81 protein-coding genes, 5 pseudogenes and 1 riboswitch are annotated in these 94710 nt (G+C 70.5%); of the genes and pseudogenes, 31 read left to right on the top strand and 55 right to left on the bottom strand.

From position 1 onward, the window contains the following. Together ACWCP8_RS17020 and ACWCP8_RS17015 are read right to left on the bottom strand one after the other, a co-directional pair. Window positions 1-506 (bottom strand): tyrosine-type recombinase/integrase (locus ACWCP8_RS17020; protein WP_451116612.1); only part of this gene is annotated, 506 nt, incomplete at its 3' end. Beyond that, a pseudogene (locus tag ACWCP8_RS17015) lies at window positions 506-616 on the bottom strand (excisionase); the annotation flags it as partial. The gene ACWCP8_RS17020 and the pseudogene ACWCP8_RS17015, both read right to left, overlap by 1 nt. A gap of 372 nt (window positions 617-988) precedes the next feature. Here ACWCP8_RS17015 and ACWCP8_RS17010 point away from each other — a divergent pair. Both ACWCP8_RS17010 and ACWCP8_RS17005 read left to right on the top strand, forming a co-directional pair. Continuing rightward, complete coding sequence (locus ACWCP8_RS17010; RefSeq protein ID WP_352267000.1) at window positions 989-1972, top strand: DUF1259 domain-containing protein; 984 nt, start codon at window positions 989-991, stop codon at window positions 1970-1972. A gap of 477 nt (window positions 1973-2449) precedes the next feature. Continuing rightward, window positions 2450-2932 carry a hypothetical protein gene (locus ACWCP8_RS17005; RefSeq protein WP_451116610.1) on the top strand — a complete coding sequence of 161 codons (483 nt, stop codon included), beginning with the start codon at window positions 2450-2452 and terminating at the stop codon, window positions 2930-2932. A 369-nt stretch (window positions 2933-3301) separates the two neighbouring features. Here ACWCP8_RS17005 and ACWCP8_RS17000 read toward each other — a convergent pair. The 8 genes and pseudogenes from ACWCP8_RS17000 to ACWCP8_RS16965 form a co-directional block, all read right to left on the bottom strand. Further along, window positions 3302-3439: pseudogene (locus ACWCP8_RS17000) on the bottom strand (ATP-binding protein); the annotation flags it as partial. After that, entirely contained in the window at window positions 3409-3843 is a 435-nt protein-coding gene (locus tag ACWCP8_RS16995; RefSeq protein WP_451116608.1) for a VOC family protein, read from the bottom strand. The pseudogene ACWCP8_RS17000 and the gene ACWCP8_RS16995, both read right to left, overlap by 31 nt. A 646-nt stretch (window positions 3844-4489) precedes the next feature. Then, the gene (locus ACWCP8_RS16990; protein WP_451116606.1) at window positions 4490-4714 is read right to left on the bottom strand and encodes a hypothetical protein; all 225 of its coding nucleotides are present in this window, start codon (window positions 4712-4714) and stop codon (window positions 4490-4492) included. A 265-nt stretch (window positions 4715-4979) separates the two neighbouring features. Further along, window positions 4980-5501 (bottom strand): annotated as a pseudogene (locus ACWCP8_RS16985) (tyrosine-type recombinase/integrase); the annotation flags it as partial. Window positions 5502-5568: 67 nt separating this feature from the next. After that, window positions 5569-5739 (bottom strand): annotated as a pseudogene (locus ACWCP8_RS16980) (integrase core domain-containing protein); the annotation flags it as partial. A gap of 274 nt (window positions 5740-6013) precedes the next feature. Next, a complete protein-coding gene (locus ACWCP8_RS16975; protein WP_451116604.1) occupies window positions 6014-8050 on the bottom strand; it encodes a SpoIIE family protein phosphatase in 2037 nt (678 codons plus the stop codon). Between the two features lie 1800 nt (window positions 8051-9850). Beyond that, on the bottom strand, window positions 9851-10693 hold the full coding sequence (locus ACWCP8_RS16970; RefSeq protein ID WP_451116602.1) for a YhjD/YihY/BrkB family envelope integrity protein: 843 nt from the start codon (window positions 10691-10693) through the stop codon (window positions 9851-9853). A 364-nt stretch (window positions 10694-11057) separates the two neighbouring features. Then, on the bottom strand, window positions 11058-12077 hold the full coding sequence (locus tag ACWCP8_RS16965) for an aldo/keto reductase (RefSeq protein ID WP_451116600.1): 1020 nt from the start codon (window positions 12075-12077) through the stop codon (window positions 11058-11060). 186 nt (window positions 12078-12263) lie between these two features. Here ACWCP8_RS16965 and ACWCP8_RS16960 point away from each other — a divergent pair, with 186 nt between their 5' ends. Next, a complete protein-coding gene (locus ACWCP8_RS16960; protein WP_352266992.1) occupies window positions 12264-13148 on the top strand; it encodes a helix-turn-helix transcriptional regulator in 885 nt (294 codons plus the stop codon). A gap of 82 nt (window positions 13149-13230) precedes the next feature. Here ACWCP8_RS16960 and ACWCP8_RS16955 read toward each other — a convergent pair whose 3' ends face one another. Continuing rightward, entirely contained in the window at window positions 13231-13419 is a 189-nt protein-coding gene (locus tag ACWCP8_RS16955; RefSeq protein WP_352266991.1) for a hypothetical protein, read from the bottom strand. Between ACWCP8_RS16955 and ACWCP8_RS16950 the strand changes: the two genes are divergently transcribed. Continuing rightward, window positions 13418-14110 (top strand): hypothetical protein, encoded by a 693-nt coding sequence (locus tag ACWCP8_RS16950; RefSeq protein WP_451116598.1) that lies wholly within the window; start codon window positions 13418-13420, stop codon window positions 14108-14110. The genes ACWCP8_RS16955 and ACWCP8_RS16950 overlap by 2 nt on opposite strands. A 301-nt stretch (window positions 14111-14411) precedes the next feature. Here ACWCP8_RS16950 and ACWCP8_RS16945 read toward each other — a convergent pair whose 3' ends face one another. Continuing rightward, window positions 14412-14957 (bottom strand): GNAT family N-acetyltransferase, encoded by a 546-nt coding sequence (locus tag ACWCP8_RS16945; RefSeq protein WP_356006374.1) that lies wholly within the window; start codon window positions 14955-14957, stop codon window positions 14412-14414. 550 nt (window positions 14958-15507) lie between these two features. Between ACWCP8_RS16945 and ACWCP8_RS16940 the strand changes: the two genes are divergently transcribed. The 3 genes from ACWCP8_RS16940 (at window position 15508) to ACWCP8_RS16930 (ending at window position 17614) form a co-directional block, all read left to right on the top strand. Continuing rightward, the gene (locus ACWCP8_RS16940) at window positions 15508-15945 is read left to right on the top strand and encodes a DUF7144 family membrane protein (RefSeq protein ID WP_352266988.1); all 438 of its coding nucleotides are present in this window, start codon (window positions 15508-15510) and stop codon (window positions 15943-15945) included. A 29-nt stretch (window positions 15946-15974) separates the two neighbouring features. After that, a complete protein-coding gene (locus ACWCP8_RS16935; RefSeq protein WP_451116595.1) occupies window positions 15975-17324 on the top strand; it encodes a DUF1254 domain-containing protein in 1350 nt (449 codons plus the stop codon). A 62-nt stretch (window positions 17325-17386) separates the two neighbouring features. Continuing rightward, on the top strand, window positions 17387-17614 hold the full coding sequence (locus ACWCP8_RS16930; protein ID WP_267005368.1) for a DUF2277 domain-containing protein: 228 nt from the start codon (window positions 17387-17389) through the stop codon (window positions 17612-17614). Here ACWCP8_RS16930 and ACWCP8_RS16925 read toward each other — a convergent pair. From ACWCP8_RS16925 to ACWCP8_RS16915, 3 genes are all read right to left on the bottom strand, one after another. Next, window positions 17601-18269, bottom strand: a complete 669-nt coding sequence (locus ACWCP8_RS16925; protein WP_352266986.1) for a DedA family protein — start codon at window positions 18267-18269, stop codon at window positions 17601-17603. The genes ACWCP8_RS16930 and ACWCP8_RS16925 overlap by 14 nt on opposite strands. A 202-nt stretch (window positions 18270-18471) precedes the next feature. After that, a complete protein-coding gene (locus ACWCP8_RS16920) occupies window positions 18472-20202 on the bottom strand; it encodes an alkaline phosphatase D family protein (RefSeq protein WP_451116592.1) in 1731 nt (576 codons plus the stop codon). 120 nt (window positions 20203-20322) lie between these two features. Then, on the bottom strand, window positions 20323-20967 hold the full coding sequence (locus ACWCP8_RS16915; protein WP_352266983.1) for an HNH endonuclease family protein: 645 nt from the start codon (window positions 20965-20967) through the stop codon (window positions 20323-20325). Between the two features lie 217 nt (window positions 20968-21184). Here ACWCP8_RS16915 and ACWCP8_RS16910 point away from each other — a divergent pair, with 217 nt between their 5' ends. Continuing rightward, window positions 21185-21919 (top strand): ABC transporter permease, encoded by a 735-nt coding sequence (locus ACWCP8_RS16910; RefSeq protein ID WP_352266982.1) that lies wholly within the window; start codon window positions 21185-21187, stop codon window positions 21917-21919. Between the two features lie 43 nt (window positions 21920-21962). Here ACWCP8_RS16910 and ACWCP8_RS16905 read toward each other — a convergent pair whose 3' ends face one another. Continuing rightward, window positions 21963-22628 carry an HAD-IA family hydrolase gene (locus ACWCP8_RS16905; protein ID WP_352266981.1) on the bottom strand — a complete coding sequence of 222 codons (666 nt, stop codon included), beginning with the start codon at window positions 22626-22628 and terminating at the stop codon, window positions 21963-21965. 173 nt (window positions 22629-22801) lie between these two features. Then, window positions 22802-23785 (bottom strand): peptidoglycan-binding domain-containing protein, encoded by a 984-nt coding sequence (locus ACWCP8_RS16900; RefSeq protein WP_451116589.1) that lies wholly within the window; start codon window positions 23783-23785, stop codon window positions 22802-22804. A gap of 119 nt (window positions 23786-23904) precedes the next feature. On the opposite strand from ACWCP8_RS16900, the gene ACWCP8_RS16895 reads away from it, so the two are divergent. Further along, window positions 23905-25947: an MFS transporter gene (locus ACWCP8_RS16895; protein WP_352266978.1), complete on the top strand. Its 2043-nt coding sequence runs from the start codon at window positions 23905-23907 to the stop codon at window positions 25945-25947. 72 nt (window positions 25948-26019) lie between these two features. On the opposite strand, the gene ACWCP8_RS16890 is transcribed toward ACWCP8_RS16895, so the two are convergent. Then, window positions 26020-26499, bottom strand: a complete 480-nt coding sequence (locus ACWCP8_RS16890; protein WP_352266977.1) for a GNAT family N-acetyltransferase — start codon at window positions 26497-26499, stop codon at window positions 26020-26022. 184 nt (window positions 26500-26683) lie between these two features. Further along, window positions 26684-27246 (bottom strand): annotated as a pseudogene (locus ACWCP8_RS16885) (DUF2330 domain-containing protein); the annotation flags it as partial. Window positions 27247-27583: 337 nt separating this feature from the next. Here ACWCP8_RS16885 and ACWCP8_RS16880 point away from each other — a divergent pair. Then, window positions 27584-29563 carry a bifunctional glycosyltransferase 87/phosphatase PAP2 family protein gene (locus ACWCP8_RS16880; protein ID WP_352267020.1) on the top strand — a complete coding sequence of 660 codons (1980 nt, stop codon included), beginning with the start codon at window positions 27584-27586 and terminating at the stop codon, window positions 29561-29563. Window positions 29564-29719: 156 nt separating this feature from the next. Here the strand turns inward: ACWCP8_RS16880 and ACWCP8_RS16875 are convergent, their stop codons facing one another. Both ACWCP8_RS16875 and ACWCP8_RS16870 read right to left on the bottom strand, forming a co-directional pair. Further along, window positions 29720-30694 carry an AEC family transporter gene (locus tag ACWCP8_RS16875; RefSeq protein WP_451116586.1) on the bottom strand — a complete coding sequence of 325 codons (975 nt, stop codon included), beginning with the start codon at window positions 30692-30694 and terminating at the stop codon, window positions 29720-29722. A 154-nt stretch (window positions 30695-30848) separates the two neighbouring features. After that, window positions 30849-32126, bottom strand: a complete 1278-nt coding sequence (locus ACWCP8_RS16870; RefSeq protein ID WP_451116584.1) for a cytochrome P450 — start codon at window positions 32124-32126, stop codon at window positions 30849-30851. Between the two features lie 282 nt (window positions 32127-32408). On the opposite strand from ACWCP8_RS16870, the gene ACWCP8_RS16865 reads away from it, so the two are divergent. Beyond that, window positions 32409-33578 (top strand): steroid 3-ketoacyl-CoA thiolase, encoded by a 1170-nt coding sequence (locus ACWCP8_RS16865; protein ID WP_326630681.1) that lies wholly within the window; start codon window positions 32409-32411, stop codon window positions 33576-33578. A gap of 121 nt (window positions 33579-33699) precedes the next feature. Here ACWCP8_RS16865 and ACWCP8_RS16860 read toward each other — a convergent pair whose 3' ends face one another. From ACWCP8_RS16860 to ACWCP8_RS16790, 15 genes are all read right to left on the bottom strand, one after another. Then, window positions 33700-34128, bottom strand: a complete 429-nt coding sequence (locus ACWCP8_RS16860; RefSeq protein WP_352266973.1) for an aggregation-promoting factor C-terminal-like domain-containing protein — start codon at window positions 34126-34128, stop codon at window positions 33700-33702. Between the two features lie 284 nt (window positions 34129-34412). Next, complete coding sequence (locus ACWCP8_RS16855) at window positions 34413-35252, bottom strand: ECF transporter S component (RefSeq protein WP_352266972.1); 840 nt, start codon at window positions 35250-35252, stop codon at window positions 34413-34415. Further along, a complete protein-coding gene (locus ACWCP8_RS16850; RefSeq protein ID WP_451116581.1) occupies window positions 35249-36958 on the bottom strand; it encodes an ABC transporter ATP-binding protein in 1710 nt (569 codons plus the stop codon). The genes ACWCP8_RS16855 and ACWCP8_RS16850 overlap by 4 nt, the downstream gene beginning before the upstream one ends. Continuing rightward, window positions 36955-38106, bottom strand: a complete 1152-nt coding sequence (locus ACWCP8_RS16845; protein ID WP_451116579.1) for an energy-coupling factor transporter transmembrane component T — start codon at window positions 38104-38106, stop codon at window positions 36955-36957. The genes ACWCP8_RS16850 and ACWCP8_RS16845 overlap by 4 nt, the downstream gene beginning before the upstream one ends. Beyond that, entirely contained in the window at window positions 38103-38792 is a 690-nt protein-coding gene (locus tag ACWCP8_RS16840) for an SCO2322 family protein (protein WP_451116577.1), read from the bottom strand. The genes ACWCP8_RS16845 and ACWCP8_RS16840 overlap by 4 nt, the downstream gene beginning before the upstream one ends. Beyond that, on the bottom strand, window positions 38789-40054 hold the full coding sequence (locus tag ACWCP8_RS16835) for a prenyltransferase/squalene oxidase repeat-containing protein (protein WP_451116575.1): 1266 nt from the start codon (window positions 40052-40054) through the stop codon (window positions 38789-38791). The genes ACWCP8_RS16840 and ACWCP8_RS16835 overlap by 4 nt, the downstream gene beginning before the upstream one ends. A gap of 92 nt (window positions 40055-40146) precedes the next feature. After that, window positions 40147-40297, bottom strand: a riboswitch (cobalamin riboswitch). A gap of 89 nt (window positions 40298-40386) precedes the next feature. Beyond that, window positions 40387-41748, bottom strand: a complete 1362-nt coding sequence (locus tag ACWCP8_RS16830) for a phosphomannomutase/phosphoglucomutase (RefSeq protein ID WP_352266968.1) — start codon at window positions 41746-41748, stop codon at window positions 40387-40389. Beyond that, entirely contained in the window at window positions 41741-43345 is a 1605-nt protein-coding gene (locus tag ACWCP8_RS16825; RefSeq protein ID WP_451116572.1) for a glycoside hydrolase family 13 protein, read from the bottom strand. The genes ACWCP8_RS16830 and ACWCP8_RS16825 overlap by 8 nt, the downstream gene beginning before the upstream one ends. Next, on the bottom strand, window positions 43342-44589 hold the full coding sequence (locus ACWCP8_RS16820) for a Gfo/Idh/MocA family protein (RefSeq protein ID WP_352266966.1): 1248 nt from the start codon (window positions 44587-44589) through the stop codon (window positions 43342-43344). Before ACWCP8_RS16820 ends, ACWCP8_RS16825 begins: the two co-directional genes overlap by 4 nt. Continuing rightward, window positions 44586-45659, bottom strand: a complete 1074-nt coding sequence (locus ACWCP8_RS16815) for a glycoside hydrolase family 130 protein (RefSeq protein WP_352266965.1) — start codon at window positions 45657-45659, stop codon at window positions 44586-44588. The genes ACWCP8_RS16820 and ACWCP8_RS16815 overlap by 4 nt, the downstream gene beginning before the upstream one ends. Window positions 45660-45666: 7 nt before the next feature. Continuing rightward, window positions 45667-46530: a carbohydrate ABC transporter permease gene (locus tag ACWCP8_RS16810; RefSeq protein ID WP_352266964.1), complete on the bottom strand. Its 864-nt coding sequence runs from the start codon at window positions 46528-46530 to the stop codon at window positions 45667-45669. A gap of 4 nt (window positions 46531-46534) precedes the next feature. After that, window positions 46535-47434: a carbohydrate ABC transporter permease gene (locus ACWCP8_RS16805; protein ID WP_267005390.1), complete on the bottom strand. Its 900-nt coding sequence runs from the start codon at window positions 47432-47434 to the stop codon at window positions 46535-46537. A gap of 8 nt (window positions 47435-47442) precedes the next feature. Beyond that, on the bottom strand, window positions 47443-48729 hold the full coding sequence (locus ACWCP8_RS16800; RefSeq protein WP_352266963.1) for an extracellular solute-binding protein: 1287 nt from the start codon (window positions 48727-48729) through the stop codon (window positions 47443-47445). Between the two features lie 78 nt (window positions 48730-48807). Further along, the gene (locus ACWCP8_RS16795; protein ID WP_352266962.1) at window positions 48808-49827 is read right to left on the bottom strand and encodes a LacI family DNA-binding transcriptional regulator; all 1020 of its coding nucleotides are present in this window, start codon (window positions 49825-49827) and stop codon (window positions 48808-48810) included. Window positions 49828-50051: 224 nt separating this feature from the next. Continuing rightward, on the bottom strand, window positions 50052-51089 hold the full coding sequence (locus tag ACWCP8_RS16790; RefSeq protein WP_356002917.1) for an MBL fold metallo-hydrolase: 1038 nt from the start codon (window positions 51087-51089) through the stop codon (window positions 50052-50054). A 219-nt stretch (window positions 51090-51308) separates the two neighbouring features. Here ACWCP8_RS16790 and ACWCP8_RS16785 point away from each other — a divergent pair, with 219 nt between their 5' ends. Continuing rightward, entirely contained in the window at window positions 51309-52790 is a 1482-nt protein-coding gene (locus tag ACWCP8_RS16785) for an aldehyde dehydrogenase (RefSeq protein ID WP_352266960.1), read from the top strand. Then, entirely contained in the window at window positions 52790-53023 is a 234-nt protein-coding gene (locus ACWCP8_RS16780) for a ferredoxin (RefSeq protein ID WP_313937082.1), read from the top strand. The genes ACWCP8_RS16785 and ACWCP8_RS16780 overlap by 1 nt, the downstream gene beginning before the upstream one ends. A gap of 82 nt (window positions 53024-53105) precedes the next feature. Here ACWCP8_RS16780 and ACWCP8_RS16775 read toward each other — a convergent pair whose 3' ends face one another. After that, complete coding sequence (locus ACWCP8_RS16775; protein ID WP_352266958.1) at window positions 53106-54581, bottom strand: extracellular catalytic domain type 1 short-chain-length polyhydroxyalkanoate depolymerase; 1476 nt, start codon at window positions 54579-54581, stop codon at window positions 53106-53108. Window positions 54582-54824: 243 nt separating this feature from the next. On the opposite strand from ACWCP8_RS16775, the gene ACWCP8_RS16770 reads away from it, so the two are divergent. The 3 genes from ACWCP8_RS16770 (at window position 54825) to ACWCP8_RS16760 (ending at window position 58766) form a co-directional block, all read left to right on the top strand. Continuing rightward, the gene (locus tag ACWCP8_RS16770; protein WP_451116567.1) at window positions 54825-55811 is read left to right on the top strand and encodes an aldo/keto reductase; all 987 of its coding nucleotides are present in this window, start codon (window positions 54825-54827) and stop codon (window positions 55809-55811) included. Window positions 55812-55907: 96 nt separating this feature from the next. After that, window positions 55908-56741 (top strand): 3-hydroxybutyrate dehydrogenase, encoded by an 834-nt coding sequence (locus tag ACWCP8_RS16765; RefSeq protein WP_030926035.1) that lies wholly within the window; start codon window positions 55908-55910, stop codon window positions 56739-56741. Window positions 56742-56786: 45 nt separating this feature from the next. Continuing rightward, window positions 56787-58766: a helix-turn-helix domain-containing protein gene (locus ACWCP8_RS16760; RefSeq protein WP_451116565.1), complete on the top strand. Its 1980-nt coding sequence runs from the start codon at window positions 56787-56789 to the stop codon at window positions 58764-58766. A 30-nt stretch (window positions 58767-58796) separates the two neighbouring features. Here the strand turns inward: ACWCP8_RS16760 and ACWCP8_RS16755 are convergent, their stop codons facing one another. From ACWCP8_RS16755 to ACWCP8_RS16725, 7 genes are all read right to left on the bottom strand, one after another. Continuing rightward, window positions 58797-59747 carry an alpha/beta fold hydrolase gene (locus tag ACWCP8_RS16755; RefSeq protein WP_451116563.1) on the bottom strand — a complete coding sequence of 317 codons (951 nt, stop codon included), beginning with the start codon at window positions 59745-59747 and terminating at the stop codon, window positions 58797-58799. Then, complete coding sequence (locus ACWCP8_RS16750) at window positions 59744-60901, bottom strand: branched-chain amino acid ABC transporter permease (RefSeq protein ID WP_352266954.1); 1158 nt, start codon at window positions 60899-60901, stop codon at window positions 59744-59746. Before ACWCP8_RS16750 ends, ACWCP8_RS16755 begins: the two co-directional genes overlap by 4 nt. Next, window positions 60898-61785: a branched-chain amino acid ABC transporter permease gene (locus tag ACWCP8_RS16745; protein WP_326630718.1), complete on the bottom strand. Its 888-nt coding sequence runs from the start codon at window positions 61783-61785 to the stop codon at window positions 60898-60900. Before ACWCP8_RS16745 ends, ACWCP8_RS16750 begins: the two co-directional genes overlap by 4 nt. Then, window positions 61785-62531 (bottom strand): ABC transporter ATP-binding protein, encoded by a 747-nt coding sequence (locus ACWCP8_RS16740; RefSeq protein WP_352266953.1) that lies wholly within the window; start codon window positions 62529-62531, stop codon window positions 61785-61787. The genes ACWCP8_RS16745 and ACWCP8_RS16740 overlap by 1 nt, the downstream gene beginning before the upstream one ends. Further along, window positions 62528-63319 (bottom strand): ABC transporter ATP-binding protein, encoded by a 792-nt coding sequence (locus ACWCP8_RS16735; RefSeq protein WP_451116560.1) that lies wholly within the window; start codon window positions 63317-63319, stop codon window positions 62528-62530. Before ACWCP8_RS16735 ends, ACWCP8_RS16740 begins: the two co-directional genes overlap by 4 nt. 3 nt (window positions 63320-63322) lie before the next feature. Next, on the bottom strand, window positions 63323-64570 hold the full coding sequence (locus tag ACWCP8_RS16730; protein ID WP_451116558.1) for a substrate-binding domain-containing protein: 1248 nt from the start codon (window positions 64568-64570) through the stop codon (window positions 63323-63325). Between the two features lie 283 nt (window positions 64571-64853). After that, the gene (locus ACWCP8_RS16725) at window positions 64854-65465 is read right to left on the bottom strand and encodes a TetR family transcriptional regulator (RefSeq protein WP_267005406.1); all 612 of its coding nucleotides are present in this window, start codon (window positions 65463-65465) and stop codon (window positions 64854-64856) included. A gap of 226 nt (window positions 65466-65691) precedes the next feature. Between ACWCP8_RS16725 and ACWCP8_RS16720 the strand changes: the two genes are divergently transcribed. The 3 genes from ACWCP8_RS16720 (at window position 65692) to ACWCP8_RS16710 (ending at window position 68937) form a co-directional block, all read left to right on the top strand. Further along, on the top strand, window positions 65692-67026 hold the full coding sequence (locus ACWCP8_RS16720) for a glycosyltransferase family 4 protein (RefSeq protein ID WP_451116556.1): 1335 nt from the start codon (window positions 65692-65694) through the stop codon (window positions 67024-67026). A 64-nt stretch (window positions 67027-67090) separates the two neighbouring features. After that, complete coding sequence (locus ACWCP8_RS16715; RefSeq protein ID WP_030970479.1) at window positions 67091-67864, top strand: class I SAM-dependent methyltransferase; 774 nt, start codon at window positions 67091-67093, stop codon at window positions 67862-67864. Further along, window positions 67861-68937: a prenyltransferase gene (locus ACWCP8_RS16710; protein WP_451116554.1), complete on the top strand. Its 1077-nt coding sequence runs from the start codon at window positions 67861-67863 to the stop codon at window positions 68935-68937. Before ACWCP8_RS16715 ends, ACWCP8_RS16710 begins: the two co-directional genes overlap by 4 nt. A 24-nt stretch (window positions 68938-68961) precedes the next feature. Here the strand turns inward: ACWCP8_RS16710 and ACWCP8_RS16705 are convergent, their stop codons facing one another. Further along, a complete protein-coding gene (locus ACWCP8_RS16705; protein ID WP_451116552.1) occupies window positions 68962-69255 on the bottom strand; it encodes a hypothetical protein in 294 nt (97 codons plus the stop codon). Between the two features lie 153 nt (window positions 69256-69408). Between ACWCP8_RS16705 and ACWCP8_RS16700 the strand changes: the two genes are divergently transcribed. Both ACWCP8_RS16700 and ACWCP8_RS16695 read left to right on the top strand, forming a co-directional pair. Continuing rightward, window positions 69409-69960 (top strand): hypothetical protein, encoded by a 552-nt coding sequence (locus ACWCP8_RS16700; protein WP_352266947.1) that lies wholly within the window; start codon window positions 69409-69411, stop codon window positions 69958-69960. Between the two features lie 39 nt (window positions 69961-69999). Next, window positions 70000-70776: a maleylpyruvate isomerase family mycothiol-dependent enzyme gene (locus ACWCP8_RS16695; RefSeq protein WP_382830095.1), complete on the top strand. Its 777-nt coding sequence runs from the start codon at window positions 70000-70002 to the stop codon at window positions 70774-70776. Window positions 70777-70785: 9 nt separating this feature from the next. On the opposite strand, the gene ACWCP8_RS16690 is transcribed toward ACWCP8_RS16695, so the two are convergent. The 5 genes from ACWCP8_RS16690 to ACWCP8_RS16670 all read right to left on the bottom strand — a co-directional run bounded on the left by ACWCP8_RS16690 (window position 70786) and on the right by ACWCP8_RS16670 (window position 76444). Continuing rightward, complete coding sequence (locus ACWCP8_RS16690; protein WP_352266944.1) at window positions 70786-71799, bottom strand: LLM class F420-dependent oxidoreductase; 1014 nt, start codon at window positions 71797-71799, stop codon at window positions 70786-70788. 113 nt (window positions 71800-71912) lie between these two features. Next, window positions 71913-72752 (bottom strand): hypothetical protein, encoded by an 840-nt coding sequence (locus ACWCP8_RS16685; RefSeq protein ID WP_352266943.1) that lies wholly within the window; start codon window positions 72750-72752, stop codon window positions 71913-71915. Window positions 72753-72949: 197 nt separating this feature from the next. Beyond that, the gene (locus ACWCP8_RS16680) at window positions 72950-73891 is read right to left on the bottom strand and encodes an N-acetylmuramoyl-L-alanine amidase (RefSeq protein WP_451116549.1); all 942 of its coding nucleotides are present in this window, start codon (window positions 73889-73891) and stop codon (window positions 72950-72952) included. Between the two features lie 22 nt (window positions 73892-73913). After that, the gene (locus ACWCP8_RS16675) at window positions 73914-74501 is read right to left on the bottom strand and encodes a class I SAM-dependent methyltransferase (protein WP_451116629.1); all 588 of its coding nucleotides are present in this window, start codon (window positions 74499-74501) and stop codon (window positions 73914-73916) included. Window positions 74502-74635: 134 nt separating this feature from the next. Next, window positions 74636-76444 carry an MFS transporter gene (locus tag ACWCP8_RS16670; protein WP_352266940.1) on the bottom strand — a complete coding sequence of 603 codons (1809 nt, stop codon included), beginning with the start codon at window positions 76442-76444 and terminating at the stop codon, window positions 74636-74638. Window positions 76445-76694: 250 nt separating this feature from the next. On the opposite strand from ACWCP8_RS16670, the gene ACWCP8_RS16665 reads away from it, so the two are divergent. The 3 genes from ACWCP8_RS16665 (at window position 76695) to ACWCP8_RS16655 (ending at window position 81871) form a co-directional block, all read left to right on the top strand. Further along, window positions 76695-78872, top strand: coding sequence for an acyl-CoA dehydrogenase (locus ACWCP8_RS16665; RefSeq protein WP_451116547.1), 2178 nt, complete (start codon window positions 76695-76697; stop codon window positions 78870-78872). A 211-nt stretch (window positions 78873-79083) separates the two neighbouring features. After that, entirely contained in the window at window positions 79084-80280 is a 1197-nt protein-coding gene (locus tag ACWCP8_RS16660; RefSeq protein ID WP_352266938.1) for a lipid-transfer protein, read from the top strand. A gap of 55 nt (window positions 80281-80335) precedes the next feature. After that, complete coding sequence (locus ACWCP8_RS16655; RefSeq protein ID WP_451116545.1) at window positions 80336-81871, top strand: MFS transporter; 1536 nt, start codon at window positions 80336-80338, stop codon at window positions 81869-81871. A gap of 39 nt (window positions 81872-81910) precedes the next feature. Here ACWCP8_RS16655 and ACWCP8_RS16650 read toward each other — a convergent pair whose 3' ends face one another. The 4 genes from ACWCP8_RS16650 to ACWCP8_RS16635 are packed head-to-tail and all read right to left on the bottom strand — an operon-like array spanning window position 81911 to window position 85441. Continuing rightward, window positions 81911-82543: a response regulator transcription factor gene (locus ACWCP8_RS16650; RefSeq protein WP_352267017.1), complete on the bottom strand. Its 633-nt coding sequence runs from the start codon at window positions 82541-82543 to the stop codon at window positions 81911-81913. Window positions 82544-82548: 5 nt separating this feature from the next. Further along, window positions 82549-83769, bottom strand: coding sequence for a sensor histidine kinase (locus ACWCP8_RS16645; RefSeq protein WP_352266936.1), 1221 nt, complete (start codon window positions 83767-83769; stop codon window positions 82549-82551). An 11-nt stretch (window positions 83770-83780) separates the two neighbouring features. Beyond that, window positions 83781-84506, bottom strand: coding sequence for an ABC transporter permease (locus ACWCP8_RS16640; protein WP_352266935.1), 726 nt, complete (start codon window positions 84504-84506; stop codon window positions 83781-83783). Continuing rightward, window positions 84506-85441 carry an ABC transporter ATP-binding protein gene (locus ACWCP8_RS16635; protein ID WP_451116542.1) on the bottom strand — a complete coding sequence of 312 codons (936 nt, stop codon included), beginning with the start codon at window positions 85439-85441 and terminating at the stop codon, window positions 84506-84508. The genes ACWCP8_RS16640 and ACWCP8_RS16635 overlap by 1 nt, the downstream gene beginning before the upstream one ends. A gap of 283 nt (window positions 85442-85724) precedes the next feature. On the opposite strand from ACWCP8_RS16635, the gene ACWCP8_RS16630 reads away from it, so the two are divergent. Genes ACWCP8_RS16630 through ACWCP8_RS16620 form a run of 3 tightly spaced genes read left to right on the top strand, consistent with a single transcriptional unit; the run spans window position 85725 to window position 88693 of the window. Next, the gene (locus ACWCP8_RS16630) at window positions 85725-86579 is read left to right on the top strand and encodes a MaoC/PaaZ C-terminal domain-containing protein (RefSeq protein WP_451116540.1); all 855 of its coding nucleotides are present in this window, start codon (window positions 85725-85727) and stop codon (window positions 86577-86579) included. A 46-nt stretch (window positions 86580-86625) separates the two neighbouring features. Continuing rightward, complete coding sequence (locus tag ACWCP8_RS16625; RefSeq protein WP_352266932.1) at window positions 86626-87702, top strand: Zn-dependent alcohol dehydrogenase; 1077 nt, start codon at window positions 86626-86628, stop codon at window positions 87700-87702. 43 nt (window positions 87703-87745) lie between these two features. Beyond that, the gene (locus tag ACWCP8_RS16620; protein WP_451116538.1) at window positions 87746-88693 is read left to right on the top strand and encodes a 3-oxoacyl-ACP reductase; all 948 of its coding nucleotides are present in this window, start codon (window positions 87746-87748) and stop codon (window positions 88691-88693) included. Window positions 88694-89079: 386 nt separating this feature from the next. On the opposite strand, the gene ACWCP8_RS16615 is transcribed toward ACWCP8_RS16620, so the two are convergent. After that, window positions 89080-90462: a hypothetical protein gene (locus tag ACWCP8_RS16615; protein ID WP_451116536.1), complete on the bottom strand. Its 1383-nt coding sequence runs from the start codon at window positions 90460-90462 to the stop codon at window positions 89080-89082. Between the two features lie 210 nt (window positions 90463-90672). On the opposite strand from ACWCP8_RS16615, the gene ACWCP8_RS16610 reads away from it, so the two are divergent. The 4 genes from ACWCP8_RS16610 (at window position 90673) to ACWCP8_RS16595 (ending at window position 94672) form a co-directional block, all read left to right on the top strand. After that, window positions 90673-91710 carry an ABC transporter substrate-binding protein gene (locus ACWCP8_RS16610; protein WP_352266929.1) on the top strand — a complete coding sequence of 346 codons (1038 nt, stop codon included), beginning with the start codon at window positions 90673-90675 and terminating at the stop codon, window positions 91708-91710. 153 nt (window positions 91711-91863) lie between these two features. Further along, window positions 91864-92709: a Nif3-like dinuclear metal center hexameric protein gene (locus ACWCP8_RS16605; RefSeq protein ID WP_030970515.1), complete on the top strand. Its 846-nt coding sequence runs from the start codon at window positions 91864-91866 to the stop codon at window positions 92707-92709. Then, window positions 92706-93449, top strand: a complete 744-nt coding sequence (locus ACWCP8_RS16600; protein WP_352267015.1) for a zinc ribbon domain-containing protein — start codon at window positions 92706-92708, stop codon at window positions 93447-93449. Before ACWCP8_RS16605 ends, ACWCP8_RS16600 begins: the two co-directional genes overlap by 4 nt. After that, window positions 93449-94672, top strand: a complete 1224-nt coding sequence (locus tag ACWCP8_RS16595) for a bifunctional RNase H/acid phosphatase (protein ID WP_352266928.1) — start codon at window positions 93449-93451, stop codon at window positions 94670-94672. Before ACWCP8_RS16600 ends, ACWCP8_RS16595 begins: the two co-directional genes overlap by 1 nt. Window positions 94673-94710 lie beyond the last annotated feature (38 nt).

Genomic DNA, 94710 nt, shown 5'->3' with positions numbered 1-94710 from the left:
GGCGGTTCGACGAGGGTCGCCACATTCCGCAAGACGAGTTCTTCACGGCAGGCAGCGGTCAGAGCGGTGCGCAGCACCCGGTGCGATTCCTTCGCGGTTGCCGCGGTGGTCTGCTGCTCCAGGCGGACGAGGAGGCGCCGGACATCGGAAACGCTCAGCGATTCGAGGCGCTTGGACCCGAGCATGGGCACCAGATAGAGCCGGACGTGAGTCTCGTACTTCGCGTACGTCGTGCGCTTGCGGCGCGGCTTGATGATGTTGTTGAGCCAGTAGGGCAGCCACTCGGAGAGCCTGGCCGAGCGGGTGGGGACGGGGACTCCTTGGTCGACCTTGTCGAGTAGTTCGCGGCGCTTGGCGTCGCACTCGGCCCAGGTCTTGCCGTAGGCGAACTTGCGGGCGCGGGTGCCGTCCGGCTGGGGGACGTAGACCGCGGCTTGATACCGGCCGTCCTTGCGCTTGGTGATGGTGCCCGCACCATTCGGGTTGCGCTTGCGCTGGGAAGGCATCAGGCCGCTTCCTCGATCTCGTGGACGATGAAGTCCCGTACGGCGTCGGTGGGGATGCGCCGGGACCGGCCGATGGTGATCGAGGTCAGTCGGCGCGAGCGGATCAGGTCTTGACGCCCTGAACCACGCCCGCTCCACGGTGTGTGGGCCGAAGGCGGACGGGATGGGAGCTGAGGAGGGTGGTGGGTTGGGGATGCGGTTGTAGCGGGTGCCCGCCGAAGGCCTGCAGCGATATCGCGAGCCACACCTTCACCGCCTGCCTCAACGGTATGAGGTCGCGCCCTCTGCCGGGCTCGGCGTGGCTTTGTGGATTGCGCTGGGGATGTAATGAGTCGTCGGTGGTCACCGGCGGGGATCTCCGTTCGTGAGAAGGCAAGCGTGCGGTGAGGGTGCCTGTTTACAGCTCGGATGGCCTGCCCCGGGCTTTGATGTAACCGTGGTCGCATCACCTGTCGGTAGGGGGCAAGGAAGAGGACACAGCGATGAAACACGGCACGCCCCTGCGGCTCGCGGCAGCGGCCGGGACGGCGCTGCTGGCGGGCGCCTGCTCCACCGCCAGCGGTCAGAGCGCCGGGCCTGACGACAGCGGGCCCAGCAGCTCGCCCAGCGCCTCCGGCCAGGCGGCCGAGCCGGTGAAGACCAGTGCCGGGGACTGGAAACCAGTGGCGAATGCACTGGGCCGGGAGGGCAAGCTGATGGGCCAGACGGTCTACCGGATCGGTTTTCCCCGCGGCGATCTGAAGGTCACCTCCAAGGGGGTGCAGATCAAGCCCGGCCTTTCGCTGGGCTCGTACGCGGCGTTCGCCCGTTACGGCGACGGGCAGACGATGGCGATGGGCGACCTGGTGGTCACCGAGGACGAGCTGCCGAAGGTCACCGACGCGCTGCAGAAGGCGGGCATCGCCCAGACGGCGTTGCACAAGCACCTGCTTGCTCAGGACCCACAGGTGTGGTGGACCCACTTCCACGCCCAGGGCAAGGACCCGGGCAAGATCGCGAAGGGTCTCAAGACCGTCCTGGACGCCACCGGCACCCCGCCTGCCAAGCCCGCACCTTCACCGGGCCCGATCGACCTGGACACCGCAGCGATCGACAAGGCGATGGGGACCAAGGGAACGAACGACGGGGGGATTTACAAGTTCTCCTTCGCCCGCAAGCAGACCGTCACTGCGAGCGGCATGGTGCTGCCCTCCGCGATGGGCGTCACCACCGGGATCAACTTCCAGCCCACCGGAGGCGGTAAGGCCGCCGTCAATGGCGACTTCGCCATGACCGCCGGCGAAGTCCAGAACGTCATCAAGGCCCTGCGTGCAGGTGGCATCGATATCGTCGAGATCCATAACCACGCCTTGGACGACAACCCGCGCCTGTTCTACATGCACTTCTGGGCCAACGACAATGCCGCCAACCTCGCTAAGACCTTGAAGAAGGCAGTGGACCAGAACGACGTCAAGCCCGCCGGCTGACCCCCTGGCCACCGGGGTGCCGGGGTACCGCGTTCACCGAGCGCGGGCCCCGGCCGCTCGAAGGAACCGGGCAAGACACGATGTGCCGTACCCGCCGCCCGGCGGACCCCGGCGAACGGAGTGTGCCCCGGTGACCGACGGACCCGGCCAGGCGGGCATTTTGTCAAGACCGCACGCGGCAACTGACATCAACGACTGACACCAACAAGCGCGAACAGCAGCGGCCGGCGCTGAACCTCAGCGGACCATCAGCCGAGGCTCAGAACTGGTTGGTCGACGTCGAAAGTCCGACATGATCGACCTGATAAGGATGAGGCCACAGCTCAAAGCTTGTGTTCAGCGCAGGGCGCCGCCGACAACCTATGGACGGCGCCCCGTTGGCTTCCCTCGGGCATTGAGGGGATTTTCGGATCAGACTCCACACCGACCGCGATCACATCTTGCGGAGCGGTAGAGGCTCACGTGTACGTTGCCCCCATGGGGGAGACCACGAACAGACGAGCTCAGCCGCCCGTCGCAAGGTCGAACCGCCATCGCGTTCTCGGACATCCGGGCGTTCACTTCGCCCTCGGGACAGTGGTCGTGGCGCTTGGCACCTGGTGGTTCCTCGTCCCGGCGGTCCGGGACACGATCGACCTGGAACATGGCGTGCGCGCGGTAGCGACACTGCAGGAGGAACCAGCGGATTGCTCCGGGGGATGTCCGGTGGCGTTCGACGCAGCTGGCACCTCTGTTGTGGGGAGGCTTCCGGCGTATCAGCTGATCAAGAGGTTCCACGAAGGCTACTCAGTGCCGATCAGATATCAGCCGGAGCACCCCGAACGGATCGCGCTTGAGGACAGCATCGGCATGGGCCCGATCATCTTCACGTCGATCCTCCCTCTTCTGGGGCTCCTGATGATCACGCTTTCCTCGGCCGTGTGGATCCGTTCCTGGCGCCGTCGACTGCGAACGCCGTAGACCCCGGGAACGGAGCCACGCGTTCCTGAAGGCTGGAGGGTCCAAGCGTAGGCGGCGGTAGGCCTGCGGTCGCCGGTGATGCGGTACAGCAGCGAAGTACAGCAACCCCAACAACCGGCAGGGCCCAACACCGGCCCTCATGGGCCTCGTGGCAGCCTGTATGACCTTCAATGACCGATTGAGGTTCCCCCGTTGGGCGGGAGTGGATGACTAGCTGGTCAGGGCGGGTTGACGTGGTTTCAGGTTCACTGGTTCGGTCGCTGCCTGGTCGACGTAGCCCCTCCGGCGCGTTTCGGCTTGGAAACGAGGTGTCCTGAGCGTGTCTGCGGCCCTCGGCGGGGTGGCCTTGGGTGATTGGGTGGCGGTCGCGAACAGCGTTCGCTGCCCGGCGAGGCAGGCGCGCATCCCGAGTGCGACGGCGAGGTGGGTCTTGCCGGTGCCCGGTGGTCCGAGCAGGATCACGTTCTCGCGGGCGGTCAGGAAGTCGAGCTGTTCGAGGTGCTCGACGGATCCATCCACATGACCTGCCAACCGTGGCCGTCGAGGTCGAAGAAGCTGCGTGAGTACATGAAGCCGTGGTCCTCGGGGCCATCCGCCTCGGAGCCGCCCGCGGCGAGCGCAGCCTCGGCGACCGTGTCAACCTCATCGCGGGCTGACACGCTGAAGCAGTAGAGCGCCAGCGTGTGCGTGGTGGGATCGGCCATCGGCAGCTTCGCGAACTGCGCGAACGTCTCGTGGCTGAGCAGCATGACGGAGGCTTGCTCGCCGACCAGCATGCAGGCGGCGGTCTCGTCGGTGAACATCGGGTTGTAGCTGAACCCGAGCCGCGCGAAGAACGCCTTGCTGCGCTCGATGTCCGCCACGGGGATGTTCACGAACAGCATGCGGCCGGCGTGTGCGGGAGTGGTCATGGTGGGTCTCCAGTCCGAGGTTCGATGGTGTACGCCGGGGTAGACCGGCCCAGCCTGCGGAACTCATCGGTGGATTTCGGAACTCGCATCGGGCGACAGGCCGAAGCCGGGGGGAACAGCCGTCAAGGCCGGTTGAAAAGTCGACCAGTCGCGCGCGCCGTAGCGGACCCCTCCGGCGCGTTTCGGCTCGGAAACGACGCGTCCTGAGAGTGTCTGCGGCAGATCACGGCCCCAACGCCGTTCCCTGCCCAGCAGGTCCACAGACTGCCGGCCGCGCCGCAAACTTACGGCCATGCTCACTCGCCAAAATCACCACCGAGGCGTCGGGATTTCCGTACCATCCGTCTATGTTGCGGGCCTTGGATGACGAAACCCCCATCAGCGTCAGCGCGTGGCCAGGCTTGCTTTACATCACCGAAGAGACCGTTGCCACGTGCGAGCGCATTTACGATCAGATGGAATCACCTCAGGGGCAGTCAAGGACTGGAGACAACTGCAGTCTCAAGAAATTACCGAACTACTGGCCAAAATTCGCCAGCCCAAAGATGAGTAGACACATATAAAGCCCACTGGCAGGCTGGCCACTGTTTGAACTGGGTCGAAGGTGATCGGGATAGACGAAGCGGCCCAAAAGGACACATCTCCGTCACTCATCCGCTCGGTAGAACTCGATGTCCTTGTTGACGAACAGGTGCACGTATCCGCACTGCCAACAGATCAGGCCCGTGGCGCTCTCGTCAGCCCAGGCCAACTTCAGGAACTCCATCCCGGTGCTGTTGAGCAGGACACCCCGTTCTCGGAACAGGTCACCCTGGCAGACCAGGCACTCGAGCCAGACATCCCCCAGTGCTGCTCGTACCGGCTTCGCCATCGAGTGAACGCCCCCGTCCTTGCCGTGTGGAGAGAACGAGACTACGTGGTAGCGCGGGCCGCTCACAGCCCGCATGAGCGCAGTAGGGTCGCTTGCATGGCTCTCGGGCCACTTGGGGATCACTGGGATGCGGCCCTGTGCCACAGCCGCGCCAGATCGGGCGGGGACTCACGGGGAACTGCGGCTGTGTGCGAGTGCCCGTCGCCGAACGAGGGGCGCCCTTCCCCGCAGCCAGCGCTGCGGGGAAGGCGAACCTGGTAATCGGTCAGCGGCGCCGTTGGAGGAGACGGTCCATGTGCCCCATTGCTTCGCGCCGATTCTCGTCGGAGACGTGTGTGTAGATGTTCATCGTTGCGGCGATCTGTGAGTGCCCCAGGATCTCCATCACTACCCGCGCCGACACACCAGCAGCGAACAAGAGCGTGGCGCATCCGTGCCGAGCGTCGTGCAGACGAATGCGGCGCAGCCCCGCATCCTCCGTGATGCGCTCGAACGACCGGCTGAGGTTTCTCGGCTCGATCGTCCGCCCGGTCCTAGCCGTGAACACGTAGTCGCTGTTATGCCAGGCCTGCCCTGCGGCGAGGCGCTGCGCGGCTTGACGGAGACGCTGCCAGCGCAGCGGCGCCACGCACATGAGCGGCACGGGGATGGCGCGGGTACGACGGCTCTTGGTGGAGTCCGCGTACAGCTCTTTCTGCAGCCGCTGGATCTGGTTCCGCACGGTGAGCGTGCGGCGCTCCAGGTCGATGTCCGACCAGCGGAGTCCAAGAACCTCTCCTCGCCGCAGCCAGTGCGGTCTCGTAGTCGGCGGGGCTGCGGTAGCCGAGGTTGCTGTGCAGTAGGCGCAAGTTGTACCAGCTCTCGATGAAGTCGAAGATCGCGGTTCGGGCCAGAGTCCGGCTCGGCCAGGGCTTCGTGTCGAGCAGTTCCCGTTTGATCGTCGCGAAGAAGGACTCGGCGAGGGCGTTGTCCCAGCACCGGCCGGTGCGGCTGACTGAGAGAAGAACGTCGAACTCGTTGGCCAGGGCGGCGAATTGCTGGCTGGTGTGTACTGCCCGGGCTCAAGTGGTTGTCGCAACACCGGCTTCTTGGATCAAGACCGGGCGCGCAGTGGTGCGATGCACTTGTGGCCTCGACAGCGGCATCGTGGCAGAAGCCCAGGCAGTGCAGATCGCCGATGATCACCGCCGGACGACCGCGGAAGCCCGTGTCCAAGACAGCCGATCACTGTGATCATCGCGCCGCTCGGCGAATGAGCGCGAGGAAGGTCCTGCAGGGGGCGTGAGGGCGCGGGCGCAGTCATGTGCGTCGGATGACCAGCACGGCCACGTCGTCGAGGTGGTCCACCGCGACCGCGGCGTCGAGGATGCGGTCGGCGGTCTCCTCGGCGTTCAGTCCGTCGTGGAGGGCTGCGCCGGCCAGTGTTCCGGCTCGCTCCAGTCCGGCTTCCAAGGTGAGGCCCGGTCCTTCGACCACGCCGTCGGTGACCATGACCAGCGCGCTGTCCTTGTCCAGGGTGAAGGTCTCCTCGAGGTACTCGGTGTCGGGCACGACTCCCAGGACCGGCCCGCCCGGCAGCTCGTGGATGCTGTGGCTGCCGTCCTTGCGCGCGTACAGCAGCGGCACGTGGCCGGCGCTGGTGCCGGTGACCTGTCCGTCGCATGGATCGATGTGCAGCATGGTGCAGCTGGCGAATCGTGCCGCGCCCATCGTGACGAGCAAATCGTTGATGCGCGTCAGCACGGTCGCGGGATCCGGCTCGTGGGCGGCGATCGCGCGCATGGAGGCGCGCACCTGTCCCATGGCTGCGGCAGCGTCCACGTCATGCCCCTGGGCGTCGCCGATCTCCATTGCGACCGTGCCGTCGGGCATGGCAAAGGCGTCGTACCAGTCTCCGCCGATGTCCAGCCCGTCCCGGCTCGGTCGGTAGCGGGCGGCGACCTCCAGGCCCGCGAGGTGCTCGGGCAGCCTGGGGAGCATGGTCTGCTGCAGCGCCGTGGCCAGCTCGACTCGTGCCTGCTGCAACCTGATGCGCCGCAGTGCCTGGCCTGCCAGGTCGGCCAAAGTACCCACGAGGGTCCGCTCGTCCAGGGACGGCCGGTGCCCGCTGCCGTAGGTCACCAGCCACGCCCCGAGCGGTTGATTGCCAGGCTCGATGAGGGGCATGATCGAGGCGGCGTAGTCGGAGCCGAGTCGGCCGAGCCGCGGATATTCGGCCCCGTGCGGCCAACGGCGGATGTAATCCTCCCGGTCGGGAATGAAGTAAGACTTGCCGGTGCGGATCGCTTCGGGCAGCGGGCTCGGATGGTCCAGCGACATGCCGTGCAGGACGTCGACCTCCGACATGGCTATCCCGGCATCGGTGGAGACACGCAGGCGGCCTTCGTCGACGAGCGCGAGCAGGGCGCCGCTGGCGCCGAAGGTTGCTGCGAGCCGGGTCAGGACGACCTGCTGCAGTTCCTGCTCCGTGGCTGCGGTGATCAAGGCGGAGGAGAAGTCGGCGATGTCTTTGGCGCGCTGTCGTTCGGCAGTAAGCGCGGCCTGCGCCTTCTCCCTTCGTTTCTCGTGCTTGGTGTCGTCGCGGACCATTCCCAAGATCCGCTCGGGGCCGCCATACCCCAGCTGGATCCGACGGGTCTGGGCGGCCAGTTGGTGCCAGCCCTCGTGCTGGGGGAGGTACCGCAGCCTCACCCAGGAGGACTGGGTGGAGGCCGAGCGCACCAGCTGCCGCAAGGCCTCCCGGTCGTCAGGGTGCACTGCCGACATCACTGTGGAAAGCGAAATAGTGGGATCCGGAAAGAGCGCCGCCAGGGCGGGTGCGCCACCGAGCCACTCCAGCTGGTGCTCGTGGGGTGAGTACATCCACAGGCCTAGGTGGGCGGCCGTGGTGGCCAGCCGGAACGGGATCACCAGGCTGGCCAGGTCGTTCCGCGCATCCAGTGCGTGCACCCAGACCAGTTGCTCGTCACTTGCGGGATCCTTCACTTGCCGCGCCTCGATCAAGCAGGCGACGGGTGCTCCGCCTGGCCCGGGGAAGTCCAGCACCCGCATCGCGACCGTCTTCGTCTTGGCGGCGTGGGCCACGAGACTGTCGGCCGACATCCGCTGGCTTGCGGGCCACAGATCACCGAAGTCACGTCCGAGGCACTGCTCACCGAAGTCACGTCCCAGGCACTGCTCCGCCGGCCTGCCCAGCGCGGTGGCCATCGCAGTGTTGAGGTTGCGGATGGCACCGCCCAGCGTCAGAAGAGCCGCCGGGTCAGCTCCTCGAAGGAATTCGTCCGAGGCGTCCATCTGTGACTCCCTGGAAAATACCAAAACAGCCTCTACAGCCATTTTCGCGCATTTCGCCACGACGCGTCGGTAACTTGGTGTGTCTGACCGCCCGCGTCGAGCGACGACGGCAGGAACCCGCTGAAACGGTAGACGGCCGCCCGTGACGATGGGGTCGACGGAGCTCGGTCGCGGCACAGCAGCGGAGTACAGCAACCCAGCAATGGCCCATGGCCTGTAGCGTCCCTTGGAGACTTCGACGCGACCGCTATGGCCGCCGTTGACCGATCCACATAGAGCTACGGATCAGAAGTTCCCCGTGCCACAACCCCGCCAGATCTGGCGGGGACTCACGGGGAACCGCGGCTGCCTGAGGGGGAAGCGGTGCTCGCGACGAGTCTCACCAAAGCACCAGCGCCCTCCCGGGCCGTCCTGGGGCCGTGGAAGGGCGCTCAACGATGACCAACGTCGACAACTGCCGACAACTCAGCAGCAGGTCAGGGCGTTGATCGATAGGACGGCGGCAGGTCACGGCCGCCGATGGTCAGACGTGGCTGATCAGACGGGGATCCAGTCAGGCCACTGTGGCGGGACGTTACTCACGGGGCAGAGGCCAGAGTCGCCGGGATAGGCGTCCAGCGTCCCTTGGGTCGCGAAGAACCACCATGCCGGCCACACCGTCGCAACGACCACCAGTAGCGTCGGCAGTGAAACACGGACGGCCATTGGCGCGCGAAGCACCAGGCGTCGGCCGATGGCCCGCGCCACGAGTCCAACGAGTGCTTCGGATCCCACGACCAGAGGGAGCAAGAAGTTGAGTTCGAAGCGTCCGCCGGCCTCGTAACCCGCGTCGCAGTACGCGCGCGCCCAGACGGTCAGCGACCAGGCCACGAAGCCCACAGCAGCTCCGAACAATGCGGAGACCGCCCAGGGAAGACAGGAGCTGGATCTTGGCTCGGCTGTGTCCACGACATGACACGACGTCGAACACATCATTCACGGTTCCGAGATGGGCGGGTGAGTGTCCAACTGCGTGACAGCGCCGACAGACAGCGGCGGACGACCACGCACACCTCTGGACCATCACAGCAGGTGACAAGGGGACCCTCCCAAGATGGAGCCCGTGCCCAGTTGCTTCGGGACGAAGAGGTCGCGAAGCCGAGGCCACGACTACCCAGGAGTTGACGGCTACTCAGAGGTGCCCAAGTCGCGAGCTCCGCAGTCACCATCGCCAGGTGGTGGGACGTCGCCCATGCTCGCCACTGCGTCCCACCGCCCGCAGCTCGGGCAGACGAGATCCGGAACGGAGTCGAGCACCAGATGCAGGCTGCCATACGTCGGGGGCTCAGCGTGCTTGCGCGGAGCATCGTGTTCGCGTGGTGTCTCGGTGTCGCAATCACCGGCCATGGCTCAATGCGCGTGATCGCCGCCGTCATGCTTCTGGCGATTGCCGCAGATGCGGTGAGCTTCATTTGGGAGGGCGTACGGCCGCGGGTGAAGCGGCGCCGGGCGCGAGAATGTGGCCTCTATCCCTCGCCCTGTGCCCCCGGGCTGACATCTACATCTGACATCAATGAAGGCGAACAGCAGCAGGGTTGAGCGGTCCCGCGTGGCGTTGCCGGACCCGGCGGGACCAGCCACAAGTGCTGCCCGCCCGAACTTGCGGAGCCGATGTCGGTGGTTCGAAACCGTCCGCTGTCCGCGCCAACCAGTAGGAAGCACGACGAAGGCCGGCAAGCGTGCGGCGCCCTGATCATGCTCGACCTCGAACCGGGCAGGACACCGACCAATGCCGTTCCGCCGCTCTTTCCGTGGGGGCAAGCGGTCCTTCGACCGTGTCGGGCGGTGGCCGGCCGTTGCCCATCAATGGTTCGAGCCCTTGATCCGATGATGAGTGACCTGTTCCCGTGCCGTGCGCCACCGGGACCGAGTCTGCTCGACCACGCTGTCCCACTGCCGGCGGACCTCATGGTCGGAAGGGCGGTGGCCCCGACGGATCCGGCTGAGCTCGTCTTGCACTTCGCGTCCCAGTGCCGCCGAGGCAACCAGGGCGAGCATGGCTGCGAAGAGCGCGGAGAGCATCGCGAAGACAGCACCGACCACCCCGTAGCGTGCTGCGGAGGAGTTGAAGAGATGCGGCATGTAGATGGTTGCGCCCACTGAATAGGCCGCCGTCAGGACGGCGCCGGTGATGCCGAAGGGAAGCAGGTCCGGCCAGCTGATCCGCTTCGCCGACAGGATCCGGCCGCTCCAGACGAGGAATGCAGCGGTCACCAGTACGCCACACACCACGGCGGCCAGACCCAGCACGCCCCCGCCATGGAGCGCGGAGAGCAACGTGGTGACTACTACGTAGCCACCGAGAGTGAGGATCCACCACAAGCCGTTGCGCGTGTTGCGCACGCTGAGGGGCTTGAGTTCCCATGCCTGTTCGAAGAGTCGCTGTGCGGCTCGCGCGAAACTCAGCACCGAGATCGTCAGAAACGCGACCCCGAAGATGCCCACGCCGGCGCTGGTCTCTTCGGCAGGAGAGAACAGCGAACTGACTGCCGTGGCGCCTGCTCCGGTGAGGTTGTAGCGCCTGATGATCTGCTCTGCGGCGTCGTAGTGCACGAAGTTGCTCAAGACAGCGCCGAGGAGGATCGAGAGCGGGACCAATGCCGTCAGGGCGCTGGACGCCAGGGCCATCGAGCGGTCGAAACCCACGATCTTCTGAAACCGGTTGATGACCCGCAACGCGAAGGCAGGCCGCAGCCAGAACGTCAGTGTTCTGACGAGGCGCTCTCGATTGATCCCCGTCGTCCTGCCCTCCGTGAAGATCGGGACCTCTGTGGCGACGCGAGCCTAACGGTCGGTCGCCCGACCGATGAAGGGCGACACGAGAAGCAGCATGCCGGCCGCACGACATGCCGATGCCTCACATCGTCCGTAGTCCGGTGTGCTTCGGGGGCGGGGTGTTGCATTTCTTGCTGTCCTTACATGTGGAGTCTGTGCGAAGTGGTCGGTCGGGCGCGGTGAGGCCGGGCATCCTGCGCGCCGCGGCCGTCACGTCCGATCCGGACCGGGGAGGTCACCGGCGGCGCAGGCGCTTGTCGACCAGGGCCGGCGGGGTGGCGTTGTAGTTGTCGGCCGCATTGACCTCGGTGCCGGGCGCGACGATCTCGTCGATCCGGTCGAGGATGTCGTCGCTCAGTTCGGCGTCGGCGGCGGCCAGCAGACCGTCCAGCTGCTCGCGGGTCCGCGGCCCGATCAGTACCGAGGTGACGGCCGGATGCGATCGCACGAATGCCAGGGCCAGGTGAGTCAGCGGCATGCCGGCTTCCTGCGCCACCTTGCCGAGCTCACGTACGGCCTCGATCTTGGCCTGGTTGGCGGGCCTGCTGAGATCGAACTCGCCTGCCGCGATCCGGGCGCGGACCTTCGTCGTCGGGTCGGCGCCGGACAGCCAGCCGCCGGACAGGGGGGCGTAGGTCAGGACGCCCATGCCGTAGCGCTGCGCGGTGGGGAGAACGGCCTCCTCGATGGTGCGGCTGAGGATCGAGTACCGCGGCTGCTCGGTGAGGAAGCGGCGGTGACCGCCCTTCTCGGCGGCCCACTGTGCCTCCACGGTGCGCTCGACGGGAAAGGTGGAGGAGCCGATCGCGCGGACCTTTCCGGCGCGGACCAGGTCGGACAGTGCCGCCAGGGTCTCGTCCAGGTCGGTGTCGTAGTCGGGGCGGTGCATCTGATACAGGTCGATGTAGTCGGTGTCCAGCCGCCGGAGGCTGTCCTCGACCGCGCGCTTGATCCACCGCGCGGAGCCGCCGGCGTGGTTGGCGTCCGTACTCATCGGAAGGCCGAACTTCGTCGCCAGCACCACCTGATCGCGACGGCCCTTGAGCGCCTTGCCGACGATCACCTCGGACTCGCCTTCGGAATACACGTCGGCGGTGTCGATGAAATTGATGCCGGAATCGAGCGCCGCGTGGATGATGTCGACGGCGTCCGTGTGGTCGGCATTTCCGGAGCTGCCGAAGTCGCCGAAATTCATCGCCCCGAGAGCGAACTCGCTCACCGATATTCCGGTGGCACCGAGAATCCTGCGCTTCATGGGTGGTCTCCCTTGGATGATCTGCTCCGGCCTTGTTGGCCGGGGTCAGTGACATATCCAGAGCACCACTGGCGCAGATGTCCCGGAAGGGCACGCCTCGAGCCGGGGCGTGGTCTACGGGGGGTACAGCAGAACCCTCCACGGGTGAAAACGCGCCCCACTCGCAGAGCTAATAGCCTGACAATCATGAGTGAGCACGTTCCCGAGACTGATCTTCGGGAATTCCTGCGGACCCGCCGGGCCCGCATCACCCCGGAGCAAGCAGGTCTTCCCCCGCATCCTGGGGTGCGCCGGGTGCCCGGTCTCAGACGCGAGGAAGTTGCCCAGCTGGCCGGAGTCAGCGTCGACTATTACGTACGGCTGGAACGCGGGCGCAGCACGAGTGCCTCCGCCTCGGTCCTGGAGGCTGTGGCTCGCGCACTGCAACTCAATGACACCGAGCGTAACCATTTGTTCGCCCTGGCCAAACCCACTCGGCAGCGGCCGCGCACGAGAGCGACGCAGTGTGCCCGCCCCGGGCTGTTGCGAGCCCTGGAGAATGTCGCGGACATCCCGGCTCTCCTTCTGGGGCACCGTCTGGACCTCCTGGCCACCAATCGCCTGGCTTGCGCCCTCTATCTCGATTTCGGCGCTCTGCCGGCCGGCGAACGGAACATGGCCCGCTACATCTTCCTGAACGACGCCGCCCGCGACCTTTACGTCGACTGGCCCGGGACCGCCCGTGAAATCGTGGGCATGCTGCACCTGTATGCCAGCCACCATCCACATGACCCCCGGCTCGCCCAGCTGGTCGGCGATCTGTCCGACAGCGACCGGGACTTCCGCCGTTGGTGGGCGGACCACGACGTGTACCAGCCTCAGTACGGCTCCAAGCGCTACCACCACCCGCTGGTCGGGGACCTCACCCTTGGCTTCGAAGCCTTCATGCCCATGGGCGACCCCGACCAGACGCTCGGCCTGTACACCGTCGAACCCGGATCGCCGTCCGAGAACGCCCTGCGCATGCTCGCCGGCTGGACCGCCGACAACGCGCACATCGGCCCCGCAGAAGCCGCCAAGCACGAGCACTGACACGGCCGTTCCCCTGACGGGGGCATCAACTCCCCGGACACCTGCACAGGACCCCGGCCATGGTCGGTCGGATTCCGCCCGGTCAGCTGCCGTGGTCACCGACCTGCGGGCTCAAGAGTGAGGGAAGGGAGGCGAGGGCGTCTGCGGCGGCGAGTCCGGCCCTGCTGTCGCCGAGGCCGCCGAAGGCGTCGCCCGACGCTGAGTCGAACGGCAGATCCGCCGGCGGGCTTTCGGGACAACCCACCAGAATGCACTGGAGGAGATCTGACATGAACGAGCTGCTCACCCGGGCAATCGAAGCCCACGGTGGGATCACACGCTGGCAGGAACTGGCCCAGGCGCAAGCCATCATCGTCAGTGGTGGCCACCTGTTCGCCATCAAGGGCCTGCCGCAGGATCCCGCGCCGCGCGAGATGACCGTCCGACTCCACGAGGAGCACGCTTCGGTCAAGCCCTTCGGTGCCCCTGACCAGAAGACCGACTTCACGCCCGGACGAGTGGTGGCCGAACGCAAGGACCCGCGGACGTCCTTCACAGGCCACGTCCTGGAGACTCCCTGGGACCCGCTGGACCGCGCCTACTTCAACGGCTATGCACTGTGGACCTACCTCACCACGCCGTTCCTGCTGTCCATGCCCGGCTTCACGGTCACCGAGATCGAAGCGTGGCGGGAAGGAGGCGAAGTCTGGCGAGGTCTGCGCGCCACCTTCCCGTCCGAGATCGCCAGTCACAGCACCCACCAGGACTTCTACTTCGGCCCCGACCACCTCCTGCGCCGGCACGACTACCACGTCGACGTCGCCGGTGGGTTCGCCGCCGCGCAGTACGTCTACGACTACGTGGAGGCGGACGGCATCGTACTGCCCACCAAACGCCGGGCCTACCGCCGCGACACCAACGGCCACCCCATCCTCGATGAGGTCATGGTCTCGATCGACCTCAGCGGCATCCACTTCAGCTGACAGAAGACTTGGCTGAAGCCGTCAAGGCTGCGGGCGTCCCGCCGCAAGCCTCATGAGGGGCCGTCAGCCCCTCGGTAATCATTCACTTTCTGCGTGCTTTCCCGGCGGACCACCGCCTGCTGGGGGTCCAGGGTGTGGGCTGCTCCTTCCGCGGCGTACATCCCGTTCGACAGCAACGACGGCGGTCATTCACGGCCGGGTCCGAGCATGCGGTCCGGATGGTTCATGGCCTCGGGCCGAGTGCCCTGGACGACGTGTCATGGTGACGTCGGGTACGGCAGCTGTCCGAATGCCACTGCGGTCAGAGCGGAGCGAGGATCATGAGGACCTCGTCACGGGTGTCGTCGGGTGCGAGTCGGAGGGCTCCGGGCCGACGACCGATCTCTCGCCATCCGAGCCGTCCGTAGAAGTCCTCCAGCCCCTCGCCTCCCCGGGCTGCGAGGTGCAGCTGTTCAAGGCCCAGCTCATCGCGGGCGATCTTCCGGAGCTCGTGGACGAGGGCGGATCCGATGCCGCGTCCGCGGAAGGCGGGGCGGGTCTGCAGATGGTGGACCGTGCCCCAGTGTCCGACGAGCCGGAAAGGATCGCGGTTGAGGATGACCCATCCGGCGAGGAGGCCGTCGGCCCGGGCGACAAGGAGTCTGCTCTGCTGCGGATCGAGGCGGCTGAGGAGCTTGTCCGCGACAGGGGTGACGTCGTCCTCGCCGACAGGCGGGAACGGGAATCCCGCGGCGCCGCCGGTGTTGGTGACCGTGATCCAGCAGTCGATCAACTCCCGCCGGAGTTCAGGGGCGACATCGCGCGGGTCGGTCATCTGTACCAGGTCGAGGGCGCTGTCGTGCGGCATGAGGAGGAGGATGCCAGAGGGGTCCGACATCCTTGCCGCGGTCGGGATCTCGTAGTGCGTTCGCCGACTTCGGCCGATGCAGTTTCCGTGGTCGCCGTGTGCGTCGGGACGCTTACGGTGCCGGGGCACCGGGGGCGGAGCTACACATGATGGCGTGATCTTCCTGGTGCCCCATGGTGGTGTCTCGCCTTCTCGCCGGGGCTGGGGGCCCACGTCCGAGCACATCCGGAGCAGTACCAGTGCCACAGGTGCGGGGCGGCCGGTGTTGTGCGACTGGTGTCGCGCCAGAGTGCCCGGTGATCCAGGCAGTGGGGGCAGTTCGGCGATTGGTGCACCACGGCGTCCTCCTGCGTCGATTGGTGGTCAGCGTGGTACGGCGGCCGGTGGTTCGGGGTGCTGACCCGCCCTTCCCACTCGTATGGGGGATCCGTGTCGGGAGTCCGGGCCGTGATGCCGTCACCCGAACGGGTGCGTACAGGTGGTCGCACGGGAACGTGCCGCGCAAGGTCGGTTCTGTCCGGCTCAATCCCGTTCCGGCCCAGGAGTTTCCATGGCACAGACAGCGCCCAAGCCCGGCACGTCCCGTTCTTCCGGTCCGGGGGACGGCAGTAATCCCTGGGCGACCGGTGGGGTCATGTTCGCCGGTGTTCTGCTGATGGTGGACGGTGTCCTCGGGGTGATCAAGGGCATTGCCGGTATCGCGTCCGACGATGTCTACGCGCGCATCAGGAATTACACGTTCAAGTTCGACGTGACGGGCTGGGGATGGATCCATCTCGTTCTCGGCGTGATTCTCGTCGTGATCGGTCTGGGCATCCTCCAAGGCGCCGGGTGGGCCAGGGTGCTGGGTATCGTGCTGGCGGCGCTCAACATGATCGCCAACTTCATGTGGCTGCCGTACGTGCCGATCTGGGCGATCATCTCCATCGCCATCGACACGTTCGTCATCTGGGCCCTGTGTACGGACCGTTCCAAGGTGCTCGTCTGAGTGCTGTTCGTGACGGAGGACGTGCACTCATGGCTACTGCATCCGATCCGTCGGAAGAGCTCGTCGCTCTTGCCGCCGAGGCGTATGTCTACGGGTATCCGCTGGTCTTCGACCTGTCGACGGCCGAGGACTTCATGCAGGTGGGTGTCGGCCCGCTGGCGCCCACTCCGTTCAATCACTTCGCGCACTCGGGCCGATCGGCGGACCCCGGCACCCACTTCGCCTCCGTCAGCAACGACACGCTCTGCTCGGTCGCCCAGCTCGACCTCTCCGGTGGGCCGATCCGGCTGCATGTCCCCGACACCGACGGTGCGTACTACGTGCTGCAGTTCGTGGACACCTGGACCAACAACTTCGCGTACGTCGGCCGCCGCGCCACCGGTACGGATGAGGGCGACTGGCTCGTCGTGCCACCGGGCTGGGCGGGCAGTGAGCCCGGTGGGGTGCGTGGGGTGATCGACGCGCCGACCTCCGTGGTCTCCGTCGTCGGCCGCATCGCCTGTGGCGGGCCCGACGACGTGGAGCGGGTCCGGGCGCTGCAGAAGCAGCTCACGCTCACGCACCTCGAACCCGGGACGCACCGCACGGGCCTCCCCGCGCCCGACACCGACGTACCTGAGCAGCTGCGCTTCTTCGAGCAGCTCAGGGTGTGGATGGCCGACTTCCCGCCGGCTGCCGCCGACTGCGCGTACCAGGACCGGTTCCAGCCGCTGGGGCTGCTGGAGGAGGGGCCTTCGCCGTACGTCTCCGCCGGTCCCGCCCTCGTACGCGCACTCGTCGAGGGGATGGAGCGCGGCAGGGCGCGCATGGCGGAGGCCGGGCGGCCGGGTGCGGCGGACGATGGGCGCTGGGTGATGGATCCGCATCTCTTCGACTACAACCTCGACCGGTTCGGGGTGGGGACGATCGACTCGCCGGAGTGGAAGATGGCCGACCGGGAGGCGTCCTACCTGGTCAGGGCAGTGGCGGCACGCATCGCTCCGTGGGGGGCCCATGGGTACGAGGCCGTGTTCGCACACACCTCCCACGACGCCGACGGCCATCGGCTGAACGGTGCCCACTCCTATGTGCTGCGCTTCGAGCAGCCGCCGCCGGCCGGGGCGTTCTGGTCCGTGACCATGTACGACGCCCCGGACGGCCGCCTCGTCGAGAACCCGGCGGGCCGGTACGCGATCGGTGACCGTACGCCCGGGCTGGTGCGTGCGGACGACGGGTCGCTGACCATTCACCTGGGGAAGGAACGCCCTGCGGACCCTGCGGCGGCGGCGAACTGGCTGCCCGCGCCCGACGGGGACTTCCGGCCCGTGCTCAGGCTCTACACGCCGGGGCGTGCGGTGCTCGACGGCAGCTATGAGATCCCCGCGGTCGAGCGGGGCTGAGGCCGGTCCGGGGGTACGTGCTTGCCGGCGGCGATGTCAGTGGGCCGGTACACACTGGAGGCATGTGCCGCAGCATCAAGACCCTTCGCCCGCCCGCCATCCCCGAAGAGGCCACCGAGGAGGACATCCGGGCCGCCGCCCTGCAGTTCGTACGCAAGGTGTCCGGCTTCCGCGCTCCGGCCGCGCACAATCAGGAGGTGTTCGACCGGGCCGTCGACGAGATCGCCGAAGCGACCGCCCGGCTGCTGGACGGTCTTGAGGTACGGGGGGCGCCCGTCAGGACGTCTTAGGTGCCGAAGCCGCCGCGGGGGTGGCTGCTGCCGCTGCGGGGCGGCGCATCAAGTACGCGGCCAGCGCGCCGGCCACGAACAGGGCCAGCACCGAGACCGCCGTGCCCAGCCATGTCGTGCCGAGCCACTGGCCGCCGAAGTAGCCGAGGCCCACGCTGTAGCCCGCCCAGGTCACGCCGGCCAGGGCCGACCAGGGCAGGAATTCCTTCACCTTGCGGTGTGCCGCGCCCGCGCCCAGGGAGACGACCGAGCGGCCCGCCGGGGCGAAGCGGGCGATGACGACGAGGATGCCGCCGCCGCGGCTCAGGGCCGCGCCGAGACGTTCCTGCGCGGTGGTGAGGCGGCGGGAGCGGGCGATGGCGCGGTCCAGCCGGTCGCCGCCGCGCCAGGCCAGGCGGTACGCGACGAGGTCGCCGAGCACCGAGGCGGTGGCCGCGCTCAGGATCAGCGCGAGGAGCGACGGAACCTGGGGGACCTCTCCGGCGGAGCCGGCCGCGCCCGCGACCGAGGTCGTGCCGGCGGCGGCCGCTGTGGCCGCCGTGATCACCAGGACCCCGCTGGGCAGCACGGGAAGGAAGACGTCCAGGAGCACCGAGAGGGCGACCACCGCATAGATCCATGGGCTGCCGGTCAGCGCACCCATACTCTCGAGCACCTTCGCGTACTCCCCGTTCGTTTCAACGCCGCGACGTCGCAGGGGAGCGGCAGGGGCGGCAGGGCCAGCTGTACAGCGTACGCCTGCCGTTTACCTGTGCATCATTGCGCGCGGGGGATGTTGTGCACCTCACGTGTCACATGTGACACGCCTGCCCCACAGGCCTCGGGGGCCAGTGGGGCAGGCGCGGCAACACGGGACATCAGCAGCCGCACCCGGCCGCCCGGCATTCGTCAGCGGTCAGTGTCTGCTCCAGCACCGTCTCCAGCTGCGCACCTGTGGCCTTCTCTTTGGCCTGAACCAATGTCAGCGCAGCATTCCGGCCATGCAGTGTCAGCGTCATCAGCTGATTGCCGAACCACGGTCCGCCGGTCTTCTGCCACCGGATCGGCGCCGGGCCGGTCCGGCCGTGCCGCGCCAGCAACCGGCCGAGCCGCCGCCCTGCCCGGCTCCAGCCGAAACGGAACCCCGCTTTGAGCAGGCCGGGGACCGAGTTGTGCACGGGAGAGCAGGTCAGCTGCAGGATGCGCGCCCCGGGGTCGGCGTCCGGTGCGTCGGCCGGCCACGCGGGCTCCGCGATGTACGCATGGTGCACATCGCCTGACAGCACACAAACCGTCGCCGGGGCGTCGGGACCGCTTCCCGCCTCCCTGATCAGCTCCGTCAGCCGGCGGAAGGAGTCGGGGAAAGCCGCCCAATGCTCCAGGTCGGAGCGGCGCCGCAGATTCTCGCCGAACCGCGCCCATCGCCCACCGGGTCCGCCCCGCTCGCCCCGGCACAGCGCGGCGTTCCACTCCTCCGCGTCATGGACGAGCGGGGGCAGCAGCCACGGCAGCGAGGTGCCGATCAGGAGATGGTCGTACGAACCGGGGTCGGCGAGTGCCTCCTCGCGCACCCAGTGCGCCTCCTTGTCGTCGAGCATCGACCGGCGCTCCTCGTCGAGTACGCGGGCCGCCCGGGTGTCCACCATCAGCAGCCGCACCCGGCCGAAAGCACGCCGGTAGCTCCAGCGGGTTCGCGTGGGGTCGGCATCCGCCTCGGCGGCGAAACGACGCAGCGTCTCGGTGCCGTCCGGGTCGGCGCGTACGGCCGCGTAGACCGGGTCGGCGGCCAGGGCGGCGGGGGAGAGGTTGCCGAGGTGCTGATAGACCCAGTACGACGCCAGTCCGCTGACGATCCGCTCGTGCCACCAGGGGGTCGAACGGATGGAGGTGAGCCACGCGGCGCTGGTGTTCCAGTCGTCCACCACATCGTGGTCGTCGAAGATCATGCAGCTGGGGACGGTGGAGAGTAGCCAGCGCACCTCGGGGTCGCGCCAGGACTCGTCGTAGAGGTGGGTGTACTCCTCGTAGTCCGCGACCTCGGCGCCCGGCGGCTCTGCGAGGTCCCGGCGCGCGGCGAGGCGGCTGCGGGTCGCCTTCGACGTCTCGTCCGCGTACACCTGGTCGCCGAGGAGGAGCAGTACGTCAGGCCGTACGGCGCCGGGGTCGGCGGCGAGCCGGGCGGCAAGGGTGTCGAGGGCGTCGGGGCCGGCGGCGTCCCGCTCGCCGATGGGGGGAGCGGCCCAGCGGCAGGAGCCGAAGGCGATCCGGACGGGCGTCGGCTCCGCGTTCTCGTCCGCCGCGGAGGGTGCGGCGCATATGGGGGGTGTGGTGATCGTGCTCGCGGGGAAGCTGGAGTCCTCGAGCGGCCAGACCTTTCGGCCGCCGAGCAGCACCTCGTACGCGGTGGTCGAGCCCGGTGTCAGGCCCGTCACCACCACCAGCGCGTAGTGGTGACCCGCGATCGCGAACGTCCGGGAGGAGCCCGACGCGCCGTCCGCGCACCGGATTTCGGCCGTGGTCGGCCGGTCGGCCTCGACCCAGACGGTCGCGGTGGAACCCGTCTCCCAGTCGACGTATCGCAGTAGTGGTCCCAGGCGCAGGCCGGCCATGAGGTTTCCTCCTCGCGTCGTTCCGTACGGACGGGGCCCGTGCACGTACGGACGAAGCCCGTCGCGTGCGAGTGGACTCCGTACCGTACGGAACGGCGGGGGAGGGGTGAGCGGTTCCGGTCAGCAGCCGTTGAGAACGGACTGGAGTGCGCTCTTCTCCGCCGAGTCGACGGTCAGGTTGTAGTAGTGCTTCACGTGTACCCAGGCGCGCGCGTAGGTGCAGCGGTACGCGGTGCGCGACGGCAGCCACGTCGCCGGATCCTGGTCGCCCTTGGACTGGTTGACGTTGTCCGTGACCGCGATGAGCTGCGGGCGCGTCAGGTCGTTGGCGAAGGACTGGCGTTGGGCGGTGGTCCAGCTGCTCGCACCGGAGCGCCAGGCCTCGGCGAGCGGGACCATGTGGTCGATGTCCAGATCGGAAGCGGCGGTCCAGGTGGCACCGTCGTACTGCGAGTACCAACTGCCGCTGACGGCCGTGCAGCTGGAGTTCTGCGTCACGTTCGTGCCGTCCCGCTTCAGGACGACCTCGCGGGTGTCGCAGGCGCCCGACTGGGTTATCCAGTGCGGGAACAGGTCCCGGCTGTAGCCGTTCGACGAGCCTTCCGCCGAGACGGTCAGCTGGCTCAGGTAGGTACGGGCGGTGGACGCGGCGACCGGCGTGGGCATGGCGGCCTGGGCGGTGGGTGCGGTGAGCAGTCCGCTGGTTGCGGCAAGTGCGGCGGATGCGACGACGACGCCGATGCGACGCGCGTAGACACCTGACATGCGAACTCCCTTGATGTGGGGGGATCTTGGGCGGGCGACCTGTGGACCCGGCCATCGTGGCGGCGCCAGGTTGCTGTGGGGTGGGCGCCAGGTAACAGAGTGGCGACATGTGCACGTCACATCAAGGGGTGCGACAGGTCTGACACGCCGACAGTTCGATGCTGCGGGAGGCCGATTCGTACCGGATGCCGGGGTGGGCCCGTCCTATGGTGGCCGCGTGCTGCTTCCGGTCAACATCACGCTCGGTATCGTCCTCGCCCTGCTGCTCGCGGCGGCCGCCGTCGTCGCCGCCGTGGCCTCGCTCGGCCGGTCGCGCGAGATCGTCCTGGCCGGGCTGCGGGCCGCGGTCCAACTCGCCGCCGTCTCCGTGCTCATCGGCTGGGTGGTTCGCTCGTTGCCGGCGCTGCTCGGCTTCATGGCGCTGATGTACGCGGTCGCGGTACGGACCGCGGGGCGCCGGATCACCGGGAACCGCACCTGGTGGTGGGCTGCCCTGCCGATCGCCGCGGGGGTCGCGCCGGTGATTGCCGTCCTGTTGCTGACCGGGCTCCTGCCGGTCCGCGGCATCGCACTGATCCCGGTCACGGGCATCCTCATCGGAGGTGCGCTCACCGCGACCGTGCTCGGCGGGCGGCGCGCCCTGGACGAACTGACCATGCGGCGCGGGGAGGTGGAGGCGGGGATGGCGCTCGGGCTGCTCGACCGTGACGCGCGGATGGAGATCGCCCGCCCCGCGGCGTCGGAGGCGCTGCTGCCGGGGCTGGACCAGACGCGGACGGTGGGGCTCGTCACGCTGCCCGGGGCGTTCGTGGGCATGCTGCTGGGCGGCGCCTCACCGGTTCAGGCGGGGGCTGTGCAGCTGTTCGTACTGGTCGCGCTGATGGCCGTGCAGGCAGTGGCCGTCGCGACGGTCCTCGAGCTCGTGGCGCGCGGACGGATGTACCGGGACTGAGTCCCCGGGAAAGACCCGGGGGATGTCCTCGGCCGGCCGGACGCTACCGGAGGGCGCTGATGTGCAGGTGGATCGAGCCGTCGGCCGACGGCTCCACGCGGATCCGGGTCAGATCCTCGACGTGTGCGTCCGGCGCCAGCGCCGCGGCGCGCGGGCCGACGCCCACGACGCGCATGCCGGCCGCCCGGCCCGCCGCGATGCCGGCCTCCGAGTCCTCGAAAACGATGCAGTCCGCCGGGGCGAAGCCCAGTTCGGCCGCGCCCTTGAGGAAGCCCTCGGGGTCGGGCTTGCTGGCGCCGACGCATTCCGCTGTGACGCGGATGCTCGGCATCCGCAGGCCGGCTGCCGTCATCCTGGCCCGTGCCAGCGCCTCGTCCGCCGATGTCACCAGGGCGTGCGGGAGTGCGGCGATCGCGTCCAGGAAGGCGGGGGCGCCGCCGATCGGGACCACTCCGTCCGTGTCGGCGGTCTCCTCGGCGAGCATCACGCGGTTGTCCGCGTAGTTCTGCTCCATCGGGCGGTGGGGGAGAAGTACCGCCATCGTGGCGTACCCCTGGCGCCCGTGGACCACCTTGAGCGCGGCCTCCGGGTCCAGGCCCTCCCGCAGCGCCCACCGCCGCCAGCAACGCTCCACCACGGCGTCGGAGTTCACGAGAGTGCCATCCATGTCGAGCAGGAGGGCGCGTGCGGTGAGGACGGTGGCCGGCATCGGCGGTCTCCAGGCGGGGGAAAGAGGGCAACGCGGGGTGACGCGAACAAGCAGGTGAAGAGAACAAGCAGCCCCGCCCGCCGGTCAGGGAGTGCGGGCGAGGGCTACTTTGTTCCATCACGATACAAAAACCTGCCCGGGAAAGCGAATCCCGCTGTGGCGAATCCCTGCCGTCAGGACCGGCCGCTGCCCGTCGTCTCCGCCTCCAGCGCGCGCCGGGTGTTCGGACCGTAGACGCCGGCCGGATCGCCCTCGATGGACTTGTACGACTGATAGACGCTCACCGCGTGCTCGACCTGGCCCGTGTAGTCGCCGTCGTCGGGCCCCCGGTACAGCCACACCTCCTGCAGCCGCCGTTGCAGCTCGGCCACCGCGGGGCCGTGATCGCCGCGCTGCAGCGTGCGACCGTGCGGTTTCGCGATCGACGGGGCGGACGACGTCCCGGCGGACTCCTCGGCGGAGGCCGGGGCCGACGGTGCGGCCGGATGCGACGAGCCGGCGGACGGGGAGGGTGAGGCGCTCGCCGACGGCGAGGCGGAGGCGGACGGAGACGCGGAGGCCGAAGGCGAGTCGGACGGAGATGCGGACGCCGACGGCGATGCATCGGGTGAGGTGGACGCATCGGGGGCGCTCGACACCACGGTGCTCGGCAGAGCCTGCTCGCGGTCGGCGTCCCCCTTGCCGTCCCCGCTGAACAGTCCGCCGACGAACGCCGCGGCGCCCACCACCGTGATCACGGCCGCGCCCACGGCGAGCGCCGCGAACGGGCGGCGACGGCGTGGCTGCACCGGATCCACCCGGCCCACGGCGTCCATGGTGTCGTAGCGGGGCTCCGGCCCTCCGGTGCTCCCCGGCAGTGCGGACGGCGGACCCGCCATCGCCTCCCGGTCGAGGAACAGCGGCATCGTCGTGGCCGCGTCGTACCCCGACGGGATGTCGGCCGCCGTCCCGTCGCCCTCCAGCGTCACGTACGGCCGGATCCGCAGCGGATCGAAGTCCTCCGCCGCCGCTGTCTCCGCCTGCGCGGCGGCCCGTCGCGCCGCCCGCTCCGCGCACCCGCAGCCGGGCCCGGCGGAGGGTCTCCCCTCCGGTGTCCCGTCGGGTCTCTCCGCCGATCCGTTGTCCGTACCGCACTCCGGGCAGACCTGTCCGGTCATTGTGGGTCCCCTCCCCTTGAACTGCCTGCGATTATGCAGTCCGCCGCGGTGACGCCCCAACAGGCCATAACGGTCCACTGCAGCCAGGATGGGGATGTAGCGGATCCGAGGAGAGTTTTATGGCCAACCAGCTGAGCACCCCGGCCCTGGCCCCCGGCGAAGCCCGCTCCCAGCGGACCGTCCTTGTCGCCATCGGCGCCCTGCTCCTCGGCATGCTGCTCGCCGCACTCGATCAGACCATCGTCTCCACCGCCCTGCCGACCATCGTCAGTGATCTCGGCGGCCTGGAGCACCTGTCGTGGGTGGTCACCGCCTATCTGCTCGCGTCGACCGCCGCGACCCCGCTCTGGGGCAAGCTCGGCGACCAGTACGGGCGCAAGAAGCTCTTCCAGATCGCCATCGTCATCTTCCTCGTCGGCTCCGCACTCTGCGGCATGGCCCAGAACATGCCGCAGCTGATCGGCTTCCGCGCTCTCCAGGGCCTCGGCGGCGGCGGTCTGATAGTGCTCTCGATGGCGATCGTCGGAGACATCGTCGCCCCGCGGGAACGCGGCAAGTACCAGGGCCTGTTCGGTGCGGTCTTCGGCATGACGAGCGTCCTCGGACCGCTGCTCGGCGGCCTCTTCACCGAGCACCTCAGCTGGCGCTGGGTCTTCTACATCAACCTGCCGATCGGCGTCGTCGCGCTGCTCGTCATCGCCGCCGTGCTGCACATCCCGGTCCGCGCGGCCAAGCACACCATCGACTACCTGGGCACCTTTCTCATCGCCGCTGTGGCCACCTGTCTGGTCCTGGTCGCCTCACTGGGCGGCACCACCTGGGCCTGGGGCTCGGCACAGATCATCGGGCTGGCCGTCCTCAGCGTGCTGCTGCTGATCGCTTTCGTGTACGTCGAGCGGCGCGCCGCCGAACCCGTACTGCCGCCGAAGCTGTTCCGGATCCGGACGTTCAGCCTCGTCGCCGTCATCAGCTTCGTCATCGGTTTCGCGATGTTCGGTGCGATGACCTATCTGCCGACGTTCCTGCAGGTCGTGCACAACATCACGCCGACCCTGTCCGGTGTGCACCTGCTGCCGATGGTCGTCGGCCTGTTCCTCACCTCGACCCTGTCCGGCCAGATCGTCAGCCGTACCGGCCGCTGGAAGGTCTTCCCGATCCTGGGCACCGCCATCACCGCGATCGGCCTGATGCTCCTGCACCGGCTCACGGAGTTCAGCAGCACCGGACAGATGAGCGCCTACTTCTTCGTCTTCGGTGCCGGGCTCGGTCTGGTGATGCAGGTCCTCGTGCTGGTCGTGCAGAACGCCGTCACGTACGAGGACCTGGGCGTCGCCACCTCCGGGGCGACGTTCTTCCGCTCCATCGGCGCCTCGTTCGGTGTCGCCATCTTCGGCACGATCTTCACCAACCGGCTCACCGACAAACTCGGTGCGGCGCTCACCGGCATCACCCTGCCACCCGGCGTCGACGCCGGCCGGCTGGCCGCCGACCCTCGCGCCGTCGCCCAACTGCCGCCCGCACTGCGACCCCCGGTGCTCCATGCGTTCTCGACCTCGATCACCGATGTCTTCCTGTACGCAGCCCCCGTCGTCCTGGTCGCCTTCGCCTTCGCCTGGTTCCTCAAGGAGGACAAGCTGCGCGGTTCGGTGACGGCCCCCGACACCACCGAGACCCTGGCGTCGAACCCGGTCGAGCGGTCCTCGTACGACGAATGTGCACGGGCCCTGTCGGTGCTCGCCACCCGCGAGGGGCGACGCGATGCCTATGTGAAGATCACCGAGCGTGCGGGGTACGACCTGCTGCCCGCGGCCAGCTGGATGCTGCTGCGCATCAAACGGCACGGCGCCGTCGAACCCGGGCTTCTCGCCGACACCGTCCCGGTGCCGCTGCGCGTGATCAGCGACGCGGCGAGGCAGCTCGAGGAGCGAGGTCTGGCCCGGCGCGAAGGGGTGCAGCTGGTGCTCACCGACAAGGGCTCGGAGGTCGTGATGAAGCTCGCGCAGGCCCGCGAGGAATCGCTGGCCGAGCTGTTGGGCGACTGGTGGGGGCCGGAACGGCCGAGCGACCTGCGCAAACTCGTGGCGGAGCTGACCGCCGAGACGTGCGGATCGAGGGAGGAGCAGCCGCACGGTCCGGAGCCGAAACGGGACCACGCGGCCTGAGCCGGGCGTCCCGATCCGCGCGGCCCGACAAACGCCGCCCGACGCCGCCCGATCCGGGGCAGCCTCGCCGGTCTACAGCTCCTTGGCGAACCAGCGCTCCGCGTACGGGCTCCGGTGGTGGAACGCCGGGACTTCTGCGTAACCGTGCTTGGCGTACAGCCCGCGCGCCTCCACCAGATCGTGGCGGGTGTCCAGCCGGATCTGCCGTATGCCGAATCCACGCGCCGCGCTCTCGACGGCCGCCAGCAGCAGCCCGCCGCCACCCGTGCCGCGGAACTCCGGGCGGACGAACACCCGGGTCAGCTCCGCCACGTCCGCGTCGACCAGGAGCAGCCCGGCGCAGGCCGCCGGCTTCCCGTCGAACCTGCCGACGACGAACTCACCGGTCGGCGGGGTGAGCCGGTCGACACCGTCGTCGGCGAGCCCCTCGTCGATCTCCCGGGCGGTCGCGGGCCGCCCCCAGTACCGGCTGGCGACCTCGTCGTAGTAGTCCCGGCGCAGCGCGGTGGAGTCGGGGGAGTCGAAGCGATCCGGGGCAACAGTCCAGGTCATGTGCGTGATTGTGACTTGTGCATGATTGGAAGCCAAACGGATTGACCGGCGGACCGGCCGACACGGATCGCCTCGCGGATCGGTCGGTGCCGGATCTCCGTACCGCGCTTCACTCTGCGCACAACTGTTCGCGACCCCTCTCGTGGCCGGCGCTCACGCCAACGGTGGCGGCACGGTGACCGGCGGCGGTCGCGTGCAGCTCGTGATCGCCGTCGATCAGCTCCGGGCGCGGGAAGGACTGCTCGATGGCGGTGATGAACACCGGTCGGCCGCCCGCCGGCTTCCGGATCGCCTCCGTCGAGGTGGCGGGCGTGGAAGCGGACGGGGTGAACTTCTCCGCGTACGTCACCCGGGGCGCCTCCCCGCCGATCGGACCGCTCGGTTCCATCCGGTGAGCGGCCGGCACGTACGGGCCCAGCGACCGGGGCGTCGAGGCGAGCTTCGGAAGCCGCATCGGGTGGACGAGCCGGGCGCCGGCGAAGCTCAGCCGCAGTGGGGCGAGCTCGCCCAGCAGAAGCACGTCCTTGTTCCGGGGGGCGAGGCGGACCGCCACGTACTCCCACTTCTGATCGACGTACGGCCGCAGCGCGGTCGCCGGCCGGTCGGGCAGCTCGAAACCGTTCTGATTCAGCCACGTCTGCAGCGCGTCGGGGGTGGTCGCTCCAGGCGCGCCACGTCGAACGGGCCGAGCTGCTCCCTGCCGACGACCGTCACCGGCGGTGCGGTCGCGGAGGGTGCGGCCCCGGCCGCACCCGTACCGCATGACTCCTGCTCCTCCCCCGAGACCGAGACCGTCGTGACCGTGCGTCCGTCGATCACGGGAACGGGCGAAGGATCCGGTTCCGGCCGTTGCGTCCGGGGCCGATCGGCGATCCGAGCATTCTTTCGGACAAAAGCGGGGTGACAGCCAGGCGAAGAGGGGGTTGATTGTGTCTACCTCATAGCGCAATGCGAAGGTTTCACAGCACGTCCTGGGACGAGGACGGCGGATGAACAGTGGGAGGGTCGGCGCAGCGTGGCGAATGCGGAGCACAGTGTGCGCGGAAACGCGGCGACGGGGGCGAGGACCGGGGCAGCCCGGGCTGTGCTCTGGCTGGTTGTGGCCTTGCTGGCGGGACGGCAGATGGCGGTGGTGCTGCGGCAGCCGCCGGGCGAACGGCTCACCGATCTGGAGACGTGGATCGGTGAGAACGGTGTCCTGCATGTGACGGGATCGCTCTACGACAGCGACCGGTTCACCGGCACCCCCTTTGCCGGGCTGGTACTGAAGCCGCTGACCCGGACGGCCGAACAGAGCCTCGGCGTCGCCTGGACCTTCGGCTCGCTGCTGCTTGTCGCCGCACTCGGCCTCGTCGCGGCCCGCGCCCTGCCAGGGCCCGTCTCCCGTCGTACCGCCCTGCTGGCCGCCCCCGTCGCGATCAGCCTGCTGATGCTGTCCCTGCCGGTCCGTAACGCCCTCCACCTCGGCCAGACCAGCATCCTGCCGGTCCTGCTGGTGCTCCTCGGCTGTTTCGTGGCCCGGGGAGAACGCGCGTCCGGCGTACTGATCGGGATCGCGGCCGCGCTCCAGCCGACCGTGCTGCTCTTCGCCGTCCTGCTCTGGCTGACAGGCCGCCGCCGGGCCGCCGTGACCGGTGGCACCGCATTCGCCGCCTGCACCGCGCTGGCCTGGGCCGCGATGCCGCACGACTCATGGTCGTACTGGGTGCACCATGTCGCGGGCGCCGGACTCGGCGACAGCGCGGACAGCCTCGCCAACCAGTCCCTGCACGGTGCGCTGCTCCGCTTCGGCCTGGCGGGCCCGCTCGAGGTCGGGCTGTTCCTGCTGCTGGCCGCCGCCGTCTGCTACGTCGGGCTGCGGCGCGCCGTGCGGTACGCGAACGACGGCCAGCTGCTCCTCGCCGTCGCCGTGACCGGCTGTGTCGCCGTCGCCGTCTCGCCGACCGCCTGGCAGCACCAGCTGCTGTGGGTGCTCCTTGCCGTGGTCGGCCGGGCCGGCGAGCGGGCCTCCGACCGGCTGGTGTGGCCGGCCATTGTGGTGCTCGTGATCACGCTGCCCGGGAAGATACTTCTGCCGAACACCCCGGTCGCCTTCCCGGTGCGGGACAACGTGCTGCTCCTCGCTGCGCTGGGCGCCGCCTGCGCCGCGCCGTTCCTGCCGCGCACCTCGCCGTACTGGCAGCGGCCGATCCCCACGGACTACGCCATCCCGGTCCCGGCCCGCTGGAGCCGCGTACCGCTGCTGCCGTTCTGGCGGCGGGTGCTCAGCCGTCCCAACCTGCTGCTCGAACTCCTGCTGATCCGGGTCGTCTACTCGGGGTATGCGCACGTCAGGCTGGCGGCGACGGCCGGCCGCGGCACCGCCGAGGCGCACGGCCGGCAGATCCACTCGCTCGAAAAGTGGCTGCACATCGACATCGAGCACTGGGCCAACCACGCGGTCGTCCACATCGGCTGGCTGAAGAGCTTCTTCGACTACTACTACTCGACGTTCCACTTCATCGTGCCGCTGGCCATCCTCGGTGTGCTGTACGTGCGACGCCCCGCGGACTACCGCTGGGCCCGCTCCACTCTCGGCTTCGCCACCCTGGTCGCGCTGCTCGGCTTCTGGCTCTACCCGCTGGCGCCGCCGCGGCTGATGCCGGGACTGGGCTTCATCGACACGGTCCATGGTGTCCAGGACTTCGCGAAGCCGGACTACGGGACGCTCACCTCGATGACCAACCAGTACGCGGCAATGCCCTCGCTGCATTTCGGCTGGTCGCTCTGGTGCGGCGTCATGATCGTGATGCTGGCCCCGAAGCTGTGGATGAAGGCGCTCGGACTGCTGCACCCGCTGTTCACCGTCTCGGCGATCGTCGCCACGGCCAATCACTGGGTGCTCGACGCGGTGGGTGGGGCGCTGGTCATCGGGCTCGGCTTCGTGCTCACGTACGTCCTCGCGGGACCGCGGAAGCTGCAACCGGTGGTGGACCGGGCAGCCGGGGCGGAACGGAACCCGCCCGCGGCGGACCGGGCCGCTTCCCCGGAGGCGACCGGCGAGACGGTGGGCAGCAAGACCTGAGTGGCGACTGGCTGTACGTGTGCCGAAGGGGTGTCGGAACGACCTGTATCGTCCGGCACCCCTTCGGCGTGGATCGCCGCTTACTCAGCATCCGCCTGTCCCGGGCGGCCCGCCACTCGAACAGCTCACCCCTCAGTCGAACAGCCCAAGGGGCGGTCAGTGGGACGGCCCGAGCGCCCAGGCGGCGAACGACAAGGTGGCCATGGAAGCGACCGTGGAGGCGACGACGGAGTTGCGGGCGAGCCTGGTGTCCAGACCGTACTGGCGGGCATAGATGAAGGCGTTCTGGGCCGTCGGCAGCGCGGAGCACACCACCACGGCCAGCAGTTGATGGTCCGGCAGCCGCAGCAGCGGGCCGCCGACGAGGAACGCGATCAGCGGCTGGACCAGCGTCTTCAGCACGACGGCGACCCCGACCTCCGCACGCTCCCCGGAATCCGCCACCGTCTCCGAGGATGCGCCGGCCGCCGACGGGCGTCCGTTCAGCGACAGGCCGAGGGTGATCAGGGCCGTGGGCACGGCTGCCGCGCCGAGCAGATCGCAGGAGTGCGTGAGGGCGGTCGGCAGTCGCAGCCCGATCGCGGAGACGGCGACGCCGAACATCGAGGCCATGATGATCGGGTTGCGGACCGGCATGGTCAGCATCCGCCGGAAGGTGACGCCCTTTCCGGAGCCGGCCCCCGTCCCCGTGTCCAGCAGTGTCAGGATCACGGGGGAGACCAGCAGCACCTGGAACAGGATGATCTGCGCGACGAACGATGCGTCGCCCAGCACCTGAACCGCCACCGGGATGCCGAGATTGGCGGAGTTCACGTAACCGGACGCCATGCTGCTGATCGTCTGGTCGGCGGTCTTGCGGCCGAACAGGCGTCGGGCCAGGACGAAGCCGAGGGCGCAGACGAGCGCTGTGCCCGTGCCGAAGGCCACCATCGAGGAGTTGGCGAAGGCGTCCAGCCGTGCGCCGGAGACCATGATGAACAGAGCTGCGGGCATGGCCACGTGGAAGACGAACCGGCCGAGCACGGCTTCCGCCTGCTCTCCGAGGAGGCCGCTGCGGCCGACCACGTAACCGATGCCGGTGAGCGTCCAGATGGGGGCGAAGCCGGAGAGCAGGGCGTGCATGGACGCCATGATCCTCGTACGCCCCTGCGCCTCCCGGAGCGGGGTGCGGGCAGGCCGTGGGGTGCGGATCGGCAGCGGGCGCTGACAGGACGCGGGACGCGGACGGGCGGCGGGGGCCGGGGCGTAGGGGGAAGGCCCCCGCCGCCCGAAATCCGCGAACCGGTCAGGCTGCGGGTGTACCGGCCTTGTCCGCCCTGCCGGCCGTGCTGACCTGGAGTTGTTTGATCCCGTTGAGCCAGGCGGAGCGCAGCCGCCGCGGGTCGCCGACCAGCCGCAGGTCCGGCAGTATGTCCGCGATCGCGTTGAAGATCAGGTTGATCTCCATGACGGCGAGGGACTTGCCGAGACAGAAGTGCGGTCCGCCGCCACCGAAGCCGAGATGGGGGTTGGGGTCCCGGGAGATGGAGAAGCTCTCCGGGTTCTCGAAGACCTCGGGGTCGTTGTTGGCGGAGGAGTAGAACAGCCCGACCCTGTCGCCCTTCTTGATCCGCTGCCCGCCCAGTTCGACGTCCTGGGTGGCGGTCCGCTGGAAGGAGACCACGGGGGTGGCCCAGCGCACGATCTCCTCGGCGGTCGTCTCCGGGCGCTCGCGCTTGTACAGCTCCCATTCGTCGGGGTGGGTCAGGAAAGCGTGCATGCCGTGGCTGATGGCGTTGCGAGTGGTCTCGTTGCCGGCGACGGCGAGCAGGATCACGAAGAAGCCGAACTCGTCTGAGGAGAGGTTGCCTTCGCCCTCCGCGGCGACCAACTGGGAGACGATGTCCTTGGCCGGGCACTCCTTGCGATCCGCCGCCAGGTTCATCGCGTACGAGACGATCTCCATGGCCGCCTCGGTGCCGACCTCTTCGGTGATCGCGTACTCGGGATCGTCGTACGCGGCCATCTTGTTGGACCAGTCGAAGATCTTTGACCGGTCCTCCTGCGGTACGCCGATGAGCTCGGCGATGGCCTGGAGCGGCAGTTCGACGGCGATATTGGTGACGAAGTCGAAGGAGCCGTCGTCGTCGGCGGTGGCGAGCGCCGTCTCGACGATCGAGCGGGCGCGGCTGCGCAGAGCCTGCTCCAGGGACCGGATCGCACGGGGCGTGAAGCCGCGCTGGACGATCTGGCGGACCCGGGTGTGCTCGGGCGGGTCCATATTCAGCATGATCAGCTTCTGGACCTCGATCTGGTCGCGGCTGATCGACTCGTTGAAGCGGATCACTGCCGTGTTGGTGTGGGACGAGAACAGTTCAGGGTGTGTGGAGACGTACTTGACGTCCGCGTGCCGGGTGACCACCCAGTAGCCCTCGTCGTCGAAACCGGAGATACCGGCCGGCTGGGTGCACCACCAGACCGGGGCGGTCTCCCGCATCCGGGCGAACTCCGGGTACGGGACGCGGGCTTGGAGCAGGTCGGGATCGGTGAAGTCGAACCCTTCGGGCAGATGGGGGCAGGGCATCGGCAACTCCAGGTCGGTCCGAGGGCCGTCCGAGCGACGTCTGACGACCCATCAGAAGTTGCCGGAAAGGTAGTAACGAGTTCTACAACTCGCAAGGGTCATGGCCGGATCTGTTGCGTGAGGACTGGGTGTGCCAGGCAGGAAGTGGGTGCAAGGTGCGTGCACGGCTCTTGCGTACCGGGGGTAAGCCTCATAAGACTGCTTGCAGAACTAGAACGCGTACTAGTTCCTTCCGCGGGCGCCGGGACGCCCCCTGCGGAAGTGCGAGGAGAGGACGAGCTCATGGCCGCGGAACCCGTCATCGTCGAAGCCGTACGCACCCCCATCGGCAAGCGCGGAGGCGCGCTCGCCAATCTGCACCCCGCCTATCTGCTGGGCGAGACCTACCGTGAACTCCTCGGCCGCACCGGTATCCATGCCGACTGCGTCGAGCAGATCGTCGGCGGCACGGTCACCCATGCCGGCGAACAGTCCATGAACCCGGCGCGCAACGCCTGGCTCACCGTGGGACTTCCGTACGAGACCGCCGCCACCACCGTGGACTGCCAGTGCGGCTCCTCGCAGCAGGCTTCCCACATGGTCGCCAATATGGTCGCCGCCGGAGTCATCGACGTCGGCATCAGCTGCGGTGTCGAGGCCATGTCGCGCGTACCGCTGGGCAGCGGCTCCAAGCACGGCCCCGGGAAGCCCTGGCCGGACGAGTGGAACGTCGATCTGCCCAACCAGTTCGAGGCCGCCGAACGCATCGCCCGCAAACGGGGCCTCACGAGGGAGAACGTCGACTCGCTCGGGCTGATCTCGCAGGAGCGGGCGGCCGTGGCCTGGGCCGAGGAACGCTTCAAACGGGAGACGTACGCGGTCCAGGTGCCGACCACCGAGGAGGAACAGGCGGCGGGGCAGGGCATGTGGCGCCTCGTCGACCGCGACGAAGGGCTGCGGGACACCACCATGGAGGGGCTCGCCCGGCTCAAGCCGGTCATGCCCACCGCCATCCACACCGCGGGCAACTCCTCGCAGATCTCCGACGGCGCCTGCGCGATCATGTGGGCGTCCAAGCGGATGGCGCGGGCGCTCAAGCTCAAGCCGCGCGCCCGGATCGTCGCCCAGGCGCTGGTCGGCTCCGACCCGCACTTCCACCTCGACGGGCCCATCGACGCGACCCGTGCGGTGCTCGGCAAGGCCGGGATGTCGCTGCGGGACATCGACCTCGTCGAGATCAACGAGGCGTTCGCGTCGGTGGTGCTGAGCTGGGCGCAGGTCTTCGAACAGGATCTGGAGAAGGTCAACGTCAACGGTGGGGCCATCGCGCTCGGTCACCCGGTGGGCGCCACCGGGGCCCGGCTGATCACCACGGCACTGCACGAACTGGAGCGCAGGGACAAGGAGTTCGCGCTCATCACCATGTGTGCGGGCGGCGCGCTGGCCACCGGCACGATCATCCAGCGACTCTGAGGATGACCCCGGCCGGGGGGTTGTCAGGTGCACCCCGGCCGGGGTTCACGCCGTCCGGGCAGGGCGAAGGCCCCGACCGGAACCCGGTCGGGGCCTTCGTGTGAAGCTGCTTGCCACCGACTCAGTACCAGTGGTTGGCCTGCCAGAACGTCCAGGCGGCGCACGGGCTGCCGTAGCGGGAGTTCATGTAGTCCACGCCCCACTTGATCTGGGTCGAGGGGTTGGTCTTCCAGTCGGCACCGGCCGAGGCCATCTTCGAGCCGGGCAGTGCCTGGACCAGGCCGTAGGCGCCCGAAGAGGCGTTGGTGGCGCTGGGGTTCCAGCCGCTCTCGTGCGACACGATGTTGCTGAAGCACTGGAACTGCGCCTCGTTGCCGATCATCGCTCGCGCCGTGCCCTGTGCGCCGGTGGTGACGGACGCCGGCGCGGCCATGGCCGGGGTGACGCCGAGGGCCAGACCGGTGGCGCCGAGGACCGCGGCGGCTCCGGCGACGGCGGCCTTGCGGCGAGCGGTGCGGGGCTGGGCGAGGATGTTGCGCACGAACGACACAGGGGAACCTAACCGTTGGGGACGGGGGAGTCGCGGACCGGGCCCAACAGCGCGGGGGCCGGTGCTCGTTGACCGCGTTCCGTTCCCGTGAACGCTTGCGGTGCTCGGCGACGTGACCAGTGTTAGCCGCGGCGTTCAACCGTGGCAATGACCCCTGATACGGCCTTGCTTCGCATCAAGGACCAAAGGTCCCGAATTGCCTCAAAAGGTTCAATAGCAGGTCGGAGGGGGTGAAGCGGGTTCCCTGTGCGGGTGGAAGCGCTACTACTCCCGGTAGTGGAGGACTAAGGTCCTGTGGGCGCCTTCACGCCTTCGGGACCCTCGAATGTGACCTGGACCTCGAAGGATGCGCGGCGCGTGGCCCGTCGCAGCGCCTTCAGCAGCGTGGAGCCGATGGTGAGGGTCAGCGCCATGGTCAGCACGGCCCGGCCCAGGTCCCAGCCCAGTGAGGTGGCCAGGCAGTACGCGAAGAAGCGGACCAGGTTCTCGGGCAGCGGGTCACCGGGGTGGAACGAGATACCCGAGCCGAGGCCCGGCACGATCGTCCAGCCGTACAGGTTCATCACCGTGCCGTACGCGAACGCCGCCACCCCGCCGTACGCCGCCAGCATCAGCAGCTCGGCCCGCCCGCGCAGCCGGTCCGGGGCCGGCAGCAGGCCGGCGCCCATCGTGAACCAGCCCATCGACAGCATCTGGAACGGCATCCACGGGCCCACCCCGCCGGTGAGCAGGGCGGACGCGAACATCGTCACCGAGCCGAGCACGAAGCCGAAGCCGGGGCCGAGCACCCGGCCGCTCAGCACCATCAGGAAGAACATCGGCTCCAGGCCCGCCGTACCGGCGCCGAGCGGACGCAGCGCGGCACCGACCGCGGCGAGCACGCCCAGCATCGCCACCGCCTTCGCGTCCAGGCCGGAGTCCGCGATGGTGGCGACGACCACACCGACCAGGAGCGGGAGCAGTGCGGCGAACAGCCACGGTGCGTCCTGGGAGTGGGCGAGACCGGAGTCGGCGTCCGCGAGCAGCGGCCAGCCGATGGAGGCGACGCCGATCGCGCTGACGAGGAGAAGTGCGGCGATCGCACGGGGGCCCAGTCGTACGGGACGGCTTCGGCGGTCGCTCATGCGCCGGCCTCCAGTGCCCCGCGCACCTGCGTCACGGTCAGCCACTCCTGCGGGGCGAGGATCTTCGCGGTCTGCGGTGCGAATGCCGGTGACGAGACCACCACCTGCCGGGTCGGGCCGTCCGCGACGATCTCGCCGTCCGCGAGGATCACCACCCGGTGGGCCAGCTCGGCGGCGAGTTCCACGTCGTGCGTGGCCAGCACGATCGCATGCCCCCCGGCCGCCAGGCCGCGCAGCACACGTATCAGCCGGGCCTTCGCCGCGTAGTCCAGACCGCGGGTCGGCTCGTCCAGCAGCAGGAGCGGAGGCCGTGCGGTCAGCACAATGGCCAGCGCCAGGGCGAGCCGCTGCCCCTCGGAGAGATCGCGGGGGTGGGTGTCGTCCGGTACGTCGGGCAGCAGCTCGGAGACCAGGGCCCGGCAGCTGCCCGCCGCCGCGCCCGCGTCGGCGTCGGCCGCCGCGCACTCGGCGGCGACCGTGTCCGCGTACAGCAGATCGCGCGGTTCCTGCGGTACGAGCCCGACCCGGCGCACCATGTCGCGCGGATGCGTGCGGTGCGGGGCCCGGCCGCCGACGAGGACGGTGCCGGTCGTGGGCTCGACCATGCCGACGAGGGCGGCGAGCAGCGTGGACTTGCCCGCGCCGTTGCGGCCCATCAGGGCGACGGTCTCGCCCGGTGCGACGGAGAGCGTCACCCGGCGCAGCGCCTCGACACGCCCGCGCCGCACCCCCAGGCCCTCGACCCGGGTGGTCGCTTCCGCCACAGCTTCGGGGGCGGATCGGGGAGCGGGCCCGCGACCGCGCCCGAACAGACCACGGCGTACGGGAGCGGCCGCGGGCAGCGGCGCCGGGGCGGCGGGCGCCGACGGAGCGGGCGGCGGTGGTTCGGCCGAGGCCAGCCGCTCCCGCAGATCCGTCGCGCGGCGCCGCGCATCGCGTACCGACAGCGGCAGCGGCTCCCAGCCCGCCAGCCGGCCCAGGGCCACCACCGGCGGGTGGACCGGGGAGACCGCCATGATGTCGGCGGGGGCGCCCATCACCGGTGCGGCGCCCGGCGACGGCAGCAGGACGACCTGGTCCGCGTACTGGACGACGCGTTCCAGACGGTGCTCCGCCATCAGGACCGTCGTGCCCAGATCGTGCACCAGTCGCTGGAGCACCGCGAGGACCTCCTCGGCCGCCGCCGGGTCCAGGGCGGACGTCGGTTCGTCGAGGACCAGGACCTTGGGGTGCGGGGTCAGCACCGAGCCGATCGCGACCCGCTGCTGCTGGCCGCCCGAGAGCGTGGCGATCGGCCGGTCGCGCAGCCCGGCGAGGCCCAGCAGGTCAAGGGTCTCCTCGACCCGCCGCCGCATCACGTCGGGGGCAAGTCCCAGCGACTCCATGCCGTACGCCAGCTCGTCCTCGACGGTGTCCGTGACGAAGTGGGAGAGCGGGTCCTGTCCCACCGTGCCGACCAGATCGGCGAGTTCGCGCGGCTTGTGGGTACGGGTGTCACGGCCGTCGACCGTCACCCTGCCGCGCAGCGTGCCTCCCGTGAAGTGCGGTACGAGACCGGAGACGGCGCCCAGCAGCGTCGACTTGCCGACCCCCGACGGGCCGACGAGCAGCACCAACTCGCCCTCGGGGACGGTCAGATCGACCCCGGACAGGGTCGGGTGCGCCGCCCCCTCGTACTGCACCGAGACCTGCTCGAACCGGATCACTGGCTCTCCTCGGAGTTCGCGACGGCCACAACGGGTGGCGCGGGCGCCACCACCGCGGGCAACAGCCCGATCAGCACCGCCGCCGCGGGCCACAGCGGGAACACCGGCGCCGTCAGCGGTACGACTCCGGGATGCAGCGCCTCCGTGTCGGCACTGCCCGCCCAGATCATCGCCGCCGCGACCACCGCACCCGACCCGGCCACCAGCCAGGCCCTCGCTCCCCACCGGTCGGGCCGGTAGCGGGTGCGGACCGAGCGGGCACCGCCGAGCCGGAGCCCGGCCATCGCGGCGACGAGCCCGGCGAACAGCAGCGGCAGCCCGTACACCGCACCCTGCGAGGCCAGCAGACCGTACGTGCCGGCGCAGACCCCCAGCAGGCCGCCGAGCGTGAGGACGTTCGTGGTGTGCCGGACGGCGCGCGGCACCTGGGCCGTACGCCCGTATCCGCGCGCGTCCATCGACGCAGCCACCGCCACCGACCGCTCCAGCGCACCTTCCAGCACCGGCAGTCCGATCTGCAGGACGGCCTTGATGCCACCCGCCGGGCGGCCCCGCAGCCGCCGTGCGGTGCGCAGCCGCACCACATCGGCAACCATGTTCGGTGCGAACGTCATCGCGACGACGACCGCGACGCCCGCCTCGTACAGTGCGCCCGGCAGCGACTTCAACAGGCGGGCCGGGTTGGCGAGCGAGTTCGCCGCGCCGATGCAGATCAGCAGGGTGGCCAGCTTCGCCCCGTCGTACAGCGCGAAGAGCAGCTGTTCGGCGGTGACCCGGCCGCCGATCCTGACGCCCTGCGCCCAGTCGGGCAGTGGGACTTCGGGGAGGGTGAACACCGGGTGCGTACCGGGGATCGGCGAGCCGAGAAAGACGGAGAACAGCAGCCGCACGCCGACGACGAACAGCCCGATCCTGATGAACGCCCCGTACGAACGGGCCCACGGCGCATCCGTCCGGCGCGCCGCCACGACGTAGCCGGCCACCCCGACCAGCAGCCCGAGCAGCAGCGGATTGCTGGTCCTGGAGGCGGCGGTGGCCAGCCCGAGCGCCCACAGCCACCAGGCCCCGGCGGGCAGGGCGTTGCTGCGGGTCGCCTCGGGGGCGCGCAGGGCACGGCCCGGCCGGGCCGTGCGGGCAGAGACGGTCATCCGCGGCGGCGGGCCTGCACGACTGCGGCGACGCCGAGCAGAAGGACGGCGGCGAGACCGGCGAGAACCCCGGCGGACGGACCGCCGCGGCCGCTCCCCGGGTGGGCCGAGGCGGACGGGCTCGCGGGCGCCTGCGGCGTACCGTCGGCGTGCCCGGTGCCGGAGACCTGCTCACCGCAGCCCGAGGCCGGATAGCCGGAGATCGCGCAGAGCAGTGCCTCGCTGCTGTAGCGCAGCGGCTTGGCCACGGAGGCGAGGGCCTCCGCGGCGCTCGCGTCCTCGGCGACCTGCGCGCATGCGGTACGCGGCGCGGGCGGCGTCTCCCCGTCCGGGGCGTCCGCCGCCGTGCCGGGGTCGATGACGAGCGCGACCCGCTTGGTGCCGTCCTTGGCGGGGGTGTCCGCACAGATCGCCGCGAAGTCGGGGGCGCGGCGCGGTTTCGCCGAGTCCTGGGAGTCCTCGCTCACCGAGAACCGGAAGCCCTGCACCGCACCGTCGTCCGGCCGGACCAGCGACGGGCCCTGGGTGGCGTACGCCCAGCCCGTCCCCTTGCCCTCCCAGAACGACCAGTAGCGGTAACCGGCCGCGTGGGCGGTGCCCGCACCGAGCACGGTCAGGACGGCGCCGAGAACGAGCAGCAGGGCGCCCGCCGACGGCCACCCGGATCGATTCCCCGCTCGGTTCACAGCTGCGGGGTCTTCCGGCGGCTGCTGATGAGGAAGCCGACGCCGGCACCGGCGGCGAGACCGATACCGACGAGCCACCACACCCCGAGACCGGCGTCGTCGCTGGTGCCGTCCTGCGCCGCGTAGTCGCTGGTGGCCGGCGAGGGCGTGTGGACGGCGGCCGGCTTCGGGCCGGTCGCGTTCAGCCGCTCGACCAGGTCGACACCGCCGAAGTCGCGGGCATCGGTGCCGGTCGTGTGCGCGGCCACGACCAACTGGGCGTAGGCGGCGGGGCCGTTCTCCGCCGCCCAGGGCGCGGCGTTCTTCTTCAGCCAGCCGAGCGCGCCGGCCGCCTTGTCCTGGTGGCCCGCGGCGGCCAGGGCGACGATCGCGTCCGCGGTGTTGCCGAAGTCGGGCTGCTCGGTGGTGTCGGTGGCGCCCGGCATCGGCGGCTGGTTCAGGTGGCCGGTCTTCGCGAGGGCGCCCGCGAGATAGTGGGCACCGTTCTGGGCGGCCTGCTCGGGCTTGACGACGGCACCCTTGTGGCAGGTGGGCGCCTTGTCCTCGGACGCGGAATTGTTCCAGGCGGCCAGCCCCTTGCCCATCGAACCGAGCACGCCGGCCGCGGTGGCGTCCGCGTTGGCGGCGAGCTTGCCGGCCTTGTCCGGCTGGTACGCGAACGCGCCGCCGTCCTTGCCGCCGCACGGGATCGCCAGCTCGAGCAGCGCGTCGTACGGCGTCCTGCCGCCCTCGGTCGTCACGTCGCCGAGCCGCCGGCCCTGCTTGGCCAGCGCGCCGATCACGATCGAGGTGGAGTTGGCGTCGCTGGGCGAGCCCGGGTTGTAACCCCAGCCGCCGTCCTCGTTCTGAACGGACTTCAGCCAGTCGACCCCGTTGTCGACGGCATCGCCGTGCCCGCCGACCTCGGCCAGCGCCTGGACCGCAGCGGCGGTTGCATTGGTGTCCGTCATGGTCTTCGCGTCGCACGGCTTGCCGACATCTGCGCGGTACGAGGCGTAGGCGCCGCTGTCGCACTGCTGGGCGACCAGCCAGTCGACGGACGCGGTCGCGGGCGTGACCCCTTCGAGCCGCTGGGCGATGAAGGCCAGCGACTGCCTCCAGACCCCGTCGTACGTCGGGTCCTTGGTGCCGTACAGCCCGGACGGCAGCGCGACGGACGGGGTGGGCGACGGAGACGGCGCCGCCACCGCGGCCGGGGCAGCGGCCGCACAGAGCACGGTGGCGGTGGCGGCGAGCGTTGCTGCGGTGCGGCGAACGGTCATGGTGGGCTGGGCCTCTCCTGCGGTGGGAACCGGGCACAGGCACACTCAGGCACCAGGCTCCGGCCCCGTATGCCTCGACGGTGCCGGTCACCGGGGTTCCGGTGACGCGAGCCGGTCACGACCGCGGACAGGGCATTCCGGCTTACCGCTGTGTCAGCGGCTCACGGTTGCGTGGTCAGCGCCGGATTCGCACCGGCTTCCCCCTGAACGGGCATGATGACGACTCGCACACTCTACCGGGGCGTAGCCCGCCCCTTCGGGCCGAGGGGCGCCCGGAACAGCGACGTACGTCACCTGTGGGCAGGGTCGGGACGGAGCGGTGGGAGAGGAGGTCAGTCCCTGATGACCGCCAGTGCCTCATCGCGCACCCTGGCCATGGTGGCCTCGTCCCGGGCTTCGACGTTCAGGCGGAGGAGCGGCTCGGTGTTGGAGGGGCGGACGTTGAACCACCAGTCCGCTGCCGTGACGGTCAGGCCGTCGAGTTCGTCGAGGGTGATTCCCTCACGGCCGGCGTAGGCAGCGGTGACCGCGGCGAGGCGGTCGGCCCGGTCGGCGACCGTGGAGTTGATCTCGCCGGAAGCGGCATAGCGGTCGTACCCCGCGACCAGTGCGGACAGGGGACCGTCCTGCCCCCCGAGCGCCGCCAGCACATGCAGGGCAGCGAGCATCCCGGTGTCGGCGTTCCAGAAGTCCTGGAAGTAGTAGTGCGCGGAATGCTCGCCCCCGAAGATCGCCCCGGACCGGGCCATCTCCGCCTTGATGAAGGAGTGCCCGACGCGCGTACGCACCGGGGTGCCGCCGTGCTCACGGACCACCTCCGGCACCGACCACGAGGTGATCAGATTGTGGATGACCACGCCCGAGCCGCCATGGCGGGCCAGTTCCCGGGTCGCCACCAGCGCGGTGATCGCCGACGGCGAGACCGGATCGCCGTGCTCGTCGACGACGAAACAGCGGTCCGCGTCTCCGTCGAACGCGATACCGAGGTCGGCGCCCTCGTCGCGCACCCGCTGCTGCAGGTCGACGATGTTGGCCGGATCGAGCGGGTTCGCCTCGTGGTGGGGGAACGTCCCGTCCAGCTCGAAGTACATCGGGACCAGATCCAGCGAGAGGCCCGCGAAGACCGTCGGCACGGTGTGCCCGCCCATTCCGTTGCCCGCGTCCACCACCACCTTCAGCGGCCGGATCGACGTCACGTCCACCAGAGAGAGCAGATGGGCGGCGTAGTCCTGCAGGGTCTCCCGTTCGCCGACCGCGCCCGGCGTCGCGACCGGCTCCGGGGCGCCCGACTCCTGCCATGCCTCCACCAGCTCCCGGATCCGGGACAGGCCGGTGTCCTGGCCCACCGGGGCCGCGCCCGCACGGCACATCTTGATGCCGTTGTACCGGGCCGGGTTGTGCGAGGCCGTGAACATCGCTCCCGGCAGATCCAGCGCCCCCGACGCGTAGTACAGCTGATCCGTCGAGCACAGCCCGATCAGTGTCACCGCTGCGCCGCGGTTCGACGCACCCCGCGCGAAGGCGGCCGCGAGCCCGGGCGACGAGGGCCGCATGTCATGCCCGATCACGATCGCCTCAGCGCCCACGACCTGCACGAAGGCCGCCCCGAACAGCTCGGCCAGTGACTCGTCCCACTGGTCCGGAACCACCCCTCGTACGTCGTACGCCTTGACGAGCTGCGACAGATCAGCCATGGGAATGACCGCTTTCTTCCTTGGTGGTGAGCCAGACGGCAGTGTCCGGCGGGAGGGTGCGTCCCTGCAGGGGAGCGCTGCTCAGTACAGGGCGGCCGGGCAGGCCGAGGGTGTCGAGCGACAGCGGGTCGGGCCCGAGATTCACCACGCACCCCAACTCGCCCCGCCGGAAGGCGAGACAGTGGTTGCCGGGAGCGGTGTACCAGTGCAGGGCTGCGTGGGCCTCGGCCGGGTGCTCGCGGCGCAGGAGCAGCGCGGCGCGGTAGAGCGCGAGGGCGGAGTGCGGGTCGGCCAGCTGGGCCTCCACCGTGTGGGCGGCCCAGCCCTCCGGCTGGGGAAGCCAGCAGTCGTCCGGGGCTGCGGTGCTGAAGCCGTAGGGCGGCCGGCTGCCGGACCAGGGGATCGGGGTGCGGGCGCCGTCGCGTCCCCGGTCGGTGTGACCGGAGCGTTCCCAGAGCGGGTCGCGTATGCGGTCGTCGGGGACAGCGGCCTGCGGCAGGGCGAGTTCCTCACCCTGGTAGAGGTAGGCGGCTCCGGGGAGGGCCAGCATCAGCAGGGCTGCGGAACGGGCCCGCAGCTCGGATCCGTAGCGGGTGACGGGGCGTACCGCGTCATGGCTGGAGAGCACCCAGGTGACGGGTGCGTCCACGGAAGCGGTCGCCGCGAGGGAGTCGTCGATGACGCCGCGCAGCGCCTGCGCCTCCCAAGGGGCCTCCAGGAAGGCGAAGTTGAAGGCCTGCTGCATTTCGTCCGGGCGTATGTACCGGGCGAGGCGTTCCGGTGCGAAGACGGCGGACTCGGCCACCAGCACACGGTCCGTCGGGGCGACGGCGCCCGGCGGGGCCGGATGGGTGCTGAGAAGAGCGCGCCACTCCCGGTAGAGGGGGTGCAGCTCCTCCTGGTCGTAGTAGGGCATGAGGTGGTTACGGAGCGGGTCCTGGTGCTGGCCGGGGCCCGCGTCGGGCAGGCCCTCGGCCTTGAAGAGGGCGTGGGCCACGTCCACGCGGAAGCCGTCCACGCCGTGGTCCAGCCAGAACCGCAGGACGTCGGCGAAGTCGGAACGCACCTGCGGGTTACGCCAGTTGAGGTCGGGCTGTTCGGGGGCGTGCAGGTGGAGGTACCAGTCGCCGTCGGTGACACGGGTCCAGGCCGGGCCTCCGAACGCCGACTGCCAGTCGTTCGGGGGCAACCCGCCGTCCGGCCCCTGTCCGCGGCGGAAGAGGTAACGGTCGCGGGCCGCGCACCCCGTTCCCCCCGCCAGCGCCTCCTGGAACCACGGGTGCGCGTCGGAGGTGTGGTTGGGGACCAGGTCGACGATGACCTTCAGGCCGAGTCCGTGGGCGTGCCGGGTGAGCGTGCCGAAGTCGTCGAGCGTGCCGAGGTCCGGGGCGATCCCCGTGTGGTCGGCGATGTCGTAGCCGCCGTCGGCCAGCGGGGACGGGTAGCAGGGGGTGATCCATACGGCGTCGGCACCCAGATCCCTGAGGTGACCGAGGCGTTCGGTCACACCCGGCAGGTCCCCGATTCCGTCGCCGTTCGAGTCGGCGAAGGACCGGGGATAGACCTCGTAGCACACGGCGTGCCGCCACCAGGTCATGCGGCGCTTCCCTCGGAGAGGGCGACGGCCGGCCCGGGAACAGCGGCGGGCCGCCCGGGAAGTACGACCTTCTGCTCCGTGCCGGTCTCGGCTGCGCGCGTCGCTGCCCGGGCCACGGCCACGGCGGTCAGGCCCGCGTAGGCATCCGCGACCGGCGCGCCGCCCCCGTCGGCGCTGTGCAGCAGATCGGCGAAGGCGGCCCGCACGCTCTCCGTGTACACATACGGCTTGCGGGGCTCGCCGCCGAGGTCGATCACGGCTTCGACGCGGTGCGGGACGGTGCGTTCCGTGCCCCTGCCGCGGGCCGGGGCGGCGTCGCCCGCACCGCGGTGCACGGTGACCGTGATGCGCTCGCCGCCGTGCGGACGAAATCCCGGAACGGTCAGCAACTGACTCGACTTGTCCGGGAGTTGCTCCCACCGCGCGGCTTCCTGATCGTCCACCCAGGCCGTGATGGTGGCGTACGTCGGGATCCACCCGGTGATACGGGTCTCGGCAAAGCCGTGGTCCAGGCGCATCAGCTGGCGTTCGCAGCGGTGGGCGTGGGTGAAGGAGTGCAGATGGGTGGCGAGCACTCCGCCCGGGTGCACGGCGTCCGCGATCACCATGTCGACGGGGCCGCCGGGGCGGCGCACCGCCGTCGCGCGGACCGATTCGGGCTCGCTGCCCAGCAGCGCACGGGCCGCGTCGAAGAAGTGGACGCCGTGTTCGACGAAGATGCCGCCGCTGTGCTCCGGGTCCCAGAACCAGTGGTCGGGGCCGAGGTCCTGGTCGGCCGCGTCGTTCTCGAAGAGGAAGCGGCGGGGCGGGTCCAGCAGCCCTTCGGCGATGAGCTGCTGGACGGTGCGCAGCAGGGGGTTGTAGCGCAGGACGTGGTCGACGACGAGAGTGCCGGCCGAGCGGTCCGCCTCGTCGCGCACCCGGGCGGCGTCCTCGGTGGTGGTGGCAAGCGGCTTCTCGCAGAAGACGTGCTTGCCGGCGCGCAGGGCGGCGACGGCCATCCCCGCGTGGGTGGCCGGCGGGGTGGCGAGGGCAACGATGTCCACGCCCTCGGTGCCGAGCAGGGCGTCGAATCCGTCCAGGGCGGCGACGCCGTGAAGGTCGCCGAGCGGCTTCGCGCGCGACGGCTCGGGGTCGGCGACGGCAGCGATGTGCAGACCGGGCAGGCCGGCCACGGCGTCCAGGACATACGCCCCGAACGATCCGCAGCCGACCAGTCCGAGGCCGAGGGACGGCACCGTCACGAGGTGCGCTCCAGGAGAGCGACTCCGATGTGGGCGTCGGCCATGCCGTAGAAGACGTACAGCTTGCCGTCGACCTCCTCGATGGCGGTGGGGAAGACGACGTTCGGGACGGTGCCGGAGCGCTCCTGCTCCGTCTCGGGTGCCATCAGCGGCTGGTCGGAGCGTGCGATGACCTGCGACGGGTCGGCCGGGTCGAGGATCATCGCCCCGGCGGCGTAGGACACCTTCTGGTTCTGCGCGAAGGGGTCCTCGATGGAGCCGGACACACCGTGGTGAATGAGCAGCCAGCCCTCGTCCACGCGGATCGGCGCCGGACCGCCACCGATCTTCAGGGACTCCCAGGGGTACTCGGAGAGGGCGACCAGACGGTGCTGACGCGGGCGGGTGAGGGCGTGGATGTCCTGCTCGACCTCGGAGACCGGAACGTACGAGATCCAGATGCCGGGCCGCTCATCGGTCACTCCGGCCGGGAGGTGGACGCCCTCGCCGGGGCGGAACCAGCCGAGGTCCCACATGGGGCGGTGCAGCATCGCGTACGCCATCTCGCCGTCCGGGCCCGGGACCGGCTCGGGGAAGTGGACGACGTCCTTGTTCGGGAAGAGGTTCAGGTCGGTGTCGAGGTCCGGCTGGTACGCGAACTGGATGGGGCCGAGCCGGGTCCAGTCGGTGAGATTCTCCGAGACGGCGAGAGCCGGCTTGGGGCCGAGCGGACCGTAGGCGACGTACGACATGACGTGCTTGCCGAGGGAGGGGACCCAGGTGACGCGGGGGTCCTCGACACCGGCGTTGTTCTTGCCGCGCTCCCAGCCCTCGTCGGGGGCGAGGACCACGCCGCGGCGCTCGACGCCGGAGGGGACCCCGTCGGTGAAGGTGACTTCGGCGAGGCCGACGCGGGAGACATTGCCGTCGGCGACCAGACGCGGCAGCAGATGCAGCCGGCCGTCGGGGGTGCGGCCGGAGGCGGGGTTGAGGACTCCCTCGACCTCCGTGGACTCGCCCGGCAGCGGCGACATCACGACGCCCTTGCGGACCAGACGGAAAGGAATGTGGGTGGGGGTGGTGGTGCTCATACGGGGTTCAGCCCTTTGTTCCGGAGTCGATGTCGGTCGAGGTGAAGTGGCGCTGGAAGAGAAGGAACAGCACCACGGCGGGGGCGGCCAGCACACAGGCGCCGGCCATCAGCGCGCCGGTCGGGTTGGCGACCGTGCCCTGAAGGTTGCTGAGGAAGCCGGCCAGGGAGACTGCCAGCGGCTGCATATCGGTGTTCTTGGTGACGAGGAAGGGCCAGAGGAATTCGTTCCACGGGCCGATGAAGGTCAGCAGGACGCCGCTGAGCAGTGCGGGCCGGGCCATCGGAATGGCGATCCGGGTGAGGATCTGCAGTTCGCCGGCGCCGTCGATGCGGGCCGCCTCGAAGAGCGAGGCGGGCATCTGGATGAAGAACTGGCGGAAGAGGAAGACCGCGGTCGAGTTGATCGCGAACGGCAGGATCATGCCGAGGTAGTTGTCGCCGAGGCCGTAGTCGCGGACGACCAGGACGTACAGCGGGAGCATCAGCAGCTGGAACGGGATCATCTGGACCAGCAGCAGGGTGGCGAAGAGGCTGCCGCGGCCGCGGAAATGCAGCTGGGCGAGGGCGTATCCGGCGAGGAGCCCGAAGACCAGGGTGCACAGCAGTACGCCGCCGGTCATGATGCCCGAGTTGAGCAGCGAACGGCCCAGCGAGATGGCGCTGTTGATGGCCGCGTAGTTGCCGCCGGTGAGGTCACCGGGGACGGCGGAGGAGAGATCGCCGGTGGTGGTCCCCCGAAGCGACCCGACCACCATGTAGTAGAAGGGGAAGAGAAAGGCGACGGCACCGGTCAGGAGGATCACGAGCCGGACGGTCCGGCTCAGCCGGCCCCAGAGCCGCGGGGGCGCGGTGGCAGTGGTTGTGCTCATGGCGTCAGTTGCCCCTCTCGGTGAGCTTGCGGGCGACCAGCGAGACGGCGAGCACGACGGCCACCAGGACGATGCCGAGCGCAGCGGCGAAGTCGGGGTGCCCCTGCTCGATGCCCTTCTGGTACATGATCAGCACCGGGGAGGCGGAAGCGTGGTCGGGGCCGCCTCCTCCGGTGAGCAGATAGGGCTCGCTGAAGAGGTTGGCGCCGGTGATGATCGCGTAGATGACGACGAGGGTGGTCGCGGGGCGGACACCCGGCACGGTGACGGAGAAGAATTGGCGGATCCGGCCCGCCCCGTCGACGGACGCGGCCTCGTAGAGCTCCTTGCCGACGTTCTGCAGTGCGGCGAGATAGAGCATCACGAAGAATCCGAGCTGTTTCCAGGTGACGAAGAAGGCGATCACCGGCATCGCGAGTTCCGAGTTGACCAGCCAGGACGGGTCGGGGGCCAGCCCGCCGAGCAGGTTGTTGACCAGCCCGTCGCCGCCGAACAGGAACTGCCAGACCGCGACCAGGGCCACACTCGCGGTGACATACGGCACGTAGTACGCGGCCCGGAAGAAGGACCGGAACGGCAGCTTGGCGTTGAGTGCCGAGGCGAGGACCAGGGAGAGGCCCACGGTGAGCGGCACATTGATGACCAGGAAGATCAGGATGTTGAGGAAGGCGCGCCCCACCACCGGATCCGTGAACACCGCCTGGTAGTTGTCCAGCCCCACCCAGGGGGTGTCGGCGTCCGCACCGGGGGCGGTGAAGTAGAAGCGGTGGAAGGAGATCCACACCGTGTAGCCGAGCGGGATCGCGAACACGGCGAGGATGAACAGGACGTACGGGGTGACGAAGAGCGCGCCTATCCGGGAGGTGCTGCGCCGGGCGGGGGCCTTGGTGTGCAGGAGAGTCATGGCAGGCCTCAGTACTCGGCGAGGATCTTGGCGATCCTGACGTCGGCGTCGTGCAGGGCGGATTCGGTGGACTGACGGCCGAAGATCACTGATTTCGTCCAGGCGTCGCGGAACGCCTGCCACATGTCGATCGATCCGGGCACGTTGGGGACCTCGACGACGCGTTCTGCCTGGTCGGCGAAGGCCTTGTAGGACGGGTTCTCGGCGAAGAAGCCGGGATAGGCGGAGGTCAGGTTCTCCCGCATCGGCATCTGGCCGGTGGTGGCGAGGAACTTGCCGTCCTGCTCCTTGGACGTGGCGAACTTCATCACGTCCCAGGCGGTGGCACGGTTCTCGCAGGAGCTGAACATCCCGATGGACTTCTCGTCGCTGAAGGTGTGGACCTCGCTCGCGGGCCGGCCGTCGGAGGTCGGGACCGGGACGACGCCCCAGTCCAGGCTGTCCTTGTAGGCCGCGACGGCCCAGGGGCCGACCGTCGACATCGCGGTCTTCTGCTCGCCGAGCGCGTCGCCCGGGTAGGACTCCTGCGGGGCGAGCTTCTCCACGTACAGCTGCCGCCAGAAGTCGGCGACCCTGCGGCCCGCTGCCGTGTCGAACTGCGGTTTGCCGTCCTTGACCAGCTGCTTGCCGCCGCTCTCGGCGATGAAGGCGGGGTAGAAGTCGAACCACGACTGGAAGAACTCGCTGCTCGGGGCGGGCCAGATCGCGGCCTTGGCGGCGCCGCTCCTGACGATCTTCCGGGAGCTCTCCAGGAACTCGTCATACGTGGCGAGCCGGGGGTGCTCCGGGTCGAGGCCGGCCTTCTTGAAGATCTTCTTGTTGTAGAGGATCATCCCCGGATTGCTCTTCCACGGCATCTGGTAGTACGAGCCGTCCGCGGAGCGGTACTGGGCGGCCAGCGAGCCGCTGCGCCCGTCGATGTACTTGTTGCCGTCGGGGAAGTCGCTCAGCGGGACCAGTCCGACCTGCTTCTCGAACTGCGGAACGGACGCCGGTGGTGTGTTGAACACCAGACAGGCAGTGCTCCCGGCAATGATCGAGGCGCTGATCGCCTCCTCGGAGGTCTTGCCCGCCGGAATGTTCCGCGCCGTGATCTTCTGATCAGGGTGCTGACCGTTCCAGTCGGCGACCATCTTTTTGCCCCACTCGACCTCTTGGGCGTTGTTGGACAGCCAGACGGTGATCGGGCCGCGCGACGCGGCAGCGGTGGCCGCGTCGGGCCCCGACCGGGCGCATGCCGTCACCGTGGCCGACAATGCGAGCCCGAGCAGCGCGTACGCCGTTCTCCTCAGCATGAGTGTCTCCGAACTGTGCGTGCCCGGCTTCGTTGCCGGGCGGATACCCCGCCACTTCTTGGACCGGACCGCTCGCGCCTAGTCGCGCGGGGCAGGACCGATCGAGCCTCGTGGAAGGAATTCGGCGGGCGGCAGCTCCACATCGGGGGCGCTGCCGTCGGCGATCACCGCGTCGAGTGCACGGGCGGCCGCCGCTCCCCAGCCCTGTGCGTCCGCGCGGGCGGAGGTCAGGGGCGGGTGGGTGTACTGGGCGAGGATGGTGTCGTCGTATCCGACGATGGACAGCCGGTCGGGGACCGGGACTCCGAGCTCCTGGGCCACGGCCAGACCGGCGGTGGCCGACAGGTCGTTGCCGTAGACGATCGCGGTGGGCGGCTCGTCGAGCGCCAGCAGCTCGCGGGTGGCCGCGGCTCCGCCCTCGGCGGTGAATCCGCCGGGGCGCAACGGACCTTCGGGCAGACCGAGTTCGCGGAGGGTGTCCGCCCAGGCGGCGCGGCGCCGCTGTGCGTGCCGGTACTCCTGGGGGCCCTCCACATGGGCGATCCTGCGGTGGCCCAGTTCGGCCAGGCGCCGGATCGCGGTGACGAATGCCGGCCGGTCGTCGAGCTCGACCGCGCACAGCCCGTCCGCCCAGCCGCGGCGGCCCACGGCGACGGCGGGCAGACCGAGTGCGGCCAGCAGGGCCGGGCGCGGATCGTCCTGGCGGACGTCGGTCAGCAGGACGCCGTCGACGCGACGGCCGGCCGCGAGCCGCTCGTACACGCTGTGTTCCTTGTCGGCCGGCGTGACATGCAGGACCAGGCCGTCGCCGCGCCCGGCGAGGACGGACTCCACGCCGGCGATGAAGGCCGGGAAGAAGGGGTCCGCGCCGATGAGTCCCGGCTCGCGGGTCACCACCAGTCCGACGGCACCCGCTTTGCCGAGCGACAGCGCCCGCGCCGGACGGCTCGGCGTCCAGCCGAGCTCCTCGGCGGCGGCCAGGATGCGCGCCTTGGTCTCCTTGGCCAGACCGGGGCGGTCGTTGAGCGCGAAGGACACGGAACTACGGGAGACGCCTGCACGACGCGCGACATCAGCGATGGTGGGCCGCTGCCCCATGACGCCTCCTCGAGGGAATCCGACCGGCAGCGGGTGAGCCCGCTCTAAACCGGTTTAAGTGATCCAGTGAGCGTCACTAAACCGGTTTGAATTAATGAAGTCAATACCCTATGGACGTGCAAAACCGCACGCGGGAGGGGTCTCCTGCAGAGGCTCCGCGCGGTGTGCCAGGGCCGCTGAGCGGCCCGATCGGCGCCGAAAGAGGTCGCCGGTGGGCGCACCCGTCACACTGCGATGTACGTCACGGGGGTGCTCCCCGTCACCACTTCCGCGCGCCCCAGCTTCACCAGTCGGCGGACGTGGGCCTCGGCCTCGGAGACTGCGATGTTCCGTGAGCCGTGCGGGATCTGTTCCCACGGCCGGTTCCACTCCATCCGCTCGGCCAGCTGCCACGGCGTGAGCGGGGTGGCGAGCAGCGCGAGCAGGCCGGTCAGCCGTTCTTCGTGGTGGTCGAGGAGTTCCTGTACGCGCCTGGCCGCGTCCGGGAACGCGTGCTGGTGGGCGGGCAGCACCTCGGCGACCCCCAGCCGGCCGATGCGCTCCAGCGAGTCGAGATAGTCGCCCAGCGGGTCGGTGACCGTCGCATCGTCCGGGTCCTCGTACAGCCCGATGTGCGGGCTGATCCCGGGCAGCAGATGGTCACCGGAGAAGAGCCGGCCGCGGCCGGGCAGGTTCGCCGGGTGGTCCTCCTCCAGATGCAGGCAGACATGGCCGGGGGTGTGGCCCGGCGTCCAGACCGCCCGGAGCCGGCGGCCCGCCAGGTCGAGCAGCTCGCCGGGGACGATCTCGCGGTCCGGGAGGGCGGCGCGCAGGCCGGGCAGGGTGCGCATCCGGCCGGTGGCGCGGGCGGCGCGCAGTGGGGCGAGGTGGTCCTCGGGGGCGCCGACCGCGGTGAGTTTCGCCGCCAGGTAGGCCAGCCAGGTGCCCGGTTCGGACTCGCGGGTGCGGCGCACGATCGCGGTGTCCGCGGCGTGCATCGCGATCCAGGCCCCGGATGATTCGCGGACCTGGCCGGAGAGGCCGTGGTGGTCGGGGTGGTGGTGGGTGATGACCACGCCATGGATGTCGGTGATGCGGACTCCGATGGCGGTGAGGCCTGCGGTCAGGGTGTCCCAGGCCTCCGGGTCGTCCCAGCCGGTGTCGATCAGGACCGGTCCGCGGCCGGTGTCCAGGACGTGTACCAGGGTGTGGCCGAGCGGGTTGTCCGGGATGGGGACCTTGATGGACCACACGCCGCCGCCGTGCTCGGTCACCTGTGTCATGAGGTCCCCATCTCTCGTCCCGGCATGCGGCCGTGCTGCGCCGCATCCACTGTAACGAGAACTCGTTCCAGTAGTAGCCCCGGTCGACTATTCGTCCGAGGTCGATCGCTGTCGGATCCGTGGACTCCTGGAACTGGAACTGGTATCAGTTCTGACACGGAGTCAGGTGTGGAGTCAGGTGCGGAGTCGGTACGTGCCGGGTCGCGGGAGGCAGCAGCCATGACCGAGCTTGTCGAACACGGAAAACTGTTCATCGGCGGGGAGTTGGTCGATCCGCTCGGCCGGGACGTCATCGAGGTGATATCGCCCCACACCGAGCAGGTCATCGGCCGGGTGCCGCACGCCTGTGAGGCGGACGTGGACCGGGCTGTCGCCGCCGCCCGCCGGGCCTTCGACGAAGGGTCCTGGCCGCGGGCGTCCCTCGACGAGCGGATCGAGGTGATCACGCGGATCAAGGACGCGTTCGCCGTGCGGTACGAGGAGATCGCCCGCGTCATCAGCTCCGAGAACGGAACCCCGTACAGCTCCAGTGTCATGGTGCAGGCGCTCGCCGCGATGATGGTGTGGGACGCGGCGATCACCGTCGCCCGAACCTTCCCGTACGAGGAACGGCGCGACGGCGTCCTCGGGCCGCTGCTGGTGCGCCGGGAGCCGGTCGGCGTCGTCGCGGCCGTCGTGCCGTGGAACGTCCCGCAGTTCACCGCCGCCGCCAAACTCGCGCCCGCGCTGCTGGCAGGCTGCACGGCCGTCCTCAAGGTCTCGCCCGAATCGCCCCTGGATGCCTACATCCTGGCCGAGATCGCCGCCGAGGCCGGGCTCCCCGAGGGCGTGCTGTCGATCCTTCCGGCGGACCGCGAGGTCAGTGAGTACCTGGTCGGGCATCCGGGCATCGACAAGGTGTCGTTCACCGGCTCCGTCGCGGCCGGCCGCCGGGTCATGGAGGTCGCTTCCCGCAACCTCACCCGGGTCACCCTGGAACTGGGCGGCAAGTCCGCCGCCGTGATCCTCCCCGACGCCGATCTCGACGCGGCCGTCGCGGGCATCGTCCCGTTCGCCTGGATGATCAACGGCCAGGCATGTGTCGCCCAGACCCGCATTCTCGTCCCGCACTCCCGCTACGACGAGATCGCCGAGGCGTTCGCCGCCGCGGCGGGCGCGCTGAAGGTCGGCGACCCGCTCGACCCCACCACCGAACTCGGCCCGCTGGTCGCACGGCGTCAGCAGCAGCGCTCCCTCGACTACATCCGGATCGGCCAGGAGGAAGGCGCCAAGATCCTTACGGGCGGCGGCCGGCCGGCCTCCCAGGAACGTGGCTGGTATGTCGAGCCGACCCTCTTCGGGTCCGTCGACAACTCCATGCGCATCGCCCGCGAGGAGATCTTCGGCCCGGTCATCTGCCTGTTGCCGTACGGCGACGAGGCGGAGGCGGTGAAGATCGCCAACGACTCGGAGTACGGGCTCAGCGGCAGCGTCTGGACCGCCGACACCGAGCGCGGCATCGACATCGCCCGCCGGGTCAGGACCGGCACGTACAGCGTCAACACGTTCAGTCTCGACATGCTCGGCCCGTTCGGCGGCTACAAGAACTCCGGTCTGGGACGGGAGTTCGGCCCCGAGGGGTATGGCGAGTACTTCGAGCACAAGATGATCCATCTGCCCGCCGGGTACCAGCCCGTGCAGCCCGGACCGCAGGAGGCGTGATGGGGGACCGCTGGCACGTGGAGGTCGACCGGAGCGTCTGCATCGGCTCCGGGATGTGCGTGAACCACGCTCCGGACGGCTTCCGGCTGGATTCCGCCCGGCAGTCCCACCCGGACGCCCCGGAGACCGACGCCAACGAGCAGGTGCTCGCGGCGGCGGAGGGGTGTCCCGTCGAGGCGATCACGCTGACGCTGCTCGACTCGGGCGAGGTGGTGTTCCCGCCGGAGGACTGAGGCCCCTGCCCTGCGGCGGGAACGTGAGCGCGAGGTGCGGCCCGACACGGGACCGTCGGGCCGCACCTCCGATGGCCGGGTGCTACGCGGTGCAGCCGGTGTCGGCGATCACGAAGTAGCCCGCCGGTGACTCCCGCAGGGTGTGCGTGACGAACACGTTGTACAGCCCCATGTTCTGCTCCGAGCCGTTGGCGTACACATAGCCGCCCGTGGTGTGCGCCCTGCCCGCCGCCACCTGGGCGTAGTTGGTCGCCGTGTAGCAGGCGCCGCCGCCCGTCCCGCCGGTCGTGGTCGCCGTCACCGCGGCCGAGACGGTACCGACCGCGCCCGATCCGTCGACGGCCGCGACCGTGTAGCGGTACGCAGTCCCGGCGGACAGCCCCGTGTCGGTGAACGCCGTCGACGTGGGCCGGCCGACCTCGGTGCCGTTGCGGTAGACGGCGTACGAGGAGGCTCCCGTCACCGCGCTCCAGGACAGCGAGGCGCTGGTGCCCGTGACACCGGTGACCGTCAGACCGGAGGGGGCCGGGAGCGGGTTCTCGCCGCCGCCGGGTGCGCCCTGGTCCAGCCCCCAGAAGACGCCGGTGTAGTACGAGGAGCAGATCGAGTTCAGGAAGTACGCGGCCGTGGACCCGCACCGATCGGTCCCCGAGCCGGGAGAGACGGGCAGGCCGTGGCCCATGCCGGAGATGGAGTACGTCTCCACCGCGGGCTTCCCGGAGGCGTCGTTGTAGACGCTCCGGGTGGTGTTGCCGGGGAGGGTGTCGGTGCTCGACGGGGTCTGGCCGATGCCCCACACATCGGTCCACTGGTCACGCAGCGCGGTGGCGTTGGCCGGGTACACCGTGTAGTCGGACGTGCCCTGCCAGATGGCGACCCGCGGCCATGGGCCGGTGTAGCCGGGGTAGCCGGCGCGGACCTTGTCGCCCCACTGGGCGGGGGTCAGCTTCTGCGGGCCCGTCTGGCAGCCGGAGGCGGCGGCCTGGCTGGTGGCGCACTGCGCGGGCAGGCCGGACGCCACGGAACCGCCCGCGAACACGTCCGGATAGGCGGCCAGCAGGTCCGCGGTCATCCCGCCGCCCGCCGACAGGCCGGTGACGTACACCCGCCGCCCGTCGGAGCCGTACTGCTGCTTCGCATGCTCCACCATCTGCACGATGGAGGCGGCCTCGCCCTTGCCCCGGGTGTCCTCGGCCGGATCGAACCAGCCGAAGCAGGAGAGCGAGTTGTTGGCGGACGTGGTCTGCGGGAAGACCACGGCGAACTTCCACAGGTCGGCGTATTTCGGCCAGCCCGAGTTGGTGTAGTAGTCGTTGGCCGTCTGCGTACAGCCGTGCAGGGCGATCACCAGGGGTGCGCCCGCGGGCAGATCGGCGGGGGCGTACTCGTACATCTGCAGGTTGCCGGGGTTGGTGCCGAAGCCGGTGACCTGCTGCAGGCCGCCGGCGGCAGCGGCGGGCTGGGCGGCGCCCACGGTGCTCAGCGTCGCCGCGACGACGCCGAGGACAGCCGTGGACGCGACGCGCCGTAGCAGGCGTCGCAGGATCGATGGGCGCACGGGGGGCCTCCCTGTTCGGAACGTGCGGGCGTGCGGACATACGGACTGCTGCCGGAACCTACGAGTCCGGGCCGCCCCGGCCCATGGGGCGGGCTGACATCCCTCGGGAACCGCTGTGTGCGGCGCCGCCCTTGCGCCGCGAGCACCGGTGGGAGCGGGCGTTGACATCGAGTGCGCTCGAAGATGCAGACTCCGGGTCAGCAACGCCCGTATCCGCGAAGGGCTGTTGGGAGGGAGACAGGAATGCGCTACCGCACGATCGGCACGGACCCGAAGACCCGCCGCGAGGTGAGTGTGCTCAGCCTCGGCGCCATGCTGATGGGCACGCTCACCGACGAAGCGACCTCGTTCGCCGTCCTCGACCGGTACGCCGAGGCCGGCGGGACCTTCATCGACACCTCGAACAACTACGCGTTCTGGGCCGACGGCAGTCAGGGCGGGGAGAGCGAGCAGCTGCTCGGCCGCTGGCGCCGGAGCCGTGGCGTCGGCGACGAGATCGTCATCGCCACCAAACTCGGTGCCCGGCCGAATGCCCCCGCCACCGGCTTCACCCGCGACATCGAGGGACTCTCGCCGAAGGTGATCCGGGAGTCCGCGGAGCGGAGCCGGGAACACCTCGGCGTCGAGAGGCTGGACCTGCTGTACGCGCACGTCCAGGACCACGGCGTGCCGATGCGCGACACCGTCGAGGCGTTCGCAGAGCTGGTGACCGAAGGGACCGTCGGACTGCTGGGTGTGAGCAACCACTGGACGTGGCAGGTGGAGCGGGCCCGGGCCCTTGCCGAGGCCGCCGGACTGCCGGGGTACGAGATCCTCCAGTACCACCACAGCTATCTGCGGCAGCGCACGGACCTGCCGAGCCTGCGCTCACCGGACGGCCAGGAGGGCGTGGCCGCCGGGGACCTCCTCAGCTACCTGCGGGCCGAACCCGCCCTCGTACCGGTCGCCTACTCGCCACTGCTGGCCGGGTCCTACGTCCGGGCGGACAAGCCGCTCGGCCCGGAGTTCGACCACCCGGGCACGCGGGCGCGGCTGGCGGCACTGCGGACGGTGGCCGAGGAGACCGGGGCAACCGTCAACCAGGTGGTCCTGGCCTGGCTGATCGGCGGCGAGGTCCCGGTCGTCCCGCTGGTCGGCGCCTCCTCGGTGGCGCAGCTGGAGGAGAGCCTGGCGGCGGTGGACCTGGAGCTGACGACGGAGCAGCGGGCGACGCTGGACGCCGCCCACTGACCATCCGCACCATGTACGCCGCCACCATGGCGACGTGCGACGGTGTGTGCACCGACCCCGTGTGACGTGGGCTTCGACCTCCTTACGGTGACGACCATGGAGACTCCCCAGAGCCCGGTCCACGGGCCCGCGCCGCTCACCGTTCCCCCGCCCCGTGCCGCCGCTCCGTCGCCGTCGCCCGCAGATCCGTTCCTGGCCGGGCGCACCGCCCTGGTGACCGGAGCGGCGAGTGGCATCGGGCAGGCCTGCGCGGAGGCCCTCGCCGCCGCGGGTGCCCACGTGTACGTGGTGGACAAGGCCGCCGACGCGGCCAAGAGCCTGGCGGAGCGGATCGGCGGAACGGCCTGGGTGGTCGACCTGTCCGTACCCGAGGCGGTGGACACACTGCCGGACGACGCGGACCTGGTGGTCAACAACGCGGGGCTGCAGCACGTCGCTCCCGTGCACGAGTTTCCGCCGGACCGGTTCGCACTGATCCACCGCGTCATGGTGGAAGCACCGTTCCGCATCTTGCGCCGCACCCTGCCCGGCATGTACGAACGCGGCTGGGGGCGCGTCGTCAACATCTCGTCCGTCCACGGGCTGCGCGCCAGCCCCTACAAATCGGCGTACGTATCGGCGAAGCACGCACTGGAAGGACTCAGCAAGGTGGTCGCTCTCGAGGCAGCACCGCACGGGGTGACCAGCAACTGCGTCAATCCCGGCTACGTGCGCACCCCGCTCGTCGAGAACCAGATCGCCGACCAGGCCCGTACGCACGGCATCTCGGAGGAGGAAGTGGTGGGCAAGGTGATGCTGGAACGCAGCGCCATCAAGCGCCTCATCGAACCCCGGGAGGTCGCCGAGGCGGTGCTGTGGCTGTGCGGACCGCACACCGGGCACATCACCGGCACCTCGCTCGCGATGGACGGTGGCTGGACCGCTCACTGACACTCTCCAGGTACACATCGAATCCCCGACGAACGATGGCCGCCCATGTCTGCACCGCCCCCCTCCGCCGCGCCCCACCTGCGTCGCCTCCTCGACCTGCTGACCGAGGACGCTCCCGCCGAGGCGCTGGGCGCCGTCTCCTCCGAGGCGCGGGCCGCCGGTGTGCCCGCGGGCGACCTCGCCGAGGTGGAGCGGGCCACCGCCACCGCACTGCGGATCAGGGGCGCCCTGCGCCAGCACCGGCGCCGCGAGCTCCAGCTCACCGCGCTCTTCGACACCGCGGGCGATCTGGCGGCCTCCCGCGATCTGGACGACGTACTCAAGGCGATCGTCCGGCGGGCCAGGATGCTGCTCGGCACGGACACGGCGTATCTCACCCTCCCCGACGAGGAGGCAGGGGACACCTACATGCGGGTGACCGACGGTTCGGTGTCGGTCCTCTTCCAGCGGCTGCGGCTGGAGCTCGGCGAGGGGCTCGGTGGTCTGGTCGCCCAGACCGCAAGCCCGTACGCGACGCCCGACTACCGCACCGACAACCGCTTCCGTCACACCCGCAACATCAACGCAGGGGTCCTGGACGAGGGGCTCGTCGCCATTCTGGGCGTGCCTCTGCTCCTCGGCTCCAGCCGCGGCGGTACGGGGAAAGTCATCGGAGTCCTCTTCGCCGCCGATCGTGCGCCGCGCGTCTTCAGCCCCGACGAGGTCGCTCTGCTCTGCTCGCTCGCCGCCCACGCCGCAATCGCGATCGACACCGCCCGCGCCCTCGCCGACACCCGCTCGGCCCTCGACGAACTCGCCGGCGCCAACGCCGAGCTGGCCGAGGCCAACGCTGCGGTACGGGAGCACTCGGCCGCCATGCAGCGGGCCGAGGAGGCGCACGACCGGCTGACCGACCTGGTGCTGCGCGGCGGTGACGTCAAGGACGTCGCGACGGCCGTCGCGGGGCTGCTGGACTCCCCGCTCACCATTCACGACCCGGGCGGGCGCCCGCTGGCGGCCGTCCGGCCCGACGGTGCGGACCTCGCCGCCGACAGCATGGACGCCGGATGGCTGGCCGAGACCGCCGAGGAGTCCCGCACCGGAGCGCGCGCCGTGCACCGCGACGGCCGGTGGATCTGCGCCGTACTCGCCGGGCAGGAACTCCTGGCCCAACTGGTTCTGCACCAGCGCCGACGGCTCGACGACTCCGACCGGCGGCTCTTCGAACGCGCTGCCGTGGTCACCGGCCTCCTTCTCCTGCTGCGGCGCACGGTCGCCGAGACCGAGAACCGGATACGCGGCGAGCTGATCACCGACCTGCTGACCGACGCGGAACGCGACCCGGTCGGTCTCGCCGAGCGCGGCCGCCGCCTCGGCATCGACCTGGACCGCCCGCATCTGCTGCTGGTGGCCGAGGCCGGCGCCCGGGAGAAGCTGTGTGCCGCTGCTCTGCGCTACCTGTTCGGCGGGGACATCCACGGGGTGAGCGCCGAACACGCGGGCACAGTGGTGCTGTTGGTCGCATGTGACGACGAGGATACGGGCGGCGGTGCCGCGGCGCGGGCGGCGGCGGCCCAGCTCGGCCAGCTCGTCCAGGCCCCCGTCACCGTCGCCGCCACCGGGCCGGCCCGCGGCCCGCGCGAGCTGGCCGCCGCCCACCGGGAGGCCGCCCGCTGCCTGCGCGCGATGCGGGTGCTGGGGCGTACGGGTGAGGGGGCTTGCGTCGACGAACTCGGCTTCCTCGGCGTGGTGCTGGGCAACGCGCAGGATGTCGAAGGTTTCGTCAACGCGACGCTGGGGCCGCTGCTGCGGTACGACACCCAGCGTGGCACCCATCTCGTGCGCACGCTGAGCGCGTACTTCGGTGCCGGTGGCAGTCTCATTCGTGCCAAGGACGAGCTTCACGTCCACGTCAATACGGTGGTGCAGCGGTTGGAGCGGATCCAGGTGCTGCTGGGGCGGGACTGGAACGAGCCGGACCGGGCGCTGGAGCTTCAGCTGGCGCTGCGGTTGAACCTGTTGGCCGGGGGCCAGGAGCGGTTGTGAACCGGGCGGCCGGTTACTGCCGTTCTGCCCTCAAGCGCCGGACGGGCTGGGTTGTGCCCGGGCCTGAAGGGTGTCCTCGAGCGCCGGACGGCCGGGCGTGTTCGCCAGTGCCACCAGGCGTGTGGCGATCTCCTGCGCGCCCGCGCCACCCGTGAGCACCGTGTAGTGGTTGACGTCCGGTACCGCCACCGGCTCCACTCGCGTGTCCCCGAGGCCGGCCGCCGCCAGTCGCTTCTCGTCGTACAGCCCCTGCTCCTCGTCCATCAGGCCGCGCGCCGCCCACAGCAGCGTCGCCGGTACCGGCAACTTCCGTACGGCCGAAAGCACTTCGTCGTCGAAGAGGCCGATCCCGTCCGTGCGCACCGCCTCGATCCGGCAGGTGGAGTGCATCGCCGGCTCCTCGCCCGTCAGATCGCGCTGGATGTACGCATCGACCTCCGGCGACCAGGCGTCCCCGGCGAACGCGGGGTGCGCCTGCCAGAACGCCCGGTAGGCGGCGCGGTCGGCGAACGTCATCGACAGCCGGTCCATGGCCGGGCCGATCACCGCTGTCATGAGTTCGTCCGGGGACAGATGGGTGGGGGCCGGGAAGCCGACCCCGCCGTCGACGAGCAGCAGCGGACCGAACCGGTCCGGATGCCGTACGGCGGCCAGGGCCGCCACGAACGCGCCCATCGAGTGACCGGCCAGCGCCACCCGATCCAGGCCGAGCGCCTCGGTCAGCGCGGCGACGTCATCGGCGTGTGCCGCGATCCCGTACGGGCCGGGCAGCCCGGCGCTCGCCGCCCGGCCGCGCAGATCCGGGGCGATCAGCGTGACGCGTCCGGCCAGCAGGCCGGCCACCGTGCCCCAGGAGAGCGCGTTGGCCGTGATGCCGTGCAGGGCCACGACCACCGGCGCACCGGGCTCCCCGGCCGGCCAGCGCAGCGCCGTCAGCTCGCCCCCGGCGACCGGGACACCTATCTCTTCGTACGGGGTCATGAGTGCCGGTACTCCTTCCGGGCGGCTGCGCCCGCTCTGGTTGCGCCTCTGGGTGCACGGAGTGCGGAGCCCAGCCGGGACGGCAGCCGTGCCAGCCCGCCCGGCAGCAGATGTACCACGGCCACGAAGAGCACACCGAGCAGGAACAGCGGCTGGGAGAGGGGTACCCGCAGCACCGCGGGCAGGTCGGCGACCGCACCCGAGCCGGCGAGATCGCCGAGCCGGTGATCGGCCCAGGTGTACAGGATGCCGCCGACCATCGGCCCCCAGCGGGTACCCGAACCGCCCAGCACCACCATCACCAGCAGCGACAGTGTGAAGTCCGACGTCGTCGTCTGGGGTGTGGAGCCGCCGGTGAGCAGCAGATGGACGAGTCCGCCGAGCGCTGCCAGCGCACCGGCCAGGACGAAGGCCGTCAGCTTGAACCCGTACGGCCTCAGCCCCAGCACCTCCACCCGGCGCTCGTTCTCCTTGATGCCCTCCCAGACCCGCCCGGTCGGGGAACAGACCGCCCAGTGGACGACGGCCAGGGTGAGCACCAGATAGCCGAGCGCGACCCAGTACAGGTTGGCCGTGTGCTCGATGCCCACGAGCCCGGACGGCAGCAGCTCGGCGGGGGCGGCCCGGCCCTCCTCGCCGCCGGTGAAGCCGCCGGGGTTGCGGGAGACCAGGATCGAGCCCGCCTGGGCGAAGGCCAGCGTCACCATGGAGAAGCCGATACCGGTGACCCGCAGGCTCACCGACCCCAGCACCAGAGCGAGCGCGATCCCGAAGCAGACGCCGACCAGGGCCGAGACGGCGAACGGCAGACCGGCCTCCAGCATGATCGTGTTGGTGGCGTAGCTGCCCGCGGCGAAGTACAGCGCATGGCCGAAGGAGAGCAGCCCGGTACGGCCGAGCAGCAGGTCGTAACCGGTGGCCAGGGCGCCGAACAGCAGGCAGGTGGCGAGGAGTTGCAGGCTTCCCGCACTTCCGACGGGGCCGTCGAGCAGGCCCGGCAGCGGCAGTGCGCTGTACGGCGCGACGATCAGCACCACCAGCACGGCGGCCGGCCACCAGCGCAGCAGCCGGGCCGTGTCGGCGCCGGCCGGTGCGCCGGACGGCGCCGCCGGTGTTCCGCTCGTGCGGTCGGGTGTCCCGGTCACGGTGCTCACGCGAGCCTCCCGGTCAGTCCGCGCGGCCGTACGAGCAGCAGCGCGGCGAGCAGGACGACGACGGCCAGGTCGCCGAGGCCCGCTGCGGTGTAGTAGTTGGCGAACTGCTGGACCAGGCCGATCACGACGGACGCCGCGGCGGCGCCGGTCACCGAACCCATGCCGCCGGTGACCACCACGACGAACGCGAAGATCAGCAGCGAGGTGCCCTGCCGGGGGTCGACCGAGCCGAAGTACAGCCCGCCGAGCGCCCCGCCGAGCGCGGCGGCCGAGCCACCGATCGCGAAGACGAGGGTGAACGCCTTCCGTACGTCGATGCCGAGCGCGGTCACCATCGCCCGGTCCTCGACCCCCGCCCGTACGACCAGTCCGTGCCGGGTCCGCCCGAGGAAGAGCCGCAGCGCGACCAGCACCACGGCCGCGGCCGCGACCAGCACCAGACGGTTGACCGGAACTTCCGCGCCCAGCAGGGAGAACGTGCCGGACAGTGCCTCGGGCCCGGGGAAGCGGAGGGCGTCCGAGCCCCAGATGCCCGACAGCAGCGCCGGGACGGCGAGCCCCACCCCGACCGTGGCGAGCACCTGCTCGCGCGGCCGGGTGTACAGCGGGCGGACGACGGCGAGCTCCAGCACCACGGCGGCGACGGTGCCCACCGCCGTACCGAAGAGGACCGCGAGGACGAAGCCCGCGCCGCCGGGGCCCGCGCCCGGCAGGTTCCCGGACGCCGCCCACCAGGTGCCGTACGCGCCGATGGAGAGCAGCGCGCCGTGCGCGAAGTTGAGCACGTCCATCAGGCCGAAGATCAGTGAGAGCCCGGAGGCGATCAGGAAGTAGAGCGCTCCCAGACCGAGTCCGGTCATGGTGAGAAGAACGACGGTGGACATCAGGAATCCGCCTCCACGGAAGGTGCTTCGGTGGCCGGGCCGCGCCCCACGCCCAGCAGCCGGCGTGCCGCCTCCGCGTCGCCCAGCAGCTCACCGGCCGGACCATGGTGGGCGGTTCGGCCGTCGGCGAGCACGGTGCAGTGTGCGGCCAGGCGCCGTACGACCGCGAGGTTCTGCTCCACGAGCAGCACCGGCACCGCCTCGGCGGCCCGCTCCAGCACCTCGGCGACCTCGGTGACCACCTTGGGCGCCAGTCCCTTGGTGGGTTCGTCGGCGATGATCAGCCGGTTGCCGTTGAGCAGGGTGCGACCGATGGCGACCATCTGCTGCTGACCGCCGGAGAGTGTCCCGGCCAACTGCCTCTCCCGGAGCTTCAGTTCGGGGAAGAGTTCATGGACGAGCGGGTACGCAGGCTCGCCCGCCCCGCGCCGCTCGGCCAGCCGCAGGTTCTCCGCCACGGTCAGGCCGGCGAAGACGCCGCGGTCCTCGGGGGCGTAGCCGATGCCCCGCCGGACCAGCGTGTGGGTGGGCAGCGCCACGGTCTCCTCGCCGTCGAGCCGGACGCTGCCGGTGCGCGGAACGAGGCCGAGGATGCCGCGGACGGTCGTGGTCTTTCCGGCTCCGTTCCGGCCGAGGAGCGCGGTCACCCCGTGCCGGGCGACATCCAGGTCCACCCCGTGCAGGATGTGCCGGCCGCCGATGAGGACCCGCAGGTCCCGCACGGTGAGAAGCGTTCCGGTCGTCACAGCCCCTCCCCGAGGTATGCCTGCTGCACGGTCGGGTCGGCGGTCACGGCCTCGGGGGTGTCCAGCGCCAGCAGCCGGCCGTGGTGCATCACGGCGAGCCGGTCGGCCAGCCCCAGCAGGACGTCCATGTGGTGCTCGACCATGAGGACGGTGCGACCCTCGTCCCGGTGCAGGGTGCGGATCAGTTCGGTGAGCGCAGGGACCTCCTCCGCGCTCACCCCGGCCATCGGCTCGTCGAGCAGCATCAGCCGCGGCTCTCCCACCAGCAGCACCGCCAGCTCCAGCTTCCGTTTCTCGCCGTGCGACAGCTCGGACGCCAGGGCCCGGGTGCGGTGGCCGAGCCCGGTGCGCTCCAGTACGCCGTGTACGTCGTCGGTGTACGGGGAAGCGCGCCGCCACACGCGGTACGAACCGCCCCGGGCGGCCTGCGCGGCCAGCCGGACATGGTCGGCCACGCTCATCCCCGGCCAGAGGCTGGACGTCTGGAACGTCCGGCCGATCCCGCGCCGGGCCCGGGCGTGCGCGGGCCGGCCGGTCATGTCCGTGCCGTCCAGCGCGATGGTGCCCGATGTGGCCGTGGTCAACCCGCTGATCAGGTTGAACAGTGAGGTCTTGCCCGCCCCGTTGGGGCCGATGAAGGCGAGGAACTCGCCCTCGCGGACGTCCAGCGTGATGTCCTCGACGATGGTCGCCCCGCCGACGCCCCAGCCGAGGCCGGCCAGCCGGAGCACGGGGGCGGTGGTCCGTGCCCCGCTCCCGTGTTCCGTCGTGATGCCCGGTGCGGCCATCGGTCAGCCCGCCGAGGGCTTCGCGGGCGGCGCCACCTTGTCCATCGGCTCGGTGGTCACCAGCTTCGGCTCGGCGGTGGCGCCCTTCCCGATCAGTTTCGCCACGAACATCGGCTGAATCAGGGCGTGATCCTCGGCCCGCACCTGCTCCTTGCCCTTCACCCCGTCGAAGGTCCAGCCCTCCAGGGCCTTCGCCATGGCGGCGGGATCGGTGGCGCTGCCCTCCTCCACCGCGTGCACGATCATCTGTGCGGCGGTGAAGCCGTCGGGGGTGAACAGGTCGGGGGTGCCGCCCGCCTTGGTCACCGCGTCGAGCATCGACTTCTCCACGGCGTTGCCGCCGCCCGCACCGGGGAAGTAGTGCGCCAGGAACGAGACCTTGGAACCGGCGGCGCCGAAGATCGGGTACGAGGCCGTGCCGGCCAGCCCGGTGACGACCTTGGACGCGCCCAGCACACCCTGCTGGTCCAGCGCGGTCCACAGCGCGGGGGCGGTGGAACCCGCCCAGGCCACGAAGACCAGATCCGGACCGGCGGCCTTCACCTGCCGGGCGAACGGGGTCAGGTCCGTGGCGCTCGGCGGGGCCAGCACGGAGCCCACCGTCGCGCCCTTGCCACCGAGAACGGCCTTCACCGCAGCGACGTTGGCCTGGCCGAAGGTGGAGTCCTGGGCCAGCACGGTGACCTTCTTGCCCTCGGCCTCGCCCAGCATCGTCCCGGCGGTGAGGATGTCCTGGTAGGACTGCCGGCCGGAGCGGAACGTGTAGTCGTTGATCCCGGTCACGGCGTCGGTCGCGGCCGGCCCGCTGACGTACAGGACCTTGTTCTGCGCGGCGAGCGGCGCCATCTGCAGGGCGACCCCGGAGTCCGTGGTCCCGGCGAGCACCTGGTAGCCCTTGCCGATCAGGTTCTTCGCGGCGGAGACCGCCTTGCCCGGGTCGCCCGCGTCGTCCTGCTCGGTGACCTCGATGCGGTGCCCGGCGACCTTGCCGGTGCCGTTCGTCGCGTAGTCCAGGCCTGCCATGAACCCGTCGCGGTACTGCTTCCCGTAGGCCGCGAGCAGCCCGGTCCGGGAGTAGACCAGCCCGACCTTGACGGTCTGGCCCTTCGCGCCCTTGCCGGACGCGGAGTCCGCCTCACCCGCCTTCCCGGCGGCGGTGCAGCCGACCAGCAGGAGTCCTGCGGCGGCCAGGGTGACGACGGCGGAGAGGGATCTGCGGTGGTGGACGGTGCCTGTGGCTCTGCGACGCATGGTGACCGGCTCCTCGGCGGGATTCCTGTGATGTCGCCGAACCGTATGAACACCGTGGCGCCGTCGACATGGTGCAGGACGCCCCACCTGAGGCGGTGTGCATGTGCGGCCCGCACATGGGCCGGGGCCGGGGGTGAACGGACACCGCCCGCAGGCAGGGAACCGTCAACACCCCGTCATCTGCGGGGACATGACCCGGGCCGTGGCCCGTCGGTACAGATCGCCCGGACCGTGCCGGGCCCGGGTCCTGTCGTCGTGCCCGCCAGGGATTACGGGACGGCCCTCAGGACGCTTCCGGGGGTGTCGTCACGTCGATCAGCCGGCACACCGTCTCGATGTCTATCTTCACCTGGGCGATCGACGCCCGTCCCGACAGCCAGGTGATCAGCGCCGAGTGCCAGGTGTGCTCGATGACCCGGACCGCGGACAGCTGCTCGGGCGTCGGGTGCTCCAGTCCCATCGAGTCCAGGATGATCGCCGTCGTGAGCCGCGAGACGGTGTCCACCTCGGGGCTCACGCTGCGGTCCGCGAAGGTCAGCGCCCGCACCATCGCGTCCGCCAGATGCGGTTCACGCTGCAGCGCGCGGAACGCCCGCATGAGGGTGTCGGCGACCCGCTGCGCCGCGTCGTCCCCGGCCGGGGGCCGTTTGCGCAGCGTCCCGTGCATGTGCTGGAGCTGGTCCTGCATGGTGGCGACCAGCAGGTGGATCTTGGACGGGAAGTACCGGTACAGCGTGCCCAGGGCGACCCCGGCGGCCTCCGCCACCTCGCGCATCTGCACCGCCTCGAACCCGCCCCTGCTGGCGAGCTGGGCGCTGGCGTGCAGGATGCGGCGGCGGCGGGCCTCCTGCCGTTCCGTCAGGGGCGGCGATGCCGGCTTGGCTTCCGCTGTCATGTGTCCCCATCCATGGCTTCTGTCCACAACCGGAGGAGGCGCGGGCTCCCGGCGGCGCACAGCATGCCAGGGTGCCGGTCGTGGCGCGAATCACCTGATCCGGCCGTTGCGCCGACGCTACCTGCCGGTAGATTCGTAGCTCATTGCACGATCCAGTCTGAAACTTGTTCTAGATTAGCGTGAGCGGTTACGCTCCGGCGAACACGCAGTGAGAAGGGGGCCGAGTGTGACCGCTGAGGCCATAGAGACGGGCCCCCGCACGGGCAGTGACACGTCGGCCGCCATCGCCGACGGGCGGCCGTTGCGCATCGCACTCCTCACCTACAAGGGCAACCCCTTCTGTGGCGGCCAGGGTGTGTACATACGCCACCTCGGCCGCGAGCTCGCCCGCCTCGGTCACAGCGTCGAAGTGATCGGCGCCCAGCCCTATCCCGTACTCGACGAGGGCGTCCCGCTCACCGAGCTGCCGAGCCTGGACCTCTACCGCCAGCCCGACCCGTTCCGCACCCCGAAGCGCGGCGAGTACCGGGACTGGATCGACGCCGCCGAGGTCGCCACCATGTGGACCGGCGGCTTCCCGGAACCGCTCACCTTCAGCCTCCGTGCCCGCCGCCATCTCGCCGCCCGTCGCGGTGAGTTCGACGTCATCCACGACAACCAGACCCTCGGGTACGGGCTGTTGGCGGACCTCGGTGCCCCGCTCGTCACCACCATCCACCACCCCATCACCGTCGACCGGCAGCTGGAGCTGGACGCCGCCGACAGCCGTCGCCGCCGCGCCTCCGTGCGCCGCTGGTACGCCTTCACCCGCATGCAGAAGCGGGTGGCGCGCCGGCTGCCGTCGGTGCTCACCGTCTCCGGCTCCTCCAAGCAGGAGATCGTCGACCATCTCGGGGTGCGGCAGGACCGGATCCATGTCGTGCACATCGGCGCGGACACCGAACTGTGGTCGCCCGACCCGTCGGTCGCCGAGGTGCCCGGCCGGATCGTCACCACCTCCAGCGCCGACGTCCCGCTGAAGGGCCTCGTCCACCTCGTCGAGGCGCTCGCCAAACTCCGTACCGAGAACCCGCAGGCGCACCTCGTGGTCGTCGGCAAGCGGGCCGAGGACGGACCCGTCGCGCAGGCCATCGAGCGGTACGGACTCCAGGACGCCGTCCGGTTCGTCAAGGGCATCAGCGACGCCGAACTCGTCGACCTGGTGCGCAGCGCCGAGGTCGCCTGCGTCCCCTCGCTGTACGAAGGGTTCTCGCTGCCCGCCGCCGAGGCCATGGCCACCGGCACCCCGCTCGTCGCGACCACCGGCGGGGCGATCCCCGAGGTCGCGGGTCCGGACGGCGGGACCTGTCTGGCCGTGCAGCCCGCCGACGCCGGGGCCCTGGCCGCCGCGCTCGCCCGGCTGCTCGGCGACCCGGAGCTGCGGGCCCGGCTCGGCACCGCGGGCCGCGCCCGGGTGCTGGCCCGGTTCACCTGGAAACAGGCGGCCATCGGCACCGCGGAGCTCTACCGGCAGGCGATCGCCGCCCGCGCCGCCACCACACAACCCGGCGGCCGACGGTGACCCCGCAGTCCGCCCCCGCTGTCCCCGCCCCCTGAACCCCCCTCGACCGCGAAAGCAGGCACTTGTGCTGACCGTGGACTTCACCCGCTTCCCGCTCGCCGCAGGCGACCGGGTGCTCGACCTGGGCTGCGGCGCCGGACGCCACGCCTTCGAGTGCTACCGGCGCGGCGCCCAGGTCGTGGCACTCGACCGGAACGGCGAGGAGATCCGCGAGGTCGCGAAGTGGTTCGCGGCGATGAAGGAGGCCGGGGAGGCCCCCGCGGGCGCCACCGCCACCGCGATGGAGGGCGACGCGCTCAACCTGCCGTTCCCCGACGAGTCCTTCGACGTCGTCATCATCTCCGAGGTGATGGAGCACATCCCCGACGACAAGGGCGTGCTCGCCGAGATGGTCCGGGTCCTCAAGCCGGGCGGCCGGATCGCGATCACCGTGCCGCGGTACGGCCCCGAGAAGGTCTGCTGGACGCTCTCCGACGCGTACCACGAGGTCGAGGGCGGCCACATCCGCATCTACCGGGCCGACGAACTCCTCGGCAAGATCCGCGGTGCCGGCCTCAAGCCGTACGGCACCCACCACGCGCACGCGCTGCACTCCCCGTACTGGTGGCTCAAGTGCGCATTCGGAGTCGGCCGCGACGGCAAGGACGCAGCGCTGCCGGTCCGTGCGTACCACAAGCTGCTGGTCTGGGACATCATGAAGAAGCCCGCCGTCACCCGGGTCGCCGAGCAACTGCTCAACCCGGTCGTCGGCAAGAGCTTCGTCGCGTACGCCACCAAGCCACACCTGCCCAAGGCCGCTGCCGCTGCCGCGAATGACCTTTCGAAGGCTGAGGCGTGACAACTCCCGAGCAGACCGAACACCTCGTGCTGCCCGGAGTGCTCACCGCTGAGCAGGCGACGGAGACTGTCGCCGCGCTGCTCGCCGTGCAGCGCGAGGACGGTGCGCTGCCCTGGTTCCGAGGCCACCACCTCGACCCGTGGGACCACACCGAGGCCGCCATGGCCCTCGACGCCGCGGGCGAGCACGCCGCCGCGGAACGCGCGTACGACTGGCTGGCCCGGCACCAGAACAAGGACGGCTCCTGGTACGCCGCCTACCACGACGGCGACCCGCACCGGCCGACCGACCGGAGCCAGGAGTCCAACTTCTGCGCGTACGTGGCCGTCGGCGTCTGGCACCACTACCTCGCCACCGGCGACGACGGGTTCATCGACCGGATGTGGCCGACCGTGTACGCGGCCGTCGAATTCGTCCTGCGGCTCCAGCAGCCCGGCGGCCAGATCGGCTGGAAGCGCGAACCCGACGGCACCCCCGTCGACGACGCCCTGCTGACCGGCAGCTCCTCCATCCACCAGGCACTGCGCTGCGCACTCGCCATCGCCGAGCAGCGCGAAGAGCCGCAGCCGGACTGGGAGCTGGCGACCGGCGCGCTCGCGCACGCGATCCGCAGCCACCCCGAACGCTTCCTCGACAAGAGCCGCTACTCGATGGACTGGTACTACCCGGTCCTCGGCGGCGCGCTCACCGGAGCGGCCGCCAAGGAGCGGATGGAGGAAGCCTGGGACCGCTTCGTCGTCCCGGGCCTCGGGGTGCGCTGCGTGCTGCCCAACCCCTGGGTGACGGGCGGCGAAAGCTGTGAACTCGCCCTGACTCTCTGGGTGATGGGGGAGTCCGACCGGGCGCTGGAGATCCTCCAGTCCATCCAGCATCTGCGCGCCGAGGGCGGCATGTACTGGACGGGGTACGTCTTCGAGGGCAACCGGGCGTTCTGGCCGGAGGAGCTCACGACCTGGACCGCCGGATCGCTGCTGCTCGCCGTGGCCGCCCTGGGGGGCGACGAGGCGACCATCGCAGTCTTCAGCGGCGAACGGCTGCCGACGGGCCTGGAGCCGGACTGCTGCGCCCCCTAGGGCTCCAACGGCCGGGCCGGGAGGTTACGGACGGCGGATTCGGCCTGCCACTGCATGTCCGATGAAGAGATAGACGACGGCGGCGAGGCCGTATCCGGAGACGACCCGGGCCCAGGCCTCGTCGAACGTGAACAGGTCGTACGACCAGCCGGCCAGCCAGTGGGCGGCGTTCTTGACGAAGGCCACGAGCTCGTTGCCCCGGTTCGCGTCGAGCAGGTACATCAGGATCCACAAGCCGATGATGAAGGCCATGACATCGGCCACCACGGCTATGACACGTGCGGCGGTGCTGCTTCTCGTGCCCATTCCAGGAGACATGGATATCGAGTTGCCGTTTTCCGCGGTCCGAAACCCGGTCGGCACCCCTTGAGTGGCGCGGCACCCTGACCCGGGTGAGCCTGGCAGGGCGTGCCGCACTGCGGCGCCCGCCGTAGAACTCACCGTTGATGTGCCCCGTCAGGGAGGCCCGCTGTGCCCAGTTCCGTACCGCTCCGCCGTCTGTTCGTGGCGCTGCTGTTGTCCTGCACCGTACTGGTGAGCGCCACGGCGTGCGGCAACGACTCCGGCACCGGCGCGAGCGCCTCCGCGTCACCGAGCGGTACGGCGTCGGCGGAGAGGCAGAAGCTCGCCAAGACGCGGTTCGTCGCCAACGCCGGGCTCGCTGCGGGCGCGACGTACCAGTGGATCATCAAGCCGTACCGTGCGGGCAAGTTCAAGAAGGGCGCGGACGGACGGACATTCGCACTGGTCAAGGCCGGGCTCGCGGGCGGCTTCGCCTACAACCGGCTCAAGGCGGCAGCGGAGAACGCCAAGGGCGACCCGCTGCTGTCGAAGGCGGTCGCACCCCTGACGGCGGGCATCGAGTCGCTCAAGGGACTCGGCACCAAGCTCCGCAACGGCCAGGCGGGCGCGGGGGACGTCGGCGCCTTCGAAGACGTCATCACCAACATCAAGGACGCCGGCAAGAGTGCGGGCGCCGAGGTGAAGGACAAGGTGCCGTCCGCCTCCCAGCTCGGCGGATAACCGCATGGGGAGGCGTCACACGAGCAATAGGGTGCCGCCATGACGCTTCTGGCACACGACCACTACTGCGAAGAGATCCTCCGTCAGACCGACGGGCTGAGAGCCCTGATCAACGGCGCGGACCTCGACGCGAAGGTTCCGACCTGCCCCGAGTGGACACTGCGCGACCTCGCCGTCCACGTCGGCGGCGCCCACCGCTGGGTCGACGAGATCGTCCGTACCCGGGCGACCGAGGCGGTCCCGGACGAGCGGGTGCCGCAGTTCACGCCGGACGGTGACGACCCCGCGGTGCTCGACGCGTGGCTGGCCGACGGGGCCGCGAAAACCGTCGCCGCCCTGCGCGAGGCCGGTGCCGGGCAGCCGGTCTGGGCCTGGGCATGGGACCGGAGCACCGGATTCTGGGCGCGGCGCATGGCCCACGAGACGGCCGTCCACCGCGCGGATGCGGCCGTCACGGTGAACGCCGACTACGAGGTGGCGCCCGAGCTGGCGGCCGACACGATCGACGAATGGCTGGAGATCGTCTCCTTCGCGCAGTCCGAGGGGGACAGGGAGGCCGTGGAGCTCCGGGGGGCCGGAAGGTCCCTTCATCTGCATGCCACGGACACGCCCGGGGCGGAGTGGCTGATCGAGTTCGGCGACGACCGTTTCACCTGGCGGCGGGCGCACGAGAAGGCGACGGTCGCGGTGCGCGGGCCGCTGACCGATCTGATGCTGGTGTTCAACCGGCGGCAGGGCGTGGACAGCGGGCGCGTCGAGGTGCTGGGGGAGCGGGAGCTGCTGGACTTCTGGCTGGAGCGGGCGACGTTCGCATGAGGCCGGCGCTCAGTCGTTGTTGAGTTCTGCCAGTACGCGCAGCGTGTGGGGGTCCGGCGCCGTGACCAGCAGGTCGGTCACCGGGCCCTTGCGCCACAACTCCAGTCGCTCCGCGATGCGTTCACGCGGTCCGACGAGCGAGATCTCGTCGGCGAACGCGTCCGGCACGGCCCGCACCGCCTCCTCCTTGCGGCCCTCCAGGAACAGCCGCTGGATCCGCCGCGCCTCCTCCTCGAAGCCCATCCGGGCCATCAGATCGGCATGGAAGTTGCGGGCGGCATGCCCCATACCCCCGATGTAGAAGCCGAGCATCGCCTTCACCGGCAGCAGCCCCTCCGCGACATCGTCACAGACGTGCGCGCGGGCCATCGGCGCGATCATGAAGCCGTCGGGGAGACCGGCCAGCGAAGCCTCGTACACATCGGTCCGCAGCGGCGACCAGTACAGCGGCAGCCAGCCGTCCGCGATCCGCGTCGTCTGCGCGATGTTCTTCGGCCCCTCCGCGCCCAGCAGCACGGGCAGTCCGGCTCGCAGCGGGTGGGTGATCGGCTTCAGCGGCTTGCCGAGGCCGGTCGCGTCCGGACCGGTGTACGGATGAGAGTGGAAGCGCCCGGCCAGCTCAACAGGGGCCTCACGCCTGAGCACTTGACGGATGACCTCGACGTACTCGCGGGTGGCGGTCAGCGGACTCTTCGGGAACGGGCGCCCGTACCAGCCCTCCACCACCTGCGGCCCGGAGAGCCCGAGCCCGAGCATCATCCGGCCGCCGGAGAGATGGTCGAGGGTCAGCGCGTGCATGGCGGTCGCGGTGGGGGTGCGCGCCGCCATCTGCGCGATGCCGGTGCCCAGCCGGATGCGGGAGGTGTGGGCGGCGATCCAGGTCAATGGGGTGAAGGCGTCGGAGCCCCAGGCCTCCGCCGTCCACACCGAGCCGTAGCCCAGCCGCTCCGCCTCGCGGGCGAGCTCCAGATGGGCGGGGTTCGGGCCGCGGCCCCAGTAGCCGAGAGCGAGTCCGAGCCGCATAACAGTCCCTCCGACCATGTGTGACTGTGTGTCAGATCAATCCGCACGGACGGAGGGTACGACAGCGGCCCCCCGCCCGGAAGGGGCGAGGGGCTGGCAGGAGGGGGCTGTGGTCAGCCGCGCTGGATGCCCGTGGTGTCCTGAAGCACACCACGACGGCCGTCCTGGGTCTGGGCGATGAGGCCCGGACCGCGCTGCTCCACCGCGAGGTACCAGGTGCCCGGCGCCAGTTCGGCGAGCGGGCTCGGCGAACCGTCCTCGCCGTACAGCGGACGGGCCACCGGCACCGCGAACCAGAACGGCGTGAAGTCACCGGCCGGCGCCGAGCCGCCCTGCGGGGCCTGCTGGGCCTGCGGCGCGTGCGCCATGGCGGGATCGGGCTGACCGGGCTGCGGCTGCGCACCGTACGGCTGCGGCTGGCCGGGCTGGGCACCGTACGGCTGCTGCTGGGCGCCGGGGTAGCCGTAACCCTGGCCCGGCTGCGGCTGGCCACCGTACGGCGGCTGCACGGCCTGCGGACGCGGGGCGCCCATCAGGGGAGCCTTGAGCGCCGGGACGAGCGGCGTCGCGACCGCACCGCCGGCGAGCACGAGGGCCGCGAGCAGGCCGAGGATCAGGCCGGTACCCGCGTTGCTGGCGTCGATGATCGTCCAGAAGGCCGTCCACAGCGCGAAGACACAGAAGGCGGCGCCGAATTGACCGAGGTCGAGGCCGACAACCTTGCGGCCCGGCATGGCACGGCCCACAACCACCAGCGCCGCACCGATGATTCCGGCCAGGAAGACGCTCATGAGGACCCCGAGGGCGTCCCAGGCATTCGGGGTCTCGTAACTGGAGCAGTTGAGGCCCGCAGGGCAATCGAAGCCGGCGAGGTCGAGGAAAGAGGCGATGAACAGCACCACCGCTGCGCCGATCACCACGCCATCGCCTCGAGTGAGGGAGCGGATATTCACGTGAAGGTCCTTAGTCGGTCGTCTCGTCGGGGCGGTCGTCGCTGCCGCCGGTACGGCGGGCACGGCGCGAAGCTCGGAGGCGGCTCCCCACCGTACGGATGAATCTATCGTCTGCCCGGACGGGTTGCGTCCCGGCCCGGACGTTGGGCGGTCATCCCCGGAATACCACCGCACAACTACCGCACAGCTCCCTTGCTTTACCCGTTGAAGTAGGAGCTGATGCCGTCCGCAATGCCTTGTGCGGCCTTCTGGCGCCAACCCGCGCTGGTGAGCAGAGCGGCGTCCTTGGGATCACGCATATTGCCGCACTCGATGAACACCTTGGGAACGGTCGACAAATTCAGCCCACCCAGATCACTGCGGGTGTCCAACCCCGTATTGCCGCCGACGTAATTGGAAGGCGCACTTCCGGTGGCGCGGACGAAGAGCCCCGCGATACGGGTGCCGAGATCGTGCGACGGATCCACGATCTTCGAGGTGTCAGCGGCTCCGCCGCGCACGAGTGCGGGAAGAATCACATGGAACCCCCGGTTGCCGACCGCGGAACCGTCCGCGTGCACCGAGACGACCGCATCGGCCTCGGCGTTGTTGCCGATCCGGGCCCGCTCGTCGACGCACGGCCCGTACGGGCGGTCGTTGTCGTACGTCAGGATCACCTTCGCGCCCTGAGCCCGGAGCAGTGCGCGCAGCCGGTGCGACACATCCAGCGTGAACTGGGCTTCCGCGTAGCCGGAGTTGGTGGACGTTCCGGTGGTGTCGCACTCCTTGTGTGTGGTGCCGATGTCCACCTGGCGGCTGATCTCGCGGGTGTGCAGACGGTTGTTCGGGTTGTGCCCGGGATCGATGACGACGGTCTTCCCGGACAGCGGTCCCGACGCCCGGCCGCCCGTGGGCTTCGAGGGCGACGCGGACGGCGGCGATGCGGACGCCTTTCCCGGCGCCGGAGCGCTCTTCGACGGGGAGACCGACGGCGGCGCGGCGGAGGTGGCGCTGCTGCCCTGCCGGGGCCGGGCCTGCGTCCCGGCGCTGTCACCGCCCGCGCCGCAGCCCGCGGCACTCAGGCACACGGCTGCGAGCGCGGCGGCGACGAACAGGGGCCTGCGGTGCGGGGTGGGGGAAACGCTGTCGTCGTACGGCACCCGGCGATGCTACCGGGGCGGCTCAGATCCCCGTTCCCGTGCGGCGCAGGACGCGTAGCGAGTCCGTGACCGACACCTCGGTGAACGCCCCGGACTCCAGCGCTCGCAGATACACCCGGTACGGGGCCTGGCCGCCGTGCGCGGGATCGGGGAACACGTCGTGGATCACGAGGAGCCCGCCCTCGGCGAGATGCGGCGCCCAGCCCTCGTAGTCGCCGTTCGCATGCTCGTCGGTGTGCCCGCCGTCGATGAAGACGAAGCCGAGATTCCCGCCCCAGACGGCCGCGACCTGCGGGGACCGGCCGACGAGTGCCACGACATGGTCTTCGAGCCCGGCCGCGTGCAGGGTGCGGCGGAACGTCGGCAGTGTGTCCATCCGGCCGACCTCCGGGTCCACGACGGTCGGGTCGTGGTACTCCCAGCCGGGCTGCTGCTCCTCGCTGCCACGGTGATGGTCGACGGTGAGCGCCGTCACACCGGCTGCCCGGGCGGCATCGGCGAGCAGGATCGTGGACCGCCCGCAGTACGTCCCGACCTCCAGCAGCGGCAGACCGAGCGTGGAGGCGTCGGTGGCGGCCGTGTGGAGGGCGAGCCCCTCGACCACCGGCATGAACCCCTTGGCGGCCTGAAAGGCGGCGAGAATCTCGGGCTTGGGCTCGGCGGCCACGGGGTTCCTCCTGGCGGTACGGGGATCGAACGGCGCCCCATGGTGCCGTATGGCCTGGTCGGCGGTCTCGGCGGGGGTCAGCACCGCTCACTGCGCACCGCGGTGCGACGTTCCGGTGCGCCGGCCGTCAGTACGAGGTCGACCTCGGCCGGCAGGCCGTTCGCCGGGTACGTCGCCGGGCAGGCGCGCGGCGCGTATCCGGTGGCGGAACCGGCCAGGACGAAATTGCCGTTGGAAGGGGCGGCCAGGGTGTACCGGCCGGCTTCGTCCGTCACGGTGAGCCCTGCCTGCCGCCCCATCCGGTCGATCAGCGTGACGTTGGCGTGGGCCACCGGCGTACCGTCCGCATCCAGCACCCTGCCCCGGAAGCCGTCCGATCCGGCGACGGGGCGCGAGGCCTCCCGGTCGGACGCCGTCGCGTCCGTGCTGCTGGCCAGCAGCACCGGCCGCAGCGCGTCGCGTTGCGACGGCAGGAACGCGGCCAGTACCAGACCGATCAGCACCGCACCCGTCGCGATCATGAACGAGGTCCGGAATCCCTCCATCGAAGGCACCTGTACCGGACCCATACGCACCGAGGTGTTGGCCAGCACCATGCCGATCACGGCGCTCGACACCGACGTACCGATCGACCGCATCAGGGTGTTCAGGCCGTTGGCCGCGCCGGTCTCCGACGGATCGACGGCCCCGATGATCAGTGCGGGCAGCGAGGAGTACGCGAGCCCGATACCGGCCCCGAGCACCACCGCGATCACCACGGTCTGCCAGGCGGCACTCATCAGGCCGAGCCCTGCCCCGTAACCGATCGCGATGACCAGCATGCCGAGCATCAGTGACACCTTGGGGCCGCGGCGGGCCGACAGCCGTGCGTACAGCGGGGCGACGAACATCATGGTCAGACCCAGCGGCGCCACGCACAGCCCCGCCACGACCATCGACTGCCCGAGGCCGTAACCGGTCGACACCGGCAGCTGGAGCAGCTGCGGCAGGACGAGCGAGACCGCGTAGAACGCGACGCCGACCATCACCGAGGTGAGGTTGGTGAGCAGTACCTCGCGCCGGGCCGAGGTCCGCAGGTCGACCAGCGGCGCCGGGCTGCGCAGCTCGAAGAGCCCCCACAGCACCAGGATCAGCAGGGACGCGGCGATCAGTCCGAGGGTGGTGGCCGAGGTCCAGCCCCAGTCGCTGCCCTTGGTGATCGGCAGCAGCAGGCAGACCAGGCCGAGCGAGAGCCCGAGCGCGCCGGGCAGATCGAACCGGCCGGGCGCGCGCAGCGAGGTCTCCGGTACGGCGAGGACGGTCAGCGCCATCGACAGCACCCCGAGGCCGGCCGCGCCGAAGAACAGCGTGTGCCAGTCGGCGTGCTGGGCGACCAGCGCGGCGGCGGGCAGCGCGAGCCCGCCGCCCACCCCGATCGAGGAGCTCATCAGCGCCATCGCCGAGCCGAGCTTCTCGCGCGGCAGCTCGTCGCGCATGATGCCGATGCCCAGGGGGATGGCGCCCATGGCGAAGCCCTGGAGCGCGCGCCCGGCGATCATGACCACGAGTTGATCGGTGAAGGCGCAGATCAGCGAGCCGATCACCATGACGGCGAGGCTGGTGAGCAGCATCTTCCGCTTGCCGTATAGATCGCCGAGCCGGCCCATGATCGGTGTGGCGACGGCGCCCGCGAGCAGGGTCGCGGTCAGCACCCAGGTGGCGTTGGACGGATCGGTGTGGAGAAGGGCGGGCAGGTCCTTGATGACGGGGACGAGCAGGGTCTGCATGACCGCGACGGTGATACCCGCGAAGGCGAGAACGGGGACGACACCGCCACCCGCACGGTGGGTCCGCGGATCGGGGAGCGGCTGCTCCCCGGCGTGCTGATCGTGCGTCGCTTGTGGCATACGTGCGGCCTCCGGGCAGCGGAAGAAAAGGGGGTGGAGGTGGAGTGCGGTCCGGCGGCGGGCAGCAGTGACCGCCAAGTGCGTGCAGGTTGAACACTTCCGGATGTCCGCCGTATTCCTGTGAACGCCGGGCGAATGGGACGCGACGCCGTACCCGGCGGGAAGCGTACGGTTGTCTGACCTTCCATCAGATTGGAACGTGTTCTACTCTTGCGCCGTTCCAGTGGCCGCGACCGGCGAGGATCCGCACATGGGCATCGCAATCACCCAAGAACAGAGGGAGCTGGCGCAGTCCGTACGGGGGTGGCTGGCGCGTGTCGTGCCGCCGGAGGAGATCCGCAAGCTCCTCGACGCGAGCGCCCCTTCTGCGCCCGGCGTGCGCCCCGGTTACTGGGACGGCCTCGCGGAACAGGGTCTGCTCGCCCTCCATCTGCCCGAGGAGTACGGGGGAGGGGGCGGCGCACTCCTCGACCTCGCCGTGGTCCTGGAGGAGACGGGGCGGGCCGCGCTCCCCGGCCCCTACCTGGCGACCGCACTCGCCTCGGCGGTGCTCGGCGGGGCGGGCGCGAGTGATCTTGCACCCGCCCTTGCGGCCGGCACCCGCATCGGCGCCGTCGCCCTCGGCCCCGGCACCCTCACCGCCGTGGAGTGCGAGGGTGGCCATCTCCTCGACGGCGCCGCCCCGCCCGTGCTCTGCGGCGCGGACGCCGACCTGCTCATCCTCCCCGCCGTATCGGCCGGCGGCACCCGCTGGTTCGCCGTCGACTCCGCCGCCGATGGGCTGACCGTACGCCCGCACCGCGGCGCCGACCCGACCCGCCGCACCGCCGCGGTCCGCGCCGGCGGCGTACTCGTCCCCACGGCCCGTGCCGTGCGCATCGACTCCGGGACCGTCCGCGACCTCGCCGCTCTCCTGTTCGCCGCCGAGGCATGCGGCACCGCTGCCTGGGCGCTGGACACCGCCGTCGCGTACGCCAAGGTCCGTGAACAGTTCGGCCGCCCCATCGGGCAGTTCCAAGGCATCAAACACCTCTGCGCCGACATGCTCGTACGGGTCGAGCAGGCCCGCGCGCTCGTGTGGGACGCCGCCCGCGCGGCGGACGAAGCCCCGGAGACACGCGCACTGGTCGCCGCCCTCGCCGCGGGCACCGCGCTCGACGCCGCCTACAGCTGTGCCAAGGACTGCATCCAGATCCTCGGCGGTATCGGCTTCACCTGGGAGCACGACGCCCACCTCCACCTGCGCCGGGCTCTGGTGGCGCGCCAGCTGCTCGGGGCCGGGGACGCCCACCGGCTGCGGGCCGCCCGGCTGGCCGAAGGCGGGGCGCGCCGCGAGCTCTCCCTGGAACTCCCCGCCGAGGCTGCCCGCCACCGCGCCGAGGCGCGCGAGACCATCGCCGCCGCCCGGGGCCTCGGCCCGGAGGAGGCCCGCCGCGCCCTCGCGCCGACCGGCTACGCCGCCCCGCACCTGCCCGCCCCGTACGGCCTGGACGCCGGACCGGTGCAACAGCTGGCCGTGCAACAGGAGCTGAAGGAACAGGGCGTGACAGTGAGCGGCCTCGGAATCGCGACCTGGGTGGTGCCGTCGCTCCTCGCTCACGGGACACCGGAGCAGCAGGACCGCTATCTCCTGCCCACCCTGCGCGGCGAACTCCTGTGGTGCCAGCTGTTCTCCGAGCCCGGGGCCGGCTCCGACCTCGCTTCGCTCCGCACGAAGGCCGAGCGGACCGCCGACGGCTGGCGGATCAACGGCCGGAAGGTGTGGACGAGCGCAGCCCAATGGGCCGACCACGGCATCCTGCTCGCCAGGACCGACCCGGACGCCCCCAAGCACCAGGGGATCGGCTACTTCCTCGTCGACATGAAGAACACCGCAGGCATCGACATCCGCCCGCTGAAGGAGATCACCGGCGACTCCCTCTTCAACGAGGTGTACTTCGACGACGTCCTGCTGCCCGCCGATGCCGTCGTCGGCGGCATCGACGAAGGCTGGCGGGTCGCCCGCAACACCCTCGGCAACGAACGCGTCCACATGGCCGACCAGATGACCTTCGATACCGGCCTGGAAGCGCTGATCGCCTGCTCCGGCGCACTCGACGGCACGTACCGGGCACGGATCGGTGCACTCGCCGCCGAGGCGCACGCGCTCGCCTGCATCGGGCTGCGGACCACCATGCAACAGGTCTCCGGCCTGGAGCCGGGCGCGGGGGCATCCATACGCAAACTCGTGCAGACCGCCCACCAGCAGAAGGTCGCCGAGCTCGCCCTGGAACTTCTGGGACCGGACGGTGCGACCGGCGAGGGCGCCGGGGCGCGGGCCCTGCACGGATTTCTGATGTCCCGCTGTCTGACCATCGCGGGCGGCACCACCCAGGTCCAGCTCAATGTCGTCGCCGAGCGCATCCTCGGCCTGCCCCGGGATCCGTGACGCCCGGCCCGGCCCGGTCCGCCGGGACGGCGGCGACCGGATCATCGGCGGCGGAAGATGTGGATCACCAACGGGTCGGTCGCCGAGGTCGACCTTGGCTCCCGGCCAGGCGCTCACCGGTCACGCAGCCTTCCGCCGACCGGTCCCCGCTGTCATTATCTGACGCATCGTCAGATAAGTTGGAGCGTGGCAGCGGCCCGGGAGGAAGACCATGAAGGCGTACATCGTCGGTGTCGGGATGACGAAGTTCGAGAAGCCCGAGACGCGCGACCGGCAGTACTGGGACATGGCGAAGGAAGCCGGGAGCGCGGCGCTCGCCGACGCCGGGATCCGCTACGAGCAGGTGCAGCAGGTCCCCGTCGGCTACTGCTTCCAGGCCTCCACGGCCGGCCAGCGCGCCGCGTACGAACTCGGACTGACCGGCGTACCCGTCTACAACGTCAACAACAACTGTGCGACCGGCTCCACCGCGCTGATGATGGCCCGCCAGTTCGTCGAGGGCGGCATCAGCGACTGCGTGCTCGCGCTCGGATTCGAGAAGATGGCGCGCGGGGCACTGGGCGATGGCGGATCCGACGGCGGCGCCGCCGACTTCCGGACGTCGCCCGTCGCCCGGCACTACGGGATCATGGCCGCCGCCCACGGCTTCGAGATGTCCCCGCCCACCGCCCAGATCTTCGGCAACGCGGCCCGCGAACACATGGAGCGGTACGGGACGACCGAGGCGCAGCTCGCAGCGGTCGGCGCCAAGAACCACCGGCACTCGGTGAACAATCCGTACGCCCAGTTCCAGGACGCGTACACGGTCGACGAGATCCTCGCCGCCCGGACCATCCACCGCCCGCTGACCAAGCTCCAGTGCTCGCCCACCTCCGACGGGGCGGCCGCCGCCGTCGTCGTATCGGAACGGTTCGTCGAGAGCCACGGGCTGGGCGACCGGGCCGTCGAGATCGTTGCCCAGGCCATGACGACCGACACCGGTGAGTCGTTCGCCTCCGGCACCTGCATCGACGCCGTCGGCCGGCCCATGTCCCGGGCCGCCGCCCAGCAGGTGTACGACGCCTCGGGGCTCTCGGCCGCGGACCTCGACGTCATCGAGCTGCACGACTGCTTCTCCATCAACGAACTCCTGACCTACGAGGCGCTCGGCCTGTGCGGCGAGGGCGAATCCGGCAAGCTCGTCGAGTCCGGGGCCACCACCTACGGCGGCCGCTGGGTCGTCAACCCGTCCGGCGGGCTGATCTCCAAGGGCCACCCGCTCGGCGCCACCGGCATCGCCCAGGCCGCCGAACTCACCTGGCAGCTGCGCGGCGAGGCGGGCCCCCGGCAGGTGCCCGATGCCCGGGTCGGACTCGCCCACAACATCGGGCTCGGCGGCGCGGCGGTGGTCACGCTGCTCCGTCGCTAGTCGGAGGCGGGGCCCGACCATATACCGATGTACGGGGCGCAGAGCGCCTGCGAGTATGACGCCCATGGCAGACGTCACGACCCCCGCGCATGTGCAGAACCGGCGAACACCCCGCACTTGGGCGGTGGTGCTCGCCGCCTGCGTCGGCCAGTTCCTCGTCGTCCTCGATGTGTCGGTCGTCAATGTGGCGCTGCCGTCCATGCGGTCCGACCTGGGGCTGAGCGCCGCGCAGCTGCAGTGGGTGCTCAACGCCTACGCGATCGCGTTCGCCGGTTTCATGCTTCTCGGCGGGCGGGCCGCCGACCTGTACGGCCGCAAGCGGATGTTCCTGGTCGGACTCGGCCTGTTCACCGCCGCCTCGCTGGCCGGCGGATTTGCGCAGGAGGGCTGGCAGCTGTTGGCCGCCCGCGCGGCGCAGGGTCTCGGCGCCGCCGTACTGTCCCCCGCGACCCTCACCATTCTCACCGCCGCCGTCCCCGAAGGCCACGCCAGGACCAGGGCGATCGGCACCTGGATGGCCGTCGGCGCGGGCGGCGGCGCGGCCGGCGGGATGGTCGGCGGGGTGCTCACCGACGTCCTCAACTGGCGCTGGGTCCTGCTGATCAACGTGCCGTTCGGCGTGCTCGTCCTGATCGGCGCCGCCGCCTGGCTCGCCGAGAGCCGGGCGCGCGAGCGGCACCGTATCGACCTGCTGGGCGCCGTGCTCGTCACGGCGGGCCTGGCCGCCGTCGCCTACGGCATCGTGCAGACCGAGCAGGAGGGCTGGGCCGCACCGGCCACCCTGGTGCCGCTGCTCGGCGGACTCGCGCTGCTCGCGCTCTTCGTCCTGGTGGAGGCCCGGACGGCGGCGCCGCTGATGCCGCTGCGGGTGCTGGGCACGCGGGCGGTGGCGGCGGCGAACGTGGCGATGATCGTGATGGGGTCCGCGACCTTCTCGATGTGGTACTTCATGACCGTGTACGCACAGTCGGTGCTGGGCTATACGCCGATGCAGGCCGGATTCGCGCTGTTGCCCACCTCGTTGGCGGTCGTCCTCGGCTCGACGTTCGCGCCGCGGATGATGGCACGGGTCGGTGCGAAGAATCTTGTCCTGATCGGTCTGGCGGTCACCGCCGCTGGCTTCGGATGGCAGTCCACGATGGGCGCCGACGGCTCGTACCTCACGTCGATCTGCGGGCCCGGCATCCTGATGATGGCCGGTGCGGGATTCGCGTCCACCCCGCTCGCCTCCCTCGCCACCTCGGGCGCGGCGCCCGGGGATGCCGGGCTGGTCTCCGGACTGGTCAACACCTCGCGGACGATGGGCGGTGCGCTGGGACTCGCCGTGCTCTCCACCGTCGCGGCGGCGCGCACCGGGGGCGGAACCGGGGCGGAGGACCTCACCGCCGGTTTCGCGCTGGCGTTCCGCACGGCGGGCTCGGTGCTGCTCGGCGGGCTGCTGCTGATGACATTGTGGCTACCGCGTCACCGCTCGCCGCGCTCCGGTACCCCGAGCCCGTCGGGTACCCCGAGCCCGTCGGGTACGTCGGGCACGTCGAGCCCGTCCGGCACATCAAGCGCGTCGGGCATGTCGAGGTCGTCCGGCGACTGAGGACGAGGCAGCAGGCGGCCGGTCCCCGGAGCCGACTGCCTACAACCACCCCTGCTGCCGCGCCGCCCGCACCGCCTCCATGCGATTACGGGTCCCCGTCTTCCCGATCGCGGACGACAGATAGTTGCGCACCGTCGACTCCGACAGATGCAGCTTGGCCGCGATGTCTGCGATGGTCGCCCCGTCCACCGAGGCGTTCAGCGCGTCCCGTTCCCGCGCGGTGAGCGGGCTGGGCCCCGCGCTCAGGGCCGCGGCGGCGAGGGCGGGGTCGATGACGGTCTCGCCGGTCAGCACCCGGCGGATCGCCGCCGCGAGCTCCTCGACCGGACCGTCCTTGACCAGAAAGCCTGCGGCCCCGGCCTCCATCGCGCGGCGCAGATAGCCGGGCCGGCCGAAGGTGGTGAGGATCAGCACCCGGCAGTCCGGCACCTCCTCGCGCAGATCGGCGGCGGCGTCCAGTCCGCTGCGGCCAGGGAGTTCGATGTCGAGGAGTGCCACATCGGGACGGGACAGCAGCGCGGCGTCCACGATCTTGTCCCCGGCGGCCACCTGGGCCACCACCTCGATGTCCGGTTCCAGACCCAGCAGCAGGGCGAGCGCGCCGCGCATCATGCCCTGATCCTCGGCGAGCAGTACACGTACGGCCTTGGTCGGCCGGTGATTCCGGGGCATCTCGTTCACCGGCCCAGCGTATGGGGTGGGACCGAGCCGTCGGCGGTATCCATCCCGTCCGCGGCGTCCGTCGCGTCCACCGGCAGTTCCGCCGTGACCCCGAAGCCGCCATCCGGACCGGGACCCGCCGTGAGCGAGCCGCCGGCCGCCGCGAGGCGTTCGGTGAGGCCCTTCAGACCGGTGCCGCCGATGCCCGGAGCGGGCGGCTCGGCGGCCTGCCCGCGGCCGTCGTCGGTGATGGTCAGCCGGACCCGCTCGGCCGTGCCGTCGACCTTGAACGAGCAGGTGGTCGCATCGCTGTGGCGTACGACGTTGGTCACCGCCTCCCGCACCACCCAGCCCAGCAGCGCTTCCGCCTGCGGGGCGAGCGGCGGTCCCGATCGGCGGACCACCGGTGCGATCCCGGCGGCGGTCAGTGCGGACCTCGCCCGGTCGAGTTCGGTCGCCAGACTCCCCTCGCGGTAGCCGGTGACGGCCTCCCGGATCTCGGTGAGGGCCTGGCGGCCGACGGACTCGATGTCGGCGACCTGGAGCAGCGCCGCGTCCATGTCGCGCGGGGCCAGCCGGCGCGCGGCCTCCGACTTGACGACGATCACGGAGAGCGTGTGCCCCAGCAGGTCGTGCAGATCGCGGGAGAACCGGAGCCGTTCCTTCTCCACGGCGGTCCGGGCCAGTTCCTGCCGGGTGGCCCGCAGTTCCATCACGGTCTCCGACAGGGTGAGGATCGCGGCGGTCACCGCACCCGAGATGAAGGTGCCGTATCCGATGGTCCACGGGTCCGAGACGTTGTCCCCGCGCCGGACGGTGACGAGTACGGCGACGACCGCGAGTCCGAGCAGGCCGACCACCAGCTGCCGGCGGCGCAGGACGGTGCCGCAGGCCAGTGAGAGCAGCGGGAAGAACAGCAGCCAGCTGCCGCCGTAGCCGATCGCCAGCCCGAATGTGACCACGGCCATCACGGCGAGCGTCACGTACGTCACGGGGCTCTCGCGCGACTTCTTGTGGAACCCCCGGAACACCACGGAGATGTAGAGGGAGTTGAAGACGAACAGCCCGATACCGCCGATCCAGGGGTTCGGGGTCTTCCCCTGGAAGAGGTTGGAGAAGGCGCCGAGACCCATCAGCAGCCAGGGCAGCAGGGCGTACGGGCCGGGCGGCCCGGGGCGCCCCTCCTCGCGGCGCCGCCGGCGCCGTTCCCGCCACGATCCTGATCCGTTCCGGGACATGCTCGCTCCTGTCACGCCGTCCTCGCGGACCGACGGTACGAGACGACCGCGTACGCACCGAACAGCAGAAGCCATCCGGCGAGCACGGTGATCGTCCCCGCGGACGGCGCGTGGCCCTGCGTGGTCGCCCAGCCCAGGTCGGCGAACCGGTGCGCGGGGGTGTACGCGCCGATGCTGCGTACCCACGACGGGAACTCGGACAGCGGGAACCACAGCCCGCCGACGATCGCGAAGCCCATCAGGGCGGCCACGTTGACCACCCCGGTGGCCTGCGGGGTGAGCCGGTAGCCGTTGCCGATGCCGAGCAGGGTGAACGGCAGCGCGCCGATCCACAGCAGCAGCGTCAGGGCGGTCCACTGCCAGACCTCCAGCCGTACGCCGTTGACCACCGCTCCGGCCAGCAGCACCACCAGGATGGTCGGCAGCACGGTCACCGAACCGCTGATCGCGCGGCCCGCGACCACCCGGGACGGGTCGAGCGGAGTGATCCGCAGCTGCTGGAGCCAGCCGAGGGACTTGTCGGACGCGACCCCCGTGCCGATCGACATGGCGGCGCCCAGTGCCCCGTACGCGGCCATGCCGACCATGGAGGCGACCTTCCACTCGGCCGCGCCGTCGCCGCCGCCACCGAGGTTGGTGAAGAGCAGGTACATCAGCACCGGCATCCCGATCCCGAAGATCATGAAGGCGCCGTCGCGCAGGGTACGGCGGATCTCCAGCACGATGTAGGGCAGCATCAGACGGTCTCCTTCTCCGAGAGGGTGGCAGGGGCGGTCAGGGCGAGGAACGCGTCCTCGAGGGTGGCCCGGGAGACCTGGAGGTTGCGGACCCGGCCGATGCGGGCCAGCTCGATCACCGTGGCGTCCGAGTCGTCCGTACGCAGCAGCGCCCGGTCCCCGCGGACCTCGACGGCGACGACGCCGGGCAGCAGCTCCAGGCCCTCCGTCCCGCCGCCCGCCAGGTCGAACGAGACATGGTTGCCGCCGACCGACTCCTTGAGCCGCTCGCCGCTGCCGTCGGCGACGATCCGGCCGTGGTCGATGACGACGATCCGGTCGGCGTTCTCGTCGGCCTCCTCCAGATAGTGCGTGGAGAAGAGGACCGTGTTGCCGCGCCGGGCGTAGGCCCGCATGGAGTCCCAGAACGCACGCCGGGCCTCGACGTCCAGCGCGGCGGTCGGCTCGTCCAGGACGATCAGCTCCGGATTGCCGGCCAGCGCGACGGCGAACCGGACGCGCTGGATCTGCCCGCCGGAGAGTTTGTCGACCCGCCGGCCCGCGTACGCGGTGACACCCGCCAGGGCCAGCGACTCGGCGACCGGCATCGGGCTCGGGTACGTGGAGGCGACGAAGGTGATCAGCTCGCGGACCGTCACCCGGGGGATGGGCCGCCCGTCCTGGAGCATGGCGCCGACCCGGCCCGCCCGTACGGCCTGCTCGGGGGTCCGGCCGAGCAGCCGCACACCGCCGGAGTCCGGTTCGTCGAGTCCGAGCAGAAGGCTGATGGTGGTGGACTTGCCCGCACCGTTGCGGCCGAGCAGGGCGACGGTCTCGCCGCGTTCGACGGTCAGGTCGATCCCGTCGACGGCGCGTACGGTCTGCTCCGCCCGGCCGAAGGTCTTGACTGCCCCGGTGAAGATCACCGCGGGCCCGCTCCCCGTTGTCTTTTCCATGACCCCGACGCTACGGAGCCGGGTGGCTGTTCCGGCAGATGCGCATGTACGGACTCCGGGGTGACAAATGTCATCGCCGGCCCGTCGTCACGCGTTGCCCGGCACCGTATCTGACGAGATGTCAGCAGTCTTCACAACTACCGGTAGCTGCGTTATACATAGGGCCAACCGGCTAGAACGCGTTCTAGAAGGGGCGCTGCGGCCGGCCCCGCACGACCTCGGTGCGGCCGACGGTGCGGACGGCCGTGCCGAGGTCCTCCCACCATCAAGGAGCAGCTTCCCCATGCCCATTGATGCCGCAAAGGCGGTCGCCGCCGAACCCCGGACCGCCGAGATCTCCTGGGACCACAAGGACGTCCAGCTCTACCACCTGGGACTCGGTGCGGGCGCCCCCGCCACCGACCCCGCCGAACTGCGCTACACACTCGAATCCCGGCTCCATGTCCTGCCCAGCTTCGCCACCGTCGCGGGAGCGGGTACGGGCGTCGTCGGCGGACTGTCCTCGCCCGGGATCGACGTCGACCTGGCGGCCGTGCTCCACGGCGGCCAGACCGTACGGGTGCACCGGCCGATCCCGGCCGAGGGCAGGGCCGTCCAGACGTCGAAGGTCGCGGCGGTGTACGACAAGGGCAAGGCGGCCGTCCTCGTCCTGCGCACCGAGGCCGCCGACGACGAGGGCCCCCTGTGGACCAACGACGCCGAGATCTTCGTCCGCGGTGAGGGAGGCTTCGGCGGCGAACGCGGGCCGTCCGGGCGACACGCCGACATAGCCGTCGCCCCGAACCACACGGTCGAACGGCCGGTTCGCGAGGACCAGGCGCTGCTCTACCGGCTCTCCGGGGACCGGAACCCGCTGCACGCCGACCCCGAGTTCGCCCGGAAGGCCGGCTTCGACCGCCCCATCCTGCACGGGCTGTGCACCTACGGCATGACGCTCAAGGCCGTGGCCGACACGCTGCTCGGCGGTGAAGTGGCCCGCATCCGCTCGTACCGCACCCGATTCGCCGGGGTGGCCTTCCCCGGCGAGACCCTCCGCATCCGGATGTGGACCGGGGACGGCCACGTCCGGGTCGCCGTGACCGCCGTCGAGCGGGACGAGGCGCCGGTCCTGACCGACACGCTCGTCGAACACTCCTGAATCACCGAAGGACCGACACACGCCACGACGTGAGGGGAGCCGCACCATGCGCGCAGCCGTACTGCACGAGATAGGTCAGGACAAACTGGAAGTCCTCGATGACGTCGAGGCGGTGGGCTTCGGCCCCGGCAAGGTCAAGCTCCGCGTCCGGGCCACCGGACTGTGCCACTCCGACGTCTCGGCGATGAGCGGCGTGCTGCCGCAGCCCGCCCCCTTCATCCCCGGCCACGAAGGTGCCGGCGAGGTCATCGACATCGGCGACGGTGTGACCGGGCTGAGCACGGGGGACCGGGTGCTGGTCTGCTGGCTGCCCGCCTGCGGGACATGTCCCGCCTGCAGGCGCGGCCAGACGCAGCTCTGTCTGGCCGGCTTCATGAACGCGGGTACGCCCAACTTCAAGCGCCCCGGCGGCGATGTGTTCGGCTTCGCCGGGACCGGCACCTTCACCGAGGAGGTCGTCGTCGACGCGGGCTGCGCGGTGCCGATCCCCGACGACGTGCCCTTCGAGATCGCCGCGCTGATCGGTTGCGGCGTCACCACCGGGCTCGGCGCAGCGATCAACACCGCACAGGTGGAGGCCGGTTCGTCGGTCGCCGTGATCGGCTGCGGCGGCGTCGGCATCTCCACCATCCAGGGCGCCAGGGTGCAGGGCGCCGCCCAGATCGTCGCCGTCGACCCGGTCGCGTCCCGGCGCGAGGCGGCTCTGCGGTTCGGCGCCACCGAGGCGGTCGCACCGGACGGACTCGCCGACGCCAAGCAGCGGATCACCGCCGGTGAGGGCTTCGACTACGTCTTCGAGGTCGTCGGCAAGTCGGTCACGGCCCGCACTGCGTACGAGAACACCCGGCGCGGCGGCACGCTCTGCATCGTCGGCGCGGGCGCGATGGACGACAACTTCCAGGTCAACATGTTCGAGCTGTTCTTCGACGAGAAGCGGATCCTGCCCTCCATGTACGGCGGAGGGGACGTGCTCCGGTCGTACGAACGGGCCATCGCGCTCTGGCGGGCGGGCCGGATCGACCTCGAATCGATGATCACCCACCGGGTGCAGCTCGCCGAGATCAATGACGCACTCGACCAGATGAGGACCGGTGAGGCGCTCCGTACCTGCATCGAACTCTGACTGGCTGTCAGCCGCCGTGCTCCGAGAGGACTCCGAGGTTCCGATGTCACAATCCCTTCCCCTGGACGGGCTGTCCGCGATCGTCACCGGCGCGGGCCGCGGTCTCGGGCGCGCCGAAGCGCTGGAACTGGCCCGGCTCGGTGCGGCCGTCGTCGTCAACGACTACGGGCAGCCGGGCCGCGACGGCTCCGGCGAGGCGTCCGCGACACCCGCCGAGGAGGTCGCCGAGGAGGTCCGCGCGACCGGCGGCCGTGCGGTCGCCCACCTCGGCGACGTCTCCGACCACGAGCAGGCCCGCGCCCTGGTCGAACTGGCCGTCAGTGCGTACGGCAAGCTCGACATCCTGGTCAACAACGCGGGGATCCTGCGCGACCGAATGGTCTTCTCGATGACCGAGGACGAGTGGGACTCCGTCATCCGGGTCCACCTCAAGGGCCACTTCAACACCACCCACTTCGCCGCGTCCCACTGGCGTGCCCGATCCAAGGAGTCCGGCTCCCCGGTCTACGGCCGGATCGTCAACACCTCGTCCGAGGCGTTCCTCGCGGGCTCGGCCGGCCAGCCGAACTACGCGGCGGCCAAGGGCGGCATCGTCGGCCTCACCACCTCCACCGCTCTGGCCCTCGCCAAATACGGCGTCACGGCCAACGCGATCTGTCCACGGGCCCGCACCCGCATGACGGAGGACGTCTTCGCGGGCTTCGAGGAACCGACGGACGGCCGGCTCGACACGCTGGCCCCCGAGCATGTCTCCCCCCTGGTCGGCTATCTGGCATCGCCGGCGGCCGCCAAGGTCAACGGGCAACTGCTCGTGGTGCACGGCGGGATGGTCGCGATCGTGGAACGCCCCAGGGTGGCGGCGAAGTTCGACTCGTCCAAGGAGGCCTTCTCGTTCGACGAACTGGACGAGCTGATCTCCCCGTACTACGAGTACCGCCCGGCGAACGAGACGTTCGCGGCGGCGGAGGTGCTGGGCCTCAAGCGGGACTGACGCTCCGGGGGCAGCGCACAAGGAAGGGCCTCCGCAGCACATGATGGTGCTGCGGAGGCCCTTCCTTCCCTCGTCGATTTCGATGCGGTCAGGCCGCCCTGCGGCCCCCCTCGGAGGGGCGCCGGTGGCGACCGTGCGGCTGCGCGTCCGTGCTGTCCATCGACACATCCCCTCGGTGCTTTCCGGAGCCGCCGGCTTCGGCCCGTTCGGCGTCCGCCCCCGGCGGGCGCGTCTGGGTCGTGTCGGTTCGGGCTTCAGACATGTGGGAAGTCACCCCGTTGTGATCGCTTACGTGTGTGTCACCGGGACCATCGCGCCACGACCACCCGACGCGGTCACCGTCGGCAACCGCGCCGATTGGCTGCGTAGCTCCCAGGCCCGGAATCTTAACCAGGAGCCGTACGCCCCACGAGAGGCGCCTGCCCCAGTGGAACCGGCTTGCACACTGCAGGAGGCGCGCCGGCCGCGGAAGGTTGCATACCGCTTTCCGTCACCGTCGCCCATGTCTGCCCGACGCCGCGTTCCTCGTCCGCCGGTGCCTCCACCAGGGCCACCCCGCACGGCACGTCCCCGTTCGCGTACGGCAGCTTGAGCACACCGTCCCTGGTCCACAGCCCGGAGCCGGCCAGCCACCCTTCGGGGGCGGGGAGTTGATGCAGCCGGCGCCCTGTCGGCCGCCACACCCCGACCCAGCTGCCGGCCGACCCGTCGATGCGGAGCGCCACCGCACAGTTCTCCGGCATCAGCATCTGCCCCGGCTGCACGGCGAACGGCGTCACCGCCACGTCCGCCGGACGCAGGCACTCCGGGAAACGCACCGGCAGACAGCTGCCGAGCACTCCCCATCCGAGCCGGTCGTGGCCCGGCGCGTCGGAGCGGATCAGCAGCAGCCCGCTGTCCGCATCGGCGAGCAGCAGCCGGTCGTCGCTGTCCGGCGCGATCTGCAGCAGCGGCGTCACCTCGCCGCCCCGTCCCAGGTCCACGGCGACCGCCTTCACCGGACCGCCGCCCACGGGCTCCCGGTCCAGAGCCAGCAGCCGCCCCGCCCGGTCCAGCCAGACCCCGCCGGAGCACCGCCCCGGCACATCCGCGACACGAACCGGTCCGAACGCCCCGCCCGCCACCAGCCAGACGGCGGTGGAATGTTCCCCGATCGAAAGGGCGTACGCACTCGCACCGTCCGGCGAGGAGGGCAGCAGAGTCAGGTGCGCGCCGTCCGCGCACTCGAGGGCGCCGAGCGGCAGTTCGCCGGTGCCGGGTCCGGTCGGATAGAGCAGCGAGAAGGTGTGACGGTCCGCCACCTGGCGGCGGATCAGTACGCGGCCGTCGGCGAGCGGCAGCACATCGGAGTCGGGCTCCTCCGGCTGGTCGAGCGGAAGCGGCACGGCGTACGGCTCATGCCCGTCGAGCGTCCAGCGCTCGGGGAACCAGGCCGCGGCGTCCGCCGCTCCGGAGAGTGTGAGCCGTGCGGCGTACGAACCGTCGGCGGCAATGGTGAACGCGACCGCACGTGGGGCGGCCCTGACGTCACCAACCGGCGCACCGGACTCATCAGGCACGGGCGGCTCAACGACCCCGTGGGACTCCGCCGGTTCGTACGGCCCCCAGGCTCCCTCCGGCCCCCGTGCTGTCTCCGGCCTCTCGGGTTCCTCCGGCTCCTCCCGGCCCCCGGGCCCTTCCGCTTCTCCCGCTTTTCCCGCTTCTCCCGACACGGGGCCCACCGTCGCGGCGGCCCCGGCGGTGTCACCCTCGATGGCACGGACAGTCATGGAATCGTCACCTCCGGTCACCGACGCTAGTTTTCGCACTTCCTGCCGAACAACACGAGACCCGCCATTTCACACATAAGGATGGTGATGCCCGGATTCACCTGAGGAGAGGGGGCGGTTGTGCTCCCTGCAAAGCCCACAGCTAAGGTTAGGCATCCCTAAGCGTTTCTTGTGAGTCTGATTCCCTCAACTGGAGCAAGTGAGTACGTGATGTCCATACGACGCCGCAGCACCGCCGCCGTCGGCCTGGCAGTGGCCGCCGCTCTCTCCCTCTCCGCCTGCGGCAGCGGGGCATCGGACGACTCGGCCAAGTCCGGGGCCGGCAGCGACAAGAAGGCAGCCGTCGCGACCGGCGGCAAGGACTTCGCCGACGCGGCCAAGAAGACGGCCGCGTACGGGACGGACGCCAAGGCGGGCCAGTTCCCCCGGACCCTCACGCACGCCATGGGCACGACCGAGCTCAAGTCCGCGCCGAAGCGCGTCGTCGTGCTGGACGTCGGCGAGTTCGACAACGTCGTCTCGCTGGGTGTGAAGCCGGTCGGCTACGCCCCCTCCGAGGGTGACGCGGCCATCCCCTCGTACCTGAAGAAGGACGCGGGCAACCCGAAGAACGTCGGCACGATCAACAACCTCAACCTCGAGGCGATCGCGGGCCTGAAGCCGGACCTGATCCTCGGCAGCCAGCTGCGCGCCGCCGACAAGTACGACCAGCTCTCCAAGATCGCGCCGACCGTGTTCTCCATCCGTCCGGGCTTCACCTGGAAGGAGAACTACCTCCTCAACGCCGCGGCGCTGGACAAGACCGCCAAGGCGAAGAGCGAGCTCGAGGCGTACGAGAAGAAGGCCGCGAAGCTCGGCGAGGACATCGGCCCCGACAAGCCGACCATCTCGATGGTCCGCTACCTGCCGGACCGCATCCGCCTCTACGCGAAGGCGTCGTTCATCGGCACGATCCTTGAGGACGCGGGCCTGCCGCGGCCCAAGAACCAGCAGATCAACGACCTCGCCGCCGAGATCAGCCCGGAGAAGATCGACGAGGCGGACGCCGACTGGATCTTCACCGGCGTCTACGGCGACCCGAAGGCGACCAAGCGCGACACCGCCCGGTCCAACCCGCTGTGGAAGAACCTCAAGGCGGTCAAGGAGGGCCGGGCGAAGGACGTCCCGGACGAGACCTGGTACCTCGGCCTCGGTGTCACGGCGGCGAACCTGGTCCTCGACGACCTGCGCGCGGACCTCGTCAAGTAGCGGACCGGATCAGCAGGGGCCCGGATCGAGCGACGGCCCGGGTCCAACTGCGTGTGAGGATCCGTGACCGGCTGTTGCCGGTTGTTCGTGGAGTCCTCACAGGTCACCGCAGTCATGGGCGGCGGGGCACGGACGGAAGGTAGCCTTTCCTCCGTGCCCCGTCTGTCTGAAGTCCTCGCCGCGCTCGACGCCCTCTGGCCTCCCGAGCGGGCCGAAGGTTGGGACGCGGTCGGGACGGTCTGCGGAGACGTCGACAACCCGGCCGCCGAGGTCGACCGTGTGCTCTTCGCCGTCGACCCCGTCCAGGAGGTCGCCGACGAGGCGATCAAGCTCGGCGCCCAGCTGATCGTCACCCATCACCCGCTCTATCTGCGGGGTACGACGACAGTCGCGGCCACCACCTTCAAGGGCCGGGTCGTGCACACCCTCATCAAGCACGACATCGCCCTGCATGTCGCGCACACCAACGCCGACACCGCCGACCCCGGCGTGTCCGACGCCCTCGCCGGCGCCCTGGACCTGCGCGTCACCGGGCCCCTCGTACCGGACCCGACCGACCCCAAGGGCCATCGCGGCCTCGGCCGGATCTGCGAGCTGGACCACCCCGAAACCCTCCGCGACCTCGCCGCCCGCGCCGCCGCCCGGCTGCCCGCCACCGCACAGGGCATCCGCATGGCCGGCGACCCGGACGCCGTCGTCCGTACCGTCGCGGTGAGCGGCGGCTCCGGCGACAGCCTCTTCGACGCGGTGCGCGCCGCGGGCGTCGACGCCTTCCTCACCGCGGATCTGCGCCATCACCCGGCCTCCGAGGCCGTTCAGCAGTCCGCGATCGGCCTGATCGACGCCGCGCACTGGGCCACCGAGTGGCCCTGGTGCGAACAGGCCGCCGCGCAGCTCGACGCGATTTCCGACCGCCACGGATGGGGCCTGCGGGTCCATGTCTCGAAGCAGGTCACCGACCCCTGGACCACCCACCACTCTTCTGGAGCCCCCAACTGAACGCCGCGCCCGCCGACCAGATCCGACTTCTCGACGTCCAGGCCCTCGACGTACGGCTGTCGCAGCTTGCGCACAAGCGCAAGTCGCTCCCCGAGCACGCCGAGATCGAGTCGCTCACGGCCGACCTCGCACAACTGCGTGACCTGCTGGTCGCGTCGCAGACCGAGGAGAGCGACACCGCCCGCGAGCAGACCAAGGCGGAGCAGGACGTGGACCTGGTGCGCCAGCGCGCCGTCCGCGACCAGCAGCGACTGGACTCCGGCGCGATCACCTCGCCGAAGGACCTGGAAAGCCTCCAGCGCGAGATCACCTCGCTGGCCAAGCGCCAGGGCGACCTCGAGGACGTCGTCCTCGAAGTCATGGAGCGCCGCGAGTCCGCGCAGGAGCGCGTCACCGAGCTCACTGCACGGGTCTCGGCCGTCCAGGCCAAGGCCGACGACGCGACGGCCCGCCGGGACGCCGCGACGCAGGCTCTGGACGACGAGACCGCGACCGTCACGAAGGAGCGCGAGCTCGTCGCCGGCTCCGTACCGGCGGACCTGCTCAAGCTGTACGACCGGCTCCGCGCCCAGTCGGGCGGGGTCGGCGCCGCCCGCCTCTACCAGCGACGCTGCGAGGGCTGCCGGCTGGAGCTGAACATCACCGAGGTCAACGACGTGAAGGCGGCGTCCCCGGACACCGTGCTGCGCTGCGAGAACTGCCACCGCATTCTGGTCCGTACGGCGGAGTCGGGCCTGTAATGACGCAGCCCCGCCAGTTCGTCGTCGAGGCCGACGGAGGGTCCCGGGGCAACCCGGGGCCCGCCGGTTACGGCGCGGTCGTGATCGACCCGGTGACGGGGGAGACGCTCGCCGAAGCCGCCGAGTACATCGGTGTCGCGACGAACAACGTGGCCGAGTACAAGGGCCTCATTGCGGGCCTGAAGGCCGCGAAGGCACTGGTGCCGGACGCGTCGGCGGAAGGCGCACTGCAGGTGCGCGTCCGGATGGACTCCAAGCTGGTCGTGGAACAGATGTCGGGCCGCTGGAAGATCAAGCACCCCGACATGAAGCCGCTGGCGGCGGAGGCGGCGCGGATCCTTCCGGCGTCCGCGGTCACGTACGAGTGGATCCCGCGCGAGAAGAACAAGCACGCGGACCGTCTCGCCAACGAGGCGATGGACGCGGGCAAGAGGGGCAAGCAGTGGGAGCCGTCGGCATCGACGGCCGCCCTCGGCCTGCCCGCGGTCTCCGGTCCGCCCGGGGACGCGGCGGCGGGCGCCGCGAAGGCACGGGCGGCGATGTCGACCAGCCGTGAAACCGCGGCCACCCCGCAGGTCGGCTGGGGCGCCGCCGACCTCGGAGCGCCGGCCACATTCGTCCTGCTCCGGCACGGCGAGACAGCCCTTACGCCCGAGAAGCGGTTCTCGGGCAGCGGCGGCAGCGACCCAGAACTCTCGGCGGCCGGCCGCCACCAGGCCGAACGGGTGGCGGAGTCCCTCGCCGCCCGTGGCACGATCCAGGAGATCATCAGCTCCCCGCTGCGCCGCTGCCGCGAAACAGCGGCGACGGTGGGCGCCCGCCTGGGCCTGCCCGTCCAGATCGAGGACGGCCTGCGCGAGACGGACTTCGGGGCCTGGGAGGGCCTGACGTTCGCCGAGGTCCGTGAACGGTACGGCCCCGACCTGGACGCCTGGCTCGCCTCCACGCGAACGCCCCCCACGGGCGGCGGAGAGAGCTTCGCCGAGGTGGCCCGCCGGGTCTCGGCCACCCGGGACCGCCTGACCACCCGCCACGCCGGCCGCACGGTGCTCCTGGTCACCCACGTGACCCCGATCAAGACCCTGGCCCGACTGGCCCTGGGTGCACCACCGGAGTCCCTGTTCCGCATGGAACTCTCGGCGGCGTCGCTGTCGGCAGTGGCGTACTACGCGGACGGCAACGCGTCGCTGAGACTGCTGAACGACACGTCGCACCTGCGGTAGGGAGCGGAAGCTCCTGCGGGGGTGTGGGGCGCTCCGGG

This window comes from Streptomyces sp. NPDC002206 (assembly GCF_053593595.1).
The sequence above is the reverse complement of the archived record's forward strand: the minus strand, read 5'-3'. Positions and strand labels throughout refer to the sequence as shown.

Excerpts from the sequence above, each read along its gene's own strand:
- ACWCP8_RS16610 (WP_352266929.1), top strand. The coding sequence starts at position 90,673 with ATGTCCATACGACGCCGCAGCACCGCCGCCGTCGGCCTGGCAGTGGCC.
- ACWCP8_RS16915 (WP_352266983.1), bottom strand. The coding sequence starts at position 20,967 with ATGTCAGGTGTCTACGCGCGTCGCATCGGCGTCGTCGTCGCATCCGCC.
- ACWCP8_RS16780 (WP_313937082.1), top strand. The coding sequence starts at position 52,790 with ATGGGGGACCGCTGGCACGTGGAGGTCGACCGGAGCGTCTGCATCGGC.
- ACWCP8_RS17010 (WP_352267000.1), top strand. The coding sequence starts at position 989 with ATGAAACACGGCACGCCCCTGCGGCTCGCGGCAGCGGCCGGGACGGCG.
- ACWCP8_RS16755 (WP_451116563.1), bottom strand. The coding sequence starts at position 59,747 with ATGACCCCGTACGAAGAGATAGGTGTCCCGGTCGCCGGGGGCGAGCTG.
- ACWCP8_RS16825 (WP_451116572.1), bottom strand. The coding sequence starts at position 43,345 with ATGACCTGGTGGCGGCACGCCGTGTGCTACGAGGTCTATCCCCGGTCC.
- ACWCP8_RS16795 (WP_352266962.1), bottom strand. The coding sequence starts at position 49,827 with ATGGGGCAGCGGCCCACCATCGCTGATGTCGCGCGTCGTGCAGGCGTC.
- ACWCP8_RS16900 (WP_451116589.1), bottom strand. The coding sequence starts at position 23,785 with ATGACCGGACAGGTCTGCCCGGAGTGCGGTACGGACAACGGATCGGCG.
- ACWCP8_RS16870 (WP_451116584.1), bottom strand. The coding sequence starts at position 32,126 with ATGCCCTGCCCCCATCTGCCCGAAGGGTTCGACTTCACCGATCCCGAC.
- ACWCP8_RS16625 (WP_352266932.1), top strand. The coding sequence starts at position 86,626 with ATGCGCGCAGCCGTACTGCACGAGATAGGTCAGGACAAACTGGAAGTC.
- ACWCP8_RS16830 (WP_352266968.1), bottom strand. The coding sequence starts at position 41,748 with ATGGCTGATCTGTCGCAGCTCGTCAAGGCGTACGACGTACGAGGGGTG.
- ACWCP8_RS16835 (WP_451116575.1), bottom strand. The coding sequence starts at position 40,054 with ATGACCGTTCGCCGCACCGCAGCAACGCTCGCCGCCACCGCCACCGTG.
- ACWCP8_RS16940 (WP_352266988.1), top strand. The coding sequence starts at position 15,508 with ATGGCACAGACAGCGCCCAAGCCCGGCACGTCCCGTTCTTCCGGTCCG.
- ACWCP8_RS16655 (WP_451116545.1), top strand. The coding sequence starts at position 80,336 with ATGACGCCCATGGCAGACGTCACGACCCCCGCGCATGTGCAGAACCGG.
- ACWCP8_RS16975 (WP_451116604.1), bottom strand. The coding sequence starts at position 8,050 with ATGGCTGTAGAGGCTGTTTTGGTATTTTCCAGGGAGTCACAGATGGAC.
- ACWCP8_RS16790 (WP_356002917.1), bottom strand. The coding sequence starts at position 51,089 with ATGACACAGGTGACCGAGCACGGCGGCGGCGTGTGGTCCATCAAGGTC.
- ACWCP8_RS16800 (WP_352266963.1), bottom strand. The coding sequence starts at position 48,729 with ATGCTGAGGAGAACGGCGTACGCGCTGCTCGGGCTCGCATTGTCGGCC.
- ACWCP8_RS16845 (WP_451116579.1), bottom strand. The coding sequence starts at position 38,106 with ATGACCGTCTCTGCCCGCACGGCCCGGCCGGGCCGTGCCCTGCGCGCC.
- ACWCP8_RS16920 (WP_451116592.1), bottom strand. The coding sequence starts at position 20,202 with ATGGCCGGCCTGCGCCTGGGACCACTACTGCGATACGTCGACTGGGAG.
- ACWCP8_RS16650 (WP_352267017.1), bottom strand. The coding sequence starts at position 82,543 with ATGCCCCGGAATCACCGGCCGACCAAGGCCGTACGTGTACTGCTCGCC.
- ACWCP8_RS16945 (WP_356006374.1), bottom strand. The coding sequence starts at position 14,957 with ATGCCGCACGACAGCGCCCTCGACCTGGTACAGATGACCGACCCGCGC.
- ACWCP8_RS16855 (WP_352266972.1), bottom strand. The coding sequence starts at position 35,252 with ATGAGCGACCGCCGAAGCCGTCCCGTACGACTGGGCCCCCGTGCGATC.
- ACWCP8_RS16635 (WP_451116542.1), bottom strand. The coding sequence starts at position 85,441 with ATGGAAAAGACAACGGGGAGCGGGCCCGCGGTGATCTTCACCGGGGCA.
- ACWCP8_RS16760 (WP_451116565.1), top strand. The coding sequence starts at position 56,787 with ATGTCTGCACCGCCCCCCTCCGCCGCGCCCCACCTGCGTCGCCTCCTC.
- ACWCP8_RS16935 (WP_451116595.1), top strand. The coding sequence starts at position 15,975 with ATGGCTACTGCATCCGATCCGTCGGAAGAGCTCGTCGCTCTTGCCGCC.
- ACWCP8_RS16770 (WP_451116567.1), top strand. The coding sequence starts at position 54,825 with ATGCGCTACCGCACGATCGGCACGGACCCGAAGACCCGCCGCGAGGTG.
- ACWCP8_RS16805 (WP_267005390.1), bottom strand. The coding sequence starts at position 47,434 with ATGACTCTCCTGCACACCAAGGCCCCCGCCCGGCGCAGCACCTCCCGG.
- ACWCP8_RS16990 (WP_451116606.1), bottom strand. The coding sequence starts at position 4,714 with ATGGCGAAGCCGGTACGAGCAGCACTGGGGGATGTCTGGCTCGAGTGC.
- ACWCP8_RS16745 (WP_326630718.1), bottom strand. The coding sequence starts at position 61,785 with ATGTCCACCGTCGTTCTTCTCACCATGACCGGACTCGGTCTGGGAGCG.
- ACWCP8_RS16670 (WP_352266940.1), bottom strand. The coding sequence starts at position 76,444 with ATGCCACAAGCGACGCACGATCAGCACGCCGGGGAGCAGCCGCTCCCC.
- ACWCP8_RS16995 (WP_451116608.1), bottom strand. The coding sequence starts at position 3,843 with ATGACCACTCCCGCACACGCCGGCCGCATGCTGTTCGTGAACATCCCC.
- ACWCP8_RS16730 (WP_451116558.1), bottom strand. The coding sequence starts at position 64,570 with ATGCGTCGCAGAGCCACAGGCACCGTCCACCACCGCAGATCCCTCTCC.
- ACWCP8_RS16695 (WP_382830095.1), top strand. The coding sequence starts at position 70,000 with ATGACGCTTCTGGCACACGACCACTACTGCGAAGAGATCCTCCGTCAG.
- ACWCP8_RS16665 (WP_451116547.1), top strand. The coding sequence starts at position 76,695 with ATGGGCATCGCAATCACCCAAGAACAGAGGGAGCTGGCGCAGTCCGTA.
- ACWCP8_RS16645 (WP_352266936.1), bottom strand. The coding sequence starts at position 83,769 with ATGTCCCGGAACGGATCAGGATCGTGGCGGGAACGGCGCCGGCGGCGC.
- ACWCP8_RS16960 (WP_352266992.1), top strand. The coding sequence starts at position 12,264 with ATGAGTGAGCACGTTCCCGAGACTGATCTTCGGGAATTCCTGCGGACC.
- ACWCP8_RS16875 (WP_451116586.1), bottom strand. The coding sequence starts at position 30,694 with ATGGCGTCCATGCACGCCCTGCTCTCCGGCTTCGCCCCCATCTGGACG.
- ACWCP8_RS16865 (WP_326630681.1), top strand. The coding sequence starts at position 32,409 with ATGGCCGCGGAACCCGTCATCGTCGAAGCCGTACGCACCCCCATCGGC.
- ACWCP8_RS16810 (WP_352266964.1), bottom strand. The coding sequence starts at position 46,530 with ATGAGCACAACCACTGCCACCGCGCCCCCGCGGCTCTGGGGCCGGCTG.
- ACWCP8_RS16690 (WP_352266944.1), bottom strand. The coding sequence starts at position 71,799 with ATGCGGCTCGGACTCGCTCTCGGCTACTGGGGCCGCGGCCCGAACCCC.
- ACWCP8_RS16660 (WP_352266938.1), top strand. The coding sequence starts at position 79,084 with ATGAAGGCGTACATCGTCGGTGTCGGGATGACGAAGTTCGAGAAGCCC.
- ACWCP8_RS16675 (WP_451116629.1), bottom strand. The coding sequence starts at position 74,501 with ATGCCGGTGGTCGAGGGGCTCGCCCTCCACACGGCCGCCACCGACGCC.
- ACWCP8_RS16950 (WP_451116598.1), top strand. The coding sequence starts at position 13,418 with ATGAACGAGCTGCTCACCCGGGCAATCGAAGCCCACGGTGGGATCACA.
- ACWCP8_RS16965 (WP_451116600.1), bottom strand. The coding sequence starts at position 12,077 with ATGAAGCGCAGGATTCTCGGTGCCACCGGAATATCGGTGAGCGAGTTC.
- ACWCP8_RS16640 (WP_352266935.1), bottom strand. The coding sequence starts at position 84,506 with ATGCTGCCCTACATCGTGCTGGAGATCCGCCGTACCCTGCGCGACGGC.
- ACWCP8_RS16785 (WP_352266960.1), top strand. The coding sequence starts at position 51,309 with ATGACCGAGCTTGTCGAACACGGAAAACTGTTCATCGGCGGGGAGTTG.
- ACWCP8_RS16595 (WP_352266928.1), top strand. The coding sequence starts at position 93,449 with ATGACGCAGCCCCGCCAGTTCGTCGTCGAGGCCGACGGAGGGTCCCGG.
- ACWCP8_RS16905 (WP_352266981.1), bottom strand. The coding sequence starts at position 22,628 with ATGCCGGCCACCGTCCTCACCGCACGCGCCCTCCTGCTCGACATGGAT.
- ACWCP8_RS16725 (WP_267005406.1), bottom strand. The coding sequence starts at position 65,465 with ATGACAGCGGAAGCCAAGCCGGCATCGCCGCCCCTGACGGAACGGCAG.
- ACWCP8_RS16630 (WP_451116540.1), top strand. The coding sequence starts at position 85,725 with ATGCCCATTGATGCCGCAAAGGCGGTCGCCGCCGAACCCCGGACCGCC.
- ACWCP8_RS16705 (WP_451116552.1), bottom strand. The coding sequence starts at position 69,255 with ATGTCTCCTGGAATGGGCACGAGAAGCAGCACCGCCGCACGTGTCATA.
- ACWCP8_RS16955 (WP_352266991.1), bottom strand. The coding sequence starts at position 13,419 with ATGTCAGATCTCCTCCAGTGCATTCTGGTGGGTTGTCCCGAAAGCCCG.
- ACWCP8_RS16765 (WP_030926035.1), top strand. The coding sequence starts at position 55,908 with ATGGAGACTCCCCAGAGCCCGGTCCACGGGCCCGCGCCGCTCACCGTT.
- ACWCP8_RS16620 (WP_451116538.1), top strand. The coding sequence starts at position 87,746 with ATGTCACAATCCCTTCCCCTGGACGGGCTGTCCGCGATCGTCACCGGC.
- ACWCP8_RS16895 (WP_352266978.1), top strand. The coding sequence starts at position 23,905 with ATGGCCAACCAGCTGAGCACCCCGGCCCTGGCCCCCGGCGAAGCCCGC.
- ACWCP8_RS16735 (WP_451116560.1), bottom strand. The coding sequence starts at position 63,319 with ATGGCCGCACCGGGCATCACGACGGAACACGGGAGCGGGGCACGGACC.
- ACWCP8_RS17005 (WP_451116610.1), top strand. The coding sequence starts at position 2,450 with ATGGGGGAGACCACGAACAGACGAGCTCAGCCGCCCGTCGCAAGGTCG.
- ACWCP8_RS16890 (WP_352266977.1), bottom strand. The coding sequence starts at position 26,499 with ATGACCTGGACTGTTGCCCCGGATCGCTTCGACTCCCCCGACTCCACC.
- ACWCP8_RS16815 (WP_352266965.1), bottom strand. The coding sequence starts at position 45,659 with ATGAGCACCACCACCCCCACCCACATTCCTTTCCGTCTGGTCCGCAAG.
- ACWCP8_RS16930 (WP_267005368.1), top strand. The coding sequence starts at position 17,387 with ATGTGCCGCAGCATCAAGACCCTTCGCCCGCCCGCCATCCCCGAAGAG.
- ACWCP8_RS16615 (WP_451116536.1), bottom strand. The coding sequence starts at position 90,462 with ATGACTGTCCGTGCCATCGAGGGTGACACCGCCGGGGCCGCCGCGACG.